The sequence below is a fragment of the Marinomonas profundimaris genome (assembly GCF_000508165.1).
GTDB lineage: Bacteria > Pseudomonadota > Gammaproteobacteria > Pseudomonadales > Marinomonadaceae > Marinomonas > Marinomonas profundimaris.
In genome coordinates this window covers 173,014-288,356 of the sequence record NZ_AYOZ01000001.1, presented here as the reverse complement: position 1 = coordinate 288,356, position 115,343 = coordinate 173,014, and the positions used below count along the sequence as shown (strand labels likewise).

Below are 115,343 nucleotides of genomic sequence, written 5' to 3'. Positions count from 1 at the left end.
GCAAGGCCTTACTTGTCTTAGCCCCCATCGATTTAAGCTTTTCCGCTCTCGCAATAAGATTACCTCGGCCCATAGTGAGTTTTTTCAACGCCGAATCATGTGTACGAGTCACGGCCTCTAGCTTGACGCCGATGTCATCCATATCCTGAACAAAGCCTGAGAATTTATCGTACATCGCGCCCGCTTGACGTGCGATTTCAACCGCATTTTGGCTTTGTTTTTCATTGCGCCAAATGTTCTGAATCGTGCGCAATGTCGCCAACAAATTCGACGGCCCAACAATAATAATATTGTGTTCAAAGGCCTCACTGAACAAACCGTTATCACCTTGTAACGCCAAGCCAAACGCTGCTTCAATCGGAATAAACAACAGCACAAAATCCAACGACGTAATACCAGGTAAATCATGATACGACTTTGCGCTTAGCTCTTTCATATGGCGGCGAACGGCGTCTAAATGCTGCTTTAAAGCTCGATTTCTGGCGTCGTCTGTTTCAGCTTCCATGTACGCTAAATAGCTAACCAACACCATTTTCGAATCAACAATAATTTGCTTACCTTCAGGAAGGTGTATCACCACATCTGGTTGTAAACGCCGCCCTTCTGGTGTTTGATAAGACGATTGCGTTTCGTACTCTCGGCCTTTTTCCAAACCAGAACGCTCCAGAATTCGCTCTAAAATCACCTCACCCCAACCGCCTTGCAGTTTATTTTGTCCTTTCAAGGCATGCGTCAAACTCACCGCATCATCGCTTATTTTTTGATTTAGCTGTTGCAGCCCTTTAATCTCTTTCACCAAGGAAAAGCGCTCACGGGCTTCTTCTTGATAACTCTTTTCAACGCTTTCTTGAAACTTCTGAATCTGCGAGCCTAATGGCGTTAATAAAGAACCAAGCTGTCGCTCGTTTTCTTTTGCCAAATGCTGACCTTGTTGACTCATGATTTCATGGGCCATTTGCTTGAATTCTGTCTCGTTTTGCTTTTTTTGCTCGCGATAGAAGGCTTCTTTTTCCTGCCAAACACTTTGTGCTGCCGCAAACTGTTGCTCTAAGGTAAGCGATTCTTTTTCCAAATAATGGATCTGATCCTTGGATTGCGCTAAAAGCCGCTGTAATTCCTCATTTTGTTGCTGCATTTTTTCCTGTGCATGCTGCCACTGACGCCGCATAGCCTGTACAATAGCCGCAGCAATACCAGAAAGAAGAATCGAGCCGATGCAAAAGCCCGATAACACCCAAACTGATTGTGAAAGCCAATCTGTCATATAGTTTACAACCTGCTATTTTTTATAGAGAAAACAATCGAAGTTTACATGGATTACTACCTAAGCCCAACACACACACAACGCTTCGACCTCGAAATCAAAAATAGCCAATTCATTACAACCGTAAGCCGCACGAAAGGGCGCGAGGCAGCCAAAGCCTTTATCAACGAAATGAGACAGCGCTACCCAGACGCCAATCATCACTGTTGGGCATTTGTCGCCGGTGCACCCAACAATGTGCACTTGTGGGATCAGAGTGACGATGGCGAGCCAAAAGGCACGGCCGGAAAACCCATGATGAATGTGTTACAGCATTCAGACTGTGGCGAAACAACCGTGGTGGTGACGCGGTTTTTTGGCGGTGTGAAACTGGGTGCAGGTGGATTGGTAAGAGCATACAGCCAAGCCGTGCAAGAAGCGCTTTCGCAAACAGAATATGAAAATGTATACCCGCGTAGCCCCGTTCAGCTAAAAATCGCCTACCCTTTATTGGGGAAAGTAGAATATTGGCTGGAACAAAGCGACATAGAAATAACCAACAAAACATACAGTGACAGCATTGTGATTGACCTTGCTGTCATTGAACGTACTTGGCCCGAGCAAAAAGTCATATTGACTGACTTGTGCCAAGGTAGCTTAACTTTAATTGAACCGGACAAAGCATAATCATGTACCAAACTGGACAACGATGGAGTAGCCGCAACGAGCCTGATCTCGGCGTAGGCATGATAGTAGACAAACAAAATAAATCCTTTACCTTGCATTTCCCCGATGCAGAAAGTGATCGTCAATACTCAAACGACCAAACTAGTCTAGTTCGACGTACCTTAACGGCGGGCGACCAACTGCACTTTCAAGATGAAACCTATACCGTATTGGAAGTAGAAGAAATTGACGACCTAATCGAATATCGCATCAGCGATGATGACGATTGGTTAGAAGAATCGCTGATTCAATTCCCTCGTAACGACAAGAACGAGCTCGATTCACTATTGGCGCTTTCGCCTGCTCGTCGCATGTGGTTTGACCTACGTCGCCATACGCTTGAACATCAAGCCGCCAACGCTGCGTCACCAGTGCGTGGTTTAATGGGCCTTAAAGCCGAGCTTTTACCGCACCAAATTTACCTCGCGCACGAAATTGCCAATCGCCCTAAAGCACGCGCATTGCTTTGTGATGAAGTGGGGATGGGAAAAACCCTAGAAGCCGGTTTGATCTTGCATCAACGCCTTCTAAATGGCCTTTGCAAACGCGTCCTTATTTTGACGCCAACCAACCTACAACACCAATGGTTGGTTGAAATGCTCCGTCGTTTCCATCAGCCGTTTTCATTGATCAACGAATCCGTGTACGAAGATTTCATCGACGGTGACGACAACCCATTCGAGCAACAACCGTTTGTTATCGCACCGATTGATTGGGCAAGCCAACACCCTAAAGCCGCTCAGCATATGTTGGACGCAGAATGGGACATGGTCATTGTCGACGAAGCGCATCACTTAGCGTGGCACCCAGAAACACCGAGCATTGGCTACCAAGTTGTCGCTCGCCTAGCAGCAAAAACAGAATCCCTTTTGCTACTGAGCGCCACACCTGAACAAACTGGCGAGCGCGAGCACTTCTCTCGCTTGCAACTCTTAGACGCCGATCATTACCACGATTTCGAGCGTTACCAAGCGCAGCAGAAAGAATTCAAGCAAGCCGCAGAATTGGCCGAAGCCCTATTGCCTTATTCGCAAGAAGGCGACACATCAGCGCCACTGGATTGGCAACACGTTTTCGCCAGTTACCTAGAAGAAGTGAAAGCCAAAGATTGGTTTGTCGCATTAACAAATTCAAACGGCAAAGATCGCACACAAGCCGCGCAAGAAGCCATCAGCTGGTTAATTGACCGTCATGGAACGGGTCGCGAAATGTTCCGTAACACACGCGCCGCTGTCGGTGGCTTCCCAGATCGCTACTTGCATTCTTACCCATTAGAAAACAACGAGCACTTTGTATCGGCCAACCGTCACGTTCAGCCAGAAACAGAAGTCGCTGATGGTTTATGGGAAAAAGACCCGCGCTGGAACTGGCTAAAAGAATTCCTTGAATGCCAAGCAGACAAAGTATTGGTTATTTGTCATTCTGCCGACATGGCTCAATGGCTCAATGATCAACTGACGTTTGCCGGATTCCAGAGTGCGGATTTCCACGAACAAATGCCACTGATTCACCGAGATCGTGCTGCGGCGTATTTCGCAGACGAAGACGGCGCGCAAATTTTAGTCTGTTCAGAAATTGGCAGTGAAGGCCGTAACTTCCAGTTTAGCCATCACATCGTGATGTATGACCTGCCAGAGCACCCTGACTTGCTTGAACAACGTATTGGTCGCCTAGATCGCCTAGGACAACTGAATGACGTGCAAATCCACGTGCCTTTCATTAAACAAAGTGTTCAAGAACGCCTATTCAACTGGTATCACCATGCGCTTAATGCATTTTGCCGTACCACAGGCGCGGGCGACAAAGTAGAAGAAGCCTTCGGCGATAGCTTGCACGCTTACCTACATGGCCAAGACGACGACAGCGACTTACTGAGCGAAGCGCATACTTACCACGAAGCCTTGCTAAAACAAATGGAAGAAGGCCGTAACCGCCTGCTGGAAATGAGTTCGTGCCGCCCTGAACAAGCCCGCGATTTGATCGAACAGATCAATCATCAGGCGACAAAAGGTCTGCACCACTACATTGAACAAGTAACGCACGCCTTCAATATTTACGCTGATTGCATGGACGATGACCCAAAAAAAGCCGCATGGTTCCTTCGCCCTTCTACCGACATGATGCTTGAAGCACTGCCGGGTATTGAAGAAGAAGGCAAAATGCTCATGCTGGATCGCCGCCAAGCCAGCCAACGTGAAAACGTCGCGTTTGCCACTTGGGAACACCCGCTTATCACTATGCTGATGGACGAAGTACAAGGCTTTGATTCTGGTAAATTGACCTCAGCAATCTTACCGATTGGCGCGCTTCCAGAAGGCACCGTTTTGGTTGAAAGCATGTTTGTCATCGAAGCCACTGCGCATCCGCGCTTGAAGCTAACGCAATCTTTACCGATGACACCAATGTGGCAGCTGTCTGATTCCAATGGCAAATTCCTTCATCAGCAATTTACAGCGGATAAATGGGCCGAAAAACTCAAGGGCGTGCCAAACCGAGTCGCGGAGCAATGGGTTGCGGCCTTGCGTAAGAACTTGATCGAAGTGCTTCAAGCTCACCAGCTGAACGCTCAAGACCAAGCGCGCCCGATTGTTCAAGCCGCTAAATCCACTTACCAACACCGTTGCCAAAGTGAAATTGATCGTCTGATCGAATTGAAATCCTTTAACAATGCGATTCGTGACGAAGACATCGCACTGCTTGAAAACAACATGCAGGAAGGTTTGGTTCGAATCGATGAACATCAGATCCGTCTGGATGCAATTCGTATCATCTTAACCACCAAGCCGGAATAAACGTCCGTGCGAAATGAAAACACAGCGCCGGTTCAACCACCGGCGCTCGACATACTCTACGAAGACGACTGGTTTGCTGTCATAAACAAACCGTCTAATTGCTTATCTGTGCCCGGTCGCGGCCCAGATAAGCTCGATTCAATTTTGCATCGAGCAGAGTGTTTTTTTGGCGAAGCCTTCGTCGTACATCGACTCGACGAAGCCACTTCTGGCTTGATCCTCGTGGCGAAAACCCACGAATGTCAAAAACGCATGTACGCGCATTTTCGTGAACGAGAAGTCCAAAAAGAATACCGCGCCTTGCTGCGCGGTACACTCTTAGGCGAACGTGGCGAAGTCCGAAAACCACTGCGCTGCGATTGGCCAAACCGCCCAAGACAAATCGTTTGTACCGACGAATGGAGCAAAGATTCCATCACCTTTTGGGAACCCATTGCGTACGAAAACAACACAACCCGTGTCCGACTCACACCGCACACCGGTCGCTCCCACCAGCTACGTGTTCATATGCAAAGCCTTGGTCACGGCATTATTGGCGATGAATTTTACGATGACCAATACACCAACGAACCGCGACTACTATTACACGCCTATCGGCTGGAATTTCGGCATCCTTTCACCAAAGCATGGGTCGCTTTTGTCGCGCCTTGCCCTTTTTAAATTCCCATCCCTTTCTTCAGGGGATTAGGGCGCGGTTAATTTTTTCTTTAGACTCCATTCAAACGCTTTGCATTTCCAAACTTCATTTCGCTCTTTAATTCAGAGAGAACTGGGCGGGCAATTTTTAAACATATTATCCACTCGATTTAACGAAACGTTTGGCAGAACGATTTATATAAGTAAAGCAAGAACAAAACGCCAACTGCAATTTGTCCGACTTTCAAAAATAAAGAGTACATCGTACTCCCTACAACAAATACGCTTTCCATATCTGATCCGCAGCTTGATGCAGGAGACTATGTCGCCATGCGACTTTTTCTTCTTGTCTATCGTAACCACCACCAATAACGCAGGCAGTGGGTAAGTTGAGTGCAACGCAGGTTTCGATCACATATTTATCTCTGTCTAAGATGCCTTGGTCGGTTAAGTTGACGTAGCCGAGTCGGTCGTCTTTATGAACGTCGACGCCAGCGTCGTAGAAGATGAAGTCTGGTTGGTGTTCGTCAAGTATCGCGGGCAAGGTATCTTGTAGAATCGATAAGTATTCTTGGTCGTTGGCCCCTTTGGGGATGGCGATGTTGATGCCGGCGGTCTGTTTTATTTGCGGGTAGTTTTCTTCGCAATGCCACGAGACGGGAACAATGTCGGTTTTGTCTTTGAAAAATGCGATGGTGCCGTCACCTTGATGTACGTCGCAGTCTAGGATGAGTATTTTCTTGGCTTTGCCAGAATGGATCAACGCGGAGGCAGCGACGGCCAAGTCGTTAAAGATGCAAAATCCAGATCCATGAGAAGGATGCGCGTGGTGCGTGCCACCCGCAAGGTGGCACGCCAATCCATGTTGCAGCGCGAGTTCGCTGGTTAATAGAGTGCCGGAGACAGCGCGTAGCGTTCGCTCAACCAGCCATTCAGACCAAGGCAGGCCGATTTCTTTTTCTTCCTGCGTGCTGAGTTCACCACGAATAAACCGATGCACATACCCTTTGTCGTGAGCGGACATGAGCACGGAAAGCGATAATGGCGCGGGCGCGTATTCGTTCTCAGCCGTGAGTATCCCCTGCTCTCTTAGCGTGTCGGCCAAGAGCCGGAATTTGGACATAGGAAAACGATGCCCAGCTGGGAACGGAATACTGTAATGCGAGTGGAAAACAAGCGGCAACAAAGTGGTGTTCATAAAACCAATAACTTAACCAAATCCAGAGCACACAATGCTATCAAGGGACGCAGAGGTTTTGCTACTTTCTTTTTGTGAGATACTTTCTTTTTATTCGATCACTTTCACACCGCTCATTTAGATAGTGTTTTCGACATTTGTTTTTCGTTATTTACTCTTTGCCACTAGCACTTTACGAATGGCCCCATTGAAGGATTCAATCATATGGGGCGGAAAACCTTTCCCACTTTCGAAGTTAACCATTTGCACCGCGCGCATGGCGCTTTTGTTGTAATCGCTACCGGATTTCCCCCAGACGATATCAATAAACATCACGGCCATGGAGAGAATAAAAGCGCCTTGAGGGATTAACGAACCAACCAAACCTTCGGGGAATCCTGTGCCATCAAAGCGTTCTTTGTGCGATTGCACCATCTCGACAGCGTCTTCCCAGCCTTCATGTTTGGAAAGTAATTTGGCCCCTACCATGGGATGATTTTGCTCGGCTTTGGCTTTTAATTTTTCGTTGTCTTTGCAATTTAAGATGAGCGCCATGCCCATGTTATGCATGTATGCCGCGGCGCTTAGTTGGGCAGGATCAACGGATTTAGAGCACTCAGCATTGATTAACTGGCACAGTTTAAGAATTCGTTCGCTCCGTTCAGATGAGTATCCCAATAAACGGTTTAGCTTTTGACTAAAATCAATGAACAAGCGAATGTCTTCTTGTTGCGCATCGGTGAATTCTACTTTAACGATCAAGGATGCCGCATCGGCGTCCGTATCACTTTTTTCTTCTTCTATAGCTTGATTACATTTCCCTAACAGTACTTCGGCTAATTCAGGTCGTTTGCTGTCGTCTTCTTCTGCGTATATTGCATCTAAGCCCACTTGCAATAAATCGCGTATGTCGCTTTCTGCGACATGAGATTGATAAATTTGCTGCAATAATGAATAAACCTGCTCAATAACCACATTGATCAAATCCCCCAAATGAGGATGATATTTAATGTAGCCGCCACGCATACCATCGACGATTTCTTCTAATTTGTGCAGTACGCCAACCAAAGGATCAAGAAAACAAACAGAGCAATTGCCCTTCATACTGTGTAAAGATCGAAACAATTGGTCCAGCTTATCGAATGAGAAGCCATCGCTCTCAATGCTATTTATAATGCTTTCTATTTCTTGCTGCGCTTCCGTGTAGCACTCTAATAAATCGTCCTTGATTTCTTTTTCTAATGCTGAAAATTCTTTACAAGCAAAGTGGCTCATTATTCTTATCCATTACAAGGCGCATCGCGACCAAAATACATTGAGGCGAATATTAGGTAATCTCGTATCATCACCCTCCTATTGTAGATAGAATATTTGTAAGCGTGAACATATTGTATGTTTCATTGTGCAAACGAGGTATCCATGACCCATTATTGGTTGATGAAATCAGAACCTGATGCGTTCTCAATAGACGATTTAAAACGACTCAAGAAGTCCCCTTGGGATGGCGTTAGAAATTATCAGGCGCGTAATTTCATGAAAGAAATGAAGGAAGGCGATAAGGTGTTTTTTTACCACTCTAGTTGCTCACCCTCTGGCATCGCTGGAACCGCCAAAGTCAGTAAAAAAGCGTACCCAGATCATACAAGCTGGGATGCTAGTAGCTATTATTTTGACCCAAAATCAACGCAAGATAACCCAAGATGGTTTATGGTTGATGTAGAGTTTGTAGAAAAGTGGCCTTCTATACTGACATTAGCTGAGTTAAAGCAAGATTCTGTACTGGCCGATATGCTATTAACAAAGAAAGGCAATCGGCTTTCTGTTATGCCTATCACGAAAGATGAATGGGAATACATTACGGTAATGTTAAAAAAGTAACGCTAACTTTTCTTCTTCTGATTCATTGAAGGGAGAATAGTTATGATTGCCATCTATTTAAAAATACCTCTACGCATTTTGAGAGAATAAAATGATCGCCAGAATAGCAAGGATCGCTATTGTTTTTTTCGGATTATACAGCGCCTCATCAATTTGTCAGCCGCTCTATTCCAATATTCCTATTCGCTCGTTAGCTGATTCAGATTTTGATGGGGTTATTGATGCCAGAGATAAATGTCGCAACACACCAATCGGAAGTGATATTGATAATACAGGCTGCCCATTAACGACTCTTGAATTATTCAGTTTTCATTTTGATATTCAATTTAAAATAGGCAAGCACCAGCTCGCACCTGAATTTCATTCTAGATTAAAAGCCTTGGCTTACTTTTTACAACAGGCACCGAATACGCTTATATTAATCGAAGGGTATACCGATAATATCGGTGTAGAAAGCTACAACATTGCGCTTTCTAAAAGACGAGCAGAGTCTATTGCTAAGGCGTTAATCACTTCATTTAACATCTCACCAAACCGCATCAAAACATTTGGCTACGGTCAGCACGATCCATTGGCCTCCAACGAAACAGAAGTCGGACGAAAAGCCAATCGCAGGGTAAATGGTCACATTGTCATTCCTTTTCAATACGATAAACCCAATACAGATTCGATTTCAGACAATCAACCCAATGTGGATCATTACAACGTCAGCGTGCCTTTTAGTAGAAACCGGTATGGTATTAAAACGCCCTATCGTCCCTCAATAGAAAGCTTAGGCCAGCTACTGCAAGACAACGAAGATACGTTGGTTATCATTGAAGGGCACACCGATAACACAGGCAGCAAAAAATACAATGTCGCACTTTCCCTAGAAAGAGCAAACAACATTGCCGACTTACTCAATACTCAGTTCGCCATCCACCCTTCAAGATTAAAAGTGCTTGGCCATGGACCAGATCGTCCAATGAAACCAAACGACACACAGGAAGGAAGAAAATCAAACCGCCGAGTCGACATGGAAGTAGTAAAAGAGTTTAAAGTGAAAAAGGAAGTGATCGTGCCGAAATGGACGATATGGAGCGTTGATCAAATGCAGTAAATACGCTCGAAGAACGTATCATTCATAACACTAGTGAAATTGCTTTTCGCGTTGTTTTAAAGACACGGCGTAATCAAAATAATACTCAACCACCACACCGGCATAATCATAATCCTGACCGTTTCTCGCAATAAAGCCAATGCTGCCCATTTGATGGTATTTTTGGGGTTGGTAATAGGTTTCTAAGCGCCAGCCTGTCTCTTGGTCGTTGTATTTTTCTCGATAGAAAGACGTACGTAAATCGTCATCAAAGTAGTAGCCCAAGCCAATCCGTGAGCTTGTCACGTTACTCAATGTTTTATCGGTCGTTATATAGTTTGTTGTTAACGAAAATGAGCCTAAAAACACTTCACCAATAAACTGCCCAATCACTTCTTTTTCCGTCTCGAGTTCTGTGTCCATGGGCTCCAATTCCGTCACACCAATCCCGACCCCCAGACGACCATAGTCATTTCGAATAAACCAATTGGAAGAAAGCTCCGATTGCGCAAAGCTGTCTTTCGATGAGCCAGTAATCAAATAGTTACTGTTCAATAACACTTGAGTCGAAAGGTAATCATTGATCGGTATGTTCACCTTAAAATCGATGTTCATTAATGACTTTTGATTCAAAAGCCCATAACCCAGACCAAAAGCAAAATTTGGCAACTCTGTTTCTGCTTGAGCCTCGGCACTCATAACAACAGAAAGAACCACAGAAAAAGCAACAGTTCGAGATAATATCGTCAAAACAAACCCACGTTCACAATCAATAATACCGCTATTGTGACCGCTCTTTCACAAAAGCTCCAGTAAGAAAACGGATGACTATTTTCCGTTCTTTTTTTGCTTTAAAGTACAGGGAATTCAGAACACCTCTGTGATTCGGAAGCAAAGCCCAATATAATAGTCACAAAGTCGATTAGACGAACACATTTTAGGTTTATACGTTACATGGCAAAAAAACTTTTTATCCAGACTCATGGCTGTCAAATGAACGAATACGATTCCTCTCGTATGGCAGATTTACTTGGCGAAAGTCATGAAATGGAACTAACAGATAACGCAGACGAAGCAGACGTTCTTCTTCTAAATACTTGTTCTATACGTGAAAAAGCCCAAGACAAGGTGTATCACCAATTAGGACGCTGGAAAAAGCTGAAACAAAAAAATCCTAATCTGGTTATTGGTGTGGGTGGCTGTGTTGCCAGTCAAGAAGGCGATGCAATCCGCAAACGCGCCAAACACGTAGACATGATTTTTGGGCCTCAAACACTGCACAAACTTCCAGACATGGTCAATGCAGCAGGTAAACACATCCCTATTACCGACGTTACCTTCCCTGAAATCGAAAAATTCGACCACCTTCCTGCACCTCGTGTTGAAGGTTCTGAAGCGTTTGTCTCAATCATGGAAGGTTGCAGTAAATACTGTACATTCTGCGTTGTGCCTTACACTCGTGGCGAAGAAGTTAGCCGCCCATTCGATAGTATATTAGTAGAAGTCGCGCAATTGGCAGAGCAAGGCGTACGCGAAATCCATTTACTTGGCCAAAACGTCAACGCTTATCGCGGTGAAACCGCTGAAGGCGACGAAGCGGATCTTGCCGACATTATTCATGCGGTCGCTCAAATGGACGGAGTGGAACGCATTCGTTTCACCACGTCTCATCCTGTTGAATTTACCGACAGCTTAATCGAAGCGTTCCGCACTGAGCCGAAACTGGTTAGTCATCTTCACTTGCCTGTTCAAAGTGGTGCAGATAAAATTTTGAGCGCGATGAAGCGCGGCCATGATCGTCAATATTACATTGATAAAATCAATCGTATTAAAGAAGCTCGCCCAGGCATCAGCCTGTCTTCTGACTTCATCATTGGCTTCCCAGGTGAAACGAATGAAGACTTCATCGATACTATGAACTTGATTCAAGAAATTGGCTTCGATCACTCTTTCAGCTTTGTTTACAGCCAACGCCCAGGCACCCCAGCGTCGAATCTAGAAGACGACACGCCAGATGATGTTAAAAAAGAACGTTTGTCCATTTTGCAACGTCGTATCAGTCAACAAGCTTATGACATTAGCTTGGCCATGGTTGGCGACGTGCAGCGCATTCTAGTGAGCGGTTATTCACCTCGCGATCCTGGACAACTTCAAGGTCGAACGGAGAATAATCGAATTGTTAACTTCCGAGCATTCGATCCTCAATTGATTGGTAAATTTGCAGATGTTGTTATCACAGACGCGTACCCAAATTCTCTGCTTGGTGAATTGGTTAGCTCTGAACTCGACACCGATTTTGTACTTCAATAAAAGTGCTCTTCAATAATCAAAGGTAACTCTTGGAAATCACACAGACAACTCAACAAATTCGCTTAGCCCCTGCCGAAGCCGACGCTTTGGTTGGGCTATGTGGTCAATTAGACGAGAATATCAAGCTAATCGAAAAGCGGCTGGACGTCACGATTCGATACCGTGCGGATTTATTCGATATTTCCGGTGAAGACCCTGAGCATGTGGCGGCAACCAAAACGCTGTTAGAAAACCTCTATCGCGAAGCCTTAGCAAACAGTCAAATCACACCAGAAACCATTCATCTGTACCTTCAAGAATCGGCGATCGAATCTCTCACCAATAATAAGAGAGAAAAAGGCGATCAGTTGGTGATTAAAACGCGCAAAGCCTTTATCAAACCGAAAGGTGCCAACCAGCAAGGTTACGTGAAACAGATTCGTAAGCATGATATCAACTTTGGTATTGGGCCAGCCGGAACAGGAAAAACCTATCTAGCCGTGGCCTGCGCTGTGGAAGCACTAGAAGCAGATCGTGTTGAACGCATCATGTTGGTTCGACCTGCGGTAGAAGCGGGTGAAAAACTGGGCTTTTTACCGGGTGATCTTTCTCAAAAGATCGACCCTTATTTACGTCCACTTTATGACGCTTTGTATGAAATGCTCGGTTTCGAATTGGTCGATAAACTCATCGAAAAAAACGTCATTGAAATCGCACCGCTTGCGTTCATGCGCGGCCGTACATTAAACAATGCGTTTATCATTCTAGATGAAAGCCAAAATACTACGCGCGAACAAATGAAAATGTTTTTGACGCGCATTGGTTTTGGTTCAACCGCGGTCATCACTGGCGATACGACACAGGTCGATTTACCTCGCGGCACCACGTCAGGCTTAGCACAAGCTATGCATGTTCTAAAAGGCGTCAGCGGTATCAGCATGACCATGTTTAGCTCGTCAGATGTGGTTCGTCACCCTATTGTGCAACGCATCGTCGAAGCCTATGACCGTTTTGATATAGAAGAAGAAGCCGTAAAAAAAGCTCGTACGGATGCACGCTTAGCGGCACAAGCAGAGCAAACGTCGGGGGACAAATAATGGCAATTTTAGAGCTCGATCTACAAATTGCCACTGAAGACACCAAGCATTTACCAAGCGAAGCGGATTTCAGACTTTGGGTTGAAACAGCCCTTGCCAATTCCGATGAAGAGCTTGAAGTAACCATTCGGATTGTCGATGAAGAAGAAAGCCATGCGCTAAATCACGAATATCGTGGTAAGGACAAACCAACCAACGTTCTTTCCTTTCCATTTGAGGCACCTCCTGGCCTAGAGCTCCCTTTATTAGGAGATTTAGTCATCTGTGCTCAAATCGTACAGAACGAAGCGGAAGAACAAAACAAAGTGCCTCTTCATCACTGGGCACATATGACGATTCATGGCATCTTGCATTTATGCGGCTATGACCATATAAATGATGATGAAGCAGATGAAATGGAAGCGATAGAAACACAGTTACTGTCGTCTCTGTCTATTTCCGACCCTTATTTGATAAAAGAGTGAGCTAATACCCTAATGAGTGATGACCGATCGAGTGTACCAAACGATCAACAAAAATCTTGGTTTGAACGTTTAACCCAAGCTTTCAACGATGAACCGCGTAGCCGTAGTGATATCGTCAAACTACTAGAAGCCGCTGTAAAGTCAGACATCATAGACCGTGACGCCTTTACGATTGTTGAAGGCGCGCTAGAAGTGTCAGAAGTGCAAGCTCGCGACATTATGATTCCACCGTCCCAAATGGTGATAATCAAGTCCGAAGATGACCCTAAAACGTCCATTCGTAAAATCATAGATTCCGCTCATTCTCGATTTCCTGTCGTTGGCGAAGACTCCGATGAAATTCTCGGTGTGTTACTCGCGAAAGATTTGCTGCCACTGTTGTTCAAAGACGGCAATGTCACGATAGAAGATATTTTAGCGCGCTTGCGCCCTGCTAACTTCATTCCGGAAAGTAAACGCTTAAACGTATTGCTGAATGACTTTAGAACCAAACGCTACCATATGGCGCTTGTGCTGGACGAATACGGCAGTGTTTCTGGCTTAGTGACCATCGAAGACGTGCTTGAACAAATCGTCGGCGAAATTGAAGATGAAACAGACAAGCTTGAAAACGAAGGCATTCAAGTGACAACCGAAGCTGGGGTATATCTTGTTCCCGCGCTGTGCACCATTGAAGACTTTAATGAATTCTTTAAAGTCGATTTCAACGAAGAAGAGTTTGATACGATTGGCGGTATTCTTGTTCAGCAATTCGGCCATGTACCATTGCGCGATGAAGAATTGATCTTTAGTAACTTCCACTTTCGTATTGTTAAATCTGATGGACGACGTGTTAAAACGATTCGAGTCACCAAACCAACAGAAGACACACTAGAATAATATGACGACACCTCACCCCGACTTAATCGACACGAAGGCGGGGTGGGAACCTCGTTTAGCAACACGCCTTTCTAAACTACCCTCCACCATTATTTATAGTATTGCCGCCATCTTTGGCGCCATTGGTGTAACCAGTTTTTCACCCTTTCATTTTTGGCCCGGTTATTTCCTGAGCCTTATTGCTTTTAGTGCTCTAATTATCACCAGTCCAACAGCAAAGACGGCATGTTGGCGAGGTTCATCCGTCGCATTAGGATTCTTTGGCACTGGGGTTTCTTGGGTGTATGTCAGCATTGCCGAATACGGCCAAGTTGGCAGCATAATAGCTGGACTAATCACGCTCGCCTTCGTGGTGACGCTGTGCGTATTTTGGGCTTTTTCGTCTTGGCTTTCGTGGCGCCTCATTCAGCGTTTCCCACAACTGCCAGCGAGCTTATGGATTACACTTACACTACTGTTAGGTGAATTTGCTCGAAGCACGCTTTTCACTGGCTTTCCTTGGCTACTACCCGGTTACGCTATAGAAAATACATGGTTATTTGAACTGTTACCGATTGGTGGGATTTGGCTCACCAGTGCGGCCGTGGTACTGACGTCTAGCGTGATTGCTGGTGCGTTATTACACAAAACCAACTTACTGGTTCAAGCGTTCGCTTTATTCGTAATTTGGGGCGGCTCTGCCTTTTTGAGTTATTCTCCAGTGGCGTGGGTTCAACAAACGGGCACATTAAAAACCACCTTGATACAAGGTAATGTAAGCCAAGATGAAAAATGGCTCGCCCAAACGGCAGGAAAATCACTCGCCTACTATCAGCAAGCTACTATCGAGCATTTAGACAGCGAATTGGTGGTTTGGCCAGAAACCGCCATCACCTATTCTTACCCACAAATTAAGCCTTACTTTTCCTCTTTTAGCGAAGAGTTGGCGAATACAAACACCACATTAATTACCGGCATTCCAGACGTCGGTGAAGACAAAAAGAATTACTACAACGCCATTTGGGCGACCGGTGATGGTTTTGGGCTGTACTACAAACGCAGACTGGTTCCTTTTGGTGAGTATATTCCATTTTCAAACTACATTGGCCCCATTCTAGATGTGTTTGACATGCCCATGTCGAGTTTCAAATCGGGTGACGAAAATCAACCTGTCTTGCAAGTTGGCGAATGGGGCGTGGCACCTTTCATTTGTTACGAAATTGTTTATTCTGAACAAGTTCGTCGCATGGTAAGGGACAGTGATTTTCTAGTAACCATCAGTAATGACGGTTGGTTTGGCACATCATTTGGCCCTTGGCAGCATTTGCAAATCGCACAATTTAGAGCCAAAGAATCAGGACGTTATGTGATTCGAGCAACCAATACGGGTGTCACCGCGTTTATTAATGAAAAAGGGGAAGTAGTGGCTCAAGCGCCTCAGTTTGAAAGAACAACTCTCACCGCTGAAGCGAAAGCATTTAGCGGCGTTACACCTTATGTTCAATGGGGTTATTGGCCAACAATAATACTGCTTTTACTCTGTGTGGTTTTTTCGTATTTAAGTGGTGTTATCGCGCGACGAAAGGCGTAAAAAATTGTTCTGCAGTAGTGCTCAAGGGAGTTGATCACTACTGCAACCCTCACGATATTACTCGCTGACAGCTCGACTCTCATGAGTCGACATCAAACCATAATGGCAAATTTCACAAGGCGCTAAAGTTTGCTTGGTTTCGACCACATTATCATGACCACACGCCATACAATGGTAAGTTCCTGCGTCCGCCATCGTGCCGGCAACATGACAATCTTCCAATGGAACAGGGTTATTATTGGCGTGATTAATAAGCCATAGCAGTGCCGCATCTTCTTTATCATCAAACTCTTCGACCAATTCATGCCCTTCATCCAGTACTAAATGCCAATTAGCGTCCACCCAGGCTTCGGTATAACCCATTTTGTCGTGCCAATATGCGGTCATTAAAGACACATCTTCTAGCAACCAATCTTTGGCGCCGATCAGTGTTTTTCGAGCTTCTTCTACCAAACTGGTATTGATTTCGGTTTTTGACGGATCTTTTTTCATAGAATTCATAACTCCTCCTCGATGCGCCTTCTAATTAGAGCGCCATCTCTATAAAATAACGGATATTTTCAGACTCTGTTGGCCATTTCGCCATTATTTTGCGCTATGTCGCTATAATGCGCCTCTTTCTAAAAGAGAATACAGGTCTACTCACCTCTCGTCGATCATGGGATAAGAACACATCATGCAAGAACAATATAATCCGCAGCAAATTGAACAAGCGGCTCAATCTTTTTGGGACGAAAATAAAGTCTTCAAAGCCGTCGCAGATACCAACAAAGAGAAGTTCTACTGCCTTTCTATGTTCCCATACCCAAGCGGTCGCCTGCACATGGGTCACGTGCGTAATTACACCATTGGCGATGTTATTTCTCGCTACCAACGCATGCAAGGAAAAAACGTACTTCAACCTATGGGTTGGGATGCATTTGGTCTACCCGCAGAAAACGCTGCCATCAAACACAAAACAGCGCCAGCGAAATGGACAACAGAAAACATCGCCTACATGAAAGGCCAGTTGAAAGAGCTTGGTTTTGGTTATGACTGGGATCGTGAAGTTGCCACTTGCACACCGGAATACTACAAGTGGGAACAATGGTTCTTCACACAATTGGTCGAAAAAGGCCTAGCCTACAAAAAAACCGCCGCGGTTAACTGGTGCCCAGAAGACCAAACAGTGCTTGCTAACGAGCAAGTAGAAGACGGCGCTTGCTGGCGTTGTGGCACAACCGTTGAGAAAAAAGAAATATCTCAGTGGTTTATTCGCATCACAGATTACGCTGAAGAATTGTTAAATGACCTTGATCAACTGGACGGCTGGCCTGAAAAAGTAAAGGCCATGCAACGTAACTGGATTGGTCGTTCTGAAGGGTTAGAATTTAGTTTCGCCGTTGAAGGTAAAGAAGATCGCCTGTCTGTTTATACGACTCGCCCAGACACCATTATGGGTGTGACTTACGTTGCCGTTGCGACGCAACATCCATTGTCTTTGGAAGCGTCTAAAAACAACCCGGCATTGGCGAATTTCATCGCTGAAAGCAAGCTGATGTCGACCACCGAAGCCGATATGGCAACAGTTGAGAAAAAAGGCATCGACACCGGATTCAAAGCGATCCACCCTATTACCGGCGATATCGTTCCTGTTTTTGCGGCCAATTTTGTCTTAATGGAATACGGTTCTGGCGCGGTGATGTCAGTTCCTGCACACGATCAACGTGATTTCGAATTTGCCAAAAAATACGATTTGCCAATCAAGCAAGTCATTAAACCCGCTGACGATGTGGCATTTGATATTGAAAAAGCCGCTTACACTGAAAAAGGCGTGTTGTTTAACTCTGGTGAATTCGATGGCTTGGCGTTCAAAGACGCTTTCGACGCCATTGCCGCATGGATGACGGAACACAAAGTAGGCGAAATCAAAGTCAATTACCGTCTACGCGATTGGGGCGTAAGCCGTCAGCGATACTGGGGCACACCGATACCAACCATCAACCTAAAAGACGGCTCTGTTGTACCTGTTCCTGCCGATCAATTACCTGTCGTATTACCGACGGATGTTGTGATGGATGGTGTTAATTCACCCATCAAGAACAACCCTGACTTTTCTGCCATTATGTTCAATGGCGAAGAAGCAGAACGTGAAACCGATACATTTGACACATTTATGGAGTCGTCTTGGTACTTTGCACGTTACTGCTGCCCAGATTCAAAAGATGCCATGTTAACAGAAGAAGCAAATTACTGGCTTCCTGTTGACCAGTACGTGGGTGGTGTTGAGCACGCGATCTTGCATTTATTGTACTCACGTTTTTTCCATAAATTGCTTCGTGACGCGGGCTTAGTAAACTCTGACGAGCCGTTCAAACGCCTATTAACGCAAGGTATGGTTAACAAAGACGGCACCAAAATGTCGAAGTCAAAAGGCAACACGGTCGACCCTCAAGAAATGATTGAGAAATATGGTGCAGACACGGTACGTTTGTTCATCATGTTCAGCGCACCACCAGAGCAATCACTTGAATGGAACGACTCTGGCGTTGACGGTGCGTCTCGCTTCTTACGTCGTTTGTGGGCACTATCTTACCGCCACATGAACGCTGGAAAAGTAGGCAAACTTAACATTGACGCGCTGAATGGTGCTCAAAAAACGCTACGCCGCAAAACGCACGAAACCATCCAAAAAGTAACGGATGATATCGAACGTCGCCAAACCTTCAACACAGCCATTGCCGCGGTAATGGAGCTTTGTAACGAGATAAGCAAGTTTGAAGACCAATCTGAACTGAGCTTAGCGGTAGTACAAGAAGCGCTCGAAGCCGCCACCTTATTGTTGTCGCCAATCGTACCTCACATTGCCCACCAGCTTTGGGCTGACCTTGGCCACACAGGTAACGTAGTGGATACACAATGGCCAATTCTAGATGAAACGGCATTGGTAAAAGACGAACTAACCATCGTTGTTCAAGTGCTTGGTAAAAAGCGCGCCGAATTGACCGTGTCTGCCAGTGCAGACAGCAAAACCATTGAAGCGGAAGCATTAGCTCACCCTGGGGTGACTAAATTCCTTGAAGGCAAAACCGTACGCAAAGTGATCGTGGTTCCTGGTCGCTTAGTAAATATTGTTGCTAACTAAATGAAGAAAAAATAAGGGATGGCAGAGGCGTCCCTTATTTTCTTCATTGTATGACTTCTTAATCATCCAGAGATCACGGATATGACAGCCACATTGATACAAACCACTCGCTTACTGTTATTAGCTTTGCTGGCCATGAGTATTGTCGCTTGTGGCTTTCACTTACGTGGCGAAGTAAACGTGCCAAGCAGACTGAAGACCCTAACACTGACGTCTGACAGTGGCTCGGACAGCTTTGACCAATCACTGCGCATTGCACTAACAAAAGCCGGTGTTGTCATTATTAACAAAGCCAATGCAAACAAAAGCACGTTAGAACTCAAAATCAATAAAATCACGTCATCCGACATAGAGCTAGCACGTAATGCATCCAATGATGTGTCGCAAATTCAGCGCACGTTGAGCAGTCATTACTTTATTCGCCAAGCGGATGGAAAATCGCTTTTCGGCCCAAGAGCCATCAGCACAAACAAAACCCTAACCAATCAAGATGCTGAAGAAAGCGCTAAGCTGTCTTATAACACGACCCAAACTGACATCATGAATGAAGCTCTCGCCAGTCAGCTCCTTTATGACTTAAGTTATGCGCCCCTGTAACCCGTATCACGGTTAAGCCAACACAATGAAAGTTAGAGTTGATCAGTTAATCCAACAGCTCAAAAAAAACCTCGCGCCCATTTACATTATCTCTGGGGATGAGGTTTTATTGTGTCAAGAAGCCGCCGACAACATTCGTAAAGCCGCTCAACACCATAATATCGATGAGCGCTTACGTTTTGTCGCCGACTCTCAGTTTGATTGGCAAGATGTGATTAATGAAAACCAAAGCCTGTCGCTGTTTTCCACTCGTCGACTCTTCGACATTCAAATCGACAAAATGGGCGAAAAGCACAGCAAAGCACTTGCTCAACTCGGTCAGTCACTCAGTGAAGACAACATTATTCTACTGACCTTGCCTAAAATCGATGCTCGTACTCAAAAGGCAAAGTGGTTTACACAGCTAGAATCGCAAGGCGTGTTCGTCCAAATTTGGCCAATCGATGCCAGTCGACTGCCTGCTTGGGTACAACAACGTGCGCAAGCCCTCGACCTTTCGTTAACGCGTGACGCAGCCAGCCTCATCTGTGAACGCGGCGAAGGTAACTTATTGGCGCTTTCTCAAGAGCTTGAGAAGCTAGCTTTACTGCATGGTAAAGGTTGCCAGATTGACGCCGAACAAGTGGTTGAATCCGTTGCCGACAGCAGCCGCTATTCCATTTATGATCTCAGCGATCGCATTCTCATGGGTAAAGCCAAAGACGCGATGCATTGTTTGAATCAACTCATGGGTGAAGGCGTGGAAGCCAGCATTATTCTTTGGCTGTTTAACCGAGAAATCCAAACGCTTAACAATTTATATCAAGCCATGCAATCGACGAGCTTCAGACAAGCTTGCCAAGCAGAAAGAATCTGGGATAAACGCATTCCATTTTATGAAAGCGCCATGTCACGTCACAACAAAATCACCTTGCCTTACATGCAAAATTATCTAGCCTTAATTGATAAAAGTATCAAAGGGTTAGAAGGGCCAGGCAGCGAGACAGGGTTTCGCAACTTAGTCATGATGTTTTGCGGTTACAAGCCCGTGGCCACCGAATTAGACATACCCGCTTAACACATATTTTTACGATTCAGCCAAAGACCTCTGCAGGCAAAATACCATGAGCAACGCCCCTATCATCGAAGAAATTAACGTATGGACGACACCGCTTTACGTTACTCAAATGCCAGACCATGATTTTTTAAAAGACGCGCTACTCGCCGCAATCTACGAGCAAAAAGCAGCCCAAACAACGGCGATTGAAAGTCGAATAGCCCCCAAAGCCAAACACGCACTTCATGAAAGCACATTAGATTTTCTAGATCTTGCTGATGCCAACATCATGGAAGCCAAACGCACACTAGAAGAACTCATTTTAGAAATCGCGGCCTCAGTGAACCAAGCATTCTGGCCAGAAGACATGGAAGCCGACGCACATATTATTGAGTCGTGGTATCACGTCACTCAAAAAGGCGGCTATCATGACGCCCACTCACATCCTAATTGCTCTTGGTGTGGTATTTATTATTTAGAGCCTGGTGATGCCGCAACAGAAGGCAACGGTGGTTTGAACCGTTTTTACGACCCACGAGTAAATGCAGAACATTACGCCGATCCAGGCACCGCGTACCTTGGAGGTCATGGTGTATGGGACTTTGTGCCAACAGAAGGGCAAATTGTTATTTTTCCGTCCTACTTAAAACACTCTGCACTGCCTTATTTTGGCGAAAAAGATCGTGTCGTGATTGCCTTTAATAGCATCATTGAAGCCTACTAACGAACGAAGCCCAAACCTCAATCCCCCGAGCCATCGTGACATATCACACTGGCTCGCACTCCCTCTCCCACGACTTGTTACAATAAATTTCATAAGTTTCCACTCAAACATTCACAACTGATTGGTATCTGTAGTAATTTAACAAGACATGTTTCATAACAACGGGGGAAGTCTATGCGTTTCCAGTTTGATCAACTCAGCGGCAATCAGCGCTATCATCTGATCACTCAAACCATTACACCGCGCCCTATTGCGTGGATCATGACCAAAAACGAAAACGAGAGTTTCAATCTCGCTCCCTTTTCTTATTTTGCCGCACTCTCCTCCGACCCTGCTCTACTGGTCGTTTCCATCGGAGACAAAGCCGATTCAACGGCGAAAGACACAAAACGCAACCTTATACGTGAAAAGGAATGTGTTTTGCATATTCCTAGCGGCGACCTCATCCATGCCGTCAACGACAGTGCCGCTACTTTAGATTACGGCGTTTCTGAGCTTTCAAAGAACAATTTATCACTCGCTGCGTTCGTCGATAGCTTGCCACGAATAGCCGAAGCAAAAGTAGCGCTTCATTGTCGATTGTACGACAGGCATAAATTGGGCAATTCTTCTTTAGAAGCCTGTTATTTAGAGATACTCAATGTACACATTGACGATGATATTTTAAGCCAAAGTGACGATCGCACTGTTGTCGATAATAAAAAGCTCAACCCGCTCGCACGACTCGGTGGCAATGATTATGCACTCTTAGGCGAAACCGTAACGATCAAACGCCCTAACTAGCAATATAGATTTGAGGTATAGAAAGATGAACGTAACAAAACACATTAAAGCTTTCCCTTTCATGGCAGATGTTGATGCAGAACTCATGTCATCTTTAACCGACCTTGCTAGCATCAAAAAATTAAGCACAGGAGAAGTGCTGGCCAAACAGTTTGAAATTGGTCAGCACCTCTATTTTCTATTAGAAGGCGAAGTCGGCATTTCTGTGCCATTACAAGAAACAGGAAAATCCTATAACGTTGGCCTGATTAATACCCTATTATCGCCTATTGGCTGGTCTGCGTTCCGTCACCCTTCACGCTATGCCACCACATTCACAGCAACAAAGTCTTCGACTTTACTTGTGTGGCCAATCATTGAGCTGCAAAAAATCCTCGATGCCAACTTGACCTTCGCAAGCCAGTTTTTGCAATTTGTGTATCAAGAATCGCTGCCTGTTCTGACCAATGTGCAAAACCAAACGCGCCCCTTCTTCTCCAATGAATCGTTGGCATTTGAAGAAACTCGCCCACTGGTAAACTATGAAACACAAGCCCATGCACTCAAAGACGCTATTAGCCTGCTAAATTACGCACCGTTTTGTGAGACGTTCACACAGGTTGAAATTCACACTCTGGCCAAAAAGGCGTCTATATTGCTCGCACATCAAGGCGACATACTGTGCCAACAAGATCAGCTCGCTGACGGTCTGTACTTACTGATAAAAGGCAAAGTGGTGGTCAGTTACCAAACGGAATCTGGTGATATCATAACCACCCGATCCATTTCTCGCGCCGGCACTGTTCTGGCTTGGGCGACACAAAACACCACCCTTAAAAATCGCACATCGATTATTTCATCCAGAGACAGCAGCATCTTATTCATCAAACAAGATGACTTGCTAGAAATCTTCAATGAGAGCCCTAAATTTTCTGCGAAGTACTTATATCGATTAATTTGGTTGATTGGAACGCACTTATTAGCCGCTCGTATGCGTTATTTATCTCAAATTGCCAACGATGAAGTATTGGCCGTTAGTAACGTAATTGAACAAAATGCCGCGCTATTACCAGTGAGCTCACCGCTTTACAAGGTGAGCGAATTGCTCAAAAGCGCCATTACCACAGACGAAGCCTTTGGCGTTCTCTATAAATGTTTGCATTTTGGCTGTGTATTGGAAAGAACCATTTCTGGTATGTGTCTAGATATATTAAAAGACTTACAGCGTGAAAATGCCTTTTATCGCCACCTCCAAAATGTGTATGACACAATCAATAGTTTACCGAAAGAAACGCCCGCTTTGGACGCCAGACGTTTAAGTACAGAACTTTTTAAGCAAGCGTTCCAACAAGTTCCTTATGTTATTAAAGGCTTAGAAAACCTGCCAAAAAAAGCCGGTTCACTGTTCATTTATAACCATTTATTAGGCTCACCAACTAACCGCTTACCGAATGGCTTTCGCTTCTCTATGGACGCGCAATTTATTGGCGCTATGGTCATCGATAATGAATACGGTGTTTCTGGGCAGCGAGTAGTGCGTCGTAGCAAGGAGAGTGAATTCTGGCGAGATGATTTTTATAACCGATTCGGGAATATTTTTATCAACAGCTGGGATGACCTCTGCAAAGACACACCCGAGTACGACGATTTCATTTCGCAGTCTCAGGAAACATTACATCAAAACTTCCCATTGATGATTTCTCCAGAAGGTCAAAGTTTTGGCACACATCAATCACCAGGTACATTTTTACCGCATGCCTTTGAACTTGCTGGTTCCATGGGCAGTGATGAGCCTTGGATAGTGCCTATCGTTGTGGCTAACTTTGACAAAAGAGCAGATCACAACATATATACCGTCATTATCAAACCCGCCTTCAAACTGTCTAGTAAAGTCGATTACACGGATAAAAAAGCCCTAAATGCCTTTCTAGCGTCTTATCAAGAAGAGTACAAAGGCTACGTCAGCGAAGCGGTTGAACTGTCTAGAGAAATACATAAGTACCCTATTTTCAGTGGTAAAAATGGCTACCGGTCCAATGTGATGAGTTTAAACCAAATTGACGTCGAATTTGAATCCGACGTTCGCGAACTCGAATTTCATTTGGCGTATCAAGAATATAAAGAGCAACCTGTGGCTTTTTACGGTTCATCCACCATGCGCTTATGGAGTGATTTTGCAAAGCACTTCCGCGATAAAGACGGAATAAACCTTGGTTTTGGCGGAGCCACTTTAGAAGCCTGCGTCTACTATTTTGAACGTATTATTTTGCCGCACAAACCTCGCTCCCTGGTTATTTACGCTGGCGACAACGACATCGGTAATCATTGTGACAGTAACAAAGTTGTTGAGCTTTATATTGAACTACTGCAAAAAATTGATCGTCATCTGCCGGGGATTCCTGTCACGCTAATCAGTATCAAGTGCAGCCCAGCTCGTATCGCAATGCGTAGCACCATTGAAAAAACCAACATTCAATTGGCTCGATTAGCTAAAACTCGACCAAATACACAATATCTTGATTTGTTTTCTACGCTCCTAGACAAACAAGGAGCAATAAAAGAAAACCTATTTGAAGGCGATAAACTACACTTGAACCATAAGGCCTACGACCTTTGGACCAAGCAATTACTTGAAACAGAAGCGTTTATTTTTAGCAAATAATGAAACGTACTTTGATATTGCATTTATAACTTATTAAAAAACGGGATATTCATGTCAACAACATTTCGCTTAGTAACACGCAGTGACTTCGACGGTTTGGTTTGTGCCGTCTTACTCAAAGATTTAAACATCATCGACGATATTCTTTTTGTTCATCCCAAAGACATGCAGGATGGCAAGATTGACATAGGGCCAAATGACATCACCACCAACCTTCCTTATGTGGAAGGCTGTCATTTGGCTTTTGATCACCATTTAAGTGAGACCGTACGAAACGACAGTCACATTGAAAATCACATCATTGACCCAGCAGCGCCTTCGGCAGCGCGTGTTGTTTATGATTATTATGGTGGCATTGCTAAATTCCCCAATATCTCAACAGACATGATGGAAGCCGTCGACAAGGGCGACTCAGCGCAATTCTCAAAAGAAGAAGTGTTAAACCCACAAGAGTGGGTTTTATTAAACTTTATTATGGATGCAAGAACAGGACTCGGCCGTTTCCGTGATTTCCGTATTTCCAATTATCAGCTCATGATGAAACTGATTGATTATTGCCGCGACCACAGTATTCAGCAAATACTGGCGTTGGAAGACATCAAAGAGCGTGTCGATTTATATCTAGAACACGACGCTCTTGCACAGAAACAAATACAACGCTGCGCAAGCCAACACGGCAACCTGGTGGTGTTAGATCTCACCGAAGAAGACATCATTTACGCCACCAATCGCTTTGTTATCTATGCGCTTTATCCTGATTGCAATATATCGATCCATAAAATGTGGGGATTGAAAAAACAAAACATTGTCTTTGCGGTCGGTAAGTCCATCCTCAACAAATCTTCCAACACCAACATTGGCGAGCTCTGCCTTTCTTACGGCGGTGGCGGACACCTCAATGCAGGAACCTGCCAAATCAGTAATGATCAAGCGGACAAAGTACTAGCCGAACTAATCAATAAGATCAACGCTGACGGCTAAACATCCAAATGGACAATAAAAAGCGCTCATAGGAGCGTTTTTTATTGCCACTCATTTTTCTATCAAACGCCACACCATAACGGTCGTAAGCAAGGTAATTCCGGCTCACCCATTAACCACAATGCAACGTAAAAAATACGTTAAAGAAAAATACTTCAACATATTGACCTTTATTAAGAAAAACGTCAGCATAGAAATTCAAGTCAATAAATGAATCTTTATCTTTATGAACAACAGTGTCTTTAATAAACGCAACGGCGATAAACGTAAGGCTAAAAAGCTTTGCGGTGCTGACGTGCGGAATTAAGATACAAACAACTCCCCGGCAGCATTCTCGCTGACGGTCTCCTTTTCTTTTCAGCAGAATGCATACCGGCCTAAAATGAGGCATTAGTATGTTCTACGGCGCAATTACAGCATTAATCACACCATTTCGTAACGGCCAATTAGACGAAGCCGCTTTGCGAAATATTGTTCGCTGGCAAATCGATCAAGGCATTAACGGCCTTGTTCCGGTTGGCACCACTGGTGAGTCACCCACCCTGAGCGAACATGAACACAAACGCGTGATTGAAATTACCGTCCAAGAAGCCAATAAAGCAGTGCCTGTGCTCGCAGGTGCAGGTTCCAACAACCCTGTGGAAGCCGTTAATTATTCTGAATACGCTTATCAAGCAGGTGCCGACGCTACCTTGCATGTGGCTGGCTATTACAATCGTCCTAATCAAACTGGTTTGTATGAACACTTCAAATACGTTCACGACAACAGCAAACTGCCTATTATTCTTTACAATATTCCACCGCGCTCTGTGGTTGGTTTAGAAGTCAGTACCTTGGCTCGTCTTGCGGAGTTACCCAGAGTCATTGGCGTCAAAGACGCAACGGGCGACTTGACTCGCCCTATTCGCGAACGCGCTTTAATTAACAAACCCTTCAATTTTCTAAGTGGCGACGACATCACCACCGTTGCTTATAACGTTGGCGGTGGCAATGGCTGCATTTCGGTTACATCAAACGTCGCACCAAAACACGTTGTGGAATTACAGCGTCTGTGTCGCGAAGGAAAATTCGTGGAAGCGGGTCAGCTGCAGGACAAACTATTTGTTTTGCACAACGCACTGTTTATTGAACCCAACCCTGCCGGCCCGAAATACGCCATGTCATTATTAGGTCTTTGTACTGAGGAATGCCGTCTGCCTATGGTGCCACTGCAAGACAGCACAAAATCCACCATTCGTCGCATCATGGAAGAGTTAGAACTTATCTAAGTTCTGGGGTTAAACATCACCATCAAAAAAGCCCGTGTCAAAAATACGGGCTTTTTTATTAAAACAAAGATACGGACTGATTCATTAAAAAAAGGGGCAATCTATGATTTTGCCAGACGTACAACATACAGCAGAATAATGGCTCCGACCGTCGCCGTCACCAATGATCCTAAAAAACTGCCCGAATACAAACCCAGTAAGTGAAAGGTAAACCCGCCGATAAAAGAACCCACAGCACCAATTACGATGTTACCAATCAAACCAAAGCCACCGCCTTTCACGAGTTGACCTGCTAGCCAACCCGCCAGCGCACCAATAAATAAAAACGCTAAGATCTCCATAAAATAATCCTTATGTTATGTATCGCCCTTTAGGCTAGCACTTATTCATTTAAGCACCTAGTGAAGCCACTGAATCCCCTATACAACTAACCCATTTATTCTTTTTCTGTTACTTTGTCATGAAAGCACCATGCTTTTTCAAAAAATGTTGATACAGTATCCTTGATAAAAACAGACAGTTAATTCGGCCCTTTCAAACACAGCGACGTTCAGCTTCAATGAGGAAATTTAAATGGGTAAGGTACATTTTGTAGGTGGTGAAAAAGGCGGGGTTGGAAAATCCATGACCGCGCGTGTTTTGGCTCAATTCTATATTGATAATGATCAACCCTTTTTAGGATTTGACTGCGACAGTTCACACGGTACTTTTTCGCGTTTTTACAATGAATTCTCGTCCCCTATTCTGATAGGAGAGGAAGACAGTTTGGATGGTATGTTAGCCGCCATTGAGGAATATCCCGATCGCGATTTCATTATTGACTTAGCAGCACAAGCCGCAGAGCCACTCGGAAAATGGATTGAAGAAACCGATGTATTTGGTTTAATGGATGAAATGGGGTATCAAGTTTGCCTTTGGCATGTAATGGATGACGGTGCGGATTCTGTCACATTGTTAGACGCGCTGCTTGACCGCTATACTCAACCTTCCGTTGATTTTGTTGTCGTGCAAAACCTTGGTCGAGGAAGCGACTATTCTCGTTTCCAGAAGTCGGACACCTTCAAGAAAGCCATTGCACGTGATGCTTTGATCATTGAGTTACCTAAACTACAAAGTAAATTGGCGCAAAAAATCGATTTTAACAACAGCAGCTTTTGGGCTGTAGCAAATGACAAAGGCATCATGAACATTGCTGAGCGTCAACGAATGAAGGTTTGGCTGCGCAACGCTTACGAGCAATTAGAACAATTGGGCTAACGACAGCCTCGTTGCGACAAACACGTTTCGTACTGCCACAAAAAAGGCCAACGATTACGTTGGCCTTTCTCGTTTTTAATACCTAAAAGCCGTTTTAGTTTACTCTTGGACATCCATATACTTGTTCGCCCACACGCGGTTTTCTTCCAATGTAGAATAACGCGTCGACAATTCGGATGCATTTAATGTGCCTTCTGCAATGCCACGTTGCTCACGCAAACAGTCGTAAGTTGCCTTGATCGCTGCGAAATACGCCGCATGCCCATTGACAACAATACGCACACCATTCGCGGCAAGACGCTCACGATCTCGTAATTCAGGGTTATCATACGCCACCAACATAACGGGGATCGTAATGTGCTGGGTAATTTCTTCTAGATGTGCAAAATCACGAATCCCGACCATACAAATACCATCAACACCAACCGCCTGGTATGCTTTTACTCGCGCAATGGTTTCTTCTGTCGTCAATTGACCTGCATTGGTACGAGCAATGATGCTCATAATAGGGTCGATACGCGCTTCTAGTGCGGCTTTTAGTTTACCAACGGCTTCTTCTACCGGAATCAAATCTGTCGATTTATGACCATACTTGGCAGGCAACAGTGTGTCTTCAATCGTTAACGCGGCAACACCGGCACGCTCAAGCTCGACAATCGTTCGCATCACATTCAACGCGTTACCGTAACCATGATCCGCATCCGCAATAATAGGCAAGCGGGCAACACGACCAATACGGGTCGCTTGTTCGGTAAATTCACTCAATGTGATCAAAGCAAAATCTGGCGCAGCCAATACCTGCAATGACGCGACAGAACCTCCTAAAATACCGACTTCAAAACCAAGGTCTTCAGCAATACGTGCCGACATAGGATCAAAAGTAGAAGCGGTGTAATAACATTTCCCACTTGCTAATAATGTTCGAAAGTCATTGCGTAAGTCATGCTGCGAAGGTGTTGCCATAAATATACTCCTAAAAATGTCACTAAATTTCATATAGCGTAATTGGGCGCGATTATACTATTGTTGGGCGTTGGCTTCATTATAAACCAACCATTTGGTTAGGTTTTGTAACTAAATTACAGAAGAAAATGAGTAAAAAATTACCAATATGCGTCATAAACCTACTTTATTTATGAGGAAACGCATTAGGTTCACTTTTTGTACAGTGAAACCCGTGACAGTGGCAACCTCTAGGGATAACATACAGTCCCAGCATCCCCCCTATGCACCTTTTTTTGAATTTCATCTTACTGATAAATGTTAAGGTTCTCGAATGAACGCTTGGTACCTCATCTGTTTTCTATCGGCATTAGCGGTTTTTATCGCTTTTACCAACCAATACATCCTAAAAATGCAAACCACTATTGCCATTACCACAGGCTCTGTAGTGATTTCTTTGCTTCTGATTCTTGCGGTAAAAATGCTGGGGGATGAAACGGCATTATTCATTACACAAGTCGTCGCTGGTATCGATTTTAACCAGTTGCTTTTGAAAGGCATGTTAGGCTTTTTGTTGTTTGCTGGGGCGTTAGAAATTGACCTTGCCGCATTGAAACGACAACGATGGGAAATCACCATATTGGTGCTGTTTTCCACGCTCGTCTCAACCTTTATTGTGGGTTATTTGAGCTACTATTTATTCGAGCTTTTAAGCTTCCCGATTCCTTTTATCTATTGCTTGCTGTTCGGGGCTTTGATCAGTCCAACTGACCCGATTGCCGTTTTGGCAATCATCAAGCAAATGAGCGCGCCGCAAGGCATTTCGATTCAAGTCGAAGGGGAGTCCTTGTTTAACGATGGTGTTGGCTTGGTTATCTTTACCACTATTTTCGCCGTGGCATTTTATGGTACAGAAGCCAGCTTCCAAGAAGTGGCCGAGCTATTCTTAGTCGACGCCATTGGCGGTATTGTGTTTGGTCTTGTCATCGCCGTTGTCGGCCACTTTGTCATCATTAACTGTAAAGACATCAACACTCGCTTACTTGTCACCTTGACGATTCCCTCAGCGGGTTTTGCACTTGCCAATATTTGGGAAATTTCTGGCGCATTGGCCATGGTGACCAGCGGTATTCTTCTTGGGAACATTACCCGTGCAAAAGCCTCTAAAAGACGCGGCCCAGACGGTACGCGCTATGTAAAAGATTTTTGGCACGCTACCGACAGCTTCCTAAATGCTTTGCTGTTCTTGATCATTGGTATGTTGATTGTGACAATGCCGCTGTCATGGGAGATTATAGGCTTAGGTTTGGTCATGGTGCCTGTGGTACTTTTCGCTCGATTTATCAGCGTTGGTACACCTTACCTTTTCTTCAAACGCTATCGCGAATACGACAAGCACTCCGTCAAGATTCTAACATGGGGTGGTTTACGCGGTGGGCTTGCGCTTGCAATGGCGGCGGCTATTCCTTCTAATCAACTTAAAATTGAAGGGTTGGATCTGCATGACATTATGGTCATCATCACCTACGTTGTGGTTATTTTCTCGATCATTGTTCAAGGCTTAACCATCTCACCGTTAATACAAAAAAGTATCCAAGCGGCTGAAGAAAAAGCGAAATAACATTAATTTTCACCTCTTAAACAAAAAGACCAACCGTTTAACGGTTGGTCTTTTTTTTTCCGATATGCGGTTCCCAATACAATGGCCATTGGGCAAAACACGCATCGCGCTATAAAAATGTTATCACTCTCGACTCACGGAAAAAATCGCGCCATCTCCATAGAATTTAACCAATTCGCGAATCGTGAATGACGTCACCTCATCGGCGTAATAGAAGGCTTCTTTGACTTTGCCGTTATGCATGTCTTTTCTAATGCCGCTTTTCCCATCATAGGCATGGGTACTGCTTTGCACTTCAATAAGATTCATATCAACGGACACAACAACCATAGCACCGTATTTATAAATAGGGTCTTCATTTTTAAAGATCTTTGAAAAATCAACACCGTAAATATCATTTACCCTAGGGTTTTCAAGGTAAATAAGCGTTTTACTTTCTTGCTCCGCGTTAAAATAGTCCACGCCTAAAAAAACAAAAGGAACCATGACAGCCCATACTTCGATTGGTAAAAACAACAAAGTATGCGCCGGTGACTTGGTCTTTTTTCCAGTCTCTGAATCGACCTCTATGATTCGATCTCGATTATTCAATAAATAGCCAATCCCGCCAAGAATGATAGCGACGACCACCAATGCCAGAATTTTCACCCATCGATTATCGCTATAGAATCCCTCACCCATGAAGTAATCAATAACGACCTGAACATCAACAAAAGCAGCGATGAAAACAACAGGAACAATCCAACCTTTTCCTTTCCAAATAGCCAACATCGCTACACCTTATCGCATTCAATCTACCATTATTATTTTGTATGTTTGTTTACAACAAAAAGGCACCGCCCAGTAATGTTATTAAATGTAGCCATCAGAATGCTCAACATTTAAATTCGCTTAAGTTGGCATTCAAATCGGCTAAACGTTTGCCGATATCTTCGTTTGATTGCACCGCTGATTGCGTATCAGTTCGAGTCTGTTCCGATATTTTATTGATGTTTTCGATACTCACTTGCACTAATTCGGCAATTGACGCTTGCTCTTCCGTCGTTGAAGCAATTTTCGTATTAAAAGCATAAATTTCATTCACAGCCACGGCCGCTTCATCAAACACCTCAGACGTACGTTGGCTTTTTTCCAGACACTCTTCTGTGACGGCACTGCCTCTGTTCATACTGTCCATTGCTTTTGCCGCTTCCGCCTGAAGCTTCTCAACAAGGGATTTAATATCAACCGTTGACTCTTGTGTACGCTGCGCTAAAGAACGAACTTCATCGGCCACAACGGCAAAACCTCGACCTGTTTCACCCGCTCTAGCAGCTTCTATTGCGGCATTAAGCGCAAGTAAATTAGTTTGTTCAGCAATGCCTTGTATCGTATCCAAAACGGCACCGATATTGTCAGTTTCTTTGACTAACGCACTAATATCCTTAGACGTTGTTTGAACATCTAGCGCCAGCTTTTTAATGATCTCTTGAGATTCATTCGCCGAGTTTTTACCTTCCAACACCCTTGTTTTCACTCGCTCCGCAACCGCTGAGGCATCTTGCGTATTTTTCGCAACTTCCACCGTTGTTTCACTTAAATGTCGAACCGATTCATTTACCTGCCTCGTTTCTGCACTTTGCTTTTCGACACCATCTAAGGTGTTATTAATAATGCCTATCGCCGTTTCAGACGACTTACCGAGGGACGCTGCAGACACATTAACATTCTTAATAATGTGTTGCAGTTTTGCCATAAAGCTATCAAAAATGTTCGACACGTCACCAAGCTCGTCCTTGCTTGGACTGTTAATTCGATACGTAAGGTCTCCACCCCCATTCACAACACCTTGAATTCGGTCGATCAAAAGATGCAATGGCGTTGTGATAGAACGCCCAATAAACAGAGCAATAAGAATACCGAGTAAAAATGCAATGCCTAAAATGGTTGAGATATACACGATTGCCTCTTTTTCATCTTGCTCCGCTTTGTTCGCAGCATCCAAAGAAAATTTCTGAGCTTTATCTAATAAGGCAACCAAGTGAAAAGAAACCAGTTCGTTTTCTTTTTCAAGGTTATAGATTTTATCTAATGTGGCTTTGATGCCAGAGGTTCTAATCTCTTCAAGCAGCACAAATATCTGCTCTTCAAGGTGTAAAAATTCCTGCTTTATTTTTTTAAATTCGACAAGTAAGTCTGCATATCTCTCCGCTTCTGCTGCAGAGTGTGACTCATTAAAAAGTGTATTTAGGCGCGCCTCTAATGCAAACAACTCGTCATGAAGACTCTTTGTTTTTTTGTCGAGTTTAGCAATTAAATCCAACGATTCTTTTGATGTGCCTTTCCCTTTAACAAGATCAACAAGAGAGTGAGATACCACTTTTTCAAATAGTACAGACTCTTCTAACTGATGCTCCGTAATGGTTGAGATACTTCTCGCAAGAGGAATATTCTTATGCGCGATATCACCGATCTCTTCACCCACTTTAAACATGTTAGAAAGACTGACATAACCCAGTAAGGAAATTATCAATAACTGGACAACACTCATTAATAATATTTTGTGTGAAATTTTTACATTTTTAAGCATGACGTTGATCCAAGTTGAAAGTTGATGACTTACGTGAGGCCGTGAAGCGCGTTGCCACAAGCTAAAAATATTAATTTTTATGATTTTATCTATGTAACACACTGAAAAGCTTAGCTTTACTGTAAGGACGCCTTTGCTTCAATTACGATGATGTGCTGAGTAAACCACTAACCTCCCTCAAAAATAGTCTTAAGCCAAATACGGACCACCAATGACACTGGAGGCCTCACTTTTTGGCTAAAGATGCATCCATAATTGTAAGCCTGTCCACTCTTTATAATTTGAGTAATAACTTTAATATGACATTTGAATATTTACTATCAAAAAAAGAACCTTATTACATTTTTACAACATTTTTTTACTGTTTTTCGTCCAAGATGATGCACGTTTTTTTTAACACTTAATATTTCAAAAATAACGAACAATGCTTCCTAGCGGAATGAATAAAAGGCTGCTATACCTAAACTCAATATATCGTCATACCTTCACAACAAGACATTTTCCTCAATAATAAAATCATTTCGGTTTACATGAATATTTCAAAAAAGCTAATGCTCATTGTTATTCTTACGACGGTAGAAGTCAGTATTACCGTTTTTTCTGCATTTGAAATAGCCAAAGGAGCCAAGTTTCACCAGCTCAATTTTCTGCATTTGAAATATATCAACCAGCTGTCCAAATCCATTAATGAAATCGAGATTGATAAGTCGATCGACACGAAGACTATAGAGTCCAATATCCTAGCAATAAAGCAACAGCCAATTGATTGCTTAGAAGAAATCAACATACTGAACAAAGTAATAATGGAGATCATCAACACCAATCAAGCGCTCACTATTTGTGAAAAAGACATTGAAGTCGCTGACACAGCGCTGTCATCCCTGAAGCAATATGAAAATAGAGCGATAGATAGACACACTTTTTTAACGAGCCTTAATCATGCACTCTATAATTTCAATGAACATTCAGAAAATTTCGAAGAGCCAATCAGAAAAACGGTGTCTTTTATACTAATAACCTTGATCCCTCTGGTATTAATAATCTCTCTCTTCAATATACTTTTTATAAGCTATTTATCACGCACTATATCAAACTCAATTCATAATTTGACCCTGCTTTTGTCAAGCAAACCAAAAGACAACATAAACCTAGATGAGGACCTTGAAAAAAATACGACAGGCGAATTGAAGGCATTAATAATTGCGGCCAGACAACGCATAAGAGAAGATTTTTTTAATTTAGAAAACAACAAAGAGCTGCAAGCCATCGTGAAGACACAAACAGCATCACTACAACAAGCTAACGATGAACTCGCGCAATTCGCCTATCGCGCATCACACGACCTCAAATCCCCTCTTTCTGGCGCCAAGTCTTTGGCCCAATTTGTTATCCTAGACATTGAAGCGGGAGACACAAAAGAAGCGATCAACAACGCAAAAATAATCTATCAGCAAATGGAAAAACTTGAGACGCTCGTTGTTGATATATTATTACTGGCCAAAGCAGATATCAGCAGCGAAGACATTACACCGATTGATTTTGATCAGCTCATTATTGATATGAAAGAACGCTTAGCATGGTTAATGAAAGATAACCCTTGTACGCTGGAAACCAATATAACCCTATCGAAACCAATAACATCCGATAAAGCCCGCTTTGCTCAAATCATTGAAAACGTCATTTCTAATGGTTTAAAGTATTATGATAAAACAAAACCCTCACCCTACGTAAAGTGTGACATATTTGATAAATCAGATATTCTTACTATTATTGTTTCAGACAACGGCATAGGCATTCCAGAACAACACCAAGACGAGGTGTTTGATATGTTCAAACGTTTCCATGTAAAAAACAGCACAGGGTCAGGACTCGGTATGGCGCTTGTCAAAAAGCACATTGAGTTCCTAAAGGGTGACATTTCATTTGAAAGTTCTAAGGATGGCACTATTTTTACAATCACTATTCCAATGGATAAACAAGTATGAACGCAGTCAAACCACCAATACTGATTATTGACGACGATGAAGTTGATCGATATGTACTTAAACGATTGATAAAAGAAGCAAAATTAGAGCTAACGATTTTTGAAAAAAATGACGGACAAGAAGCACTAGACTTCCTGAATGACTATGAGAATAACAGACAAGAGTACCCCGAAGAATTCCCGCCCATATTAATTTTTTTAGACATTAATATGCCGAGAATAAATGGCATTCAATTTCTTGAGGAGTTTTCTAAACTGAGGACCAAAGTCGACGACATTCAGTCTTGTGTCGTGATGATGTTTAGCTCATCTGAGCGGGAAGAAGAGAAAGCGATCATTATGGCCCATGATTTTGTGAAAGGGTATTTGGTTAAAGGGACGTTTAAGGCACAGGAATTAAAAGAACAAGTCCTCTCTGTGATAGATGCTCCGGTGAGTGATATTTAAAAGAACAGACGTAATCTGCTACTTCTTAAACGTCTTTGCGATGTTATTTGCAATAGGGTCAATGACTTGGTTAAACCAGCTAGCAGACAGTGTTTGAACCATTGTCGAATAACCGTCTGATTGCAGTGCACTGTTCACATAAAACGTGTCTGACACCGACAGCTCTCCAGTTGCCGAAATAAGCTGCCAACGCCCTGAAATATAAATCATGCCGTCTAAATCGGCATAAAAATCATCCACTTCAATATTCAATAAGGCAATCGCATAGGAAGGCAAGTGCTGCCCGCCAAACCAAGTAACATTGGGTAGCGTTTTTTCTAATCGTTGTTGAGTTAACCTAGTCAATTGCGGCGACAGTGTTTCTGCCCATAAATTATTTTGCGACCGATGCACTTCTCCTTGCTTTGACACCAAGACAATCTCATTGCCCGCTAAATAGTTAGCGACAACAATCGGCATTAACTGAACCGATGCGCTGTTACTTGGTTGAGCCTGTACGCGAGACAACCCATCATCCATGAGTAAATATTCATTACTAGGGGGGACTGGCGTGGCACAGCCACCCAGTACACTACTCAACCCAGCTACCCACAATATACGCCACGTCATTATTTTCATCTTGCTCCCTTACATTATCCCGCTATCTTGCCGCTTTCGGCTGAACGTCTAAGCGTGGCTTACTATCAAAAATTAAGGTATTCGGATTCTCCCTAAGCTGCCTAAGCAAAGGCTGTAACTCATTCAATGCTCGACCTAATGACACCATATTTTCTCTTAATGGTCGTCCAATCTGTCCATTTGCCTGATACGTTTCGAGCGTTAAATTCAACTCAGCCATCACATCCGATAAATCCGCTGGCAACGCTTGAGTTTCCGACTGGTCTAATAGCAGTTTGACACTTTTACTCACGGCTTGTAATTGACGCAAGGTTTCATTCGCTTCTCCCATTGTTTTACCCAGCTTATCAAATGTTTCTTTAAGCGGTACATCGGCCAATTTATCCAGCACAATTGAAACCTTGCCTTCAATATTTGCTAAAGAATCAGGGCCAGTGGGAAACACCTGATAACCTTCAAATGTTTTCAATTTTATCGGTGGAGGATTGTCCATAAAATCCAGACTAATGACTTTCGCGGCATTGAGATAATTGCCAATTTCAAGCCTCGCCCTGAGCCCTTGGTGGATACGATAGTCCAATAATTCTTGCCATTTTTTCAATGATACATCGCCAGACACTTTCCACGCGTTCAAACGTTGCGGCTCAATACGGGCAAGCACAGGAATAACCGGTCTTTCATGAGAAGTTAATGTATCCATCGATATTCCAGTAAAAGGCACTTCCAATACCGTCCCAATTCGAACCCCACGAAACTCAACATCCGCACCCGCAGCAAGCCCGCTCACATTAGAATCGAACAAAAAAACATATTCGAGCGTCTGATCATATAAGTTATTATCTGCGTCTTCTTTTGATGGATATAAGCGGAATGAGGTTAAGTCTTTGACTGGCTGACCTGCCGACCGGCTCTTACCTAACCCAAATGAAATACCACCAGACAAAAAGGTTTCTAACGAGTCTAACCTTACTTCAAACCCTTGTACGGAACTTTTAAAGGACAAACCAGGCGTGACCCAAAATTGAACTGCATCGTTCACCAAGGCATCATAAGGCGGCTTCACCACAACACGATAGGTGATGGAACCTGAATCGGCATCAAAGCCCACCTCTTCAATGTAGCCCACTTCATAACCACGAAAATGCACCAAGGACCCCACATCCAATTTAGAGCTATCGTCGCTGTGCAGTAGAATTCGGACACCTTCCTTTTTGGTCGACAGTGGCGGCTGGCTTAACAAGGTAAATTCCGTGCTTTCTTTACCTTGTTCACTGGGCGCCATATCAATATAAGCACCAGATAATAAGGTACCTAAGCCACTCACACCTTCTCGTCCAATACGCGGTTTTACCACCCAAAATTTGGTATCTTCTCGTAGCATTTTTTGCGTACCTTGATTCATACGCACCTGAATAATGGCTTTATCAAAGTCGCTACTAAGGCGAATACCAATCACTTTTCCGACATCGACATTGCGTGCTTTCAGCTTAGTTTGACCCGCTTCTAACCCTTCTGCATTAGGTGCAGTTAACGTAATAACAGGCCCTTGGCTGGACCAATTTTGATATAACATCCAACTCGCCACCATAATCGCCACGAGCGGCACCAACCAAATAGTGTTAAAACGTACACGTCGAAGGTTCTCGACATTCTTCTTTTCCTCTATCACTCTTTTTTCTCCTGTCGAGGTGTGCTTACTGAGTCCCTGTTACTGTCCCATAATAATCGCGGATCAAATGTCATTGCGGCCAACATCGTTAGAATAATAACCGACATAAATGACAACACCGCTGGCCCCGGTAAAATGGACATTAATTCCCCCATTTGCACCAACCCCGTTAACACAGCCACCACAAAAATATCAATCATCGACCAACGCCCTACTAATTCGGTTATGCGATACAAGCGTATTTTTTGCAAGGTTTTACGTTCTGTCGGGTAATAACACTGCCAACACAACCAGCTTAATGACAAAATTTTAACCAGAGGTATGACCACACTGGCCATGAATATCACCAAGGCAACCGGATAAGACTCTAAAGACCACAATAACAACACGCCGCCCATAATCGTCGACGGCTCGCTTCCACCTAAAAAAGTGGTCTGCATAATAGGGAAAACATTCGCTGGTACAAACATGATCACAGAGGCAATAAGAAACGCGATCGTCCCCGTTAAACTGTGCGGACGACGACTGTGAATTGAATGTCCACAGCGGCTACAATGACGTGCAGAATGATGCAATGTCGCGCCACAAAAATGACAACCGATCAGTCCATGTTGCTGAGCCGATTCAAACACGTCAGAGTCCGTCCGCTCTATCAAAAGATAATCTGGCCCTTGGCCTTCTATTTGATTCCAAAGCCAACGTCGATCCACCAAACTGACGGTTTTTAACAGCAGCAATACATAAGCGCAAAATGCCCAAAATGACAGCCCCAGTTCAATATCCGCCAAACTGTCCATTTTGACTAAGGCCACTAAAATTCCGACCAAAAAAACATCAACCATTAACCAAGGTTGAATGGCAATTACCCAACGAATTAAATAACGCATGATGGAACGACGTATATAACGATGACGAAACGACCATACTAATAAAACGACCGCTAACAAATAGGCAACAGGAAAGACAAACAACGCCAAACTAATCACCGCACTGAGCAAGAGATAATCTTGATTAATCAGTACACTAACAACAGTAAAAAGAGTGATGCTTCGCTCAGCACCATTACTAGAAAAACCAAGGAAAGGAAATATTAAAGCAAACACTAACATGAAGAGAGAGGAGCACCCTGCACTAAAAATGCGTCCTTTTACATACGCATGCACATTGATTAGTACATGGCCGCAACGTGCGCATTTAAAACGCTCGCCACTTTTTAACGGCGGTATTCGGTGAAGTGAATCACATTCATCGCAGGCGGTGACACTGTCATAAAACAATGGACGACTCATACCCTTCCAAAAAATAAAAAACGTTCTTCGTAAGACCTACCTACACGCCGTAATCAAAGCGCTTAATCTTTGTATATAACACGATAAATATGACAAATGATCAAGCTATCAAAGATATTCAATTTTTAACAAATGTTTAATATTCCAAAGGAATATGCACATGAGCTCACCTTTTCACCCATGCTGTCAGACATAACAAGATTGCTTTATAGGCCATCCGATTATTTTTCACGATAAAAACCAAAAAGCCCCGAGCGTTCATCAACATTCAGGGCTCTCTTTAATAAGCATACACATCGCAGTGAAATTCCTCGCTATCTCGTTGCTTTTTCTAAATGGGATAAGCTCGAAGGAACAATAAGCTTGTGCATCGGTGCGACAAACAACATATAAAATTTACCAAGGCGGTTTTTCACATGCACTACGGTGGTGAGATGTACCTTAAAACGCGAGCCTTCTGGCTCTAAATACAGGGAAACCTTCACATCAAGGTGCTTATCTTTGTCTTCCAAGATCACTTCGTATTTCTTATTTAAATAAACAGAGAAAATCCCCACTCTGTCACCTTCTAAATAATCATCACCATGCTTCGCAAGAACTACGTTGCCGAAAGTCCCAAGGTTCTTCAAGCCGACAAAAGACACCATGAGATTTCGCAATGACATCAACGCATTGACCCACTGGGGCGTTTTTTTCATCAAATCCAACCAAACGTCCATCGCGGTTTGGTTTGGATCGTCGATATAGCCGATAAAACAATCTTTAAAATACGCACCTTCTAACATCTTAGAAATATCGGCGTCTTCAGGTATGCTATTCATTTTTTACTTCCTTTTAAAAAATGCACTTACTACAACCAAAGTAAGCTTAAGGGCATTTAAATAAGCAATGCCCTGTATTTTCGGCTAAACATTAGCTCATCGGCTTAATACTTGCTGAGTCTTGAATTGCAATGGCGTCGACCGCCATCCTGCTATATCCGTATCCACCTTTGCCCCCACGTTAACATCTACTGCAACAGGGTCCGAGCTGGTTAGCAAACGATACAAGTTCATTCCCATGTCACTGATACCAATCGACAATGGAATGGAGAGGGTTTGTGTCGACCCTTTGGGTAAGTCGATGGATTGTATTTCACCTTGCCCCAATGACTGACCTTCTGCCTTTAAAGCATAGCTCACATCCTGCAAATTGATCTCGAAAACATTAGGGTTTGTAATCGAAAGATCCACATGCAACTGAACGCCACTAAAACCAATAGCGTCCACACTGACTTCTTTAAAAACCACCTCAGGTTGCTTTGGTATCGGTAGCACACCTGAAAAAGACACCGGCATATTCCAATCTCCCAGTACAGGGAGATTGACCACTACATTACCGTCTATGGCGTAATTGAATTCAGTGTTTGTCGACAACCCTTCCACGCTCTTCATGACTTGATCGAACGTCAAAGTCACGGGTAATTGAAGACTGTTTTTACCTTTCGCAGGCAATGTGAGGTTTGAATCCGCCTGAGCAACAGACGCTATTTTGCGGTCATTGATTAGGAAATCCAGATCAAACCCTGCGGTTTTTATAGCAAACGAATTCGGGTTACTGACTTCCACATCCACCAATAAAGTCACGGCCTCCATTGATAAACTATCAACCGAGACACCCGTTACCAACGCTTTTGGCTTGCTCACTTCCATTGTTTTTTGCAGTGCCGAGCAACCCGATAAAAGCACAATCACCGCGGCACAGAAGAATGTATAAAAACAGGTATTACGTCGATAAATCATCATCTACTTCGCTCTTATTGCAGGAAGATAACGTTGTATTTCCTCTGGCAGCTGCAATACAAATAACGCCCTCACCGTTTGCCAATAAACAGACAACATCAGCAAAAATGCGCCCATTACCACACCGGTTGCCGCTAGGCTGTAACCAACACCACCGTAATTTTCGAACAAACTCGACAAAGCATAAATCACATAAAAAAGGGAAGAAACCATAAAAGCACGACGATCTATCGCGACGGATATGACCGTCATAAACACATACAACAAAACAATCATCGTCATATTGTTCAAACTTTCATTACCATCCAGAACACCCAGGCTTGAAAAAATCGGATGTATAATCAAAGGAGCAGACAAAAGGTGTAGCCAAAATGCCACATCTGACTTACGTGTCGTTCGGTTCGTATCCGCCGCATCCCAATACATGGCACAGACAAACGCAATACAACCGCACACAAACAAGGTCACCATTAAGATATCCGTCCGGTCAGGGACAATACTGATCACAACAGAAGCCAGCATGGCCAACGCAGCGCCAACGCCTACCGCAACAGTAATCGGCACGTTAAAACGCCGCCAATGAACATAAGCCGTCACGGTCGACAGCGCCGTCGCAACAATAACGGCGTAACTAGACTGCCACCCAAATAAAGATTGGGTGAAAGCAAACACACCGCCAACAAAGGCCAGCAACAACACAATGGCAGGCAGTGCCATTTTTCGGCGCAATATAAAAACTTCCGACAACCCCCACGATAAGGCGGCAAAAACAAAATACCCTAAGCTGTCATTAACCGATTGAAGCACCCACAACGACGAAAACAACAACAAGGCACAGGCGATGACGACAAAAATATCGTTAAAGCCACCAACCAAACGAAAGTTCTCTTCATCGACAGAAGACGTCCCGCTGGATGACGACATAAGGTGACGAAATTCATCCACTGACGCTGTTGTAAAAACGCCCTTTTTAATCGCCAAATTTAGATCTTCATCTGTGTACATATTTACTCTAAATCCCTAAAAGTTATCACACGCTAAAATCAGCGAAGCAGTAAAGTCTACTCAGACTACAAGATAGCGAACATACATAAAAAAAGGAACGCCGAAACGTTCCTTCTTTTATCGATGAGGCGCCGCACCACCGCCACTGTGACCATGTGGGCCTCCAGCAGGTAACATAACGCATGCGGTGACACCAAACATTAACACGACTAAAAACACAGGTTGAACCAAGCGTTTCATTATTTTCATCCTAACCTCCTATTCCCATTTCTATTCGAGGGCACAACGAATAATAAGAAGCGAAAAAGGGTTATACAAACAATCCCTCAACACTGTCTACATACGTCCTTAGTTGTCGTTAAATCCACCACAAAACTGACATTGAGCCTTATAAACGAACCAATCAGCGCCTTTATTTCGCACACAAACATGATGCTGAAGGGCATGACTAAGTATGCCTTTCTCTTCTTCAAAAATAAGAACATACTGATTGAGTTGCGAAATATGGTGACGTTGTTGATTGAAATCATACGCAATATACCGCCCTTACGTTGACGAAAGCCAACCTAGGTTAATAACGTGATGATGCAAGGTGAATGTTATGAGCAAAGGTCAAGACAGTAAGAAAAATGCGAAAAAGAAACCGCTTTTAACGGCAAAAGAAAAGAAAGCGGCCAAGGTTTCTAAAAAATCGACAAGCAATGTTCTAGGCAACTAAGACTCACTTAGCCACCGTGACTCCACGGTGGCTCTTTAAACATCGGTTAACTCTGATCTAACAAACCATTACGGACGTGAAGAACGTTGCGGGCCACCTTTGCCTTTTGCAGGGCGCTTACCATTGCCTGTCGGTTTACCGCTGCTTGGCTTTCCACTATTGGGTTTTCCTGCACCACTCGGCTTTCCATTTCCTTTGGATGTACCGGAAGGTTTCCCGTTTGGATGTTTGCTATTGCCCGTTGGCTTTTTCGGATCACCAAAAGGACGTCGATCTTTGCCTTTAGAGCCACCAGCCGGTTTACGAGGATCTTCCTTTTTCGGGTGTTTCGTATTGGCTTTTTGTACTGCGACAGGCTTTGATGCAGTATTCGTTCGATTGGTATTTCTTGGCGCCTTACGGGCTTTTTTTGCTGGCGTTGTACTTTCTGATGAAGAATCTTCAATCGACTTTAACAAAACCGCCAACTCTTTTTCCGTCAAATCACGCCATTCACCAACAGGGACACCTTTTAAATTCACGTTCATGATGCGCGTGCGTTCTAGCTTTACCACATCGTAACCAAAGTGCTCACACATACGACGAATTTGACGATTCAAGCCTTGTACTAGCGTGATATTAAACACATTCGCCGTTACCTTGGTGACGGGGCATTTTTTGGTCATCGTACCCAAAATAGGAACACCGCCCGCCAAGCCTTTAATAAAGTCGTCGGTGATTGGCTTATTTACCGTGACCAAATATTCTTTCTCGTGGTTGTTACCAGCGCGCAAGACTTTATTCACCAGATCGCCGTTATTGGTCAAAAAGATCAAGCCTTGAGAGTCTTTGTCCAAACGACCGATCGGGAAAATTCGCACACCGTGACTGACAAAATCAACAATATTATTTCGTTCCGAACTTTCCGTCGTACTCACAATACCTACTGGTTTGTTCAGTACAATAAAGACAAAATCATCCGCGTCTTGTGGCTCGATCAATTGTCCGTTCACCTTGACCGTATCGCCCGCCGCCACTTGGTCGCCCACCTTGGCGCGCTTGCCATTAATGAAAACATTGCCCTGTTCAATAAAGCGATCTGCGTCTCTTCGAGAACAAATGCCGCTTTCACTGATGTATTTATTTAAACGTGTGGATGATGCGTCAAACATAAAGTGCCGTCTTTGTGTGTAAAAAGGCGCTCGGTTAAGAAAGCGCTTAAACTAAGTGAGTCGTAAAGAACGATATGGCGCACATTATATAGGAAATAGAAGGTGTATTTCAGGCAGGAAGGCAGAAAATAATAAATAAGACATCAACAATCCGCACGAAACATTGTCAAACTTCGAGACCCATTATTGATGTGTTTCAAGATAGTATTTTTCTTGCTCAAGAATTCGATCCGTATTGAGCGAAGCAATACTAATATCACCAGAATGCGGCAGCATGCCAATGGTTTGCAGATGCAAATAACGCATGGCACACACTCGCAGAAAAGACGTGAAATTATCAAGATTGTGTCCGGCATCCAAGGCTTCGTGGTTTAGCTTGGCGATCATTTGTGACAAGGACAACTTGTCTCGCTGAGCGATCTCTTCCAGCGTGAACCAAAAAAAACTTTCTAACCGAATGCTAGTAACCATGCCATCAATCCGCAATGAGCGGGTGACGTTTTCCCATAGACTTGGATCAGAATTCACAAAAAGCTTACACATGGTATTTATCCTACTGAGTGGCGAAACGGGCTCGCGTATTTTTGTTATTGGCGTCTCTGTTGGAATCTATCGTGGCGCGGTGCAAACAGTCTAGTTCAAAACAATCGTGGAAGTTAGGCGGATTTCACATTTTACTGTCTCATGACAATGTTAAATCCGCCTTACTGAAACGGGTTCCCTTTAGAGAATTACTTCGCTAACAAGGCATAAAACTGAGCCAACCAAGCGGGATGCGCTGGCCATGCAGGTGCCGTCACCAGATTGCCATCCGTCACGGCTTGATCAACGGGAATGTCCATAAACTCACCATTAGCAAGTTCCACTTCAGGCTGACACGCTGGATAAGCGGAACATTTACGATTCGTTAACACACCAGCAGCGGCCAATAACTGCGCGCCATGACACACCGCTGCAACGGGTTTATTGGCATCAAAAAAGTGTTTCACCATGGCAATGACGTCTTTATTGAGGCGAAGGTATTCTGGTGCACGACCACCGGGAATCACCAAGGCATCGTAATCTTCAGCGTTAATGTCAGCAAACGTCGCATTTAGCGCAAATCGATGGCCCGGTTTTTCCGTGTACGTTTGATCGCCTTCAAAATCATGAATTGCCGTCGCGACCGTATCACCAGATTTTTTGTCTGGGCACACCGCATGCACCGTATGGCCAACACTCATCAACGCCTGAAACGGCACCATGGTTTCGTAATCTTCCGTGAAATCGCCCGTGATCATTAAGATTTTTTTATTAGACATGACACTTTCCTCTGTTGTGTTTAAAACGTCCTCTGTTTTAACAGCTAGGGAAAGCAAAAAGGTATTAAGGGGTTATTACATTAATTTCAATAGTTCGGTTTGGGGACTTGCTCAACTTGGACCTCCATACTCAACAGCTCAATGGGTACGCCAAACTGAGTATAAATAGCCACATCGGTTGCATCTCGCCCAAAGGCGATGGCGACTCGTCCACCCTGTAAATCGGTTTGGGTAGGATCGAAGGTGTACCAACGGTCACCAACATAGGCTTCAAACCAAGCATGCAAATCCATCGGATAAAGGCCTTCAAGATACCCAACCACCATTCGCGCCGGTATACACAACGCGCGGCAACACGCGATACCTAAATGCGCCATGTCTCGACACACGCCATGACCTTGTCCATTCACTTCGGAAGCGCTGATGGTCTCCTGACCGTGTCCCGGCGTGTATTCTATTGTTCGACGAATATAATCCACGATAGCCGCACACTGATCATAACCAGGCGCATAACCCATCGCGATCGACGCCGCCATCTCCGTAAAATGATCTGAATCGCAATAACGACTAGGAAGCAGGAAGGGTAAGGTTTCATCCGGAAGTTGTGGAACCGCAATAAACGGCGCTCCCGGCGCGATATCAGAATAGTCTGCGGTCTCTACATGCACCAGCGTTCGCAATGAAAAACGCCCTACTGGCGCCACAAGACGTTGACACAAGTTACCAAATGAATCGGTGAATTCGACCGCTGGAACACTCGGCGACAAGACATAATCTTCTCGCGAAATCCATTGCTGCTCACCACTTCGAGGTCGCAACATCAAGATAAACGGCGTCGGTACAGAAGCATGAAATTCAAACATGCAAGAAGCCTTTAACCACATCAGCCTTACCTCCACACAAAATACATTAGCGTTATTTATGACTCACCATAGCAGCTATTGTCCATGTTTATTTAAAAGCTTATCCACTCTCGCGGCTTTATCTGACTGAATGGCGAAGGCGTAATGATGAAAAATGAAAGGCATGTTGACTTGGAGCGTTAGAAAAAGGAAACGCCGTGAACTCACAGAATGATCACGTCAAAGATCAGTATAGAAAAGCGATGTCAAAACAGCCTCACCCTTGCCCCTCGAAAAGGGCAAAGATGAGTAACAACGGCACTCATTACTCGCCGATGTGCCAACCGTTGGTGATGGGATAACGACGATCTCGACCAAATCCACGAGCCGTGATGCGAACACCCGTTGGTGATTGGCGGCGTTTGTATTCGTTCACGTCAACAAGACGAAGTACGCGATACACGGTTTCTCGGTCGAATTTCTTCGTAGCCAAAATGGCTTCCGCACTTTGATCTTCTTCGATGTACATGCGTAAAATCTCATCGAGGATGTCGTAGCTTGGTAACGAGTCTTCGTCTTTTTGATCGGGCGCGAGTTCTGCTGACGGCGGACGTGTAATCACACGTTCTGGAATCACATAACCCAAGGTATTTCGGTAGCGACACAGTTTAAAAACGAGGGTTTTAAACACGTCTTTTAATACGGAATAACCACCAACCATATCGCCATACAAGGTGGCGTAGCCGACGGCCATTTCGCTTTTATTGCCGGTCGTCAGCACCATCAAACCCTTCTTATTCGAAATGGCCATGAGGACAACACCGCGCGTTCGAGCTTGTAGATTTTCTTCTGTCGTGTCGTTACCAAGACCTTCAAATTCTGGCGCAAGCACGTCGGTAAACGCAGACACCATGGATTCTATCGGCAACACGCTGTATTTCACACCGAGCAACTTGGCCTCTTCTTCCGCATCGTGCAAGCTAATGGAAGACGTATAAGTGTAAGGCATCATCACCGCTTGAACACGATCCGCTCCGATGGCGTCCACCGCAACTGCCAACGACAAGGCCGAATCGATACCGCCACTCAAGCCAAGGACAATGCCTTTAAAACGGTTCTTAGTAATGTAGTCTCGTAGACCAAGCACCATGGCTTGGTAGACGCTGGCTTCCACGTCTAATGCTGGCGCAATATGACTAGAAACCGGCTCAACTTTATGAGGCTGACTTTCATCGACAATCATATCTAGACAATACAAACCCGCTTCAAACCACGGCGCTTGCATGACTTTTTCGCCTTTGGCATTGACCGCAAAAGAACCGCCTTCGTAGACTAATTCGTCCTGCGCGCCCATGTAGTTCACATAGACGATCGGCAAGGTGACTTCCGTCGCACGTTGATGAAGCAAGGCTTCACGTTCACCCATTTTTTCGATGTGATAAGGCGAGGCATTCAAGTTAAGAATCAGTTCCGCGCCCGCGGCTTTGGCTTGTGCGATCGGCTCTGGGTGCCAAATATCTTCACAAATACTCAACCCCACTTTTACGCCTTTGATATCAACAAGACCCGCATCGCGACCTTCACTGAAATAGCGTTTGTCATCAAACACAAGGAAGTTAGGCAATTTTTGCTTTGCGTATTCCACCAGCAAACTGCCTTGATAAATCACACCAGCGCAGTTAAACAATTCGCCATCGATACGACGTGGATAACCCACGACCACGTAAATATCACGCACATCAGCCAAAATTTTTGCTAAGGCGGATTCAATACGTGGGTCCAAACTGGAGCGCAACAATAAATCTTCTGGTGGATAGCCCGTTAACGTTAACTCAGGAAAAACCACCACATCGGCGCGTTCTTCGTCGCGGGCTTTACACGCCGCATTAATCACAGATTGGGTGTTTTTCGTGATGTCGCCGACCAGCATGTCCAGCTGGGCCATTGCAATTCGTAATGTCATACAGTTGCTATCTCGTGAACTCTGTTAGAATATGCCCGTTATTGTCTGGAATAACCCAAGCTAGGTAAAGTATATGATCGTACGATTGATCGTTTTTGTTGCTATTTTCTTTATTGGTTGGTGGTTATATCGCCAATTTGTCCTTTTCAAAGGCAGTAAATCGCCAGAGAAAGCCCAAAAAACGGATTCGGCCAAAAAGGACGAGTCGCAAGAAAGCATGGTTCGCTGCGAAGAGTGCCAAACTTTTACGCCTCGCTCTCATGCCATTCACGACCAAGATGCGCGACCATTTTGCAGTGCGGAACATTTAAAAGCCTTCAATAAGAAGCACTAACCCAGCCTTCTGAAAGCAATGTGTCACCACGCCACCACCAGCATCGATATGCTTGCTGGTTTTGGCTGGCACAAAGCCGATAAGACACGACGGTTTCTCCCGTTTCCTGTTGAATAAATTCATCACGTTGCCACTGATAAGACAGGGTCTGTGCGTTTTTCTGCCATGTTTTTTCTTGCCCAAACAGTTCTAAAGCGCAGAAACCGGAACATGGACTCAATGTGGCTGACGAAAACAAAGGCGACAGAACAAACGCCTGTTCGAATTCCGTCCAAATTTGTTGTTCATTCTCAATGTCATTAAGCTGACCTCGCCATTGGTAAGACGCTTGTAACCTTTGCTGATATTGCACCGACACCGTAGAGATGGCCAATAAGAGCACAATAATCGGCAACGACACCCACCCGCGCACAGTACGAACACCAAACACCTTCATCGTTTTCACATTCCTTTTAATACAACAATGTGATTTCCGATGCCCTGACAAGGCGCCAAATAATGCCAATCACCGCCCCTCATTGAATGATAATCTTGGGCAAAAGCGTCTTGCCGATCCAATTTGCAATCGGTTAAGCGATATTGATATTCCACCCATAGCGCACGAAGCTTTTTCAACGAATACTGCCCATATCGTGTATCGATAGAATCCACCAGACCATTGTCATCATCGTCTAATAGCGGAAACACCGACAAACGCTCTATGCCGTTCAACAGTTCCAATGAATTACCACTTTCTTCTGGGGTTCGCCAAAATGCGTTGCTACCTTCTTTGCCAGGAGACACATACCAATAAAAGCCATCTTGGCTTTCCAATATTCCAGATTGCCCGATCGCCAAATCGTCCGTTAACGCTATTTTGCTGCTATGACTACTGACCGACAGAACTTGACCAATATTGCTCAATGCGCAACTTGAGAAGGTCGCTCGGTCGCCCGCCTTCCAATGGCATGATAGATCCGTTTCAAATGGATTACCGGAGACCGTCATCGCGCTCCGACACAAGCCATAATCGGTTCCCTGAATCCAATCCGATGTCTCAGACACCGTGCGAGAAGCAAGCCGAACAGGAGGTGATTCACCAGACTGAATGGTTAAAAACAATGCGCCATTCAACCTACAATTTGCTGGCACCAAACGCGACCATTGCGACTGAAAGTGTGCATCGATGGCGGCTTTGATCTCATGTTGATCTTGGTACGTTTGCGCCAAAAAGTGGCGCTCTTGCAACCGAGCTATCGCGCTCACCAAAAAAGGCAAAAACAACGAAATTAAAGCACAAGCCACCAGCAACTCAAGCAACAAACTGCCCTTTATTTTTACGCGAACGTTCATAAGGCGATTCATTTTTCGCCTCCCAACGTGGCATTCGAAACAGGGTGCAGCGAACCATAAAACCAACCTTCTAATTGACTCCCAGAGCAAGTTTGACAATCTGGATAGGCTTTTTTCTCTTGATCACTCAGCCAAGATGAAGACCCTGTTAACGCCACCATCGCGGCTTGCTTTTGTTGGTTTTCTTGCCGATTTCGTTGCGCCTCCATCTTTTGAATAGCGTTCCATTGGACTTGGTTTTGGCGTTGCGCAAGATGCAAAACAACCGCAAACAGTGCCAAGCAAAGAATGACTTCAAGCATGATCCAACCCCGTTGATGGGATGGCGATAAAAAACGAATGGAAAGCGGCTTTTTCATAAACACGCCTCCGCGCTTTTGGCTTTCGGATCAGACGTATAAAAACGACCGCTTTGGTTCAATACCAAATCGGTTTGCCAAGCGCCTAAGCAAAATTCAAAGGTGCCATTTTGATAACCAGATAAACCGTTGGAATGGAATTCGATTTGCTTTTTTTGCGACGGAAAACCACGCCAAGAGACATTGAGTAAATCATCAAAGACAATGTGCCGATAAACTTTGTCTAAACCACCGAAAGGCACAGCTTGATAGAGAGTAAAACCAGAAGACCAGTGTCCATCGCAATGTTCACCACCACACAAAAAACTGGTTTGACCACTGACAACCGCTAATTGGCGAGCCTGAATAAGCGCGTCCGATAAACGTTTCATCTCTGTTTTTAACGCGTTTTTATCTTGGGTATTTTGACTGACAGTTAGGAATTGCGCGGAACCGACGTACGCTAAAATACTTAAGATAGCGAGAACACATAAGAGTTCGAGCAAAGAAAAGCCATGTTGATGGCCCATAGAAAACCTCCTTGTTTTACCGTTTTACCGTTTTACCGTTTTACCGTTTTACCGTTTTAGAATATTGAACGAGAACGAGCGTCCTGCTCCTTCCCTTCTTCCATTCGATTTAATGCATGTTAATTCACTGAAAACCATTTGTTAATGTGATTCGCAATTTGCCTTGGTTTTTGAAATGGCAAAGAATGATCACAAGCGCTCATGGTTTTGTGCTGCCAAGCGTCGTTTTTCATGCTCAACAATTCGTAATGTTGTTTTAATGCATCGTGACTGAGTTCGCCCGAGAATAAGAACACCTGCTCCGACACACCAATCATGGCGTCTCTTAATTTTGGTTGGTTCGCCATGATTTCAACATGATCTGTTACCGCATCCAGCGCATAAGCAAACCCAAACGGTCGATGCGCGAGACGAGATTGCGTCGTCGCTTCGGCCACGGGGTGCTTGCGACGATTCGGCGACACGCCATCCATAAATGACGCCACGCCCAACTCCACATCGCCGGTGTCATGAATCAATTGAGACGCATGACGATATTTCTGACGAACGTCCATTAAGGTAGACAGGTCTTCACGGTCCAAAGAGGCCGGTTCTAATAAAGCCATTTTTACGTTTGATTTACCTTTTAAACGGCGCTGATAGTTCAAATTAAGCGCCACCAATCCACCCAACGAATACGCCACAATATCAAACGCATCCCATTTCACATGGGTTAGCAACCCATCGACTTCTTCCGTCAATTCCGCAATCGACACCGCCCCTTCTTTGCCATGCTGATGAAAGGACTCGCCCATGCCTTTCAGGTCTGGCACCAACATCCAACGCCATTGCGTAAAAAACGGCAACATCGGAGAAAACGTAATTTCCCCGGCGACACCAGCACCGTGCAACAGCAAACACGCTCGATCGGTGTCTGCGTTGGGGTTTTCGTAAAGGCGGTACGCTATGTCCGCATTGGGTAAAGAAAGATAAAAAACATCAGACACTTGTAATTAACCTGTGAGGAACCTATCTAAAAGAATACAATGTTTATCAAATAGAAAACGACTGCATTGAGACCTTGCGCACTGTGTTTCGAACGAAACCAAAACGAATAAGCAAATAGACAACAAAACGAAAATCATGATGCATAAATGAACATCTAGAGTCTATTTAAACTTCGTCTTGATCAGATTAAACAACGTATTGGCCAGCGCAGATCTCATATTACTAGGTATTAAAATAAATGTCAGAAATCGAACAGGTAAACCTCCCTTATCAGGCGTCTTTATTGTCTTTCTTTTCTGCCGTAAGAGACTTGCCCTACCCTGCACTGCTCGACAGTAACCATGAACATTTCCCAGATACCCAATACGACATAGTCGTGGCCAACCCACTGGCGCGCATTCACCCGCGCGCGAACAGCCAACCCATTACGTGGCGCACGAAACCGCTTTATACATTGAGTGAAACGGAGAACCCGATGTCCTTGATGAATGAGCTCATGACGCTTATTTGCCAAGAACCGTGGGCAAAAAACGCCCCCAAAGACCTGCCTTTTATCGGCGGGTTGCTAGGCTACTATGGATACGAAAGCGGCCATTTTGTTGAGGCATTACCAGACACGGTAAAACACGACATTTCATTAGAACCCCTCAGTGTTGGCCTTTACGCGTGGGCCGTGGTGACGTCTCACAAAACAAAAACGACTCAACTGATCATCGCACCATGGTGTGATCAAGAAGAAGCCGCCGACATTATCAATCGCCTTACCAGCGCCTGTGACGATGTGCTTGTAAAGCACGATTTACATCACGCGAATGCGTTTTCCCTGCAAACGCCTTTTGCTTCAAACATGACAGAAGCAGAATACGCACAGAAATTCGCCACGGTACAAGACTACATTCAATCCGGTGATTGCTATCAGGTGAATTTGGCTCAGCGTTTTTCCAGTACTTATCAAGGCGACACCTTTACCGCTTACCAAACGTTAAGAAACGTCTGTCCAACACCGTTTTCGGCGTACATAGGACTTTCGCCGCAGCAAAGTTTGCTGAGTCATTCTCCGGAACGTTTCTTATTGTGCGATCAAGGTCGAGTAGAATCCAAACCGATCAAAGGCACCGTCGCACGTGGCACAACACCGGAAGAAGACAAAGCCAATGCTAATTGGTTACTGGCTTCCACCAAAGATCGCGCCGAAAACCTAATGATTGTGGACTTGCTTCGCAATGACCTAGGCCGAACTTGCTTGACGGGCAGCATCAAGGTTCCATCTTTGTTTGCGTTAGAAAGTTACGCTAACGTGCACCATTTGGTCTCGACGGTGGAAGGAAGAATAGATCAAGCGGACCACGCCATTCGTGTGTTTCATCAAAGCTTCCCCGGTGGTTCCATTACCGGCGCACCAAAAATTCGCGCTATGGAAATCATTGATGAATTAGAACCCCATGAGCGTTCAGCGTATTGCGGTTCCATTGCCTATTTCAGTGCCAACGGACAAATGGATTCCAGCATTACCATACGAACGCTAGTAGCAGATCATGGCAACCTACATTGCTGGGCGGGCGGCGGATTGGTCGCCGATTCGAAATGCCAAGAAGAATACCAAGAAACCTTTACCAAAGTAGGTAAATTAACCCATACTCTAGAACAAGACTTTTTGAAATAGGCCGTATCATGTCTGACATTGAGCAGTTTTTAAGTGCTCCTCCCATAAACTTGAGCTTGGATGACATTCGCGCAGCTTTAGACAAAGCGCCTTACGCACAACAAATTCATAACCCCGACGAAGAAATGTTCCCCAGTGGTTATGATCTAGACTATCGTTCCGCGGCTGTGTTAATCCCAATCTGGCGCGAACCTGAAGATGGAGAGCTCTATGTTCTCCTTACTCAACGCGCCTTGCACATGCGCAATCATCCCGGACAAATTGCGTTCCCTGGGGGAAAACATGACCCCGATGACGCCAGCATCCAATACACCGCATTACGCGAAACTCTAGAAGAAGTCGGCCTCGCGCCAGACTGTTTCGACCTACTCGGTGAACTGGGCGAGTATTGCACCTTGTCTGGGTATTGCATCAAACCCATCGTGGCAGAAATGACACGGAAAAGTGAATTGAGCCTGTGTGAAGACGAAGTAAAGTCTGTCCATTGGGTGCCTTTACGACACCTACTTACTCCCGAAAACTATCGCTTTAAAAAGAAAAAACTCGACGCTATTTCACGCGGCTATTTCGAAATCGAATACCAAGAAATTCGTATCTGGGGCGTCACCGCTGGCATTCTGTATGGGCTTTATCAAACCTTGGCCAGACACATCCGCTGAACCGCTTTTAAGTCCATTTTAAACACCATTATGAAGCACCTTTATTAACCATTATAAGGTTAGCGTTCTTTCGTCTTTTCCTTCGTGCCTGCAACTTGATATGGTACAACCAACGTAACTTAGAACAGGGTTCACCACCTATGTCTGCATTTGATTTAGCGTCTTTCATTGCCAACAACAAAGAAGACGAAGCACAAAAAATCATCCATAACGCGATGAAAGCGTTCGATAATATTGCCATCTCCTTCAGCGGCGCCGAAGACGTTGTATTGATCGACATGGCTGTGAAAGCGAACAAAAACGTAAAAGTATTCTCACTTGATACCGGTCGTTTACACGCTGAAACCTACCGTTATATCGAACAAGTCCGAAAACACTACAATATTAAAATCGACATACTTTCACCTGATCGTGAAGCGCTTGAACGTTTCACCCAAGAAAAAGGTCTGTTTAGTTTTTTTGAAGATGGCCATAAAGAGTGTTGTGGGGTTCGTAAAGTTCAGCCTCTTAAACGCAAACTGGCCACGCTCAACGCTTGGATCACCGGCCAACGCAAAGATCAAAGCCCTGGCACTCGTAACGTTCTGGCGTTTGCCGAAAAAGACAGCGCGTTTAGTACCGATGAAAAAGACCTGTTCAAATTCAATCCGCTGGCGAACTGGTCATCGGAAGACGTTTGGAACTACATCAAAATGTTTGATGTCCCGTACAATGAACTGCACGTAAAAGGCTTTACGAGCATCGGTTGCGAGCCTTGTACTCGCGCTGTTTTACCGAATCAGCATGAACGAGAAGGTCGTTGGTGGTGGGAAGAATCTGAACACAAAGAATGCGGTTTGCACATTGGTAATTTAATACCGACGGCGCAACAGTAAACCGTGATTTTTCATAAAAATGGCTGATATGCATCAGCCATTTTTGTTTTCATCCTTGTCACTACTTGGTGTTGCACAAACACAAGCTTGCCATGATCTGGTGAAACTGTCGTAACACGTTTCTAACTCTTTCACATGGCGAAGTAAAACCTTACCTGCTTCCGTCATCTCGGTCGTACGACCACGACGAATCAACAACGACTCCCCCAATCCTCGTTCTAACTTTTGAATATGCTGACTAACCGCTGGCTGCGTTAGCCCCAATTTCTTGGCCGTTTGGGTAAAACTTCCTGTTTCAACCAAGGCCTTAAATGTCGTGAGATGCTGTGTATTAAACATAAAGATTCCTTATAGTAGACGCTATTATGCCCAAGGCCTTTTTTACGAACATTGACCTACATCGTGTTTTCGTGAAAGATTGATAATTATTGACACAATTGGATTACCAACATGGCTACCGCACAAGATGAGATGTTACCTTGGCACGAAAGACAATCTGGCCACCAAGAATCTCGTGAAAACGACTACCGCACGCCTTATCAAAGAGATCGCGCTCGCATCATTCACAGCGCTGCTTTTCGTCGCTTACAATCCAAGACTCAAATTCTTGCCATTCGACAAAATGACTACAGCCGCACACGCTTAACACATTCATTAGAAGTGGCTCAAATTGGCAATGGCATTGTCCACCAGCTTAAACACAGCTCACCAAAAGAAGCGGACTTCCAAAAATGGCTGGCGGACGACGCCTTAATTGAAACCGTCTGCCTCAGCCACGACATTGGCCACCCTCCCTTTGGCCACGGTGGCGAAGTGGCGCTCAACTACATGATGCAATCCCATGGTGGTTTTGAAGGCAACGCGCAATCATTACGCATTTTAGGCAAACGTGGCTCCTATTCTCCGACGTACGGCATGGACGTGACTCGCCGAACCTTGCTTGGGATTTTAAAATACCCTGTTTTGCACGCCACTGTCGTTGGACAATACCCAGAAAAACCGTCCAACTTTCGCCAATTCAAAGCCTCCAATTGGGCGCCGCCAAAATGCGTTTATCAAGAAGAACAAAACCTGCTGGATTGGATACTGGAGCCTTTCAGCCAAGCCGATAAAACGTTACTGCAAACCGTGCAACGCAAGCAGCCGAATAGCCACGCAAAAGCCACCCATGCGAGCTTCGACACCAGCATCATGGATCTCGCCGACGACATCGCCTACGGCGTACATGATCTAGAAGACGCCATCGTATTAGGCATGGTCACCAAAGACACATGGCTGGAACACCTAGAACCCAAACTTGCTGCGCTCGCGTCACCATACTTAGCCGAAAACCTAAACAGCATACGCACGCAACTTTTTAGTCGGCAAAGCCATCTTCGTAAAGAAGCCATTGGCAGCCTAGTCAGCTGGTTTATCACCTCTTGCCAAGTCGTGGAAAACACCCACTTTGAACACCCATTACTGCGCTTTCAAGTCGGGTTACCAGAAGGCCAACGACAAGCACTAAACCTGTTAAAACAGTTTGAAATGCAGCACATCATCCAACGGCCAGAAGTGCAAATGCTCGTCTACAAAGGCCAGCAAATGTTATTAGAAATGTTTGAAGCCTACACCGCCGATCCGAGTCGATTACTCCCTAGAGAAATCGCCAGCGAATGGCAGAAAAGCCAAGAACGAGGCGAAAATGGACTTCGTATTATCTGCGACTACATGGCCTCCATGACCGACGACTACGCTAGCCGCATGTACAACAAACTTTTTGTACCGAGCTTAGGTTCTGTGTTTGAACCCATGTAGTCAGTCTAACAAAAAATAAGCCTTTCCCTTTATTCAAGGGAAAGGCTTATTTTAAATAGAGACAGCAACGACGCTCGTCAACCTGTCAGCTTACAACCGTCAATAACTCATCCCTAATCAAGCACAACAAAAAGGTTTCCCGCTCAATCGACATGCCTTTTTTGTCGCTATTTTCAATCGTATCGAGATTATGCTTAATGGCATCGTGAACATTAATCCACACCGGTTTCATACCATTTTTGACTTCATAATCCTCAAGGCTCGTCTCGCCTAATTGTTCGTCAATCTCACAGGTGTAACAGTAAGACTTCATCTGCATGACATCGAAACCATCCCTATTCCAAGGCCGAAACTCCTCATACAAACCGAACGCCTCGACGTTACGAATATTCCGCGCCCCCGTTTCCTCCGTTAACTCACGGATCAAACCTTCCGCCTGATTCTCGCCTTCATCAATCCCACCACCCGGTAAGGTGTAATCATCGTAACGCTGGGTATACAGCATCAAAACATCCTCGCCTTTTAAAATAATCCCACGAGCAGCAAGGCGTAAAAAAGAGGATTGATCGAGAGACTCAAGACTGGGATGGATAGACGACTTTAACAAACGCATAGATTGGGGCACTTCGTGAATTTAGATGGGCTGGATAATAACGATTAGCGGGGAGGTGAGCAAATTGGGTTCGATTCAAACACTTTGGATTCCCGCCCCATATTCCGCCCTGCTGGGCGCGGGCTTAATCCCTTTCCCTTTTGCCTTCCAAGGGGAAGGCGGAGGAAGGGGTTGTTCTTTGGGCCTTCAAGTATATTTGTTACTTCTCAATGACTCTGAGCTGCAAGCTCATTCCGCTCCGCTGGGCGCGGGCTTAGTCCCTTCCCCTTTTGTCTTCCAAGGGGAAGGTTAGGATGGGGTTAGTTTCTTCTTCGGGCTATCGCCCAAACGTCTCATTCACTTTACTTAGCATCCTGATTAGCAAGACGACTTATATCGTAAGGCATAGATTGGTTTTGCTGTTCAAGGGATCCTTTCCGTTAATGACTCTGAAACTCCATAGGGTCGCGCAATCGGGACTGATTCGAAGGGGGTTATTATGAAACTCGGAGTCAAAGACAGATATATGATAGTAAAAATGAAGGTATGATCAGATCTCGACTTAAATGATCTTTGTAAATTGTATAGTACTCGCCCAAGAAATCCTCATTAGATCCTCTGGCTTATCATGAGAAGCAGTATACCTAGTAATTCTGGTCTTTCTTTTTTCTAAATTAACGTGTTTAAATGCCACAAAACGAAGACTATAACTACTCATAAAATCAGCCTGCCCAAAGAAATCACTTGCAACAATCTGACAATATTTAAACAAACAAAAACTACCTTTTAATTGCTTGATAATATCACTAGTATCAGAAGCCCCTTTCTTCATTTCAATAAAAACCACTACCTTCTTTTCCTCTGAAACAATTATATAATCTGCTCTTTTGCATTCCCCCTTACTATTTGAGAAAATTTTTCCATTATTAAAATTACTATCTATATCTATTACTATTGCATCATTTGGCACATTATGCAGCTCTAATGATGAGTCCGTAGTTCCATGTTCAATAAGTACGACTTTCTTTCTGTCATAATGATCCTGAAGTGAAATTTTAGCTATATCTTTTATCATCTGGTTAAGAACATCCATATCAGCCACCTATCATTCCCCCCAAACAATTTCATCTTGAATACGAGCCATATCTTCAATTGTATTATCAAAAGATTCTATAGCTATTCCACTTTCATTTGATACTAAGGCTTTCACTAATGTATGACAACGAGATTTTCGCTTCTGTCCCTCAATTGAAACCAAAGATTCCTTAGCAACATAAACACTCAATTTTTCGCCACTTAAAAGCTCTACAGGGCTATATTTCTCGCGCTTTGCTAAAGATTTCAAACGATCACCACTATTATTCAAAAGAATCAAAGTGTTAAATTCTTTTATAATATAATCGCTATGAGTTGTAATAAAAACTTTAATTCCGTGATTCACTAACATAGCAAAAAGTCGAGCTAATTTCCGCTGATTTTCAGGGTGTAAATTCAACTCAGGCTCATCAACAATAAGAATATCACCAACCTGAGCTACATGTCTCAAATAGAACCCTATATCTAATAGTGAACGCACTGCACTAGAACTCTCAACTAGCGATAACTTTATTCGACGATTATTATCAGGAATAAATTGAATTTCATCATCTTTCGATACTTTATATTCACCACCAATAATATCTTTAAAACATCCTAATATTTCAGGATGTTTTTTTGCAAAAAAACTCTCTTTATTTTTAATATTTGGTAGATTCCTAATGAAATCTATATTTCTTTTAACAGGGATGGGGTATTCATTTTTAAACCCACCAAGTAATTTAGAGTAACTAAATTTCGAATCTTTATCGCCTAACATATCCACCAAACGACTTCTAGTGAAATCTAATTCTTTCTGAAAAATAGCTGCGCCAGTTCGTTCTGCACTAGCAATAAATGGCCTTGGGACTTTATCTTTAAAAACTAACTCACGAACAGCTGCGCTTATCATATTTTCAATAAAAGAGCGGGGAGGTAAATCCTCAGAACTTTTATCTACTAATAATGAAATAGTTAAATTATCGTCGCCCGCGTCACTCTTCACTTCTAAAAAAGTTCTAGTAGCAGATCCAGCCTGAAAACTAACACTATTAAGCCTATAATCTTTAGATTTATCTACATTTACAGATAATGAAGATTTATCAAAAAGTGATTCTTTTCCCGAAAAAACCTTATCAATATGTTGTGAAAAAGAAAAAGATGCTTCTGTCAATATTTTATCCGCATCTTTAGCAAAAACTTCAATCCCTACAGTTATTGCCCCTTTATCCATTACTTGAGTAACAATATCACTGGGAATGTCAACAGATAAATCTTTATGCCAATAATCTAAAAAACCATAGGTGGCATAAGTGATGTATGTCTTACCAGTATTATTCTTACCACAAACAATAGTTAAATCACCCAAAATAAGATTAGCTTGTTTTATAGGGCCTAAATTATTAAATGTAATATCCATTGAGCGAAAATCTCTTGAGTTTATAAATAATTATCTATTTTTAGACATCATGATCTAATCGTATGCATTCGTTATTGCTAGGTCAAAGCTTTTATCAAACTATAACCATAGTCGAAAAGATGCTGCTCCTAAAAAATTAAAGCTTCGCTTTCAACGGCGGATCACGGTCGTACCTCCCTCATCGCGCCCTACGATTAGTTACGAAGAAGTCTGTTCGACGCGACGAAGTTGCGCGACTTTATGGAGTTTCAGGGTCAGTTAAAAATGCACCTCCTCATATCATCAAAAACAATCTATGCCTTACGATAAAAATCGTCTTGCAAGACGTGATGTAAAACAAAGTGAATGAGACGTTTGGGCGATAGCCCGAAGAAGAAATAACCCCATCCTAACCTTCCCCTTGAAGAAAGGGGAAGGAACTAGCCCGCTCAGCAGAGCGGAACCAAGCTTGCAAACTAGGAAGCGCTGAGAAGTAACAAACAGAGTTGAAGATCTCAAGATTAACCCCTCCCTAACCCTCCCCTTGGAAGACATAAGGGGAGGGAATTTAGACACAAAAAAAGAGACCGAGGCCTCTTTCTTAAAATAACCAATTTGCAATGAAAAACTAGTTCTCGCCTGAAATCCGGCTACCCACTGCGGTGGTTTGGTTTTTGTATTTCGCGTTTTCACGTTTGTTATAAGGGCGATCGGCGGAGCCTGACATGGTTTCGAAGTTGATGGCGCCGATGGTCATGCCTGGGCTTAGGGCGATGGGTAGTTTACCGCCGTTGAGGAATTCCAGAACGATGCCGCCGCTCCAACCTGGGTCGATGCGGTGTGCGGTAACGTGAACCATTAAGCCAAGGCGCGCTAAGGATGAACGGCCGTCGAGCCAGCCGACTAGGTAGTCAGGCACGGTGACGGATTCTTTGGTGACGCCAAGCACGAGTTCACCCGGATGAATGAAGAAAGGTTTGCCGTCGTCGACAAGAATTTCTTCGCTCATGACGGATTCAATGACTTTGCTGAGATCCGCTTTTGAACTGCTCAAATCAAGATACGGCGCTGGGTGACCTTGAAAGACACGAAACGAGTTGCCCAATCGTAAATCAACGGACACGCCGCTGATGACGCTGTTATCTGGGCGAGGTTCTATAACAATAGAACCCTCGTCTAGGGCTTTGATGATATCTCGGTCACACAAACGCATTACTTTTCCTTAATCGACTGTTTAATCGCTCGGGGCGACGTCTTTACTCAATCATCGCTCATGCCAATGGTCGGCATGGTGAATTGATCGTCTTGTTGGGATGCAAGGGTAGCACCAAGCTTGCGTGCAATCGACTGATAAATCGCGGTGGTATCACTTTCTGGTGCATTCACAACAATCGGTTTGCCCGCGTCGCTTTGCTCACGAATGGCCAAGCTTAGTGGCAGTTTGCCCAAGACATTAACATTGTATTCTTTCGCTAGGCTGGCGCCACCTTCGTCGCCGAAAATCGCTTCATGATGGCCGCAATTAGAACAAATGTGCGTCGACATGTTTTCGACCACGCCCAACACGGGGATTTTCACTTTGTTGAACATTTCAATGCCGCGACGCGCGTCAAGCAAGGCGATGTCTTGCGGTGTTGTCACGATGACGGAACCAGCGACTGGCACTTTTTGCGCCAAGGTCAATTGAATATCACCGGTACCCGGCGGCATGTCGATGAAAAGGTAATCCAAATCATCCCAATCGGTTTGCGTCAAAATTTGCATCAAGGCGCCTGTAACCATTGGGCCACGCCAGGCCACGGGCGTGTCTTTGGTGGTCAAAAACGCCATCGACATGACTTGCACGCCGTAGGCCGTTGGCGGGATGAAAAACTTGTCTTCGCGCACTTGAGGTCGAGTGCCTTCGGCGAAGCCCATCATCATGCCTTGGCTTGGGCCGTAGATATCGGCATCTAGAATACCAACACGAGCCCCCTCTTTCGCCATAGCAAGGGCGAGGTTGACGGTGGTGGTGGATTTACCGACGCCGCCTTTTCCAGACGCCACAGCGATGATGTTTTTCACGCCTTTTAAACCAGCGATGTTGCCTTGTGTCGCGTGGCTTTCTACTTTGTGCTCAATGTCTAATACGATCTCTCGGCTTTCACCTAGCTCGCTTTTAAGACGCGCTTCGAGCGAGGCATGCTCTTGTTGGGCAGGATACCCCAACGTCAGCGTGATATGCAGACGATTGTCGTCGCTTAGCAGAGTCCAAACAGCGCCGTACGGCTGATCGCTGTTGTTGTCGATCAGAGATTCTAATGTTGCCTGTAGTTGGGCGTCGGTTTGCATTCAAAGCTCCTAATAAGGCCGTGATAAGAATAAATTTATATTATGAGCCAAGTGTGGGGGCAAATTGCGGAAAAGCAAGCCTAACCCTTGCACACTGGCCTCTGGGTCTTATAATTACGCACTCTTCGTACTATCCGTGTTTTAGGCTTTTTAATTGTTCGTCATCAGCCCCTAATTATTGATAGAATATCCGACCTTTTTTAATCCAGCAGGCTTATCAAAAATGGCTCAATCGCAACGCAAAATTTTAGTCACCAGCGCCCTTCCTTATGCAAATGGTTCTATCCATTTGGGGCACATGCTGGAACACATCCAAACGGACATCTGGGTGCGTTTTCAAAAAATGCGCGGCCATCTTTGTACTGCGGTTTGTGCAGACGATGCTCATGGTACGGCGATTATGATCAAAGCCGCTCAAAATGGCATCACCTCAGAAGAACTCATTGAAGGCGTTCGCCAAGAACACATGGCCGACTTTAATGATTTTTTGATTGGTTACGACAACTACCATTCCACGCATTCTGACGAAAACCGTGAAATTTCAAACAGCATTTACACTGCCCTTCGTGACAATGGCAAAATCGCGGTTCGTTCTATCGTACAAGCGTACGACCCTGAAAAAGAAATGTTCCTTGCTGATCGCTTCATCAAGGGCACTTGCCCTAAGTGTAAAGCAGAAGACCAATACGGCGACAACTGTGAAGTCTGCTCTGCGACTTACACGCCAATGGAAATGATCAACCCTCGCTCCGTTTATTCTGGCGCGACACCCATTGAAAAAGAGTCTGAGCATTATTTCTTTAAGCTACCAGACTTCCAAGACTTCCTAGCGAAATGGACGCGCAGCGGCACTCTGCAAGACCAAGTGGCGAACAAACTCGCGGAATGGTTGGATTCTGGTTTGAAAGAATGGGACATCAGTCGTGATGCGCCTTACTTTGGCTTTGAAATTCCAGACGCACCGGGCAAATATTTCTACGTTTGGCTAGACGCGCCAATTGGCTACATGGCGAGTTTTAAAAACCTGTGTGATCGTACCGAAGGCTTAGAGTTTGACGATTACTGGGGCAAAGACTCTGACGCCGAGCTTTACCACTTCATCGGTAAAGACATCATCAATTTCCATGCCTTGTTCTGGCCTGCGATGTTGGACTGTGCTGGCTACCGCACACCAACCGCGGTCAATGCACACGGTTATGTCACAGTAGACGGCGAAAAAATGTCTAAGTCGCGCGGCACCTTTATTAAAGCACGTACTTATTTGAAGCATTTGGACCCGCAATACTTGCGTTACTACTACGCCGCAAAACTGAATTCTCGTGTTGACGACATCGACCTTAACCTAGGCGATTTCTTGCAGCGCGTAAACTCTGACGTGGTGGGTAAAGTGGTTAACATCGCGAGCCGTACAGCGAGCTTCATCAACAAGAAGTTCGATGGTCAATTGGCTAGTGACGTGAGCGAAGCGGAAATGATCCAGTCTTTCATCGACGCAGGCGACGTGATTGCTGAGCATTTTGAAAGCCGTGAATACGGTAAAGCGATTCGTGAAATCATGCGCCTTGCCGACGTCGCAAACGAATACATTGCGGTTCAAGCGCCTTGGGTATTGGCAAAAGACGAAGCAACCTTGCCAAAAGTTCAGGACGTTTGTACGGTTGCCTTGAACTTGTTCAGCATCTTAGCGACCTACTTGAAGCCCGTCATGCCGAACATGGTGGCCGACGCCGAAGCGTTCCTTGGCAAAGCGTTAACATGGGACAACCGCAGCGAATTGTTGTTTGGCAAGACAGTCAACAAATTCAAACCACTTATGGGCCGTATTGAGCAAACTCAAATTGATGCCATCATCGAAGAAGGCAAGGTAGAAGCCGCTGCAGAAGCCGCCACAAAAGAAGCCGCGCAACCAACAAAAGTCGAAACGGAACTGAGCAAAGAGCCAATCGAAGCAGAAATCAATTTCGATGACTTCGCCAAAGTCGATTTGCGCATCGCTTTGATTGTTAAAGCCGAGCATGTTGAAAAAGCCAATAAGTTACTAAAATTGACCTTGGACATCGGTGGCGAAACACGCACTGTGTTCTCTGGTATTAAGTCCGCTTATAAGCCAGAAGATTTGGAAGGCAAACACACTGTGATGGTGGCTAACCTTGCACCACGCAAAATGAAATTTGGCCTGTCCGAAGGCATGGTGTTGGCCGCTGGCCCTGGTGGTGAAGAGATTTACCTTCTAGAACCGCATGCTGGTGCGAAACCTGGCCAACGCGTGATGTAACACGCGAAATGGTTGTAATGATGTGGCTCCATTTGTTGAGAATCATTCTTAATAAGTGGAGCCTCAGTGTTTTACCGTTAGCATAATTAAAATCTATATAATGAAATCCTATTATCTATATTCTAAATCGGACTATATTTCAGCCTCTTTTAGTTTTAATAGTTATAAGCTACTTGGTATAGTTACGATCTTTGGTATATAGGCGCATTCGCCTCTACTCTTTGAACTCATCGAATACTTTTTTGGACTTGAGATGACTGAATATCTCCTAATACTGGTCAGTACCATTCTGGTTAACAACTTTGTACTGGTACAGTTTTTGGGACTTTGTCCTTTTATGGGCGTGTCTGGGAAACTGGAAACCTCCATTGGCATGGCCATGGCAACGACGTTTGTTTTAACGCTGTCGAGCCTGTGTAGTTATCTCACTTACACCTATATACTCCAGCCCTTTGGTCTTGAGTACTTGCAAACCATTTCCTTTATCTTGGTGATCGCCGTTGTCGTGCAGTTCACTGAAATGGTAGTGCGTAAAACCAGCCCGCTTCTTTATCGTGTCCTTGGTATTTTCTTACCGCTTATCACCACCAACTGCGCTGTATTGGGCGTGGCGCTGCAAAACATCAGTAAGCAAAACGGTTTTGTCGAATCCATTTTGTATGGCTTCGGCGCGGCGGTGGGGTTTTCTTTCGTATTGATTCTGTTCTCTGCCATGCGCGAACGCATTAACGTAGCAGACGTACCAACGGTGTTTAAAGGCTCTGCGATTGGCATGATTACCGCTGGTCTAATGGCGCTTGCCTTCATGGGCTTTACCGCCCTAGTGCAGATTTAGGAGCCGTTATGTTGACCGTTTTACTCGCTATCGGAATCTTGGTGCTGTTGTCGCTTATTTTTGGCGCTATTCTGGGTTACGCCAATGTTCGCTTTCATGTAGAAGGCGACCCTATTGTTGACCAAATCGACGCCATTCTTCCGCAAACTCAATGTGGTCAATGTGGTCATCCCGGTTGCCGACCTTATGCCGAAGCCATTTCCAATGGTGAAGCCATTAACCATTGCCCTCCTGGCGGGCAAGCGACCATTCAAGCTTTGGCCGACTTATTAGACGTCGAAGCCATTCCATTAGACGGTGACCACGGCACAGAAACCGCAAAACGTGTGGCGGTGATTCGTGAAGACGAATGCATCGGTTGCACTAAATGCATTCAGGCCTGTCCTGTTGACGCTATTTTAGGCGCGGCAAAGCAAATGCACACCGTGATTGCCGACGAATGTACCGGCTGTGACCTGTGCGTAGAACCTTGCCCTGTAGATTGTATAGATATGGTAGAAGTCGGCGTGACAGCAAAAACTTGGACATGGAACAAACCGCAAGGCATCGCGGAAACCTCGCTGAACATTATTGCTACTGACCGCCAAGCGGAGGTGGTTCACTAATGCAAACTGCGACTATTTTTTCGTTTCACGGTGGCATTCATCCACCTGAAAACAAAGCCCAATCACTGCAACTGCCATTGGGCAAACCAAGCCTACCACGCGAGCTTATTCTGCCGCTTGGACAACACATAGGTCAAAGCTCTCGCCCTTTAGTCAAAGTGGGTGACAGCGTGTTAAAAGGCGAAACCATTGCCATTAACAACGGTTTTCTAAGCAGCTTTTTACACGCGCCAACGTCTGGCACTGTTTCCGCCATTGAAGAGCGATTGATTGCTCATCCGTCTGGTCTAAGCGATCTTTGCATTGTGATCAAACCCGATGGACAAGACACTTGGACCACGCTTGCGCCTCTCTACGACTGGCAAGAAAACAGCCGCACAGACGTGCTCGCCTATTTGTCCGAAATGGGCATTGTCGGCATGGGTGGCGCTGGCTTTCCGACGCAAGTAAAACTGCAAGGCGCTCACAAAAATCCACTGACGCATTTCATTATCAATGCGGCAGAATGCGAACCTTATATCACCGCAGACGACATGCTGATCCGCGAGAAAACCTTAGAATTGGTGTTGGGCATTGAAATACTCCAACACTTGGTAGAAGCAGACAATGTCGTCATTGGTATTGAAGACAACAAACCAACGGCCATTGCGGCGCTAAAAGCGTTAATCACTCAGCGCAAAAGCAAAATTCAACTTGCCGTTGTGCCAACCAAATACCCTTCTGGCGGTGAAAAACAGCTAATCCAATTGCTCACCGGCAAAGAAGTACCCAGCGGACAATACCCAGCGGACATCGGCATCCTTTGCCAAAACGTCGGGACTTGTGTCGCGGTTCACGATTCAATTTACCTTGGCAAGCCACTGATTTCACGATTTACCACCTTGACCGGCGATGCATTAAACGCACCGCAAAACGTTGAAGTATTACTCGGCACGCCAGTTGCGCATCTATTAGATTACGCCGACTCCGCTGCTGACAAACTGCACCGATTGGTGATGGGTGGCCCGATGATGGGCTACACATTGGATTCCGCCGCGGTGCCAATTGTCAAAACCAGTAACTGTATTTTGGCCGCCAGCAAAAAAGAGCTGCCTGCGCCCGCACCAGAACAAGCGTGTATTCGCTGCGGCATGTGCGAACAGGCCTGCCCTGCCAGTCTGTTACCTCAGCAATTACTTTGGTTCAGCAAAAGCCAAGAACACGAAAAAGCCGAGCATCACAACTTATTCGACTGCATTGAATGTGGTGCCTGCTCTTATGTTTGCCCAAGCAGCATTCCTTTGGTGCAATATTACCGCCACTCAAAAAGCAGCATTCGCGAAGCCCGTGAATCGAACGTGAAAGCCGATTTGGCGAAGCAGCGTTTCGAAGCACGCAAAGCGCGTCAAGACGCCGAAGCCGCTGAAAAAGAGGCAAAACGCCTTGCTCGTCAAAAAGCCGCGCCAAGCAAATCCGCTGGCGACAAGAAAGCCGCGCCTGCGAAAGTGGCCCCAACGGCAGCCCCAATCAGTGATGATACGAAAAAGCTAAAAGTGGACATTGCGATCGGCAAATCCAAACTGAAAAAATTACAGAAGCAATTGCTTGAAGCGCAAGAAGCGGAGCATGTTGAAGACATCAACGCACTTCAACTCCATGTCAGCGAGCAAGAAAAGAACGTCGCCTCATTGGAAGAACAACTAGCAAAAACAGCGCCCGCTGCCACACCCGCTCAAGCACCGGCCGCTGCAAAAGCGCCCGTTAGCGACGAACTGAAAAAAGCCAAGATCGATGTCGCTCTGATTGGCGTGAAGCTGAAAAAAGTACAGAAACAGCTAGAAGCCACGCCAGACGATCAGGAACTTAAAGACAAAGTCGCCAGTTTTGAAGCCGATTTAAGCAAGGCACAGGCCGCGTTAAGCGCATTAGGCGCGAGTACGCCTGCCGCCGCCGCACCAAAAGCCGCCATTAGTGACGACTTGAAAAAGCTCAAAATTGACGCCGCCATCGCCAAAGCAGCCGTGAAGAAAGTCGAGAAAGCCCTTAAGAAAGCAGAAGAAATTCAAGCGCCAGAAATCGATGCTATTCGTCAGCAATTACAAGAAGCACAAAAAAGAGCAGACGATCTAGAGAAAGCGCTCCTGAATCCTGTTTCGACAGCGGCTCAACCAACGGCTAAAACAAACGAGACTGCGACAAACCTTGACGCCGATGCCGCGAAGAAACGCAAAATCGATCTCGCCATTGCCAAAGCAGGCATCAAAAAGGCCGAAAAGAACATCGCCCTATTGAAAGAGCAAGGCAAAGACGAAGCCGAAATCAAGGCATCGGAATGGCCACAAAAGCTGATCGAGGCGCAAAATAAGCTCGCGGCTCTTGAAAAGGAACAAGAAACGGCGGCACCTATCACCACAGCGCCGACGGTTTCACCGGCTGCGCCTGCTGACGCCGATGCCGCGAAGAAACGAAAAATTGACCTCGCCATTGCCAAAGCGGGCATCAAAAAGGCCGAAAAGAACATCACCCTCTTGAAAGAGCAAGGCAAAGACGAAGCCGAAATCAAGGCGTCAGAATGGCCACAAAAGCTTGCCGACGCGCAAGACAAGCTCGCTACGCTTGAAAAAGAACAAGGTGCAAACAGCGACACTGCGACAGTCAAATCAGCCAAGCCAGAACCTAAGCAAGTCGAAGCAAAGGCCGAATCTATTGCAACGCCTGAAGCAGATGTGGCCACTCAGGTGAAAAAACAAAAAATAGCCGCCGCCATGGCGAAGGCGCAAATCAACAAATTAACCAAGCGCTTAGAAAGTGCGCCTGAAGACGCTGAATACATTCAGCAAGAAATAGAGGCCACACGTCAAAAACAACAAGACGCCGAAGCCTTGTTAGCGCAACTCACTCATTCGCAAGACAATACGTAAGAGAATCGTTCGATGGCATTATTGAGGATTACTTCACCCCATACACAACGCGCAGGACATCGCACAGCTTGGGTGATGCAAATGGTCATTTTAGCGACCATTCCTGGCATTATTGTGCAATCTTGGCTATTTGGCTGGGGCACGTTAATCAACTTGGTGATCGCTTGTATCACGGCATTGGCCAGTGAAGCCGCTATATTGGCCATACGTCGTCGTGCCGTCGGCTTTTTCTTAAAGGACTACAGCGCACTGCTCACTGCCGTTTTGTTGGGCGTTGCATTGCCGCCGATCGTACCTTGGTGGGTAACGGTAACGGCTGTGGGTTTTGCGATCATTTTCGCCAAACAACTTTATGGCGGTTTGGGCAATAATCCATTCAACCCTGCCATGGTAGGTTATGCGATTGTTTTGGTGTCATTTCCGGTTCCAATGAGCCAATGGCTCGGCGTACAAGACATCATTGCGTCCGGCAACACCTTGTCTTTCATGCAAAGTCTTCAGGCTATTTTCCACCATCTTCCTGCGGTCGATGCCTACACCATGGCGACGCCGTTAGATGGCTTTAAACACAAAGATTTATTAGACAGCCAAACGGCATTCAGTACGATTCCTGCATTACAAGCGGCCAGCCTAAACAGCTGGCTGTGGGTCAATCTGGCGTATCTTGCCGGTGGTTTGGCCTTGCTTTGGTTGCGCATTATCACTTGGCACACACCAGTAGCGCTGTTGGCGGCCCTGTTTGTGATGGCCACTGTGTTTCATCTTATTGATCCAAACAATACTGCCACGCCACTGTTCCATCTGACGACTGGCGCCGCGATGTTTGGGGCTTTCTTTATCGCCACTGACCCTGTGTCGTCTTGTACCAGTAACCGTGGCAAGCTGATTTACGGCGCTGGCATTGCCATTTTAATTTACATTATTCGCTCTTGGGGCGGTTACCCTGATGGCGTGGCTTTCGGTGTTTTGCTGATGAATTTCGCCGCACCATTGATCGATTACTACACACAACCAAGAACTTACGGTCATAAAAAAGCCAAAACGGGCCTTAAAATTGGGGAAGATAACTAATGGAATTATTTGCCTCTGTTCGACGTAATAGTCTTGGTTTGGGCATTTTTGCTGTGTTAACAGCAGGTCTGATCGCCATTACGCATCAGCTCACTGACCACACAATCAAGGACAATATACTTGGCGCGCAAATCGCTGCGTTCAATGAAATACTGCCTGCGGATTTGTATGAAAACGACTTAACTCAAGATGTAGCGACCTTAGCCGCCGACCCTTTACTGGGCAGCGAAGAAGGCATCAAGATTCACATCGCTCGAAAAGACAATATGGTTACTGGTATTATTTTCGAAACCATCGCACCACGTGGTTATAACGGCAATTTAGACTTGCTGGTTGCCATCGATAGAAATGGCGTCGTAACCGGAAGCCGAGTCATCAGTCACAAAGAAACACCTGGGCTTGGCGATAAAGTCGATCTCAAAAAATCCAAGTGGATTTTAAGCTTTGCGAATAAGTCTCTAAGCAATCCAGCCCTAAAAGGCTGGGCCGTGAAAAAAGACGGTGGTAAATTTGACCAATTCACTGGGGCAACAATCACCCCTCGCGCTGTTGTTCGCGCGGTCAAAAATACATTAATTTATTTTGAAAAAAACAAAGATGCGCTGCTTGCGCGTTAGGATAATTCGATGAAAATGAGCGCCGAAGTCACCACAGACGAATCCACGCAAGACAGCGGCCCTAGCGCCAATTACGCTGAAATCATTTATAACGGCATTTGGAAAAACAACCCCGCATTGGTCCAGTTACTTGGCTTATGCCCTATGCTGGCGGTTACGAGCACCGTAGTGAACGCATTAGGTTTGGGTCTTGCGACCATGGTGGTTTTGGTTGGCTCAAACATTGCGGTGTCGTTAATTCGTAATTATGTGGCTGATGCAGTACGCTTGCCAGCGTTTGTGATGATCATTGCTTCCTTCACCACGTGCATCGAACTCATTATGCAAGCTTATACCTACGAGCTGTATCAGATCCTTGGTATTTTCATTCCGCTCATCGTGACCAACTGTGCGATTTTAGGCCGCGCCGATGCCTTTGCCAGCCGCAACCCCGTACTGCCTTCTGCATTGGATGGCTTTATGATGGCATTAGGATTCATGGTGATCTTGGTAACATTGGGCGCGATGCGTGAACTGATCGGTCAAGGCACCTTGTTTTCAGACATGCATTTACTCTTTGGTGATATGGCCATTCATTGGAAATGGGTCGTCTTCGAAAACTACCCCAATGTATTATTTGCTGTTTTACCGCCCGGCGCATTTATTGGGCTTGGCCTGCTCATCGCAGGAAAAAACTATCTGGATGAACGAGAAAAGAAACGCCTTGCTGTGCAAAAAGCACAAGACGGTCCAAGCGAATCCAAGCGGGTTCGAGTGACAGGGCAAGCAAGCTAATTCTTTTGATAAACTAAAAATAACAACCCCACCCTAACCCTCCCCTTAAAGATAAGGGGAGGGAATAAAGACACAAAAGTTCTAAGCTCCTCCCCCTGCTAAGAGGGAGGTTGGGAGGGGGGATTACAATAAGACGATTAAAATAAATAAAGGCCATTCAAGGTGAATAAAGAAAAACGCTACGAGATTTTTTCTCGCTTACGAGCCGAAAACCCAAATCCCGTGACCGAGTTAGAATACAACTCACCGTTTGAACTCTTGATTGCCGTTCTGCTTTCCGCGCAAGCCACCGACGTTAGCGTCAACAAGGCCACTCGCAAACTGTTCCCAGTCGCCAACACGCCTGAAAAAATGTACGCTTTGGGTGTGGATGGTTTAAAAAGCTATATTAAAACCATCGGCTTATTTAACGCCAAAGCCGAAAACGCCATCAAAACCTGCAAACTCCTCATTGATAAACACAACAGCGTCGTACCTGACACACGAGAAGAACTTGAAGCACTTCCTGGCGTAGGCCGAAAAACCGCGAATGTCGTGCTGAATACGGCATTCCGACAAATCGCCATGGCCGTGGATACGCACATCTTTCGCTTTGGTAATCGCACCAAAGTCGCACCGGGAAAAGACGTGTTAGAAGTGGAAATGAAACTGCTCAAGTTTGTGCCCAAAGAATTTTTGCTCGACGCACACCATTGGATGATTCTTCACGGCCGCTACATTTGTGTAGCCCGTAAACCCAAATGCGACGCCTGCATTATTGAAGACCTTTGTGAGTTTAAAGACAAAACGTCCACCTAGCTTTCTCTGCACGTCCGCCCTCTTTTATTAAGCATCTTTAGTGGCCCCTTTTAGTTAGCTCTCTTTAGTTAGCTCCCTTTAGTTAGCTCCCTATAGTTAAGTAAAGGCTAACCTAAGAATAAATAACATCAAATTTATTAAACCTTTCTCGCTCGGCATTCTCTCTTTTAAATTCATTTAATTATTGTGAGGGTTCCATGACAAACATTGCCAAATCACGCCTAACTCAAGCTCAACTTGATGCACATTGGATGGCCTATACGGGCAATCGCCAGTTTAAAAAAGACCCTCGCATTATTACCGCCGCGTCAGGCCACTACTATACGGATCTTGATGGCCGAAAAATCTTCGACGGTTTATCTGGTTTATGGACGTGCGGCCTTGGCCACAGCGTTCCCGCCATTAACGAAGCCGTTGCTGAGCAAGTGAAAACCCTCGACTACTCACCTGCGTTTCAATTTGGTCATGAAAAATCGTTTTTACTGGCGGAGCAAATTACTCAGTTTATGCCCGAAGGTTTAAATCGAATTTTCTTCACTGGCTCTGGTTCTGAATCAGTCGACACCGCTTTAAAAGTGGCACGCGCGTATTGGCGTAAAAAAGGCATGGGCACGAAAACAAAATTCATTGGCCGTGCAAAAGGCTATCATGGCGCCAGTGTATCGGGCTTCAGTGTGGGCGGCATTCCCGCCAACCGTACTTTATATGGACAAGGCTTAGAGTCTTATCACCTGCCACACACTCAAGTCCCCGGTACTGAATTTTCTAAAGGCATGGCGGAACAAGGCAAAGAACGCGCTGAAGATCTGATTAATCTCATTACGATGCACGATGCGTCGAACATTGCCGCTGTGATTGTTGAACCCATGTCCGGCTCTGCAGGCGTTATTGTGCCACCACAAGGTTACCTAAAACGTTTGCGTGAAATTTGTGATCAACACAATATTCTCTTAATTTTTGACGAGGTGATTACAGCGTTTGGTCGTATGGGGGCAAAAACAGGCGCTGACGCTTTTGGTGTAGTGCCTGACGCGATCACCATGGCGAAACAAGTGACCAACGGTGTCATTCCGATGGGCGCGGTTGCGTTCAAACAGGAAATTTACGATACCTTTATGGACACGGGCGGCCAAGATTACATGCTTGAAATCCCTCATGGCTACACCTATTCAGCGCACCCTATCGCTTGTGCGGCAGGTTTGGCGTCATTGGGAGAAATTAAGAAACAAGGGTTAATAGAACGTGTCAGCAACATGAGTGCCGCGTGGGAAAACAGCGTCCACCAGCTAAAAGGCGCGAGCTCAATGATCACCGACATTCGCAATTACGGTTTTGCTGCAGGCATTACCATTGCACCGATGGGCAATGAGCCAGCAAAACGCCCTTTCCAAATTGCCATGGCCATGTGGGATAAAGGCTATTATGTGCGTTATGGTGCGGATACGATTCAATTGGCGCCGCCGTTTACGACAGAGCAATCTGAAATTGACAGCGTCATTAATGCATTAGGCGAAACCATTAAGCAGCAAAGTTGAGTCATTTAACCTAACAATGGACTGCGTTTACTCGAATCGAGGTGTTGTCTTTAACAACATCTTGATTCATATCATTTTTTTCCCGCTATCGCTCTTCTGCTATCTTGCACTATAATAATGCTCATAGATAAACCCTACATACTCTGGGGCCTTCAGCCCAACAAGGATAGCTACCTGTGCCTATTTCACATTCCCCTTATGTTCGTTGCTTTTGGACAGGCTCTCTTTATTTAACCAATGGCAAAATGATGCCAATGCATTGCACTCACATATCAACAAAAATGATAGAAGTGGAAACACCAGAAGGTTTGCAGGGTTCTAAAATGGTGAAGCTTGAAATAAAAGCCATTCATGAAGGGGAAACCACGACAATCAAGATACTGTGCGATCCGCAGCTTGATGTATTTAATGAGCACAATAAGCACTATATTAAACTTGCCTATCATACTATTTCAGACAAAGACTTGGCCTTTATTAAAGCGTTTGCCGACTTTCATTCCTAGCTCATCGCAGAAATGAGCTAGGTTAAAACGCGAAAAAGCAGTCGAAATCGTTACTCAGACTCGTTATCTTCTTTTTCCACTAAGTCTTCTGCTTTCTTAACGCGAATTTTAGAACCATCTACGTCCATGCCATTCAATGTTTTGATGGCGACTTTCGCTTCGCCAACTTTTGGCATTTCAACGAACGCAAAGCCCTTTGATTCGCCAGTCTCTTTGTCCATAACAAGCGTACAGGATTGCAATGTTCCGTGAACAGAAAACAAACTTTTTAGCTCTTCTTCTGTTGTGTTGCGCGCAAGGTTTCTTACTAATAATTTCATTTCAATTGTTCTCTTTTCAAAAGGCGCTTAATCACCTTTTATTCATAACGGCAGAATGATTGGATTCTGCAATAAAAAAGGCATGAGAACACGGTCTCATGCCTTTTACTAGCAACTTTTCATAAGTTGTCTATTAAAGACAAAACACTTAAGACAAAGTCGTCTCAAATAAACTTAGCAATTTCTCGCTGTCCACTTCCATGCAAACTTGCGTCATGGGAACATCATTCCAATGCGGCTCTGGAAAATCCATTCCTTGTGGTGCAAAGATAGTTTGGCCAATACCAATACCTTCACACGCCACACGCACGGCGCCCAGTTCAACACCAAAGATGCTCGGGTCCATCACATACGCAATGGTCGAAGCATCATGGAAATAACAGCCATCCATATCAAAACGGCTGCTGTAAAAATTAATGTAATGCTGAGCGCAATCGTATAAAAACGCGCCTTCTGTAGGATTGGCTTTCTTAATGCGCTCCAAGATATTGTTATCCAGCAAGACTTGATGCGTCACATCCAAGCCAATCATGGTCACTTGCCAAGACGCGGTGAACACCGCATCCGCCGCATGAGGATCGTTCATAATATTGGCTTCTGCTACTGGCGATACATTACCGTATTCGATCGCGGTGCCACCCATTAGAACCACTTCATCAACAAGGCTGGCAATTTCCGGATCCAAAATAAGAGCGGAGGCCAAGTTACCTAATGGGCCCAATGCAATAATGGTCACTTCACCAGGATATTTGCGCACGGTATCGACAATAAATTGCGCCGCACTTTTATCAATCGCTTTGCCTTTTGGCGCTGGCCAATTGATATTACCAAAACCATCTTTACCATGAACGAAGTCAGGGTGAGGACGTGGTGCGATCACAAAAGGAACCGAAACGCCTTGAGCAACAGGCACATCGACTTTCGCAATTTCTGTCAGAGTAATGGCATTCTGTGTTGCCAATTCAACCGGTACATTACCGAATGTCGTTGTCAGTCCTAGCACATCAAGCTGCGGTGCTTGAAAAGCAAAGAAAATCGCCATTGCGTCATCTATGCCCGGATCTGTATCAATAATAATTTTACGCGCCATGTTTATTTCCTCTTTTAACGGTACGTTTTTGGCTAAATAGTTCTCGCTAAGTGCTTTTGGCTAATTCTTTTTTGAACAGTGTTTTTAGCTAACTCTTTTTGGCTAACTCTGTTTAGCAAGAAAGGCTGTCACTTCATCTTGTGTTGGGATGGAAGAAGCGGCGCCCAATCGAGTAACACAAATCGCGGAAGCGGCACAAGCTCGAGTGATTGACCGCGTAATGTCATCGCCATTCATTAATGACGCTAAACAGAAACCAATAAAAGTATCGCCTGCTGCGGTCGTGTCGACGGCCTTCACCGAGAACGCCTTCACCGATAACTTCTCATTACCGTTAAAGTAACAAACGCCCGCTTTGCCAAGCGTCATCAATACAGCAAGCTCAGGATAAGCCTTTGGAAACGCTTCAATGGTGCTGTCTATATCAGACGTACCGATCAAATCCATGGCTTCGACTTCGTTCACAATTAACAAATCAACTAAATCCAATACATTTTTAGTCAATTCAGCGTCCATCGGTGCCGGATTAAACGCCACCTTAACTCCATACTCTTGTGCTTTTCGCATGGTGTATTCGATCAGGTTGGTTTCGTTTTGCAACAATACCCAATCGCCTTCACTCGCATTAGAAAGTACATTATCAATTTGTTCTTCCGTCAGCGCATGGTTTGCGCCTTGATACAAGATAATCGAGTTTTCTGCTTCTTGATTCAATTGAATGATCGCATGACCTGTCGGTACATCGATTTGGGCGATCAACCCCGTGTCCACACCAAGCGATTCAAGCTGCTTAATAATGGCTTGGTCACTGTGATGTATCGCGCCCACATGCTTCACGTTTGCGCCTGCTTTTGCTAACGCAACCGACTGGTTCGCCCCTTTCCCGCCCAATAAACACTGATAGCTATTTGAGGCCATGGTTTCGCCTGGTCGAACAAAATGATCAAGCTGATAAAGGTGATCGAGGTTAATCGATCCAAAGTTATAAATCGTCATAATTCCCTTCCTTCAGGGTGAGCACGTCGGCTGTTATTCTTTTCATTATATTGTCGATCTTGCCACTTTAAACAGATAAGCGCTGACGACAAAAATAAGACGAATCCGCATTTTATGCCAAATGAGCCAATAAATCTTGACCAATCGTACAAAAATAAAAAACGCCCCAATTCGTCACGAATGGAGCGTTTTTAAAAGCGTTCTATCTATCAATAACGAGTGCTTATTTGTCGCTGTCTAAAAAGCCACGGCCTTTCTGAGCGGCAATACGCATGCGCAATGCATTCAATTTAATGAAGCCCGCTGCGTCTTTCTGATCGTATGCACCAGCATCGTCTTCAAAGGTTGCGATAGAGCTATCGAACAAGCTGTTTGGAGACTGACGACCAACAACTGTTACGTTGCCTTTGTACAATTTAAGACGAACCGTACCGGACACGTATTTCTGAGACGTATCGATCATCGCTTGCATCATACGGCGCTCTTCAGACCACCAGAAACCGTTATAGATGATTTTTGCGTAACGCGGCATCATTTCATCTTTTAAGTGCATCGCTTCACGATCCAACGTGATCGACTCGATTGCACGATGCGCTCGCATCATGATCGTGCCGCCCGGTGTTTCGTAACAACCACGTGCTTTCATACCAACAAAACGGTTTTCTACGATGTCTACGCGGCCAATGCCGTTCGCGCCACCAATCTTGTTCAATGTTTCCAAGATCGTCGCTGGAGACATAGCTTCACCATTGATAGAAACTGGGTCGCCTTTTTCGTAACCGATTTCGATGTAAGTTGCTTCGTTTGGCGCGTCTTCAGGAGACACAGACCAACGCCACATGTCGTCTTCTGGCTCTGTCCACGGATCTTCAAGCTGGTCACCCTCGAAAGAGATGTGAAGCAAGTTCGCGTCCATAGAGTAAGGGGATTTTTTCTTCTTAGTGGAAAAATCCACTGGAATATTGTGTTCTTCACAGTACGCCATTAGGGTTTCGCGGGAAGTCAGATCCCATTCACGCCATGGGGCAATCACTTTAACGCCAGGTTTCAATGCGTAAGCGCCAAGCTCAAAACGTACTTGGTCATTACCTTTACCTGTCGCGCCGTGAGAAATTGCGTCAGCGCCCGTTTCGTTGGCGATTTCGATCAAACGTTTTGCGATCAAAGGGCGAGCGATGGAAGTACCAAGTAAATACTCGCCTTCGTAAATGGTGTTAGCACGGAACATAGGGAAAACGAAATCGCGGACAAATTCTTCACGCAAATCTTCGATGTAGATTTCCTTAATACCCAACGCTTGAGCTTTAGCGCGAGCTGGTTCAACCTCTTCACCCTGACCCAAATCAGCGGTAAAAGTAACCACTTCACAGTTATACTCTTCTTGAAGCCACTTCACGATTACGGAAGTATCCAGGCCGCCAGAATAGGCAAGCACTACCTTCTTCACGTCAGACATTATCTCTATTCTCCTCAACGAGCTCGCGCTCCCACACCAATGCTTTCAAACCAGTACACGGTGGCGCAAATAATTTAAAAAAGGGGCTGTAAGTGTAAGATCTCGATTCTTGCTTAGCAAGTAAAAAGCCCCGTCTCGCGTACATTATTGAGCGAAACAGGGCGCTTTTTTTGGAAACCGTAGAAAATCAAAACGTTTTAGAAATCAACTCTCATCGTTTTTTTCTAAACGTATCGTAACGCGTCGATTTCGATCTCGACCTTGCGATGTTCTATTTGTGGTCGAAGGATAACGTTCACCATGATAACGAGACACTATTTTGTCTGCTGGCACGCCTTTTTCGAGTAAATACGCCGTGACTTTTTCCGCACGCGTTTTTGATAACTCACGGTTTTCTCGTCGAGTACCCAATGAATCAGAGTGACCATCAATGTAAATATAACCAACACTAGGGTCTGATGATACATACAAGGCCACCAAATCCAAACGCGCCCTGATACGATCCGTTAGGTTCACGCCGTTAGGTGGAAATAAAGCCGCCGTTCGTGCGATTTGATCGTAATTGACCGGCAATAAACTCGATAAACAACGACGAAATTCATTGTAGGCAGGCGCAAAGTTAATATTCGACAAACTCACTTCAACGGTTTCACGGTTATTTTCCCACGCCGTTCCCGCCACAATAGGATGACGACCTCGATCCAAGCTGGTCAGCATTCTTTCTGCTACTTTACCGCCCACTTCCACCGTCAACCCATAACCAGGATAGGGAAGAATGCCAAGGGTTTCTGGTTTTATACCGGGCGACCAATCAGGCGCCTGAGAAATAATATACACCTGACCCGGACCCAGTTTTTCATTCTGCGGCTGCAAAATAAATTTCATGGGTTCACCGGCTTCTTTTATGAAATGACCTTCGCCATAATGAGGAACGGGGTGCGTTAAACTGCACGAAAAAATATCACCCGAAAGTAACCACTCAGAATCCGAAATATCGGATTGGTAATGCGTTAATGCATTTGCTTGCCCAAATGGGGCATAAGCAGCCAGTAAAAACGTAGTGCGAATTAGAAGTTGTTGGGTAATTCCCATTTAGACATCTCGTTCAAGCATTATCAATTGTGTTATGATCCGATCCTATTGTACACCGTCACTGTTGATCAAGCGGCAGAATTAAGGACCATCTTTTGTCAAACCATGAAATCAAAGATCGATTCCGCGGCTTCCTACCGGTTGTTATCGACGTAGAAACCGCAGGCTTTAATCAAAAAACCGATGCATTACTCGAAATGGCTGCCAGTATCCTGCGAGTGGATGAAAATGGCGACCTCTATATCCATGAAACATTAGAGTTTTTAATCAAGCCATTTGAAGGTGCAAACCTTGAAAAAGCGGCGTTAGACTTTACTGGTATTGATCCTTTTGCACCAGACAGACAAGATATTCCAGAAGACGAAGCGCTGACTCAAATGTTTGCAAAAGTCCGCAAAGAATTAAAATCTGTTGGCTGTAAACGCGCTATTTTAGTGGGTCACAACGCGGCGTTTGATCATGGCTTTTTAAATGCAGCCATTGAGCGAGCAGACATAAAACGTAACCCGTTCCACCCATTTTCGAGCTTTGATACCGCAAGCTTAGCGGGCTTGGTGTATGGGCAAACTGTATTAGCGAAAGCCTGTGAAGCCGCCGCGATTCCATTCAGCAATTCTGAAGCCCATTCCGCAAAATACGACACAGAAAAAACCGCTGAGTTGTTTTGTGAAATGGTGAACAAATGGAAACGTCTTGGAGGCTGGCCTCTTGTTGAAAACGAAGTTCAAGAAGACAACATGGCCGCCATTTTCAATTCTGGCAAATAGTGCAAAAATAAAAACGGACCTTATTTTCTAAGGTTCGTTTTTTCTTTATCTATATGGTGGGTCTCCCTATGCAAGGAAAGCGAATTTTCTATTTAATATTAGGGTGGCTTTCCCTCGTAACCGGCATTATCGGTATATTCCTCCCTCTTCTTCCCACCACTCCGCTTGTTTTATTGGCGGCCTGGTGCTTTTCTAAATCCTCTGAACGATTCCATACTTGGCTGCTTGAACACAAATTCTTTGGCCCCATTGTGCATGACTGGCAATCCTCTGATGGCATTCCAAGGCGATCAAGAAATCGTGCTATTCTGTTTATGTGGGCGGGCATGGCCATTTCCATGTTTATTGTGTCGCGCTTTTGGGCAACCATAGGACTGGTGACTATCGGAATCTGTGTCAGTATTTATTTATTAAGAATGCCAATACGCACTGAAGCACCTAAAAACAATGCACGTTTAGAAAACGAAGACGATAAAGACAACCCCATTTAATCCCAACCAAAAACATTTTTTAAAGGCAAATATAATGACACGCCGACACTTTCGACACTTTGTCTTTTATCCTTTTGCGATTATTACCGCCTTAATCACAGCGTTATGGTTGGCCGCTCCTTTTGTTGCAAAACACTACCTTTCAGAATACTTCCTAGAGCAAGGCCAAGATGCGTCCATCGAAAAATTTTCCATCGACTTTTTTCCGCCAAAGATTGATCTAAAGAACCTCACTATTAATGACCAATCCCAAGACACTCTCACGCTGAAGCGCGCGGTTGTCGAAATGGAAATATGGCCGCTTTTTACAAAGACAATCCACATTACGCAAGCTCGCATTGAAGGACTGGCGCTACAGATCGTTCAGCAAGAGAAAGACTGGATCGTGGCGGGTATCAATACCACTCAATATCTAACGGAAAATGAAGAACCGACAACAGAAGCGCCAGCAGCCAGCAATGACACCGCCAATGTAAACGCCCCTTGGAATATAAAACTGCCGTCTTTTAGCGTCACAAACAGCCAAGTGAATCTGTCTCGCCAGCAAGACGCCGCGATACCAGCGACACAAGACACATTCACCTTGTCGTCTTTCACCGTCAAGGGATTATCGGGGCAGGCATTGACTTGGAAAGGCAATGTTGCCCTCTCTGCTATGGTAAACCAAGCCGCACTGACCGTTAACAGTCGCGTCAATTACACCCCTGAACACGCCAAGGCCACTATCAGCGTAACAGACACACACCTACCAATAGACAGCTTTCGTCATTTTTTACCTGACCCCTTTCAAGACAGCAAAGGCGAATTTAGCCTAGCGGGAAGTGTCGATCTGGATTTCAAACAAAACGAGGGCGCTCCTAAAATCACCCTTACTAAGCTAAATATTGAGTCTCAAGCCACCGATCTCGACGTCAATATAAATGAAAAAGATCGCGTCAGTACCACGTCGACGACGCTTAAACTGACGCAATCTACGATCGATTTTATCTCGGCCGATCAACTGTCACTTACGGGTGAACTTGCGCTTCAATCAGAACAATCACGTTTTACTCAAGCGGATCAAGTGATGCAATTTGGGCATCTCGCGCTTACGACACCCTTTGATGTACAAAAAAATGAACTGGGTCTTACAGCAAAAAGTGACTCAACCCAAATGGACATGAGCGACTTATCGATCGCGCTCGACAGTCTGGGCGTGGAAAACCAACAGATTCAGGTTAGCTTAACGGATGTGGCTTTTATGATGGATCCTCAACACGCACTGACGGTGTCCTTATCGACCGAGATTCAAAGTAGTAACCTGTCTGTTTTGCAAGCTGGTAATACCGCGCACTATGATATTTTCAATCTAGCCAATACGCTGTCTATGCATAAAAATGGCGCAGACATTTCGGCAAGCAATACCGCTTTGGACATCAATATTGAAGGCTTAAAGGCCAAACAAATTGACGGCAAACAATTCTCGCTAGGATCTGCAACCGTTACCGCAGAACAGCTCGATTTTGATCAAGAAGGCCAACAGCCAGCCATCGTAAAAGGCGTCAATCTAAACGTTTTCAGCCAGTTACTCGACAGTCTGTTAACCGATAAAAAGCGCATTGCATCCTGGAAAAGCGCAGACATCAGCCACCTTTCATTTACTCAGCAGGAACAAAACTTTGACGTTACGCTAGGCACCTTAAACATCGCCGAATTGATTTTTTCTCAAGCGCTGGCCGATTCAACAGACACACAAAAACAACCACCGCTAAGTCAAATTGGGCTCATCACGATCAACAAACTGGACGCCAATCAAGATGGCGCAAGTATCCACAGCATCACAACCGATTCGCTCAATGTCAGCCTTATTATTGATAACCAAAAACGCATAGAGAATCTGGTTTTTATCAATGAAGATCAAAAAGACAACCCAGACACACCATTGAGCAGCGCCAGCGCGCCCAAAGCAAAAGACGTTGAAAACACCATCAATGAACAAGATCCAGCCTTTAAAGCGCCCTATTACGTCATTTTGGATGCCTACGACGTAACCGGCGCTTCAAGTGTTAATGTACAAGACAAAAGCATTTCGCCGGCCTTACAGCGCAGGTTAGAAATAGAAACCTTATCGATCAGAAACATCAACACGCTGAACAAGGACCAAGCGACGGTATTGGCACTGAAAGCGCGCAGCGGAAAGTACGCAACCTTGCAAAGTGACCTGACAATTTGGCCGCTGGCCGATCGACTTACCATGAAAAGTGAATTGATCATCAAAGAAGCCGAGCTGCCACCCTACTCTTCTTACATTGCCAATGTGCTTGGTTATCAAATCGATTCTGGGCAATTAGACCTAGACCTTAAGCTGCATTCAGACAATGGCGTATTAGACGGAAACTCGCACATTCTATTAAGAGAGTTTGATTTAGGCGGGCGCAAAGACAGCAGCACCGCCATCAAAGCCGGTGCGGTTCCTCTTAATATTGCGGTGAGCATTCTAAAAGACAGCGACAACAACATAGACTTAGAAATCCCACTGTCGGGTGACATTGATAACCCAGAATTTGGCTGGAAAAGCTTTTTACTGTTGCCCGTCAAAAAAGCCCTCTACACAGCATCGAGTAACTATCTAATGCAAACCTTTGTGCCCTACGCGAATGTCATTAGCATCGCGCAATTCGCAGGCGATCAATTATTGAAAATTCGAGTCGAGCCACTGCTGTTTGACCCTGAAGATGGTCAATTAAATGCTTCCCAAGCGATTTTCTTAAAACAGCTTGTCGCCTTAATGAAAGACAAAAAAGACAGCCAATTAAAAGCCTGTGGCGTAGCGAGCTATGTGGATTTAGGATTTGAAAAATCGCCCGCATCCATTGATAACGCAACCGCAGAAATTGCCACTGCACTGGGGCAAGAACGAGCGGAAGCCTTAAAAGATTACTTGGTCAACGAGGGCATCAGCTCGTCTCGCATCTATCTTTGTTCACCGGAAATCGACTTATCAAAATCCAGCAAAGCAAGGGTTGAATTGAATTTTTAACGCCGCTATTTGCAGCAACGCATTATCACAAACAAACCATCAAAGCCGCGCGAGTAAAACCGCTGCGGTTTTTTTCGTCAAAATGCAGCAAAGAAAGCCACCTAAAAATGAAACCTTGCATAAACTGAAGGTTCAGCGTTGAAAACAGTGTGAAACAGACTATTACTGTTTGTAATAGTATGAGGAAAAACTGATCCGCATCAAGAATCGATCAACTCAACTAGGCTAATCTAAGATAAAAGCAAACACAGACAGGAGGCAAATATGCCAATCGAAGACCACAGCTTAATCAACGAATTTCCAGAGTTTAAAGACGACATTCACCAACTAAAAATGGACGATGCCCACTTCAAAAAGCTCTATGAAGAATACAACCACTTAACAAAAGAAGTGGAAAAAAGGGAGCAAGAGATCATCCCTACCACCACAGCAGAAGAAGAAAAATTGAAGAAACAACGCCTTCAATTAAAAGACACCATTCAAGGCTATATTAAAGCGACAAGACTCGCTGCCGAAAAAGCGTAGCGCTTTTGAAATAGAACTGTTTTAACCGTTATGGCTTTAACAGTTCTATTTTTTCTCCCCCAAACACGTTCCTTTCTTTCTGTAAAATCACCGTCGAAATAGTAGACATAGCGTTTTGAACGTTTTCTATATTAATTCTCATTTGAAAATGATTCTCATAAATATTATTATGCGCGCCTCATTCCTATCTATTTGGCTGCTTTATGACGTTGATGAATTTTTTTTCCAATCGCCACTCTCCTTTTAATGTATCCACAGCACTCTTTGCCTCTTTGTTGGTTTCTAGCGCTTTAATTTGCAACACGGCTTCTGCTGATACTTCAGAAGACGAGTCTGCAAATAGCACCACTAGTGAAACGACACTTCCACCGCTTAAAGTCGTCGGAGACAAAGTAAACAGCGAAGCAACCTCTGAAACCTACCAACCTGTTCTATCTTCTTACCTTATGAAGTCTGATACGCAGATCATTGATATACCTCAGGCCATCAACATCGTACCGGAAGAGGTGCTTAACGATCTGCTTCCTAAAAACTTAGATGATGCCTTAGCGAATGTCAGTGGCATTACCCAAGGTAATACACTTGCCAGCACCCAAGACACTGTCATGAAACGAGGTTTTGGTGGCAACAGGGATGGTTCGATATTACGTAACGGCGCACCGATTATTCAAGGACGCAGCTTTAACGACACAGCTCAAAGTGTAGAAGTATTAAAAGGACCAGCCTCTCTACTTTATGGCATCATGGATCCAGGTGGTGTCATCAACATTGTTTCTAAAAAACCTCAAATGGAAAGCGCCAATATACTTTCTGCAGGCCTTTCCACTTATGGTAGTGGAAAGAATGGAAGCTCTTTAGGACTTGATTCAACAGGTCAAATTGGACAATCAAATGTTGCATATCGACTGATTCTTGATGCTGTTGATGAAGACTATTGGCGCAACTTCGGCAAGCGAAAAGAACAACTAATCGCTCCGTCTATTCGCTGGTTTGGAGAAAATACTGAAGTACTGATTTCTTACGAATACCGTGATTTTCTCTACCCTTCAGACCGTGGGACTGTCATTGACCCAACGACGAACAAACCTCTTAATATCCCTGCTACGCGCCGCCTAGATGAACCCGTCAATACGATGGAAGGTCATTCACAGCTTTTCCAAACATCTGTCGATCATTACTTAAACGATGATTGGAAACTGCACGCGGCTTACAGCTACAACGAAGAGAAATACAATGCTAACCAATTGCGTGTCACCGCTATTGATACAACCACAGGTACATTAACCCGTAAAAATTCAGGCACACATGATGCAGTCAGTACCGACAGCTTCTCAACCGTATACCTAAATGGTCATTTTGATATGGCGGGCATGGCGAATGACATCATGGTAGGGGTTGATCATGAGTCTAGAGAGTATTTCCGTGAAAACATGGTTCGAGATGCTATCGCTGGCTCTTTTAACTACCTTGACCCAACTTACGGCACCGTTGGAGAATCCACTACCGTTGACGATAGCGCCAGCGACCAAACAGACAAATTAAAAAACACCTCTGTCTTCTTTCAAGATACGCTGCATTTGACAGATAAATGGCTATTAACTACTGGTGCACGCTTCCTTTCTTACGACCAAGTTGCTGGTAAAGGTCGTCCTTTTAATACCAATACCGATCTATCTGGTCATAAGTTATTACCTCGTCTTGGTGTAGTGTACAAAGTGACACCAGAGGTGTCTTTATACTCCAGCTACACACAATCCCTAAAACCAACATCAACCATCGCTGCCAAAAGCGGTATCGTTGTAGACTCTAGTATAACACCTGAAGAATCAACATCTTACGAAATAGGTACCAAGGTACAATTAAAGAATGGCATCACTGGAACACTTGCGGTTTTCGATATTCATAAAGAAAACGTTCTTGTATCTGAATACAATGATGCAACAAGTGAATCTGAATGGCGTACATCAGGTAAAGCACGTTCACGAGGTATCGAACTGGATGTCTCTGGTCAAGTAACAGAGAAACTACAATTGATTGCCAGCTACGCTTATATCGACGCAATCACAACGGAAGATCCAGATTACGAAGGTAATCGCCTAGTGAATGTAGCAAAAAATACCGCTTCACTGTCTTCCAACTACCAGGTGAACGATGCAGTCTCCGTTGGCGGCGGGTTCCACTATGTTGATGATCGTGCAGGCGATTCAGCCAACTCATTTACTCTGCCGTCTTACACAATAGCAGATGTGTTCGCCACCTATAAAACAACGTTCCAAGGTAAAGACCTTACTTGGCAGTTAAATGTTAAAAACTTGTTTGATAAGGTGTATTACACGTCATCAACTAATAAGTACTTTGTTTCAATGGGTGATTCTCGTCAAATGCTTTTAACAGCAAAACTGGCCCTTTAATCACAATGCTTTAACGGCTTAATGCTGGCCGTATACATACCATTAAGCCAAGTGTCATAAAAACCTAAAAAAGCGGATCACATGATCCGCTTTTTTTATGGTTTTTCTTAAATTTTTGACCTACATCAAACCCACTTTATTTAAACAAGCAATCCCACCGCCAGCACTTGAGTTCAACTAACACACAGGTAAACTCCGCGCGTTTTGATTGATCGGTGCGCCTTATGTCTCAAGAGAAAATGTTTCAACAAGCAAGCTTTAAACCAGAGTTATTGTCGCCTGCAGGTTCGTTAAAGAACTTGCGATATGCGCTTGCCTACGGCGCAGACGCGGTATACGCCGGACAACCGCGCTACTCGCTTCGAGTTCGCAATAACGAATTTGATTTAGAAAAGCTGGGCATTGGTATCAATGAAGCCCATGCACTGGGTAAAAAACTCTACGTGGTCAGCAATATCGCACCTCATAACGCGAAACTAAAAACCTACCTTCAGGATTTAAGCCCTGTTATTGACCTCAAACCAGACGCAATCATTATGTCCGATCCGGGCCTTATCATGATGGTTCGCGACGCCTTTCCCGATCAGCAAATTCATCTATCCGTACAAGCCAACGCGGTGAATTGGGCAACGGTCAAGTTCTGGCAACAACAAGGCATATCCCGCGTTATTTTATCGCGTGAGTTATCGCTGGATGAAATCGAAGAAATCCGTATAAAAGTGCCTGAAATGGAACTGGAAGTCTTCGTCCATGGCGCCTTGTGCATGGCGTATTCTGGCCGCTGCTTGCTGTCAGGCTATATGAACAAACGTGACCCAAACCAAGGTGCTTGCACCAACGCCTGTCGCTGGCAATACAACGCCCACGAAGCGACACAAGACGACGTTGGACAGATCATCGCCAGCAGTGACTCTTCTGTACAAATTCAAGAGCCAAGCGATCAGCTCTTTTTATTGCAAGAACACGGCCGACCAGACGAATACATGCCCGCGTTTGAAGACGAACACGGCACCTACATCATGAACTCGAAAGACTTACGCGCCATTCAACACGTCGAGCGTTTGGTCAAAATGGGCGTGCATTCGTTAAAAATCGAAGGCCGTACCAAGTCGTTTTATTATTGCGCCAGAACCGCACAGATTTATCGCCAAGCCATTGATGACGCCGTCGCTGGCAAACGCTTTGATAAAGGTCTGATGAGCAGCTTAGAAAACCTCGCTAACCGAGGCTATACAGACGGCTTTTTACAACGCCACCGTCATGTTGATTTGCAAAACTACGAAACCGGCAATTCCATCAGCGAACAGCAACAGTTTGTCGGCGACATCATAGAAACCAACGGCCACTCATTAACCATCGATGTAAAAAATCGCTTTAGTGTGGGCGATTTCTTGGAACTGATGACACCCAAAGGCAATATCACCTTTCTATTAGCGGAACTGAACGACAAACACGGCCGACCGATTGACGTCGCAAAAGGCAGCGGTCACGTTGTGTCAATTCCTTGCCCACAAGGTATTGATGCATCAATGGGCATCTTGCTAAGAAACCTACAAGCAGGGCAAACCACTCGCCAACCTCACGCTAACGCAGCAGTCTAAAGGCAACGCAATGGCATTAATAATCAACGACCGCTGCATAAACTGCGATATGTGCGAGCCAGAATGCCCGAACGACGCCATCACCATGGGCGCTAAAATCTACGTGATCGATCATGAGAAATGCACAGAATGCGTTGGTCATTACGACCAACCCACCTGCGTCGCCGTCTGTCCGATCGATTGTGTAAAACCCGACCCAGACAGGCGTGAAACCGAAGAAGCGTTATACGAGAAGTTTGTTGAAATGCACTTTGAGATTTGAAGCTAAGGTTTTAAAAAACTGCCAAAAAAGATATGCGTAACATAGTATTAAGCAAGTGCCCGCATCACAGCTTTTGGCTCTTTTACCACTACATTTAACAGTGCTAATGCTGGCCCATGAGGTGTTCGATCACCCCTTTCCCAGTGACGTAGAGTCGATACACTAATACAAAATTTTGAGGCAAATTCCAACTGAGTTAACCCAAGCTTACGACGTAGTTCACCAACATCAACAGGTTCTAAGCGATGTGTTTTAGCCGCAATATCTTTACCCTTGTTTAGGTCAATTGCTTCTTGAAGCCCTTTAGCAATACTCTCATACGCGTTAGTCATAATTTTTCTCCAAAGCCATTGAAACGAGAATGCCAACTAATTTAGCAAGAGAATTTCTATCTGTTTTAGACAAATTAGCCCTTTCACTTTTTCCAAACATAGTTAAAAGATAAAGGGGGATTCTCTCGTCGTGGTAATAATAAATTACTCTAACACCACCACTCTTCCCTGTATTACCACGACTCCATCTAAGCTTACGAATACCACCAGTACCTTCCATGACATCTCCAGCTTTTGGATGTTCAGAAAGGTAATCTATTACAGCCTTACGTTCAGATTCAGAAAGCAAAGAATCCGCCCGTTTGATGTATTCTGGTAATTCGGTAATAGTATTCTGCATAAAACGAATTGTAATCCAATGGATTACTCAATGCAAAACTAGCCCCCCCCACTTAAACAGCAGGTAAATTCTGAGCTAACCACTGTTGGAATTGTGCTTTTGGCAAAGCCCCTGACAAACGCGCCACTTCTTTGCCATGATGAAATATCATCAAAGTCGGAATGGAACGAATATTATAGCCACCCGCTGTGCTTTGGTTCTGCTCGGTATCTAGCTTCACAAAACACGCTTGAGTCGACATCTCACCCGCTACTTGTTCGAAAATAGGCGCAAATTGTTGGCACGGCCCACACCATGTAGCCCAAAAATCAACCACCACCGGCAAACCGTTGTCCGTAATATAACGTCTAAAATTTGCATCGCTGCCCACAATTGGATGTGTTGAAAGTACCAGTTGCTTACACTTCCCGCAAAGAGGCTTATTGCCAAGCTTGTCTTTTGGTACGCGATTTTTTGTGGTGCAACGTTGGCAAACAATTTGTATAGGGGAATCGGTCATCTTAAACCTCAATCAAAAAGGGCTCGAACATTCGTTAAAAATGGAGCCTGTATATTAAAAAACAATCTTAATCGGCCTATTTAATGACGATCAACGTAGAAAAGCAAAAAGCGAATCATAGGATCCGCTTTTTGGTCTTTGTTCGCTTATTATCGCTTAACTAATCATCTAGATCCGCATGAGACACCGCTTTAAACGTGTCCACTTGCTCGAAGTTTTCCATCCAGAAATACGAACTCACCAAGCTAAATTGACGCGTCAAACCGCCGTCTGCAATCTGCTTCAACTGCCACACAAGACCTGGTGCTTCAGGGAATTGTGTGCCTTGAATTTGATCTTCGTATAAACGATTAATCAACGCATCGTCGCCTTGCCCACTCGCCAGCAAACGCACAATGGAAGAATGCAACGACTCATCAAAAATCGCCATGTCTTCGTCATGCGCGGCCGTTACTGTAAACGTCAGTTCAACGCCCGTTGGTTTAGCAAACGTACCGTTAAAGGCTTCTCGCAGCAGTGTATAAGCATTGAAAAGACGCTCATGAAAAAGACAATCTGGGTACTCTTCCCATGACCGATCGTCGATCATGTCGTGGCTAATCTGATCTATTTTACCTTTAGACAACTCAGGAAATAAATGCGTTAACAACACCTTCGCAGCTTCATCAGGATCAAGGTCATTTAACGACATCATGCACATTTCTCTAAGCTCGGCCGCATCCATTGCATCAACATCATCGTCAAAATCCATAATCGTCATCAGGGCTTTAAAGTCCTCATTCAACCACGCATTTTGAATCTTGTTAACCTTGTGAAAAGTATCGATCTGAACCGTAAACTTTGATTGCATCTAGCACTCCTATTTGAACGCCAATATTGCAGGAAATAACGCTGGTAAGCTTTGTAAGTAACCAATAAAGACCTAAAAGAATGGACAGGTCGAATAGTCAATGTACAGGGACTGGAAGCAACATACCATCCATAGAAAGAAATATTTTGGCGCCGCTTTAGGTAATAATTTCAAGCCAGGTTACATGCCGAAAAGAGCGTTATAGCGAACGAAAAACACGCTCTATTTCCCATCCACCACAAATCGATTTTCAATGTCTTATCTGAGTCATTTACCTTTATTCATATAGGCAAAAACAGCGTTACCATTCCAAATGCCACGACCCCACACAAAATCGGCAAACCCATGGATCGGGTACGAGTCCAAACACCGAAAGTAGCGAGCATCCCAACGCCAGTCGCGAACCAAGACAAGGTATCAGGATGAGCCGGTACTAAAGACGTACCAAACATCGCCGCGATCATGGTTGGGCCTAGTATCGTTAACCAAGTCGGCATTGAACCAACACCGTCCTCTGTTTGTCTTTTCGCCAAACTTCGTTTCATCCAAAGATATGGCACAAGACGAAGCAAATAGGTACCAATGGCAATACTGGCGAGGGCCAGCCACATAGAACTGTCCATACCTATTGTTCTCCCAAAATGCGCTGATTTTTTAACGTGTAAAACAACGCCGCACCGCTCATCGCCGCTAGTGGAATGGCAATATTCGGATAGCCTGATATTTTCAACACTAACGCGGTAACAGCAGACAAAATAATGGTCAGTGACCATAGAGGATTACTGCAACGTGGAACGATTAAAACGAAAAACAGAGCGGGTAGCGCAAAAGGCAAAACATCGTTGATTAATGGCCAGCGCTGCGTCAATTCACCACCGGCAATAGCACCCAGTGCGGTTCCCACAATCCAGCTAAACCAAGCCAACACGGCCGCACCTGTGTACCAACCTATCCTCGCCTGTTCAGGCAGCTGAGGCAAACGGGCATGAGCCAGCGCAAAGATTTGATCCGTCAAACCATGCATTAATGGTAGCCATTTCTTATCATGGTTTAAGTAAGGTGAGAGATTTGGCCCGTAAACAACGTGACGCGCATTGATTAGCAGCGTCATAATGACCACCAGCCATAACGGTGCGCCAGAAGCCGCCATGGCAACAAAGAGAAACTGTGACGCGCCAGCATAAATAAAAGTAGAGATAAGAATGGTCTCTAACACGCTAAAGCCAGACTGAACGGAAATCAGACCAAAAGAAATGGCCACTGGAATGTAACCGCCCAGTAGCGGAATCGCATCTTTAATACCTTGCTTCCAAGGTGTTCCAGCAAGCGTTTGCGTTGTCGTACTCATAATTCAACATCCTGTTTGGCATCGCCCTGTTTAGCATAGGTAATGACCATCATTAACGTCGCCCATGAATCGTCAGTTTGATAACAGTGCGGAACATCGGCCGCAAAAGTACGCGCTTTACCAATCTCCAAATCGTGCAGGGCATTGTTTTCTCCCGCCCGCAATTTTCCGCTGATTAACGTGATAGTCTCCGTCGTGCCAGCAATATGCGGTTCGGATTGCTTAACCGTATTTGGCGCGCAAGACACCCAATACACATCAACCCGCGGATTGCCCTCGCCTTGATCAATCAACCTAACCTGCACACCGTTTTCGCCCAGTGGCGATTCCACACTGGCAACAAGATCCCCAAACGGAGCATCCAGCTGTACCGCCAAACGCCAAATCGTATCAATTGTCGGATTGCCCTCACCTTGCTCAATACGAGACAAGTTAGACTTCGCCAGTCCCGCATCTAACGCAAGCTGAGACAAAGACAGCCCCTTTGCCATACGCAACGTTTGTATAGTTCGACCCAACGAACCGAGAATAGGTTTATTCATCATGCATCCAAATTGTTCTTTATATAGAACGTTCTATATAAAGAACGGATGGATGTCAATGGAATTGTGGGAAATGGAGGCGATTCGGAGAGGGAGACAGGTTCAACGAATCACGCTTTGATAGACTCATCTGAACATTATTTGCGATTACTTTTGTAGGTCGGCCTTTAGGCCGTCAAAACGTGACTTGTCATAATGCGTTCTTTGTCGGCAAATAACGCTCTACTCGATATATAACTGAGGCAATGATAATACCTGCTGAACATCAAGAAACACTTACTTGGTGTAAGGCCCTATTTTCATCTGATCCTAAATTATTTAACACTGAGTTCAGTTGCAAAAATACCTGGCGCTATATTTTGGAAACCAAAATTCGTGACAGATATTTTTGTCAATTGAAGCGTTTTTTTATACCACTTGTTCGAAGACTGTTTTCAAACAAATGGTATGAGCGATTTATATATTTCTACATTATCGAATTTGTTTTCATGTAGAAATTCATTCATCTCTGAAACCAATTTATCTTGGTCTTTCCCTGGACCAATAAAAATACCTTCAATACATGATTTAGGTAACACCATCTCAATATATGGAATATTCATTTCGCCCCGTTTCCGATGGAGAACTGGTGTATTATCAGTTTTATCTAGAGAGATAACAGCTCTATGTTCTTGTTCGCTATAAAATGCATGATGCTTTATTGATGTGGCATCATAGACTAAAGATCTTATAAACCAATCTTTATGGGCACCTAGATAGTAGTGATCATATAAAAATGGTAACGAATCAAATTGTGTTGATAAATTAATATCTTTATAAGTTTTAGGGTAGCTGCATGATTGAACTGAATTTTGTCTAAATGAACCTTCACAAGTTAAAGCTAATGTAACTAAACTCATATTAAAAATCACTGCACAATTACCATATGTTCTCCACATTGTCAGCTCGTCCCCAGCTAAACAAAGAGATGAAACAAATATATCCAAATCATCCAAGCTATTCATTATTTCATTTTTTAAGGTGTTTTTTTCTGTGTTAGATAATTTTTTTGCATCCGAGACACTATCGACAAGAATTTCGATGCCTTTCAAAACTTCAGAATAATCATTTAGATATTTATAATGAGTAGCCCACAACTTTCCAGTCTTTAAAATGTTTTTTACTGCATTTAAATCCGTATACTGATATATATGCATATAATCATAGCCTTTATACTTTTTTACACAGTGGAAATTTAGTGGTATAACGCCCCGCTTAGAGGCAATGACACGTGGGCTAAAATTTGGAGCGAAGCGACTGAGCCCACGTGTGATTGTCCCAGGGAGCTTGCGACCAACTACAGCTGTTTGTTATGCGCGCTTCAACAAGCGTTTAAAAAAAGAGAGATAACTTTTATATGTCAGTCCATTTTTTCTGCACTCTTTTTTAAAGTCATCTAAGGAGTAAATCCTTTTTTTACTGAATCCTGATAACCTTGTTCGATGGATGTCATAAGAGGATTGAACTAGAAACCTGTCGGCGTCTGCACCTAATTTCCTTATCTTTTTGGCCGTATTCCTATGCATTTTTCTCGCCCAAACTACAGCCAATGCTCCGAGCATTGATATTTCAGAATTAAAATCTACATTTAGAGGTAAGCAGACCGCCCCCTCGTACTGTATAAAAATCAAGTCACTTTTATCAAAACAATAATCATTGCTAAATGATATTTCAATTTTTAAATAATTATCATGTTTAAGTTCATTTCTTGACATCCAGAAGGTATGAATAGATCCAATCTGCGAATCATCCATTAGAATTCCGTTCTCGCCTGTCAAGGCGTCTAATATAGGTTTTGTAATATTATCCAAGTCACCGACTTTATCGGTTTCTTGTCTTTCAATTGCATTTAGATACCAAACCAATTCAATATTTACAGAATCAGAAATCATCCACTGAAATTTACCTAGTTCTTGATGAATGATATTAATTAATTCTTTCTGTCTCTTTTTTTGAGACTGCATACTAATAATTTTTTCAAACTCTAACTCGACAATGACCTTGGCGCTAGCTAACTCTTTGATAAGAAAATGCTTATCTACGGCGCAATTGTCAGTCGTAATTTTTATTTCCATTCATACCTCAGAATTGGAATTGGCGCATAACATTTTAATAATGCGCATGCGCGTTTACACATTACAGAAACTTTCCTGAAATCACTATAAGTTACTAACTCTAAAGCGAATAATAGGGATATCAACAAGAGCCAAGTCTGGAAAAACGCGCATGCGTGTTATTTCATTTACCCACAGCGCGTTATTTCTGTTGCGGATATTTTTATTCATTGATATTACGAGACTTTTTTACTTTCCACCAGTACAAAATGCGCACAACGGATTTATTTAAAATGGCTAAACGCGCAAGAAAGTGACCATTTAAAAAATAAACTGTATCTCCATCCATTAATTGCGTTTTGGTTTTCCCCCTAAATAAGTCAGTTCGACGCAACGAAGTTGCGCGACCCTATGGAGTTTCAGAGTCCGTTAAAAACGCCCTTCCTAGCATCCGCAAAAATAATCTATGCCTTACGATAAAAGTCGTGTTGCTAAACGCAACATAAACAAAGTAACTGAGACGTTTGGGCGATAGCCCGATAAAAGATCTTTTGGTTACTTTTGCATCGATTGGCAAAAGTTACCCGCTCAGCAGAGCGGAAAAAAGGTCGGGAATACAAAGCGTTTGAATGGAAACCAAAAGGGGAAGAAACAGATCCCCCATCAGCTAGCTAAAATTTAGCTATACCGCAATCCCCCAGCGGTTGTCGATTTCTTCCAGTAATATTTCCTGTGCGGCTTGCTGTGCTTCGGCATCAGAAAGTAGGTCTAGAAAGTAGCTAACGGAGTTGGTTTTCTCTAGTTTTTCCATGAATAGAGATCGAAGTGCAGCATCTGTCGTTCGGGGGATGTCTGACTGGCCTTTTTCGTAACGCGCTATCGTTTGTTCTGATACACCAAAGCGGTGTCCGAGCATTTTTTGCGATAGATTCAGTTCTATGCGTAAAAACTTAAATTCCGCCGGACGCAGTGGCTTGTGACTGTCTGCTATTGTTTGCGCGATGGCGACATGCAAGTTATTCATATCATCGATGCTGGTGTAGTCTTCGCCGTCTATATGTTCAATGGTAAAACCGTTTTTTAGATAGACATTTGGTAAACCACATTCTGTATAGTGATACATCGTTTTACTCCTAATGAACCCAAACTGTGATGAGAATTGAAGTCGGGTTATCATTATGGTTCTTAATGGCGACACTGAGCTCTATAATAGATCCTGCCGCCATTCCTTTTATGTTAAATTTCCAATCACCATTAATCTCGAGATAAGGCCCTTCACGGAATACCGAGCGCTTACTCTTCAGTAAAGCCAAAACCTGCCCCGTTGTCACACCACGCTCCAGCATTCTCTCTTTGATATGCTTACTCCAACGGATTCGATCGGTATGATTTTCTGCTAGATCATTAATGATTTTTCGCGCTGTATATTCACTAAGAGTAAACACCACGGTTCCTTGTGGATTATTCTTTTTCATGTCACTCATCCATTGAGTTAATACCTATCATATTGATAGGTCGATTGGGTTTTGTCAAGAATACTCAATCTAGAAAGTTTCGTTTATGATTCCCTAGAATTTGCAATAACAAAGGCGAAAATTGCTCGAATTTATATGGCCTCAAAGCCCCAAAGAATAACCCCACCCTGCCCCTCCCCTTGGAAGACTTAAGGGGAGGGAAAAAGAGCTACAGTTCTATTACTCTCGCGTTGTCGCCGAGTTGACTGCTGACGTGGCTGACCAACAGTAAGATGGAGGGTTTGTAGGCGTTCTGTAGCGAGTGACAAATGGTTGCTATGGTAGCTTTGTCGAGTCCATCGAACGGTTCGTCTAGTAGTAAGACGGGAGATTGTCTTAGCAGCAGGCGCGCTAGGGCGAGGCGTTTTCGTTGTCCGCCAGATAAGTTGCGGCCTTGTGAGCTGAGCAGCGTTTCTAAACCGTTGGGGAGGCTTTTTGCCCAGTCTGCCAAGGCAACGGCGTCGAGCACTGACCAAAGGGCTTCGGTGCTTGCGTCTGGGTTGCCAAGGCGTAAGTTGGCGGCGATGCTTTGCTGGAAGATGTACGGTGTTTGGGGTAAGTAACTGAGTTGCGATTGGTAACCACGGTTGCCGTAGAGGTCGCATGCTTCATCGTTGATAAAAGCCTTGCCTGTCGATAAACAATCGCCGGCAATAGCAGCCAATAACGTTGATTTCCCTGAGCCACTGTCACCACGAATCCAGACTTTTTCGCCTGCGACCACGGATAAATCCAATGCGTCGTTGCCCATTCCGCTGGATGCATAAAAGCCACGCCACTCGCTAAAAGTCATTCGATCAATCGTCTGTATTTTGCCATCGGGTTGAACTTGGGCGTCTTGGTGAAGTTGATTCAAACGACGTAAACCCACTTGCGATTGGCCTTGTGCGACGAAAGATTGCACCAAAGGCAACACCAATTCATTCACCGCCAATAGCGACAAAACGAAGCCAATAAACCAAGTGCCTTGCACGCCGTCCACCAGCGTCCAATTGTCTGTCGATGCTTGATAAACGCTGACGAGATAAAAACAACTTACTAGTAACAAAATGGTGACAAGGTACGCTAAAAATCGCCCTACGCTCACAGCTTGTTGAATGACGATTTCGCTTCTGCGTTGGCGCTCATCTAGCTGGTCGAGACGTTGTGCGTAGTCTTTCCAGTGACCACGAATGGTTAAGGTGATCAAGGCGGAAAACAAGCTAACAAAGCGACCACGACGATGCACGCCGAGGATCTGCCCGACATGCACGGCATGGCTGGCGAAATAGCCACACACGAACGGCACAATGAAGATATGAAACACAGCGGCAATCGCTAATGGCCACAGCAAGTTAGGTAAAATGAAATAGGCCAAAACCGACACGGCAGCATAGCTCAGTAGCGCGTATATCCACGGCAAAAACACCACCAGCGGCCAACGAATAATTTGGTCAAGGTCGCTGACAAGACGCTGCAACAAATCGCCTCGGCTTTGTTCATGTAAATTAGCGGAGTCTTTCGCGACACGCTGATCCCATACCCAAAGGCGTAACGTCCGTAACAACCCTAATAAATGATTGTGCGCAGAAACCTGTTCGCCGTAACGGCCCGCGGTACGGAAAATGGCCAAGCCACGAACAATCGCGCCAGGCGTTAGATAGTTGAATACTAACGCGCTGCCGATTGCCGAAGCCAATCCTGCCGCGGATATAAACCAGCCCGAAACACCCAATAACGCCACGCCCGCCAAACTCGCGATAATGCCCACCAATACAGGCACAGCAAAACCCCAAGGGTTGGCGAGTAACAGGCTTTTAAGCGATAGCTTCGCGGTTTTCGTTGCGTGATTGCTCATGCAGGCCTCCTTTGGTAAGCGACCAATGTTTATCGGCCCAGGCAATTGGGTGAGTATCATGACTGACGATCAATAAGGTTTTGCCCGTTGAAACATGATGCAAGGTGTCTAATACCGCTTGCGCGGTGTCTTTGTCCAACCCCGAACACGGCTCATCGAGCAGCCAAACATCGGCTTTCGACAACAGTGCGCGCGCGATGGAAAGGCGCTGCATTTGGCCGCCGGATAATCCAGAGCCAAGTTCGGTCAGCTTGGTGTCTAAGCCGTCTGGCAAGGCTTGAATAAAGTCGTCACATTGGCTTTTTATCAAGGCGGCTTGTAACTCGGCTTCACTCGGCGCGGCTACGCCTTCTTTGCTTCCAAGACCCAAGAGTAAATTGCGACGAATGCTGCCATTTACCCATTCTGGTGTTTGCGGTAACCACGCCAATTTAGCTCGCCAATCGGACAAGTCGATGTTTTGAAAGGCTTGGCGATTAATGAAAAGCTGACCTTGATAATCTTCTTCGAAGCCGAGCAAAAGGTGCAATAAACTGGATTTTCCTATGCCAGATTCGCCACTCAACCAAACTCGTTCGCCTTGAGCAATGCCGCCGGTAATAGGCGCAAGTCGATGGTGTCCAGATTCTGACCAGCCCAGTTGATGAAAACCAATAAACGCGTCTTTATCTACAACCAATGCAGGCACGACGGATTCAGACTTTGTTGCCTGTTTCCGTGTATCAGAGAGCGGCGTATTAAGTATTTCCAGCAAATCCGTTGCGGCGGCTTCGGCTTTTTGTTTGGCGTGGTAATCGTTTCCAAGCTGGCGCAAAGGCAAATAAAATTCTGGGGCGAGTAATAAAAGAAACAAGGCTTGAGTGAGAGTAACGGGGGAACTCCCCACTTGCCACGGCAACACTTCTAATAAACCTAAGCCTAAATACAAGGCGATCATCGCGATCGACAGCGACGCGAACAGTTCAAGAGTAGCGGTCGATAAAAAAGCGAGGATCAACACGCTCATGGTGGTTTTCTGATACGCACTCGCGCTATCAGACAAACGCTGTCTTGCTTTATTCGTCTTGTTGAGTCGTTTGAGTTCCGCTAAGCCTTGGCTCAGATCCATAAATTGATTGGATAACATAGCCAATACGCTGAATTGTCGGCGGTTGGCTTGAGCGGCTTTATGACCCACAAAGATCATGAAAATAATAACCAAGGGCGCCGTCATCATGAAGATTAAAAAAGCGACCCACGAAACAGGCGCAACTGACAACAGAATCACACAGGGAATCAAGGTCACCATAAACACTTGTGGTTTATAGCGACTAAAAAAATCGTCTAACGCATCAACTTGTTCATAAACGCGTGTAGACAGCGCCGCATCTTCTTCTATTCTTAAGCGGGCGGGACCCAACTCAGTAAGATGCGACACCAATGTACGACGCAAGCCGTAACGAATGTCACGGCTTGCGCTGGTGCAAATGCGCTCTCGGCCAAAGTTAGCCAGAGCCCGCAGTAACAGAGCAAATAAACCCAATAACAAAAGAGGCAAGGAAAAAGACTGGTGCAGCGCCATGTCCGAAAACACATTCGCCAACGCCCACGCTTGAAGCACCAACGACACCGCAAACAACACGCCAAAGCCTTGAGCAAGTCGATATTTTGACGACTGCTGGTTTGCTAATTCGCCCAAAAATATTGCTTCAGGCGTTTTAATTCGACCCGCTCGATGTGCTGTTTTTGCTTCCTTGTTCTTTCTCATTGAATTTACTGTTGCTCCTCTTCACCGTCATAACCACTAAACTCTAACCAAACGGCATTAACAATACCGAAAGAACAGGCTAATAATACGCCTAGAACCCAAGCAAAATACCACATAACGTATTCCTCTATTTGTTGCTAAAAGACAGAGCCCAAAGCGGCTCTATCTTCTTTGCCAATGACTAGTAAAGTGAATGATTGTTTTCTTCGATGTGTTTATTGGTCAAACGACCGTACATCACAAAGTAGTTCCACAAAGTGTAAGCCAGAACAATCGGTACGAAGATACAAGCGACCACAAACATGATCATCATGGTGTTCTCACTTGACGTCGCATCCCACATAGTCAAACTCATGTTTGGAAAACTTGAAGAAGGCATTAGGAATGGGAACATGGAACCACCCGCGGTGACGATAATGCCTGCAATACCCAATGATGAACTTAAGAAAGACAAGAAGCCTTTTCTCATCATGGCAGTCAAAGCGGCGAATAACATACCAGCAATACCAATAATCGGTGCCAACATAAGCGCAGGCACTTTTTCATAGTTGGCCAACCATGCGCCAGCTTGAACTTCGGCGGTTTTCATCAAAGGCGTTATCACTGCATTGCCATCAATGGCACTCGTCAATACATAACCATCGATGCCGAAAGCCAACCAAAAACCCGCAAGGATAAACAATAACGCGGCTAAAACACCCGTGATGGCTGTGATGCGACTTGCTTTCTCAAGTAACGCCTCATCTGTTTTCATTTGTAGCCAAGCGCCGCCTTGTGTCATCAGCATCAACAAGCTTACTAAGCCACACAAAATCGCAAACGGATTCAATAAGGCGAAGAAAGAGCCTGTGTACGTCGCACGCATGTATTGATCAAATTCAAATGGTACGCCTTGTAACAAGTTACCAAACGCCACACCGAAAATGATCGGCGGAACAGCAGAGCCGAAGGTGATTCCCCAGTCCCAACTTGTACGCCATTTTGTGTTTTCAAGTTTAGAGCGGTAATCAAACCCAATTGGACGGAAGAACAACGCGGCCAATACCAACAACATAGCAAAGTAGAAGCCAGAAAACGCAGTGGCATAAACCACAGGCCAAGCCGCGAACAAGGCACCACCTGCTGTAATGAACCAGACTTGGTTGCCGTCCCAATGGGGCGCAATCGAGTTGATCATAATACGGCGTTCAGAATCTGTGCCGCCAATGACTTTTAATAAGCTACCAACGCCCATATCAAAGCCGTCCGTTACGGCGAAACCAATCAGTAATACACCGATCAATGCCCACCAAATCACTTTTAATAATTCGTAATCCATCTTACACCTCCTGCTTCAGCTGAGCCGTTTCTTGTTCAAGCGCGTAACGTCCAGTGTGCAAACTAGAAGGCCCTTGTTTCGCAAAGCGAATCATTAAGTACATCTCAGCAATTAGGAACGCTGTATAAAGAAGTCCGAAGCCTGCAAGACTGATCCAAATTTCCGTTGCGGTTAAGCTAGATACCGCCACATGAACAGGCAAGATCTCACCAATCGCCCAAGGCTGGCGACCATATTCAGCAACGAACCAACCTGCTTCATTGGCAATCCAAGGAAGTGGTAAACAAATTACGATGAATTTAAGGAACAGAGAACTTTGACCAATGCGACGACGCGCGTTTTGATAAAACGCAGCGGCAAAAACGAACAGCATTAAGAAACCACACCCCACCATGATACGGAAAGCGAAGAACAGTGGCGCCACTTTTGGAATAGAATACTCGACCGCCTGATCAATTTCTTCTGACGTCACTTTATTGATGTCTTCATTAAAGGCAGTGACTAATAAACCGTAGCCAAGATCGTCTTTTACTTTTTCAAAGTTCGATTTAACCAGAGGATCAGTTGAACCACTGCGAAGCTTCTCTAGTAACTGATTTGCATAAATACCATTAATAATGCGCTGGCGATTATGCTCTTTCAGCTCTTTAATACCTTCCACTTGACCGTCAAGTGATCGAGTCGCAATTAAGCCCATTAAACCGGGAATCTTGATGGCGTATTCGGTTTCTTCAAGCACTTGATTCGGGAAACCAATCAAGGTGAAATCGGCAGGGGCTTCTTGAGTTTCCCATTCCGCTTCTATCGCAGCCAATTTCACTTTTTGCACTTCGCCTAGCTCGTAACCTGATTCGTCACCCAACAGGATAACGCTCAAGATAGACGCCAGACCAAACGCAGAAGCGATGGCAAAAGAACGACGAGCAAACGCAAGGTCGCGGCCTTTAAGCAAGTAGTAGCTTGAAATAACAAGAACGAACATGGCACCTGTTGTGTAACCCGCTGAAACCGTGTGAACAAATTTCACCTGCGCCACTGGGTTGAAAATTAAAGCGCCAAAGTCGACCAATTCCATTCGCATGGTTTCGTAGTTGAACTCGGAACCGACTGGGTTTTGCATCCAACCGTTGGCAATCAAGATCCACAATGCAGAAAGGTTAGAACCTAACGCCACACCCCATGTCACCATCAAGTGTTTTACTTTACTTAAACGATCCCAGCCGAAGAAGAACAGACCAACGAGCGTTGATTCAAGGAAGAAAGCCATCAAGCCTTCGATCGCTAACGGCGCACCAAAAATATCGCCAACATAGTGAGAATAATAAGACCAGTTTGTTCCGAATTGGAACTCCATGGTCAAACCCGTTGTTACCCCTAGCGCAAAGTTAATACCAAACAATTTACCCCAGAACTTCACCATGTCTTTGTACACTTGCTTGCCGGTAATCACGTAAACCGATTCCATGATTGCCAACAAGAACGCCATCCCTAATGTTAAAGGGACAAACAGATAGTGGTACAGAGCAGTGAAAGCAAACTGAAATCGCGATAATTCCACTACAGCTTCGTTAATCATATAACTTCAACCCATTCATTTGACTGAGAAAAAAGGCGATCGTAGACACTTCCTTTCTAGAGTGTTCTTGTTATCCAACGCCCACCGAAGCCCCAAACGACTCGGGACTTACTATAAGGCGTGATTATGATTGCTGTTCCGCTTTAAAACATTGCGTTAGATCAAGATAAAGAGAGTGAAAAAAATATGTAGGTAAAAAGCATGACATGGACACGGCTATACCCTATAGATCAATCAATAAGCTAAAATGGTAAAAATCCTCTCGTATGTAAGCGAGATGAGTAGAGAGATTCGTAGCGAAAAGGCATGACGCTTTTCACATCAAGCATATTGACTACGCTATCTTTAATTTTGGAGCCGAAGCCGTGAAATTTGCCTTGAACACCGTGAACCCAAGCCTGAAATTCAGTTTATTCAGCGTATTGGCGCTTTTATTAGCGGCTTGTTCGATGCCAAAAGAACTGGAAGAGAACGACGAAATTGCTCAACAATTAATGAAAACACCTGGGGCAATCCAGAACCATGTTCTGTATATGAAAGGGTCAAAGGGCGAATTCAAGCTTCATTATGTGAACAGCGACCCGAGCAACACACCGCGCGACACCGTGGTGTTCGTTCATGGCACACCAGACGACTGGACGTCTTTTGCCCGTTACTTCCAAGAGGAAGCCTTTACAAACCGCTTCCGACTAATTTCAATTGATCGTCCCGGTTGGGGGAAATCGACCTACCCCGATTCGTTCCCCACACACTTACAGACACAATCCAATATGATTGGCCCAATGTTAGAAGACATTTGGCAACAAAACGGACAGCAAAAGGTCATTCTGGTGGGGCATTCTTTGGGCGGTTCATTGGTGCCAATTTTGGCCGTAGATTATCCGCAATTTGTGCGTGGTGTAGTGATTTTGGCGGGAGATTTAGAACCTTCTTGGGCCGCAGCCCGTTGGTACAACAGATTACTGAATTGGGCGCCAGATTTTGCCATTCCGGATAAATGGAATCATTCTAATATGGAAGTGTTGGCACTCACCGAGAGCCTTACCTTGGCACAACCTAAACTGTCTGGTTTAACGCTTCCGATTACCCTTTTACAAGGCACAGAAGACACATTAGTTGACCCAAAAAACGCCGATTACGCCGTGGCGTTGTTTCACAATAGCGAGTTAGGTATTGGGAAAATCCAAAGTGCGGGCCATCTTATTAACCTGCAATACCCAGACAAAGTCATCAATGCCATTAACGACATAAACCTTCGCAGCACCCAATAAGCCGTCTTATTTTAAATACTGTTCTGCTTCTGTTCGTCCCATGTATTTCGACAAGATCGACACTGGGACGCTTTTTAAATTCACCACAATCAAACCGTCCAGCGAATCCTGAAACGCAGGATCGACATTAAAACACACCAATTTTCCGTTCATTTTTAAATACTGGCGAATCAACACAGGCAAGCCTTTCCCTTGCTCCATTCTGGATAACACTGTCGACAACAAAGAAACCGTGGTTAAGGCTGCCAACAAATTCGGCTTCCAGAAAATATCATTGCTGGTTTTTAAGGGGGTTGATGCGCTTACCAAATTGGCTTTGTCTTTATCGTAGTGATGAATCGACAAGGTCGCCGCAATCAACTGACGCGACACGTGGCTGTAGTCGTTGCTGATGCTCACCGGCCCAAACAAATGCGTGTATTTAGGATTCCGATGAACAAAAGTCGCGATGCCTTTCCATAACAACAGCAGCGAATTGAGGTTCTTCTGATACGTCTCTGCGACCACTGAACGGCCCATTTCGAGACTATTGTCCAATGAATCTATAAAGGCTTGATCGTATTGAAACAAGCTTCTGGAATACAAAGCATCTAGCCCATGGGCGGCAATCAGTTTGTCCACCATACCCATACGGTACGCGCCAACAATTTCTTTGTTACCTTTATGCCACACAAACAACTGATGATAATAAAGGTCGTACTCGTCTAAATCACACGCCAAGCCACTGCCTTCGCCAACGGCACGGAAGTTCTCTTCTCGAATTCGCCCAATTTCTTGTATCAAAAGCGGTATCGATTGCGTTGGTGCGCAATACACTCGGAACTCGCCCTGCTCTAGCAGCAACATATCGGCTGGCAACCCAGTGATTTCCTCCTGCAACGCATCGTTATCGATGGGGTCAATGATGGGTAACACCACATTACGACTCGTTTTTGCCGCGTCGTTCGCGTGTTGCGGGCTCATTAAGTACGTATTCAAACGCAAATAATTGACCAAGTCCTGCGCGTTTTCAAATGCGCTCACTTCGGAAAACGGTATCGCGCTGCCAATGGAAATATCGATGACCGAGGCTTTTTTATTCAACAATTCTCGACCTAGCAACGCCGTGCGCAGCAACGGATGAATGCGACCCGCGTGATAAAACATCGCGCTATTTTGACCCTTGATAAAAATGGGCACGGTAACGGCTTGGCTTCGTTTCAAAAATTTGGCAACAGATTGACTCCATTCGATGTCGGCTAACGCTTTTTCGCCTTTTGGATAGGTTGACACTTCACCGGCAGGAAACACCACCAGTAAGCCGCCGTCTGCCAAATGCCGATGCGCTTCTCGAATGGCTTGCCCATTGGTTCGCTGCGCCGACTTTCCGCCAAACACATCCACCCCAATAAACAAGTCACGAATTTCAGGCAAACGCTTGAGCATTTCATTGGCCAACACTTTGACATCACGGCGCATTTGGCCAATTAAATCGGCCAAAATCACCCCTTCAATGGCCCCCAGCGGATGATTTGCAACGATCACCACAGGGCCGTCTTTTGGGATGTTCTCAAGGCTTCCCTTGGCAATGGAGTAATCAATATTCAACGCATCCAAGGTGTAGCGCATGAATTCAAAACGCGTCTGATTGCTGGGTCGTTGCTGATACAGTCGATCCAATCTAGCAAGTCCTGTTGCCCATTCAACAAGCGATTCACCAACGCCAAAAGGCGTCACTCTCGGTAAACGAAAAGGACTGACTGTCATGATTATTCTCCGCTGTTCACAAATTTAGAGACAAATGAATGCAAGCAACCTTCGCGATCTTTTACGTCGCGAATCGATAAAAACGCCGCGCTCAACCAAACCAAACAGGCCATGACAAACAGCAATCCGCCATCGTTACCAACCACTTCACCAAGGTGATTGAACTCTGGCATCACCACGCCAAGCGGCGTAAATAGGTGAAAAACAATCGCACCACTCATAATGCCCACGCTCATCAAAGCCCCCAGACCATGAACGCGAGTGAACAACAATATGACCGCAATCAGTTCCGCCACGCCAATGATGTAACCGCCATACTGGCCAAAAAACGCCAACCCCGACCAATCCCCTAACACACCAAAAATATAGTCTGTTTCATAAGAACCCGTAAATTTGAAGAACAGCGATTGCACAAACACAAAAGCGATAAACGCCGTTGGTAGGTATTTCAATAAGGTCTTTTTCATTTTTCTGGCCTGTAAGTATCGAACGTTATTTGTTGATTAGCGCAGGCCAATGAGCGTCCGCTTGTTGGATGTGCAATGCAGGGTCAAGATCCCACTTTTGTTTAATCGTCTGGTCGTAGTTTAAATACAGTTTGCCGTCGACAATCGCCCACTTGGTTGGATCCGATGGCGCGAAATCATTTTTTGCCGACACCGCCCACGCGCAATAACCACCGTATTGCGGCGCGTATTTTTCAGGATCAATCAAAAACAGATCGAGATGTTGTTGTGAAGCAAAATACCAATCAGCGCCTTGGTATTCAGTGACAAATTTTGCACTGCCTTCTACCGCTTGGTTGTCCGTAAAATACGCCACGGTGTCATAGCCATTCAGCGCTTTGTTGCTAAAAAAACCTGTAGAAATCGCGTCTTGCGCATAACTCACTGAACTCATAAACAAGGCGATTACCATCAAAAAACGTGTCATATCAACTCCTAGTATTCGTGTACTAAAGAAAAGGTTTTGGGTAACACATACGTCAATGCCGCCAGCGTGGCGGGCGACAAATGCGTGCACGGCGACCCCGGTACATAACTCATTTCCATTCGATCGCCCGACACATGAATACGCGTAAAACTGACGGTATCGGCGTCTTCTCTGTGCATGCAAACCGACAAATGTGGCTGCTCTGGATGATGATTTGAATGGAACGCTAGGTAAGCGTCGGTGTTTTTTATTGGTGCTTTGTCATAAGTCGATTGCCGATACGCGGACGCTTTTTCCAACGTCACCGCAGAAGAAAACTGCGGGGACGTAACATAACCAACGTTTGCGTGTTTACCATCCCATTCAAAGGCACGAACTTGGTTATTCGAGCGTTCAAACGCCAGCAATATAAAAGGCGCAAATCGATCCAGTGCAAGTTGTGAAAACTGCGCTTCGACATTCGCAATACTGCTTTCGCTGGATAAACTTTTTAACAGTTGTCCTCGACTAATGAGCGGACCTTCTGGCTTTTGACCTTGGTAGTTATTCAACAAACACAACGACACACCGTGTTCATTCAAACTGATCCAACTGCCGTTGCCCACTGGGTCAATCGGCATTAAGACATGGGTTTGTTGTTGGAAAAAAGATTGCGGAACCAAGGCTGGCTCGCGTGTTTTTTGCTCATCACGATTGAAAAATAACTGATAGCCCGACGTATCCAGACACCATGAAACAGAACACATATTATTGGCCTCGCAAAAAAGTGGCGGTGGCAGGCGCAATGCCGAAGTCGGCATCGATCGGTTTATTCATCAAATTCGCGGTGACTTTTATCATGGCAAAATGATGATTCGCGTGCAGCGCCGCAAAGGTAATTTCTCGTTCTAAGGTCGACGACATACAACACGCTTGCGTGTGAGACAGCGCCACTTCCGTAATAATACTGACACTTTTCTTGAGTTCGCTCTCAGACAAACACGCCAGCCAATCGGTCAATTCTGCGATTTCAGACTGGGCCATAAAACGCGAGGTTTCTATTGCATGACCTCGACGGCGTTGGTTGTAATCAATCACACTATTGGCTGGATAGTTCGCGTGATGGATGGCTTTAAAAACGTCCAACCAATGACGGAAATGCTCGCCTATGGTACTGGTTACATACGGCGTTGCTGACGAACGATAGTCGTCATCGCCAAACACCTCGAGGCAGCGAGATGCTTGAGACAACACTTCAAGACAGCCTTCAATTGCGGATGAATGCACAGCGTGCTTAAACGCTGGATTCTCTGTCTTTTTTAACACCGAATGCATGATGATTCCCTTTGGTTATGTGTGTCTGTCGTTCATTTACGGCTTAACATTTGTCTGCACTTGATCTGAGCTAATCTGTACTTGGGTAATGCTGCGTTAAGGCTTTCTCTTCTCGCCACGCTTTCCATAGTTCACGCAAAGTGGGTGACGTGTGACCTCGTTTTTTCTGCAACGCGCCAATCTCAAATAAGATCCGATACTGCTTTAATAAGGTTTTAAAAATGTCTGGCAGCTTGGTGTTTCTGTCCCAAATGTGCGTCGCTTCGCTGCTCGCACCGTTCATTTCCAAAATGGAAAAATGCTCGCCTTTCATGAAGGATTCCATGTCGGCAAACTTGATGTCCAAACGACCGAAGTAATAACCATCAACGTCTTTGAGAATCTCATCCAATTTACGCGTCAGTGCTGCTGTGATGTATTGATTACCATTGCGAAAGATGGATCCGCGACTGTGACTGCCGGCAAACGCCAACGGGTATTCGATGCCTTCTTGCGGGATCCAATCCAGCTTGTGAGTATGTCGCGGAAAATACAGATGCGTCAGTTGGCCTGCGCGTGGGCAACGTTCAATGAGCTGTTTGAGATTGTGAATACCATCGCCAACAACGCTGGGGGCGTACTTCAAGGTAATGGAAATAATCTCGCCTTGTTCTTGACCGGGATAGCGCACATAAAACACGCCCGCTTCGGCTTGATACGGCGCTTTACGCTGCAATAGGAATCGTGCGGATTCCGGAAAGTCTCGTATGTAATCGTAAAGCTGCATTTTAGACTTCAGTAATTTCACACCAACACCACGACAGCCTAAATCTGGCTTGGCGACGATCGGAAAAGACAATCCTGCAGAAGCCATCGCAAGCACGGCCTCTTCCAGTTGGATCGTTAGATTGTCGGCATTTTTAGTCAGCGTAATAAAGGGTTCAATCCATTGTTTCGCGATGGGTCCGGCCAAGTTTAAAATGTCGGTCTTTGATTCGCCCACCATGCCGCTGAGTTTGATGCTTGGATTGGCCATAAGCGGCAAGCAAACATCACCATGACGAAGGCCAAGCAGCAGGCTTTGCACAACAACCGGCGCGTAAAAAAACCAGCTCGGCATAAATTCATACGGTGAAATACTGGCGCCTTTCTCAACCTGAAGTAACGGCATTCCTGCATTGATTTTGTTGGGGTCGATGAATTGCCCCTTTAACATGACACTCATGACAAACCTCTCGTAAAGGATTTATTAAGCAAACGATTCATAAAGAACAATAAGGTGAGCGCCACAGGAATTAGTCCCCATTTAAATTCTGACAACGACATAAAAACGCTGCTGCCCAACAGATAAATCAGAGAAAACACCAGCACAGTCCAAACGGACGACGCCAGCAGCACCGCCGTTAAAAATAAAGGGAGAGGAATGGCAAGAAAGCCACTCAGGGTAAAACCTATGGTGCGTAAACCTGGGATAAAACGAATAATAATGAGGTTAACAAACGCCCTTTGCTGCAATTTTTGACGGACCACTTTGAAGGACGGATTGGTTAATGATCGGTAACGCAACCATCTGATTTTTCTGGCGTATCCACCTAGGAGATACAAACCAAGATCGCCTGTGACAATGCCAATAAAAATCGCCATCAACGCCAACGTTGGCGGCAAAGTGCCATTCGCAGAAAGTGTCGCAGCGGTTGCAATCGCAAGGTCTTCAAGCAAATAAGACAACAGCACAATGCCAACACTCAATAAAGTGATGGACGTCGTACCCGATACCAACCATGCCTGTAATTCTGAAATCACCGAAAAATCACCCGTTAACCGTCTGTGAAACTTGGCAAGCGCCAAGCACCATTATTGTGCTTATGCGAGTTAGACGGTGATGGAAAGCGATTTATTACAGTGGAATGCAGAAAATTTTAAAAAAGAAATGCCAAATAAAAGAAAAGGCCGTAATGAGATAAGTTAAAACAATAAGGCAAAAGAAAAACGAGGTGGAAAAGTGAGGGTTAAAAAATTATCGGGGAGGTCGTTGGTTTTTACGAATTAAACACTGGTTCAAAATGTCGTGCTTTTGACTTTCGGTGCTTTTATGCCAATCCATAATTTCCTGAATGGTTCGATAACACCCCACACAAACATCGTCCGCATCAAGGCAGCAATGTCGAATACATGGACTCTTTATCGTTTGCTCGGCGTCGTTCATTATCACCTCTTTCAAGCATTTTAAACGTTTGGTCTTAGTCCCAATTGCTGCGCCTCAAGCTTTTAATTTGGCCTTTTTGTTTTTTCTGATCGATGCGTTTGCGCTGGGAAGAACGCGTCGGTTTGGTCGCACGGCGGGCTTTTTGCACGCGTACTGCATCCAGTATAAGCGCTTTTAAGCGCGCTAATGCATCTTCTCGATTGAGTTCTTGTGTGCGATGTTGCTGTGCTTTTAGCACAATATCCCCGTCTTTGGTAAGACGAGAATCACTGATCGCCAACAGCCTTTCTTTATAAAATTCTGGCAAAGAAGAACTGGCAACATTGAATCTAAGGTGAATCGCCGACGAGACTTTATTCACGTTCTGTCCACCAGCGCCTTGCGCTCGTATTGCCGTCAGTTCTATTTCGTGGTCTGGAATCGCCACGGCGAGAGTAATGGGTAACATGATATTGGCTTTATACGTCTGTTTGGGCTGCCATTGTAACAGCCTTATCAAGTATATGCTTTTGGCACATCGTGCAGGAGGAACTTATCCGCTATAATCTGTCTCTTATCTTTTTGGCGTTATCTTATTTTTTCGGTTTATTAGGAGTTTTTTGTGACCCAATTCCGCCCTTGTATCGATCTACACCAAGGCAAGGTAAAACAAATTGTGGGTGGCAGTCTGAATGACAAAGGCGCCACAGAGAACTTTATCAGCGAGTACAATGCGGAACATTATGCGCTTATGTATCGCGAACATGGCCTTATTGGCGGTCATGTTATTGCGTTAGGCAAAGGCAACCAAGAAGAAGCGCTCAGCGCCCTTCGCGCTTACCCTAATGGATTACAGTTTGGTGGTGGCGTTAACAGTAACAATGCCGCGAACTATCTAAACGCCGGTGCATCTCACGTTATTGTCACGTCGTACTTGTTTGAAAACGGTGAGTTCTCATGGGATCGTTTAGATCAAATTAAACGGGAAACTGGCACTGACCGTTTGGTGTTAGATTTAAGCTGTCGACGCACTGAAAACGGCTGGTACATTGCCACGGATCGCTGGCAAACCATTACCTCGACACAAGTAAACCAAGAAAACTTAATTGAGTTGGCGAATCATTGTGATGAGTTTCTTATTCACGCGGCGGATGTCGAAGGTTTGCAAGCCGGCATCGATGAAGACCTAGTGCAATTACTGGGTCAAGGCTGCCCTGTTGCCGTGACGTATGCTGGCGGCGCTCGTTCTTTGTCTGATCTAAAACGTGTACATGAACTGTCAAATGGCAAAGTTGATTTAACCATCGGTAGCGCATTGGATATTTTTGGCGGGGAAGGAGTCACATTAGACGAATGCATTTTGTGGAATCAATCGCAAAAATAATTCGTTCATAGCACACCTTACAAAGAAGCAGGTTAATTGCCCTGCTTCTTGTTCTTTGCTTCTTGTTCTTTGCTTCTTGTTCTTTGCTTCTTGTTCTTTGCTTCTTGTTCTTTGCTTCTTGTTCTTTGCTTCTTGTTCTTTGCTTCTTGTTCTTTGCTTCTTGTTCTTTGCTTCTTGTTCTTTGCTTCTTGTTCTTTGCTTCTTGTTCTTTGCTTCTTGTTCTTTGCTTCTTGTTCTTTGCTTCTTGTTCTTTGCTTCTTGTTCTTTGCTTCTTGTTCTTTGCTTCTTGTTCTTTGCTTCTTGTTCTTTGCTTCTTGTTCTTTGCTTCTTGTTCTTTGCTTCTTGTTCTTTGCTTCTTGTTCTTTGCTTCTTGTTCTTTGCTTCTTGTTCTTTGCTTCTTGTTCTTTGCTTCTTGTTCTTTGCTTCTTGTTCTTTGCTTCTTGTTCTTTGCTTCTTGTTCTTTGCTTCTTGTTCTTTGCTTCTTACTCTCTCTTCACTTCATTCTCCATACACTTTTTTATTTCACTCAAATTTTACGCATTCTTTAATAAAACACCGGCACGAGTAATGGGCACTTCGGCTCGACATACAAACCACCATACCGCATACTTAGTGACTTAATTTTCGCCTCTTATTTTAGGATTTTTCAATGCCTTTATTTCGCTCTGGCCTTTTACTTGCAACGCTTTTTCTCAGCGCTTGCTCGATGCCAATTTTTCAAGAATCCCAATCAACAACAACGGAAAAATCGATTTCTAACGACACGATCGCAGAACAAAAAATACAGGCAGAAGACACGGTTGTCGTCATCAGCAATGATCAACTTATCGAACAACTCGATGCTCAGAAAAAGCTGGCAACAAACAATTTCAGTGAACTCAAAAACCGTGTTGGTAGCGCACCAGACATGCCAAAATCATGGGTTGCTAAAGAATCAAATTCAAAAGACATTCGCTCCGATATTCAGCAATTTCGCACCTATGTCAGCAAGACAAACACGGGCTTAGCGGTGTTAAACGAGCGTGTGGATGATCGACAAAAACTCGCTGTGAAAGGAGATTTGATTCAAATTTTCTTATCCGATGCGACCATCACTCACAATAACGTCACATTCAAAGCGCAACCGCTTGTGGGTCAATGGGTACGAGGTGAAAGCCGCGTGATTCGTTTAAAGGACAATATTTTATTCGAAAACCCAAAGTCTGAAGATTTGCATATTACGTTTTCAGAAACGTATCAGTTGGTCGTTAATAACCGTATTATCGCCACCGTTAATCCTCATAAAGAAAAGAACAGCGCCAGTTTTAACGTCACGACATTTGATGATGCTGGCTCAATTGTTGGTAAATTAGATTACCGCGTAATCGGCAGCAAATAATGTTTCAAGAACCTAACAACGCACCTCGTTTTTAGGTTCTTTTATTTGTCTATTAATTTCGCCAACGCGCGTTGACGCTGAACGTTATCCAACACCATTTGAATACTCGCCAAGTAATCAATGATCATTTTAGCGGACACGTTATCGTCCAGTTTTTTGACCCATTTTCCTATACGCCTTAACACTTGCCAATTGACCGACATGACGCGGCGGATAGCATACTTATCGGGCGCATTAAGCGCCGACAAATACGCCGCCGCAATATAACCCGGCTCTGGGTTCATCGTTCCCGTGTCTCTTAACAACTCACCGACTTGGCTCAGTAATCGTTCGGCGAGCCGACGGTACAAAGAAGACACCTTTTTAAACAACTGTTTCTCCAACGTATTCCCAACGCGTGCGTATACCGCTGAGTTGGCAAAAAAACCATCAAAGCACATCGACAGCATGTCGCACAAAATTGAAAAATCCGTGTTTGGGCTAAACGCGGTTTCAGAACGAGGATCATCGAACATTCTCTGTTTCCTTTCAAAAAAGGGTGAACTTTGTGCAAACAAGGATGATTAAGACCGTGAATACTGCAAAGTCACGGTGAGGTGACTATGACTGGCTCCAACCCTATGATTTCATCCGTCTCTGTCGTCTTTTCGTTTTATTCAGGGAATAATAATGATGCCTACACCAAAGCTCTTTTTGCACATTCAAGATCCATCATTGGCGTCGAGTTTGCTTTCTAATAAGAGCGTTCGACAATATGAACTGAACATCAGTCATCAGAACGAAGGCTGGCTCGAACAATTGGAGGCAGCACAATGTGATGTCGCCCTGATTGAAGTCGGTTCGTTGCAAGACAGCAGCCTGAAAGCGCTGGTTAATAGCCCTATTCTGTATCAAACAGAATTCTTGTTTTTCAGCCAAGGTGGACCAGATCCACTACTGGACAATTTAATGCATAAGGGCGCGGGTTTTCATTATCGAGCGCCCTTTAATGTAACGTTAGTCGCGTCATCTTTAGAAGAGTTTTTTTGTGAGAAAAAACACACAAAAAGCCTCGTCAGCACTCAAAACAGCTACCTCGATCAATTTGGTTTATTAGTCGGTTCATCAACCGCCATGCATGCTCTTTACCGTACTATTCGTAAAGTTGCCGTCACCAAGGCAAACGCCTTCATCATGGGAGAAAGCGGCACAGGTAAAGAACTCATCGCGAACACACTTCATGTGGTCAGCCAACGAGCTGAAGGCCCATTTGTGGCGATTAACTGTGGCGCACTGAGCCCTGAGCTCATCGACAGTGAACTCTTTGGTCACGTAAAAGGCGCGTTTACGGGCGCACACAAAAACCACCAAGGCGTATTCGAGCAGGCAGAAGGTGGCACGCTTTTCTTAGACGAAGTCACCGAAATGCCTTATGAACATCAAGTAAAATTATTACGGGTGCTCGAAAGCGGTGAATACAAACCAGTCGGCGCTCAATACGTTAAAACTGCCAACGTCCGTATCATTGCGGCAACAAACCGCGTATTAAGCGACGCTATCCGTGACGACGTCTTTCGAGAAGACCTCTATTTTCGTTTGGCTCAATTTCCTATCATGGTGCCAACATTGCGAGACAGAGAAGGCGATGCTTGTGGGCTCGCACAACATTTTTTGGCTTACCGCAACGCGCAAGAAGACAAGCACAAACAGTTTTCACCTCAAAGCCTAGACAGAATCAGCCGTTACACTTGGCCCGGCAATGTCCGAGAATTAAAGCATGCGGTTGAGCGCGCCTATATCTTGGCTGACGAGATTATTGACCCTGACCATCTGATTTCCCATGATTTGAATGACCAAGTCGAAATCGATGAAAGCGCCGGAATTCCTGTTGGTATGCGCTTGGATGATATGGAAAAAATCGCCATTTTGAAAACCTTAAAGAACAACGACGGCAATAGAACCGACACCGCCAATCAGCTCGGCATCAGCATCAAAACCCTTTACAACAAACTGGATAAATACGAAAACATTGGTTTTTTGTAATCGCATTTATTATGGCTATTACGGTTCAAGCTCGCCTGTTAAACCAAATAAGAGGGCCACATGAGCCCTCTTATTTAAAGATAGATTAACAATCTGTGTCAGTGGCGTTCATGCCTTCTTTCGCGTCTTCACAGGTATCTTCTACCGCGTTGCCGGCATCCGTCATCGTGTCTTCTATTGCGTTACCCGCACTATTCAATGCATCACCAGCATCATTCATGGTTTGCTCAACCGCATCGCCTGCATTCGACATCGTACTTTCTACTTTGCTTTCGTCTGCGTCTTGACCACATGCTGTCAATGTTGCTGCCGTCACCAGTACCAAAGCCGTGTTTAATAGTGTGCGTTTCATGTTCATCATAACCTCCATTTCGTTTTTATCGGTTTGGGAACCACTGCGTTGTGTATTAACTGCTTTCCCAAACGCGTCATTCAACAGCCTGAACAGAAGACCTTCTGTGTTTGCCATTGACTTACTCAAACTATTGCGAAGGCTGTGCCAACTTTCAAATAACCAAATAAACCATTGATAAATATAGATATTTAAAAAAACAACAGCGACAGAGCCATCCAGCCCAAACGCCATCGAGTATTTTTTACAAAACCGCTCGGTAAAGATTTCCGTCGAGGAATAGTAAAGACGTAAAAATTGTGACCTGAACGCACTTAACGGATCACAATTTACCAATCAAAATAAGCCGATCAAAATAGACAAAAATATTCTTGTATGTTTTTGCCTCTAACATAGAATTGGCGCAAACCTTTATTGATATAAAGTGAGACGCTTTATGAGCACAACGCTGTACACCCCAAGACTTGATGGCTTTCACATGCCGGCTGAAAATGAACCGCAAGAACACGTTTGGATGGCTTGGCCGACACGCGAAGACAACTGGCGCGAAAAGGGCAAACACGCTCAAGCTGAGTTTGTGAACGTTGCCACTGCGATTGCACAAGCCACGGACGTGACCTTTATTGTTGATGCGGCGCACTTTGAACAAGCCCGTTCCGCACTGCCTAGTCATATTCAATTGGTTGAAATGCCATCCGATGATTGCTGGATGCGTGACATCGGTGCAACGTACGTCATTAACAATAAAGGCGAACGTCGAGCAAACAGCTGGAAGTTTAATGCTTGGGG

General features: G+C 44.7%; 114 protein-coding genes (2 of these 114 only partly in view). 50 read left to right on the top strand and 64 right to left on the bottom strand.

All coding sequences use genetic code 11. From position 1 onward, the window contains the following. A protein-coding gene (locus tag D104_RS20510) for a DNA recombination protein RmuC (protein WP_024022501.1) crosses the window boundary here: on the bottom strand, positions 1–1,264 show its 5' portion. Its footprint begins 47 nt before the window's first position; only the first 1,264 of its 1,311 coding nucleotides appear in the window; it begins with the start codon at positions 1,262–1,264; the stop codon falls past the left edge of the window. 48 nt (positions 1,265–1,312) lie between these two features. Here D104_RS20510 and D104_RS20505 point away from each other — a divergent pair, with 48 nt between their 5' ends. Genes D104_RS20505 through D104_RS20495 form a run of 3 tightly spaced genes read left to right on the top strand, consistent with a single transcriptional unit; the run spans position 1,313 to position 5,421 of the window. Further along, on the top strand, positions 1,313–1,930 hold the full coding sequence (locus D104_RS20505; protein WP_024022500.1) for a YigZ family protein: 618 nt from the start codon (positions 1,313–1,315) through the stop codon (positions 1,928–1,930). Between the two features lie 2 nt (positions 1,931–1,932). Next, on the top strand, positions 1,933–4,761 hold the full coding sequence (gene rapA, locus D104_RS20500; protein ID WP_024022499.1) for an RNA polymerase-associated protein RapA: 2,829 nt from the start codon (positions 1,933–1,935) through the stop codon (positions 4,759–4,761). A 6-nt stretch (positions 4,762–4,767) separates the two neighbouring features. Next, on the top strand, positions 4,768–5,421 hold the full coding sequence (locus tag D104_RS20495; RefSeq protein WP_024022498.1) for an RluA family pseudouridine synthase: 654 nt from the start codon (positions 4,768–4,770) through the stop codon (positions 5,419–5,421). 247 nt (positions 5,422–5,668) lie between these two features. On the opposite strand, the gene D104_RS20490 is transcribed toward D104_RS20495, so the two are convergent. Continuing rightward, positions 5,669–6,595 carry a histone deacetylase family protein gene (locus D104_RS20490; protein ID WP_024022497.1) on the bottom strand — a complete coding sequence of 309 codons (927 nt, stop codon included), beginning with the start codon at positions 6,593–6,595 and terminating at the stop codon, positions 5,669–5,671. Between the two features lie 147 nt (positions 6,596–6,742). Next, the gene (locus D104_RS20485) at positions 6,743–7,849 is read right to left on the bottom strand and encodes an HD domain-containing phosphohydrolase (RefSeq protein WP_024022496.1); all 1,107 of its coding nucleotides are present in this window, start codon (positions 7,847–7,849) and stop codon (positions 6,743–6,745) included. 144 nt (positions 7,850–7,993) lie between these two features. On the opposite strand from D104_RS20485, the gene D104_RS20480 reads away from it, so the two are divergent. Together D104_RS20480 and D104_RS36920 are read left to right on the top strand one after the other, a co-directional pair. Continuing rightward, complete coding sequence (locus D104_RS20480; RefSeq protein ID WP_024022495.1) at positions 7,994–8,452, top strand: EVE domain-containing protein; 459 nt, start codon at positions 7,994–7,996, stop codon at positions 8,450–8,452. Between the two features lie 91 nt (positions 8,453–8,543). After that, entirely contained in the window at positions 8,544–9,551 is a 1,008-nt protein-coding gene (locus D104_RS36920) for an OmpA family protein (protein WP_024022494.1), read from the top strand. Positions 9,552–9,581: 30 nt separating this feature from the next. Here D104_RS36920 and D104_RS20475 read toward each other — a convergent pair whose 3' ends face one another. After that, the gene (locus D104_RS20475; RefSeq protein WP_024022493.1) at positions 9,582–10,280 is read right to left on the bottom strand and encodes a hypothetical protein; all 699 of its coding nucleotides are present in this window, start codon (positions 10,278–10,280) and stop codon (positions 9,582–9,584) included. Between the two features lie 204 nt (positions 10,281–10,484). Here D104_RS20475 and miaB point away from each other — a divergent pair, with 204 nt between their 5' ends. Genes miaB through lnt form a run of 5 tightly spaced genes read left to right on the top strand, consistent with a single transcriptional unit; the run spans position 10,485 to position 15,829 of the window. After that, entirely contained in the window at positions 10,485–11,840 is a 1,356-nt protein-coding gene (gene miaB, locus D104_RS20470; protein ID WP_024022492.1) for a tRNA (N6-isopentenyl adenosine(37)-C2)-methylthiotransferase MiaB, read from the top strand. A gap of 29 nt (positions 11,841–11,869) precedes the next feature. After that, on the top strand, positions 11,870–12,916 hold the full coding sequence (locus tag D104_RS20465; RefSeq protein WP_024022491.1) for a PhoH family protein: 1,047 nt from the start codon (positions 11,870–11,872) through the stop codon (positions 12,914–12,916). Next, the gene (gene ybeY, locus D104_RS20460) at positions 12,916–13,380 is read left to right on the top strand and encodes an rRNA maturation RNase YbeY (protein WP_024022490.1); all 465 of its coding nucleotides are present in this window, start codon (positions 12,916–12,918) and stop codon (positions 13,378–13,380) included. Before D104_RS20465 ends, ybeY begins: the two co-directional genes overlap by 1 nt. 12 nt (positions 13,381–13,392) lie before the next feature. After that, complete coding sequence (locus tag D104_RS20455; RefSeq protein ID WP_024022489.1) at positions 13,393–14,259, top strand: HlyC/CorC family transporter; 867 nt, start codon at positions 13,393–13,395, stop codon at positions 14,257–14,259. A 1-nt stretch (position 14,260) separates the two neighbouring features. Continuing rightward, positions 14,261–15,829, top strand: a complete 1,569-nt coding sequence (gene lnt, locus D104_RS20450; protein ID WP_024022488.1) for an apolipoprotein N-acyltransferase — start codon at positions 14,261–14,263, stop codon at positions 15,827–15,829. A gap of 57 nt (positions 15,830–15,886) precedes the next feature. Here lnt and D104_RS20445 read toward each other — a convergent pair whose 3' ends face one another. After that, positions 15,887–16,330, bottom strand: a complete 444-nt coding sequence (locus tag D104_RS20445; protein ID WP_024022487.1) for a hypothetical protein — start codon at positions 16,328–16,330, stop codon at positions 15,887–15,889. 175 nt (positions 16,331–16,505) lie between these two features. Here D104_RS20445 and leuS point away from each other — a divergent pair, with 175 nt between their 5' ends. The 8 genes from leuS (at position 16,506) to dapA (ending at position 26,983) form a co-directional block, all read left to right on the top strand. Then, positions 16,506–18,953, top strand: coding sequence for a leucine--tRNA ligase (gene leuS, locus D104_RS20440; protein ID WP_024022486.1), 2,448 nt, complete (start codon positions 16,506–16,508; stop codon positions 18,951–18,953). 81 nt (positions 18,954–19,034) lie between these two features. Further along, positions 19,035–19,550 carry an LPS-assembly lipoprotein LptE gene (locus tag D104_RS20435; protein WP_024022485.1) on the top strand — a complete coding sequence of 172 codons (516 nt, stop codon included), beginning with the start codon at positions 19,035–19,037 and terminating at the stop codon, positions 19,548–19,550. A 25-nt stretch (positions 19,551–19,575) separates the two neighbouring features. Further along, on the top strand, positions 19,576–20,607 hold the full coding sequence (gene holA, locus D104_RS20430) for a DNA polymerase III subunit delta (RefSeq protein ID WP_024022484.1): 1,032 nt from the start codon (positions 19,576–19,578) through the stop codon (positions 20,605–20,607). Between the two features lie 46 nt (positions 20,608–20,653). Next, positions 20,654–21,310: a putative 2OG-Fe(II) oxygenase gene (locus D104_RS20425; protein WP_024022483.1), complete on the top strand. Its 657-nt coding sequence runs from the start codon at positions 20,654–20,656 to the stop codon at positions 21,308–21,310. 174 nt (positions 21,311–21,484) lie between these two features. Further along, entirely contained in the window at positions 21,485–22,093 is a 609-nt protein-coding gene (locus tag D104_RS20420; RefSeq protein WP_024022482.1) for a flavin reductase family protein, read from the top strand. Between the two features lie 25 nt (positions 22,094–22,118). Then, positions 22,119–24,734, top strand: a complete 2,616-nt coding sequence (locus D104_RS20415; protein WP_024022481.1) for a cyclic nucleotide-binding domain-containing protein — start codon at positions 22,119–22,121, stop codon at positions 24,732–24,734. 51 nt (positions 24,735–24,785) lie between these two features. Next, positions 24,786–25,715, top strand: a complete 930-nt coding sequence (locus tag D104_RS20410; RefSeq protein WP_024022480.1) for a DHH family phosphoesterase — start codon at positions 24,786–24,788, stop codon at positions 25,713–25,715. Positions 25,716–26,110: 395 nt separating this feature from the next. After that, positions 26,111–26,983, top strand: a complete 873-nt coding sequence (dapA, locus tag D104_RS20400; RefSeq protein ID WP_024022478.1) for a 4-hydroxy-tetrahydrodipicolinate synthase — start codon at positions 26,111–26,113, stop codon at positions 26,981–26,983. Positions 26,984–27,084: 101 nt separating this feature from the next. Here dapA and D104_RS20395 read toward each other — a convergent pair whose 3' ends face one another. Further along, positions 27,085–27,324 (bottom strand): GlsB/YeaQ/YmgE family stress response membrane protein, encoded by a 240-nt coding sequence (locus D104_RS20395; protein WP_024022477.1) that lies wholly within the window; start codon positions 27,322–27,324, stop codon positions 27,085–27,087. Positions 27,325–27,556: 232 nt separating this feature from the next. On the opposite strand from D104_RS20395, the gene D104_RS20390 reads away from it, so the two are divergent. Further along, a complete protein-coding gene (locus D104_RS20390; protein WP_024022476.1) occupies positions 27,557–28,240 on the top strand; it encodes a P-loop NTPase family protein in 684 nt (227 codons plus the stop codon). A gap of 99 nt (positions 28,241–28,339) precedes the next feature. Here D104_RS20390 and D104_RS20385 read toward each other — a convergent pair whose 3' ends face one another. Continuing rightward, a complete protein-coding gene (locus D104_RS20385; RefSeq protein ID WP_024022475.1) occupies positions 28,340–29,203 on the bottom strand; it encodes an isocitrate lyase/PEP mutase family protein in 864 nt (287 codons plus the stop codon). 313 nt (positions 29,204–29,516) lie between these two features. Between D104_RS20385 and D104_RS20380 the strand changes: the two genes are divergently transcribed. Continuing rightward, complete coding sequence (locus D104_RS20380; RefSeq protein ID WP_024022474.1) at positions 29,517–30,803, top strand: cation:proton antiporter; 1,287 nt, start codon at positions 29,517–29,519, stop codon at positions 30,801–30,803. Between the two features lie 123 nt (positions 30,804–30,926). Here the strand turns inward: D104_RS20380 and D104_RS20375 are convergent, their stop codons facing one another. Together D104_RS20375 and D104_RS20370 are read right to left on the bottom strand one after the other, a co-directional pair. Beyond that, positions 30,927–31,574, bottom strand: coding sequence for a hypothetical protein (locus D104_RS20375; RefSeq protein ID WP_024022473.1), 648 nt, complete (start codon positions 31,572–31,574; stop codon positions 30,927–30,929). Positions 31,575–31,677: 103 nt separating this feature from the next. Further along, the gene (locus D104_RS20370; protein WP_024022472.1) at positions 31,678–33,372 is read right to left on the bottom strand and encodes a methyl-accepting chemotaxis protein; all 1,695 of its coding nucleotides are present in this window, start codon (positions 33,370–33,372) and stop codon (positions 31,678–31,680) included. Positions 33,373–33,902: 530 nt separating this feature from the next. Between D104_RS20370 and D104_RS20365 the strand changes: the two genes are divergently transcribed. Together D104_RS20365 and D104_RS20360 are read left to right on the top strand one after the other, a co-directional pair. Continuing rightward, a complete protein-coding gene (locus D104_RS20365; protein WP_024022471.1) occupies positions 33,903–35,357 on the top strand; it encodes a sensor histidine kinase in 1,455 nt (484 codons plus the stop codon). Beyond that, positions 35,354–35,803, top strand: a complete 450-nt coding sequence (locus D104_RS20360) for a response regulator (RefSeq protein WP_024022470.1) — start codon at positions 35,354–35,356, stop codon at positions 35,801–35,803. Before D104_RS20365 ends, D104_RS20360 begins: the two co-directional genes overlap by 4 nt. Before the next feature lie 18 nt (positions 35,804–35,821). Here D104_RS20360 and D104_RS20355 read toward each other — a convergent pair whose 3' ends face one another. The 12 genes from D104_RS20355 to D104_RS20305 all read right to left on the bottom strand — a co-directional run bounded on the left by D104_RS20355 (position 35,822) and on the right by D104_RS20305 (position 48,140). Then, complete coding sequence (locus D104_RS20355; protein WP_024022469.1) at positions 35,822–36,421, bottom strand: PqiC family protein; 600 nt, start codon at positions 36,419–36,421, stop codon at positions 35,822–35,824. A 22-nt stretch (positions 36,422–36,443) separates the two neighbouring features. Continuing rightward, on the bottom strand, positions 36,444–38,090 hold the full coding sequence (pqiB, locus tag D104_RS20350) for an intermembrane transport protein PqiB (RefSeq protein ID WP_024022468.1): 1,647 nt from the start codon (positions 38,088–38,090) through the stop codon (positions 36,444–36,446). Beyond that, positions 38,087–39,379 carry a paraquat-inducible protein A gene (locus D104_RS20345; RefSeq protein ID WP_024022467.1) on the bottom strand — a complete coding sequence of 431 codons (1,293 nt, stop codon included), beginning with the start codon at positions 39,377–39,379 and terminating at the stop codon, positions 38,087–38,089. The genes pqiB and D104_RS20345 overlap by 4 nt, the downstream gene beginning before the upstream one ends. A 314-nt stretch (positions 39,380–39,693) precedes the next feature. Then, complete coding sequence (locus D104_RS20340; protein WP_024022466.1) at positions 39,694–40,200, bottom strand: DUF2867 domain-containing protein; 507 nt, start codon at positions 40,198–40,200, stop codon at positions 39,694–39,696. 96 nt (positions 40,201–40,296) lie between these two features. Further along, positions 40,297–41,163: an LEA type 2 family protein gene (locus tag D104_RS20335; protein WP_024022465.1), complete on the bottom strand. Its 867-nt coding sequence runs from the start codon at positions 41,161–41,163 to the stop codon at positions 40,297–40,299. Beyond that, complete coding sequence (locus D104_RS20330; protein ID WP_024022464.1) at positions 41,164–42,165, bottom strand: hypothetical protein; 1,002 nt, start codon at positions 42,163–42,165, stop codon at positions 41,164–41,166. It lies immediately after the preceding gene. Between the two features lie 117 nt (positions 42,166–42,282). Continuing rightward, positions 42,283–42,414, bottom strand: coding sequence for a hypothetical protein (locus D104_RS37610; RefSeq protein WP_024022463.1), 132 nt, complete (start codon positions 42,412–42,414; stop codon positions 42,283–42,285). A 537-nt stretch (positions 42,415–42,951) separates the two neighbouring features. Then, positions 42,952–44,034: a 23S rRNA pseudouridine(2604) synthase RluF gene (gene rluF / locus D104_RS20325; protein ID WP_024022461.1), complete on the bottom strand. Its 1,083-nt coding sequence runs from the start codon at positions 44,032–44,034 to the stop codon at positions 42,952–42,954. 183 nt (positions 44,035–44,217) lie between these two features. Further along, positions 44,218–44,577, bottom strand: coding sequence for a ribbon-helix-helix domain-containing protein (locus D104_RS20320; RefSeq protein ID WP_024022460.1), 360 nt, complete (start codon positions 44,575–44,577; stop codon positions 44,218–44,220). Between the two features lie 188 nt (positions 44,578–44,765). Further along, the gene (locus D104_RS20315; RefSeq protein WP_024022458.1) at positions 44,766–45,335 is read right to left on the bottom strand and encodes a DJ-1/PfpI family protein; all 570 of its coding nucleotides are present in this window, start codon (positions 45,333–45,335) and stop codon (positions 44,766–44,768) included. Between the two features lie 86 nt (positions 45,336–45,421). Beyond that, positions 45,422–46,198 (bottom strand): transglutaminase family protein, encoded by a 777-nt coding sequence (locus tag D104_RS20310; RefSeq protein ID WP_327024713.1) that lies wholly within the window; start codon positions 46,196–46,198, stop codon positions 45,422–45,424. A gap of 304 nt (positions 46,199–46,502) precedes the next feature. Continuing rightward, complete coding sequence (locus D104_RS20305; protein WP_024022456.1) at positions 46,503–48,140, bottom strand: NAD+ synthase; 1,638 nt, start codon at positions 48,138–48,140, stop codon at positions 46,503–46,505. Positions 48,141–48,213: 73 nt separating this feature from the next. Between D104_RS20305 and D104_RS20300 the strand changes: the two genes are divergently transcribed. Beyond that, a complete protein-coding gene (locus tag D104_RS20300; RefSeq protein WP_024022455.1) occupies positions 48,214–48,474 on the top strand; it encodes a PP0621 family protein in 261 nt (86 codons plus the stop codon). Here the strand turns inward: D104_RS20300 and D104_RS20295 are convergent. The 5 genes from D104_RS20295 to D104_RS20275 all read right to left on the bottom strand — a co-directional run bounded on the left by D104_RS20295 (position 48,458) and on the right by D104_RS20275 (position 51,660). Then, positions 48,458–48,910 carry a hypothetical protein gene (locus D104_RS20295; protein ID WP_024022454.1) on the bottom strand — a complete coding sequence of 151 codons (453 nt, stop codon included), beginning with the start codon at positions 48,908–48,910 and terminating at the stop codon, positions 48,458–48,460. The two genes, D104_RS20300 and D104_RS20295, sit on opposite strands and share 17 nt — an antisense overlap. A 5-nt stretch (positions 48,911–48,915) precedes the next feature. Beyond that, entirely contained in the window at positions 48,916–49,818 is a 903-nt protein-coding gene (locus D104_RS20290) for a hypothetical protein (RefSeq protein WP_024022453.1), read from the bottom strand. Then, a complete protein-coding gene (locus D104_RS20285) occupies positions 49,815–50,165 on the bottom strand; it encodes a hypothetical protein (RefSeq protein WP_024022452.1) in 351 nt (116 codons plus the stop codon). The genes D104_RS20290 and D104_RS20285 overlap by 4 nt, the downstream gene beginning before the upstream one ends. After that, on the bottom strand, positions 50,162–50,674 hold the full coding sequence (locus D104_RS20280; RefSeq protein WP_024022451.1) for a GspH/FimT family pseudopilin: 513 nt from the start codon (positions 50,672–50,674) through the stop codon (positions 50,162–50,164). Before D104_RS20280 ends, D104_RS20285 begins: the two co-directional genes overlap by 4 nt. Before the next feature lie 119 nt (positions 50,675–50,793). Then, the gene (locus D104_RS20275; RefSeq protein ID WP_024022450.1) at positions 50,794–51,660 is read right to left on the bottom strand and encodes an alpha/beta hydrolase; all 867 of its coding nucleotides are present in this window, start codon (positions 51,658–51,660) and stop codon (positions 50,794–50,796) included. Between the two features lie 239 nt (positions 51,661–51,899). On the opposite strand from D104_RS20275, the gene pabB reads away from it, so the two are divergent. The 3 genes from pabB (at position 51,900) to D104_RS20260 (ending at position 54,858) form a co-directional block, all read left to right on the top strand. Then, positions 51,900–53,324 (top strand): aminodeoxychorismate synthase component I, encoded by a 1,425-nt coding sequence (pabB, locus tag D104_RS20270; RefSeq protein ID WP_024022449.1) that lies wholly within the window; start codon positions 51,900–51,902, stop codon positions 53,322–53,324. A gap of 8 nt (positions 53,325–53,332) precedes the next feature. Further along, positions 53,333–53,983, top strand: a complete 651-nt coding sequence (locus D104_RS20265; RefSeq protein WP_024022448.1) for an NUDIX hydrolase — start codon at positions 53,333–53,335, stop codon at positions 53,981–53,983. A 140-nt stretch (positions 53,984–54,123) separates the two neighbouring features. Then, a complete protein-coding gene (locus D104_RS20260; protein ID WP_024022447.1) occupies positions 54,124–54,858 on the top strand; it encodes a phosphoadenylyl-sulfate reductase in 735 nt (244 codons plus the stop codon). A 33-nt stretch (positions 54,859–54,891) separates the two neighbouring features. Here D104_RS20260 and D104_RS20255 read toward each other — a convergent pair whose 3' ends face one another. Continuing rightward, positions 54,892–55,197 (bottom strand): LysR family transcriptional regulator, encoded by a 306-nt coding sequence (locus D104_RS20255; protein ID WP_024022446.1) that lies wholly within the window; start codon positions 55,195–55,197, stop codon positions 54,892–54,894. A 111-nt stretch (positions 55,198–55,308) separates the two neighbouring features. Between D104_RS20255 and D104_RS20250 the strand changes: the two genes are divergently transcribed. Further along, positions 55,309–56,655 carry an anti-phage deoxyguanosine triphosphatase gene (locus tag D104_RS20250; RefSeq protein ID WP_024022445.1) on the top strand — a complete coding sequence of 449 codons (1,347 nt, stop codon included), beginning with the start codon at positions 55,309–55,311 and terminating at the stop codon, positions 56,653–56,655. A gap of 85 nt (positions 56,656–56,740) precedes the next feature. Here D104_RS20250 and D104_RS20245 read toward each other — a convergent pair whose 3' ends face one another. Next, positions 56,741–57,268 (bottom strand): NUDIX hydrolase, encoded by a 528-nt coding sequence (locus D104_RS20245; RefSeq protein WP_024022444.1) that lies wholly within the window; start codon positions 57,266–57,268, stop codon positions 56,741–56,743. Positions 57,269–57,332: 64 nt separating this feature from the next. On the opposite strand from D104_RS20245, the gene D104_RS20240 reads away from it, so the two are divergent. Continuing rightward, positions 57,333–57,560 carry a hypothetical protein gene (locus D104_RS20240; protein WP_152531130.1) on the top strand — a complete coding sequence of 76 codons (228 nt, stop codon included), beginning with the start codon at positions 57,333–57,335 and terminating at the stop codon, positions 57,558–57,560. Positions 57,561–57,809: 249 nt separating this feature from the next. Here D104_RS20240 and D104_RS20235 read toward each other — a convergent pair whose 3' ends face one another. From D104_RS20235 to apbC, 4 genes are all read right to left on the bottom strand, one after another. Continuing rightward, entirely contained in the window at positions 57,810–58,349 is a 540-nt protein-coding gene (locus D104_RS20235; RefSeq protein ID WP_152531129.1) for a hypothetical protein, read from the bottom strand. Positions 58,350–58,352: 3 nt separating this feature from the next. Then, entirely contained in the window at positions 58,353–59,741 is a 1,389-nt protein-coding gene (locus tag D104_RS20230) for an AAA family ATPase (protein WP_024022441.1), read from the bottom strand. A 607-nt stretch (positions 59,742–60,348) separates the two neighbouring features. Next, positions 60,349–60,933, bottom strand: a complete 585-nt coding sequence (dcd, locus tag D104_RS20225) for a dCTP deaminase (protein ID WP_024022440.1) — start codon at positions 60,931–60,933, stop codon at positions 60,349–60,351. A gap of 47 nt (positions 60,934–60,980) precedes the next feature. Then, complete coding sequence (gene apbC / locus D104_RS20220) at positions 60,981–62,051, bottom strand: iron-sulfur cluster carrier protein ApbC (RefSeq protein ID WP_024022439.1); 1,071 nt, start codon at positions 62,049–62,051, stop codon at positions 60,981–60,983. Positions 62,052–62,274: 223 nt separating this feature from the next. On the opposite strand from apbC, the gene metG reads away from it, so the two are divergent. The 10 genes from metG (at position 62,275) to D104_RS20170 (ending at position 73,964) form a co-directional block, all read left to right on the top strand. Next, positions 62,275–64,326, top strand: a complete 2,052-nt coding sequence (gene metG / locus D104_RS20215; protein ID WP_024022438.1) for a methionine--tRNA ligase — start codon at positions 62,275–62,277, stop codon at positions 64,324–64,326. Between the two features lie 253 nt (positions 64,327–64,579). Continuing rightward, positions 64,580–65,161, top strand: coding sequence for an electron transport complex subunit RsxA (gene rsxA, locus D104_RS20210; RefSeq protein ID WP_024022437.1), 582 nt, complete (start codon positions 64,580–64,582; stop codon positions 65,159–65,161). Positions 65,162–65,169: 8 nt separating this feature from the next. Then, on the top strand, positions 65,170–65,766 hold the full coding sequence (rsxB, locus tag D104_RS20205; RefSeq protein WP_024022436.1) for an electron transport complex subunit RsxB: 597 nt from the start codon (positions 65,170–65,172) through the stop codon (positions 65,764–65,766). Beyond that, a complete protein-coding gene (rsxC, locus tag D104_RS20200; protein ID WP_024022435.1) occupies positions 65,766–68,666 on the top strand; it encodes an electron transport complex subunit RsxC in 2,901 nt (966 codons plus the stop codon). The genes rsxB and rsxC overlap by 1 nt, the downstream gene beginning before the upstream one ends. A gap of 12 nt (positions 68,667–68,678) precedes the next feature. After that, positions 68,679–69,737 carry an electron transport complex subunit RsxD gene (rsxD, locus tag D104_RS20195; protein WP_024022434.1) on the top strand — a complete coding sequence of 353 codons (1,059 nt, stop codon included), beginning with the start codon at positions 68,679–68,681 and terminating at the stop codon, positions 69,735–69,737. Further along, a complete protein-coding gene (rsxG, locus tag D104_RS20190) occupies positions 69,737–70,354 on the top strand; it encodes an electron transport complex subunit RsxG (RefSeq protein ID WP_024022433.1) in 618 nt (205 codons plus the stop codon). Before rsxD ends, rsxG begins: the two co-directional genes overlap by 1 nt. Positions 70,355–70,369: 15 nt before the next feature. Further along, on the top strand, positions 70,370–71,128 hold the full coding sequence (locus D104_RS20185) for an electron transport complex subunit E (protein WP_051997723.1): 759 nt from the start codon (positions 70,370–70,372) through the stop codon (positions 71,126–71,128). Positions 71,129–71,290: 162 nt separating this feature from the next. Continuing rightward, entirely contained in the window at positions 71,291–71,926 is a 636-nt protein-coding gene (nth, locus tag D104_RS20180) for an endonuclease III (RefSeq protein ID WP_024022431.1), read from the top strand. Positions 71,927–72,123: 197 nt separating this feature from the next. After that, entirely contained in the window at positions 72,124–73,461 is a 1,338-nt protein-coding gene (locus D104_RS20175; protein WP_024022430.1) for an aspartate aminotransferase family protein, read from the top strand. Between the two features lie 176 nt (positions 73,462–73,637). Next, positions 73,638–73,964: a hypothetical protein gene (locus tag D104_RS20170; RefSeq protein WP_024022429.1), complete on the top strand. Its 327-nt coding sequence runs from the start codon at positions 73,638–73,640 to the stop codon at positions 73,962–73,964. Positions 73,965–74,014: 50 nt separating this feature from the next. Here D104_RS20170 and D104_RS20165 read toward each other — a convergent pair whose 3' ends face one another. From D104_RS20165 to D104_RS20145, 5 genes are all read right to left on the bottom strand, one after another. Further along, positions 74,015–74,284: an RNA recognition motif domain-containing protein gene (locus D104_RS20165; RefSeq protein WP_024022428.1), complete on the bottom strand. Its 270-nt coding sequence runs from the start codon at positions 74,282–74,284 to the stop codon at positions 74,015–74,017. A 148-nt stretch (positions 74,285–74,432) separates the two neighbouring features. Continuing rightward, on the bottom strand, positions 74,433–75,374 hold the full coding sequence (locus tag D104_RS20160) for a nucleoside hydrolase (RefSeq protein ID WP_024022427.1): 942 nt from the start codon (positions 75,372–75,374) through the stop codon (positions 74,433–74,435). Between the two features lie 102 nt (positions 75,375–75,476). Further along, the gene (locus tag D104_RS20155) at positions 75,477–76,370 is read right to left on the bottom strand and encodes a ribokinase (protein WP_024022426.1); all 894 of its coding nucleotides are present in this window, start codon (positions 76,368–76,370) and stop codon (positions 75,477–75,479) included. A gap of 223 nt (positions 76,371–76,593) precedes the next feature. Further along, a complete protein-coding gene (locus tag D104_RS20150; RefSeq protein WP_024022425.1) occupies positions 76,594–77,826 on the bottom strand; it encodes an argininosuccinate synthase in 1,233 nt (410 codons plus the stop codon). Between the two features lie 204 nt (positions 77,827–78,030). Continuing rightward, on the bottom strand, positions 78,031–78,918 hold the full coding sequence (locus D104_RS20145) for a flagellar protein MotY (RefSeq protein WP_024022424.1): 888 nt from the start codon (positions 78,916–78,918) through the stop codon (positions 78,031–78,033). Positions 78,919–79,013: 95 nt separating this feature from the next. Between D104_RS20145 and rnt the strand changes: the two genes are divergently transcribed. The 7 genes from rnt (at position 79,014) to D104_RS20110 (ending at position 87,994) form a co-directional block, all read left to right on the top strand. After that, positions 79,014–79,685 carry a ribonuclease T gene (gene rnt, locus D104_RS20140; protein WP_024022423.1) on the top strand — a complete coding sequence of 224 codons (672 nt, stop codon included), beginning with the start codon at positions 79,014–79,016 and terminating at the stop codon, positions 79,683–79,685. Positions 79,686–79,753: 68 nt separating this feature from the next. Beyond that, positions 79,754–80,176, top strand: a complete 423-nt coding sequence (locus D104_RS20135; protein ID WP_024022422.1) for a YbaN family protein — start codon at positions 79,754–79,756, stop codon at positions 80,174–80,176. Between the two features lie 34 nt (positions 80,177–80,210). Then, the gene (locus tag D104_RS20130) at positions 80,211–83,195 is read left to right on the top strand and encodes a DUF748 domain-containing protein (protein ID WP_024022421.1); all 2,985 of its coding nucleotides are present in this window, start codon (positions 80,211–80,213) and stop codon (positions 83,193–83,195) included. 264 nt (positions 83,196–83,459) lie between these two features. Further along, positions 83,460–83,720: a YdcH family protein gene (locus D104_RS20125; protein WP_024022420.1), complete on the top strand. Its 261-nt coding sequence runs from the start codon at positions 83,460–83,462 to the stop codon at positions 83,718–83,720. 203 nt (positions 83,721–83,923) lie between these two features. Next, complete coding sequence (locus D104_RS20120; RefSeq protein ID WP_024022419.1) at positions 83,924–86,131, top strand: TonB-dependent siderophore receptor; 2,208 nt, start codon at positions 83,924–83,926, stop codon at positions 86,129–86,131. Positions 86,132–86,355: 224 nt separating this feature from the next. Beyond that, the gene (gene trhP / locus D104_RS20115) at positions 86,356–87,732 is read left to right on the top strand and encodes a prephenate-dependent tRNA uridine(34) hydroxylase TrhP (RefSeq protein WP_024022418.1); all 1,377 of its coding nucleotides are present in this window, start codon (positions 86,356–86,358) and stop codon (positions 87,730–87,732) included. 10 nt (positions 87,733–87,742) lie between these two features. Next, positions 87,743–87,994 carry a YfhL family 4Fe-4S dicluster ferredoxin gene (locus D104_RS20110; protein WP_024022417.1) on the top strand — a complete coding sequence of 84 codons (252 nt, stop codon included), beginning with the start codon at positions 87,743–87,745 and terminating at the stop codon, positions 87,992–87,994. 47 nt (positions 87,995–88,041) lie between these two features. Here the strand turns inward: D104_RS20110 and D104_RS20105 are convergent, their stop codons facing one another. The 16 genes from D104_RS20105 to D104_RS20030 form a co-directional block, all read right to left on the bottom strand. After that, positions 88,042–88,326, bottom strand: coding sequence for a helix-turn-helix domain-containing protein (locus D104_RS20105; protein ID WP_024022416.1), 285 nt, complete (start codon positions 88,324–88,326; stop codon positions 88,042–88,044). Beyond that, entirely contained in the window at positions 88,319–88,666 is a 348-nt protein-coding gene (locus D104_RS20100) for a type II toxin-antitoxin system RelE/ParE family toxin (protein ID WP_024022415.1), read from the bottom strand. The genes D104_RS20105 and D104_RS20100 overlap by 8 nt, the downstream gene beginning before the upstream one ends. 52 nt (positions 88,667–88,718) lie before the next feature. Next, the gene (gene trxC, locus D104_RS20095) at positions 88,719–89,165 is read right to left on the bottom strand and encodes a thioredoxin TrxC (protein ID WP_024022414.1); all 447 of its coding nucleotides are present in this window, start codon (positions 89,163–89,165) and stop codon (positions 88,719–88,721) included. Positions 89,166–89,325: 160 nt separating this feature from the next. Continuing rightward, positions 89,326–90,015, bottom strand: coding sequence for a hypothetical protein (locus D104_RS20090; RefSeq protein ID WP_024022413.1), 690 nt, complete (start codon positions 90,013–90,015; stop codon positions 89,326–89,328). Between the two features lie 281 nt (positions 90,016–90,296). Beyond that, positions 90,297–90,638, bottom strand: coding sequence for an AzlD domain-containing protein (locus D104_RS20085; protein WP_024022412.1), 342 nt, complete (start codon positions 90,636–90,638; stop codon positions 90,297–90,299). A gap of 2 nt (positions 90,639–90,640) precedes the next feature. Then, complete coding sequence (locus tag D104_RS20080; RefSeq protein WP_024022411.1) at positions 90,641–91,363, bottom strand: AzlC family ABC transporter permease; 723 nt, start codon at positions 91,361–91,363, stop codon at positions 90,641–90,643. Beyond that, positions 91,360–91,905: a helix-turn-helix domain-containing protein gene (locus D104_RS20075; RefSeq protein WP_024022410.1), complete on the bottom strand. Its 546-nt coding sequence runs from the start codon at positions 91,903–91,905 to the stop codon at positions 91,360–91,362. Before D104_RS20075 ends, D104_RS20080 begins: the two co-directional genes overlap by 4 nt. A 434-nt stretch (positions 91,906–92,339) precedes the next feature. Further along, positions 92,340–93,101: a hypothetical protein gene (locus D104_RS20070; protein ID WP_024022409.1), complete on the bottom strand. Its 762-nt coding sequence runs from the start codon at positions 93,099–93,101 to the stop codon at positions 92,340–92,342. Between the two features lie 153 nt (positions 93,102–93,254). Next, positions 93,255–94,019: a RusA family crossover junction endodeoxyribonuclease gene (locus D104_RS20065; protein ID WP_024022408.1), complete on the bottom strand. Its 765-nt coding sequence runs from the start codon at positions 94,017–94,019 to the stop codon at positions 93,255–93,257. Between the two features lie 661 nt (positions 94,020–94,680). Continuing rightward, complete coding sequence (locus D104_RS20060; protein WP_024022406.1) at positions 94,681–95,121, bottom strand: helix-turn-helix domain-containing protein; 441 nt, start codon at positions 95,119–95,121, stop codon at positions 94,681–94,683. A gap of 10 nt (positions 95,122–95,131) precedes the next feature. Next, entirely contained in the window at positions 95,132–95,473 is a 342-nt protein-coding gene (locus D104_RS20055) for a DUF4258 domain-containing protein (RefSeq protein WP_024022405.1), read from the bottom strand. A gap of 208 nt (positions 95,474–95,681) precedes the next feature. Further along, a complete protein-coding gene (locus D104_RS20050; RefSeq protein WP_024022404.1) occupies positions 95,682–97,349 on the bottom strand; it encodes an amino acid ABC transporter ATP-binding/permease protein in 1,668 nt (555 codons plus the stop codon). Beyond that, a complete protein-coding gene (gene cydD / locus D104_RS20045) occupies positions 97,309–99,096 on the bottom strand; it encodes a thiol reductant ABC exporter subunit CydD (RefSeq protein WP_024022403.1) in 1,788 nt (595 codons plus the stop codon). Before cydD ends, D104_RS20050 begins: the two co-directional genes overlap by 41 nt. A 5-nt stretch (positions 99,097–99,101) precedes the next feature. Beyond that, positions 99,102–99,212 carry a cytochrome bd-I oxidase subunit CydX gene (gene cydX / locus D104_RS20040; RefSeq protein ID WP_024022402.1) on the bottom strand — a complete coding sequence of 37 codons (111 nt, stop codon included), beginning with the start codon at positions 99,210–99,212 and terminating at the stop codon, positions 99,102–99,104. Positions 99,213–99,277: 65 nt separating this feature from the next. After that, positions 99,278–100,414: a cytochrome d ubiquinol oxidase subunit II gene (gene cydB, locus D104_RS20035; RefSeq protein ID WP_024022401.1), complete on the bottom strand. Its 1,137-nt coding sequence runs from the start codon at positions 100,412–100,414 to the stop codon at positions 99,278–99,280. Between the two features lies 1 nt (position 100,415). After that, a complete protein-coding gene (locus tag D104_RS20030) occupies positions 100,416–101,990 on the bottom strand; it encodes a cytochrome ubiquinol oxidase subunit I (RefSeq protein ID WP_024022400.1) in 1,575 nt (524 codons plus the stop codon). Positions 101,991–102,355: 365 nt separating this feature from the next. On the opposite strand from D104_RS20030, the gene D104_RS20025 reads away from it, so the two are divergent. After that, on the top strand, positions 102,356–103,261 hold the full coding sequence (locus tag D104_RS20025) for an alpha/beta fold hydrolase (protein WP_024022399.1): 906 nt from the start codon (positions 102,356–102,358) through the stop codon (positions 103,259–103,261). 6 nt (positions 103,262–103,267) lie between these two features. On the opposite strand, the gene D104_RS20020 is transcribed toward D104_RS20025, so the two are convergent. From D104_RS20020 to arfB, 9 genes are all read right to left on the bottom strand, one after another. Further along, entirely contained in the window at positions 103,268–105,007 is a 1,740-nt protein-coding gene (locus D104_RS20020) for a lysophospholipid acyltransferase family protein (protein WP_024022398.1), read from the bottom strand. 2 nt (positions 105,008–105,009) lie between these two features. Further along, on the bottom strand, positions 105,010–105,474 hold the full coding sequence (locus D104_RS20015; protein WP_024022397.1) for a hypothetical protein: 465 nt from the start codon (positions 105,472–105,474) through the stop codon (positions 105,010–105,012). A gap of 25 nt (positions 105,475–105,499) precedes the next feature. Continuing rightward, on the bottom strand, positions 105,500–105,940 hold the full coding sequence (locus D104_RS20010; protein WP_024022396.1) for a YHS domain-containing (seleno)protein: 441 nt from the start codon (positions 105,938–105,940) through the stop codon (positions 105,500–105,502). A gap of 8 nt (positions 105,941–105,948) precedes the next feature. Beyond that, positions 105,949–106,686 carry an NRDE family protein gene (locus D104_RS20005; protein ID WP_024022395.1) on the bottom strand — a complete coding sequence of 246 codons (738 nt, stop codon included), beginning with the start codon at positions 106,684–106,686 and terminating at the stop codon, positions 105,949–105,951. A 1-nt stretch (position 106,687) separates the two neighbouring features. Beyond that, positions 106,688–107,254 carry a hypothetical protein gene (locus tag D104_RS20000; RefSeq protein ID WP_024022394.1) on the bottom strand — a complete coding sequence of 189 codons (567 nt, stop codon included), beginning with the start codon at positions 107,252–107,254 and terminating at the stop codon, positions 106,688–106,690. 70 nt (positions 107,255–107,324) lie between these two features. Further along, positions 107,325–108,458, bottom strand: a complete 1,134-nt coding sequence (locus D104_RS19995; RefSeq protein ID WP_024022393.1) for an ATP-grasp domain-containing protein — start codon at positions 108,456–108,458, stop codon at positions 107,325–107,327. Next, positions 108,455–109,036 carry a DedA family protein gene (locus D104_RS19990; RefSeq protein ID WP_031214383.1) on the bottom strand — a complete coding sequence of 194 codons (582 nt, stop codon included), beginning with the start codon at positions 109,034–109,036 and terminating at the stop codon, positions 108,455–108,457. Before D104_RS19990 ends, D104_RS19995 begins: the two co-directional genes overlap by 4 nt. Positions 109,037–109,250: 214 nt before the next feature. Continuing rightward, positions 109,251–109,439: a DUF1289 domain-containing protein gene (locus tag D104_RS19985; RefSeq protein ID WP_024022391.1), complete on the bottom strand. Its 189-nt coding sequence runs from the start codon at positions 109,437–109,439 to the stop codon at positions 109,251–109,253. Between the two features lie 34 nt (positions 109,440–109,473). Then, positions 109,474–109,887, bottom strand: a complete 414-nt coding sequence (arfB, locus tag D104_RS19980; protein WP_024022390.1) for an alternative ribosome rescue aminoacyl-tRNA hydrolase ArfB — start codon at positions 109,885–109,887, stop codon at positions 109,474–109,476. 153 nt (positions 109,888–110,040) lie between these two features. On the opposite strand from arfB, the gene hisA reads away from it, so the two are divergent. Both hisA and D104_RS19970 read left to right on the top strand, forming a co-directional pair. Continuing rightward, complete coding sequence (hisA, locus tag D104_RS19975) at positions 110,041–110,802, top strand: phosphoribosylformimino-5-aminoimidazole carboxamide ribotide isomerase (protein WP_024022389.1); 762 nt, start codon at positions 110,041–110,043, stop codon at positions 110,800–110,802. A 649-nt stretch (positions 110,803–111,451) separates the two neighbouring features. After that, on the top strand, positions 111,452–112,180 hold the full coding sequence (locus D104_RS19970; protein WP_024022388.1) for a hypothetical protein: 729 nt from the start codon (positions 111,452–111,454) through the stop codon (positions 112,178–112,180). A 41-nt stretch (positions 112,181–112,221) separates the two neighbouring features. Here the strand turns inward: D104_RS19970 and D104_RS19965 are convergent, their stop codons facing one another. Beyond that, entirely contained in the window at positions 112,222–112,695 is a 474-nt protein-coding gene (locus D104_RS19965; RefSeq protein ID WP_024022387.1) for a hypothetical protein, read from the bottom strand. Positions 112,696–112,849: 154 nt separating this feature from the next. On the opposite strand from D104_RS19965, the gene D104_RS19960 reads away from it, so the two are divergent. Beyond that, positions 112,850–114,202 carry a sigma 54-interacting transcriptional regulator gene (locus tag D104_RS19960; protein ID WP_024022386.1) on the top strand — a complete coding sequence of 451 codons (1,353 nt, stop codon included), beginning with the start codon at positions 112,850–112,852 and terminating at the stop codon, positions 114,200–114,202. Between the two features lie 85 nt (positions 114,203–114,287). Here D104_RS19960 and D104_RS0118555 read toward each other — a convergent pair whose 3' ends face one another. Beyond that, positions 114,288–114,671 (bottom strand): hypothetical protein, encoded by a 384-nt coding sequence (locus tag D104_RS0118555; protein ID WP_235075874.1) that lies wholly within the window; start codon positions 114,669–114,671, stop codon positions 114,288–114,290. 319 nt (positions 114,672–114,990) lie between these two features. Between D104_RS0118555 and aguA the strand changes: the two genes are divergently transcribed. After that, positions 114,991–115,343: the 5' end (the start) of an agmatine deiminase gene (gene aguA, locus D104_RS19955; RefSeq protein WP_024022384.1), read on the top strand. It continues 754 nt past the right edge of the window; the window shows 353 of its 1,107 coding nt (coding positions 1–353); its start codon is at positions 114,991–114,993; its stop codon lies beyond the right edge, outside the window.

Bases quoted from the DNA above. Each gene is read 5' to 3' on its own strand.
- rsxD (WP_024022434.1), top strand. From the start codon at position 68,679: ATGGCATTATTGAGGATTACTTCACCCCATACACAACGCGCAGGACAT.
- D104_RS20000 (WP_024022394.1), bottom strand. From the start codon at position 107,254: ATGCATTCGGTGTTAAAAAAGACAGAGAATCCAGCGTTTAAGCACGCT.
- rsxB (WP_024022436.1), top strand. From the start codon at position 65,170: ATGTTGACCGTTTTACTCGCTATCGGAATCTTGGTGCTGTTGTCGCTT.
- D104_RS37610 (WP_024022463.1), bottom strand. From the start codon at position 42,414: ATGAAAATAATGAAACGCTTGGTTCAACCTGTGTTTTTAGTCGTGTTA.
- D104_RS20085 (WP_024022412.1), bottom strand. From the start codon at position 90,638: ATGGACAGTTCTATGTGGCTGGCCCTCGCCAGTATTGCCATTGGTACC.
- D104_RS20120 (WP_024022419.1), top strand. From the start codon at position 83,924: ATGACGTTGATGAATTTTTTTTCCAATCGCCACTCTCCTTTTAATGTA.
- D104_RS20125 (WP_024022420.1), top strand. From the start codon at position 83,460: ATGCCAATCGAAGACCACAGCTTAATCAACGAATTTCCAGAGTTTAAA.
- D104_RS20280 (WP_024022451.1), bottom strand. From the start codon at position 50,674: ATGGGCCATCAACATGGCTTTTCTTTGCTCGAACTCTTATGTGTTCTC.
- D104_RS20245 (WP_024022444.1), bottom strand. From the start codon at position 57,268: ATGCGTTTGTTAAAGTCGTCTATCCATCCCAGTCTTGAGTCTCTCGAT.
- D104_RS20390 (WP_024022476.1), top strand. From the start codon at position 27,557: ATGGGTAAGGTACATTTTGTAGGTGGTGAAAAAGGCGGGGTTGGAAAA.
- D104_RS20485 (WP_024022496.1), bottom strand. From the start codon at position 7,849: ATGAGCCACTTTGCTTGTAAAGAATTTTCAGCATTAGAAAAAGAAATC.
- cydX (WP_024022402.1), bottom strand. From the start codon at position 99,212: ATGTGGTATTTTGCTTGGGTTCTAGGCGTATTATTAGCCTGTTCTTTC.
- metG (WP_024022438.1), top strand. From the start codon at position 62,275: ATGGCTCAATCGCAACGCAAAATTTTAGTCACCAGCGCCCTTCCTTAT.
- D104_RS20260 (WP_024022447.1), top strand. From the start codon at position 54,124: ATGTCTGCATTTGATTTAGCGTCTTTCATTGCCAACAACAAAGAAGAC.
- D104_RS20335 (WP_024022465.1), bottom strand. From the start codon at position 41,163: ATGATGATTTATCGACGTAATACCTGTTTTTATACATTCTTCTGTGCC.
- cydD (WP_024022403.1), bottom strand. From the start codon at position 99,096: ATGAGAAAGAACAAGGAAGCAAAAACAGCACATCGAGCGGGTCGAATT.
- D104_RS20175 (WP_024022430.1), top strand. From the start codon at position 72,124: ATGACAAACATTGCCAAATCACGCCTAACTCAAGCTCAACTTGATGCA.
- D104_RS19960 (WP_024022386.1), top strand. From the start codon at position 112,850: ATGATGCCTACACCAAAGCTCTTTTTGCACATTCAAGATCCATCATTG.
- D104_RS19995 (WP_024022393.1), bottom strand. From the start codon at position 108,458: ATGAGTGTCATGTTAAAGGGGCAATTCATCGACCCCAACAAAATCAAT.
- D104_RS20330 (WP_024022464.1), bottom strand. From the start codon at position 42,165: ATGTACACAGATGAAGATCTAAATTTGGCGATTAAAAAGGGCGTTTTT.
- D104_RS20065 (WP_024022408.1), bottom strand. From the start codon at position 94,019: ATGGAAATAAAAATTACGACTGACAATTGCGCCGTAGATAAGCATTTT.
- D104_RS20060 (WP_024022406.1), bottom strand. From the start codon at position 95,121: ATGTATCACTATACAGAATGTGGTTTACCAAATGTCTATCTAAAAAAC.
- D104_RS20295 (WP_024022454.1), bottom strand. From the start codon at position 48,910: ATGAAGGTGTTTGGTGTTCGTACTGTGCGCGGGTGGGTGTCGTTGCCG.
- D104_RS20290 (WP_024022453.1), bottom strand. From the start codon at position 49,818: ATGAATCGCCTTATGAACGTTCGCGTAAAAATAAAGGGCAGTTTGTTG.
- D104_RS20425 (WP_024022483.1), top strand. From the start codon at position 20,654: ATGAGCAACGCCCCTATCATCGAAGAAATTAACGTATGGACGACACCG.
- D104_RS20160 (WP_024022427.1), bottom strand. From the start codon at position 75,374: ATGGCGCGTAAAATTATTATTGATACAGATCCGGGCATAGATGACGCA.
- D104_RS20375 (WP_024022473.1), bottom strand. From the start codon at position 31,574: ATGTTGGCTATTTGGAAAGGAAAAGGTTGGATTGTTCCTGTTGTTTTC.
- D104_RS20300 (WP_024022455.1), top strand. From the start codon at position 48,214: ATGATCGTACGATTGATCGTTTTTGTTGCTATTTTCTTTATTGGTTGG.
- trhP (WP_024022418.1), top strand. From the start codon at position 86,356: ATGTCTCAAGAGAAAATGTTTCAACAAGCAAGCTTTAAACCAGAGTTA.
- trxC (WP_024022414.1), bottom strand. From the start codon at position 89,165: ATGACCGATTCCCCTATACAAATTGTTTGCCAACGTTGCACCACAAAA.
- D104_RS20055 (WP_024022405.1), bottom strand. From the start codon at position 95,473: ATGAAAAAGAATAATCCACAAGGAACCGTGGTGTTTACTCTTAGTGAA.
- D104_RS20255 (WP_024022446.1), bottom strand. From the start codon at position 55,197: ATGTTTAATACACAGCATCTCACGACATTTAAGGCCTTGGTTGAAACA.
- pabB (WP_024022449.1), top strand. From the start codon at position 51,900: ATGTCAGAAATCGAACAGGTAAACCTCCCTTATCAGGCGTCTTTATTG.
- dcd (WP_024022440.1), bottom strand. From the start codon at position 60,933: ATGCGTTTGTGTGACCGAGATATCATCAAAGCCCTAGACGAGGGTTCT.
- D104_RS20455 (WP_024022489.1), top strand. From the start codon at position 13,393: ATGAGTGATGACCGATCGAGTGTACCAAACGATCAACAAAAATCTTGG.
- D104_RS20310 (WP_327024713.1), bottom strand. From the start codon at position 46,198: ATGTTTGAATTTCATGCTTCTGTACCGACGCCGTTTATCTTGATGTTG.
- holA (WP_024022484.1), top strand. From the start codon at position 19,576: ATGAAAGTTAGAGTTGATCAGTTAATCCAACAGCTCAAAAAAAACCTC.
- D104_RS20480 (WP_024022495.1), top strand. From the start codon at position 7,994: ATGACCCATTATTGGTTGATGAAATCAGAACCTGATGCGTTCTCAATA.
- ybeY (WP_024022490.1), top strand. From the start codon at position 12,916: ATGGCAATTTTAGAGCTCGATCTACAAATTGCCACTGAAGACACCAAG.
- D104_RS0118555 (WP_235075874.1), bottom strand. From the start codon at position 114,671: ATGGCAAACACAGAAGGTCTTCTGTTCAGGCTGTTGAATGACGCGTTT.
- D104_RS20150 (WP_024022425.1), bottom strand. From the start codon at position 77,826: ATGTCTGACGTGAAGAAGGTAGTGCTTGCCTATTCTGGCGGCCTGGAT.
- D104_RS36920 (WP_024022494.1), top strand. From the start codon at position 8,544: ATGATCGCCAGAATAGCAAGGATCGCTATTGTTTTTTTCGGATTATAC.
- D104_RS20070 (WP_024022409.1), bottom strand. From the start codon at position 93,101: ATGCATATATATCAGTATACGGATTTAAATGCAGTAAAAAACATTTTA.
- D104_RS20090 (WP_024022413.1), bottom strand. From the start codon at position 90,015: ATGCAATCAAAGTTTACGGTTCAGATCGATACTTTTCACAAGGTTAAC.
- D104_RS20230 (WP_024022441.1), bottom strand. From the start codon at position 59,741: ATGGATATTACATTTAATAATTTAGGCCCTATAAAACAAGCTAATCTT.
- cydB (WP_024022401.1), bottom strand. From the start codon at position 100,414: ATGGATTACGAATTATTAAAAGTGATTTGGTGGGCATTGATCGGTGTA.
- D104_RS20420 (WP_024022482.1), top strand. From the start codon at position 21,485: ATGCGTTTCCAGTTTGATCAACTCAGCGGCAATCAGCGCTATCATCTG.
- D104_RS20010 (WP_024022396.1), bottom strand. From the start codon at position 105,940: ATGACACGTTTTTTGATGGTAATCGCCTTGTTTATGAGTTCAGTGAGT.
- D104_RS20305 (WP_024022456.1), bottom strand. From the start codon at position 48,140: ATGACATTACGAATTGCAATGGCCCAGCTGGACATGCTGGTCGGCGAC.
- D104_RS20015 (WP_024022397.1), bottom strand. From the start codon at position 105,474: ATGAAAAAGACCTTATTGAAATACCTACCAACGGCGTTTATCGCTTTT.
- D104_RS20075 (WP_024022410.1), bottom strand. From the start codon at position 91,905: ATGAATAAACCTATTCTCGGTTCGTTGGGTCGAACTATACAAACGTTG.
- D104_RS20320 (WP_024022460.1), bottom strand. From the start codon at position 44,577: ATGTGTAAGCTTTTTGTGAATTCTGATCCAAGTCTATGGGAAAACGTC.
- arfB (WP_024022390.1), bottom strand. From the start codon at position 109,887: ATGTTACCCATTACTCTCGCCGTGGCGATTCCAGACCACGAAATAGAA.
- rapA (WP_024022499.1), top strand. From the start codon at position 1,933: ATGTACCAAACTGGACAACGATGGAGTAGCCGCAACGAGCCTGATCTC.
- D104_RS20100 (WP_024022415.1), bottom strand. From the start codon at position 88,666: ATGCAGAATACTATTACCGAATTACCAGAATACATCAAACGGGCGGAT.
- D104_RS20110 (WP_024022417.1), top strand. From the start codon at position 87,743: ATGGCATTAATAATCAACGACCGCTGCATAAACTGCGATATGTGCGAG.
- miaB (WP_024022492.1), top strand. From the start codon at position 10,485: ATGGCAAAAAAACTTTTTATCCAGACTCATGGCTGTCAAATGAACGAA.
- D104_RS20135 (WP_024022422.1), top strand. From the start codon at position 79,754: ATGCAAGGAAAGCGAATTTTCTATTTAATATTAGGGTGGCTTTCCCTC.
- D104_RS20145 (WP_024022424.1), bottom strand. From the start codon at position 78,918: ATGGGAATTACCCAACAACTTCTAATTCGCACTACGTTTTTACTGGCT.
- D104_RS19965 (WP_024022387.1), bottom strand. From the start codon at position 112,695: ATGTTCGATGATCCTCGTTCTGAAACCGCGTTTAGCCCAAACACGGAT.
- D104_RS20155 (WP_024022426.1), bottom strand. From the start codon at position 76,370: ATGACGATTTATAACTTTGGATCGATTAACCTCGATCACCTTTATCAG.
- D104_RS19970 (WP_024022388.1), top strand. From the start codon at position 111,452: ATGCCTTTATTTCGCTCTGGCCTTTTACTTGCAACGCTTTTTCTCAGC.
- D104_RS20005 (WP_024022395.1), bottom strand. From the start codon at position 106,686: ATGTGTTCTGTTTCATGGTGTCTGGATACGTCGGGCTATCAGTTATTT.
- D104_RS20355 (WP_024022469.1), bottom strand. From the start codon at position 36,421: ATGAAAATAATGACGTGGCGTATATTGTGGGTAGCTGGGTTGAGTAGT.
- D104_RS20395 (WP_024022477.1), bottom strand. From the start codon at position 27,324: ATGGAGATCTTAGCGTTTTTATTTATTGGTGCGCTGGCGGGTTGGCTA.
- D104_RS20490 (WP_024022497.1), bottom strand. From the start codon at position 6,595: ATGAACACCACTTTGTTGCCGCTTGTTTTCCACTCGCATTACAGTATT.
- rsxG (WP_024022433.1), top strand. From the start codon at position 69,737: ATGGAATTATTTGCCTCTGTTCGACGTAATAGTCTTGGTTTGGGCATT.
- D104_RS20265 (WP_024022448.1), top strand. From the start codon at position 53,333: ATGTCTGACATTGAGCAGTTTTTAAGTGCTCCTCCCATAAACTTGAGC.
- D104_RS19985 (WP_024022391.1), bottom strand. From the start codon at position 109,439: ATGAACGACGCCGAGCAAACGATAAAGAGTCCATGTATTCGACATTGC.
- rsxA (WP_024022437.1), top strand. From the start codon at position 64,580: ATGACTGAATATCTCCTAATACTGGTCAGTACCATTCTGGTTAACAAC.
- apbC (WP_024022439.1), bottom strand. From the start codon at position 62,051: ATGCAAACCGACGCCCAACTACAGGCAACATTAGAATCTCTGATCGAC.
- D104_RS20445 (WP_024022487.1), bottom strand. From the start codon at position 16,330: ATGAATTCTATGAAAAAAGATCCGTCAAAAACCGAAATCAATACCAGT.
- D104_RS20345 (WP_024022467.1), bottom strand. From the start codon at position 39,379: ATGAGTCGTCCATTGTTTTATGACAGTGTCACCGCCTGCGATGAATGT.
- D104_RS20020 (WP_024022398.1), bottom strand. From the start codon at position 105,007: ATGACAGTCAGTCCTTTTCGTTTACCGAGAGTGACGCCTTTTGGCGTT.
- D104_RS20250 (WP_024022445.1), top strand. From the start codon at position 55,309: ATGGCTACCGCACAAGATGAGATGTTACCTTGGCACGAAAGACAATCT.
- D104_RS20435 (WP_024022485.1), top strand. From the start codon at position 19,035: ATGACAGCCACATTGATACAAACCACTCGCTTACTGTTATTAGCTTTG.
- D104_RS20050 (WP_024022404.1), bottom strand. From the start codon at position 97,349: ATGAGCAATCACGCAACGAAAACCGCGAAGCTATCGCTTAAAAGCCTG.
- D104_RS20415 (WP_024022481.1), top strand. From the start codon at position 22,119: ATGAACGTAACAAAACACATTAAAGCTTTCCCTTTCATGGCAGATGTT.
- D104_RS20030 (WP_024022400.1), bottom strand. From the start codon at position 101,990: ATGATTAACGAAGCTGTAGTGGAATTATCGCGATTTCAGTTTGCTTTC.
- D104_RS20105 (WP_024022416.1), bottom strand. From the start codon at position 88,326: ATGACTAACGCGTATGAGAGTATTGCTAAAGGGCTTCAAGAAGCAATT.
- D104_RS20385 (WP_024022475.1), bottom strand. From the start codon at position 29,203: ATGGCAACACCTTCGCAGCATGACTTACGCAATGACTTTCGAACATTA.
- rsxC (WP_024022435.1), top strand. From the start codon at position 65,766: ATGCAAACTGCGACTATTTTTTCGTTTCACGGTGGCATTCATCCACCT.
- D104_RS20080 (WP_024022411.1), bottom strand. From the start codon at position 91,363: ATGAGTACGACAACGCAAACGCTTGCTGGAACACCTTGGAAGCAAGGT.
- leuS (WP_024022486.1), top strand. From the start codon at position 16,506: ATGCAAGAACAATATAATCCGCAGCAAATTGAACAAGCGGCTCAATCT.
- D104_RS20315 (WP_024022458.1), bottom strand. From the start codon at position 45,335: ATGTCTAATAAAAAAATCTTAATGATCACGGGCGATTTCACGGAAGAT.
- D104_RS20410 (WP_024022480.1), top strand. From the start codon at position 24,786: ATGTCAACAACATTTCGCTTAGTAACACGCAGTGACTTCGACGGTTTG.
- D104_RS20165 (WP_024022428.1), bottom strand. From the start codon at position 74,284: ATGAAATTATTAGTAAGAAACCTTGCGCGCAACACAACAGAAGAAGAG.
- lnt (WP_024022488.1), top strand. From the start codon at position 14,261: ATGACGACACCTCACCCCGACTTAATCGACACGAAGGCGGGGTGGGAA.
- D104_RS20360 (WP_024022470.1), top strand. From the start codon at position 35,354: ATGAACGCAGTCAAACCACCAATACTGATTATTGACGACGATGAAGTT.
- D104_RS20185 (WP_051997723.1), top strand. From the start codon at position 70,370: ATGAGCGCCGAAGTCACCACAGACGAATCCACGCAAGACAGCGGCCCT.
- D104_RS20285 (WP_024022452.1), bottom strand. From the start codon at position 50,165: ATGAAAAAGCCGCTTTCCATTCGTTTTTTATCGCCATCCCATCAACGG.
- rluF (WP_024022461.1), bottom strand. From the start codon at position 44,034: ATGTTTGACGCATCATCCACACGTTTAAATAAATACATCAGTGAAAGC.
- D104_RS20340 (WP_024022466.1), bottom strand. From the start codon at position 40,200: ATGAATAGCATACCTGAAGACGCCGATATTTCTAAGATGTTAGAAGGT.
- D104_RS20130 (WP_024022421.1), top strand. From the start codon at position 80,211: ATGACACGCCGACACTTTCGACACTTTGTCTTTTATCCTTTTGCGATT.
- dapA (WP_024022478.1), top strand. From the start codon at position 26,111: ATGTTCTACGGCGCAATTACAGCATTAATCACACCATTTCGTAACGGC.
- D104_RS20365 (WP_024022471.1), top strand. From the start codon at position 33,903: ATGAATATTTCAAAAAAGCTAATGCTCATTGTTATTCTTACGACGGTA.
- D104_RS20505 (WP_024022500.1), top strand. From the start codon at position 1,313: ATGGATTACTACCTAAGCCCAACACACACACAACGCTTCGACCTCGAA.
- D104_RS20380 (WP_024022474.1), top strand. From the start codon at position 29,517: ATGAACGCTTGGTACCTCATCTGTTTTCTATCGGCATTAGCGGTTTTT.
- D104_RS20370 (WP_024022472.1), bottom strand. From the start codon at position 33,372: ATGCTTAAAAATGTAAAAATTTCACACAAAATATTATTAATGAGTGTT.